Source organism: Picosynechococcus sp. NKBG042902, from assembly GCF_963864045.1.
GTDB lineage: Bacteria > Cyanobacteriota > Cyanobacteriia > Cyanobacteriales > MRBY01 > MRBY01.
On record NZ_CAWLTV010000069.1, the window covers coordinates 1 to 112,612 of the forward strand.

Sequence of the window (112,612 nt, forward strand, 5' to 3'; positions counted from 1 at the left end):
CCTTACTAATGATGGGTGCTGAATCAGGAACCATCGCCTGTTCTCAGCTTAGTAGTGGAACGGGTGATCCTATTGAAAATACCCCAGAGCAAACAGAAGCAGATCAACAGACAGAAACGGTCGGCCTCTGGCCAGTTTTTGTCGGCGATCGCATGGGCTACATCGACAAGGAAGGAACGATAGTGATCAACCCTCAGTTTGGTGACGCTGCACCTTTCTCGGAGGGGCTAGCGCCAGTCAATTTCCAGCTCGGCGATCGCTATGGCTATATCGATAAAGAAGGAACGATGGTGATCAATCCTCAGTTTGATTATGCTGACTCTTTCTCAGAGGGGCTAGCGCGAGTCAATGTCCAGCTCGGCGATCGCATAGGCTATATCGATAAAGAGGGGACGATGGTGATCAATCCTCAGTTTGATGACGCTGACCCTTTCTCAGAGGGGCTAGCGCGAGTCAAGGTCCAGGTCGGCGATCGCATGGGCTATATCGATAAAGAGGGGACGATGGTGATCAATCCTCAGTTTGATTCTGCTGGCTCTTTCTCAGAGGGGCTGGCGGCAGTCCGGGTCGGTGAGCGTTGGGGTTATATCAATAAAGAGGGAACAATGGTGATTAATCCTCAGTTTGATGACGCTGGCTCTTTCTCAGAGGGGCTAGCGGGAGCCAAGGTCCAGGTCGGCGATCGCCTCGGCTACATCAACAAAGAAGGAACGATGGTGATCAATCCTCAGTTTGATTCTGCTTACCCTTTCTCAGAGGGGCTAGCGCAAGTCCAGGTCGGCGATCGCTGGGGCTATATCGATAGAGAAGGGACGATGGTGATTAATCCTCAGTTTGATGACGTTTGTGCTTTCATAGAGGGGCTGGCCGCTGTCAGAGTTGGCGATCGCTGGGGCTATATCGACAAAGAAGGAAAGATGGTGATCAACCCTCAGTTTGATGATATTGAAACCTCGTATTCGTATACAGGTGAATGTGTAATGGATTTTTCAGAGGGGCTAGCGCAAGTCCAGGTCGGCGATCGCTGGGGCTATATCAACAAGGAAGGTGAACAAGTATATTTGGAATGAACCCGCACGCAATAACGGTGTCAGGAAGGATTAACAGCCCTCGGCGGTGCGACAACCCTGCACCCATTCACTCGTGCCTCCGGTAAAAAATTCCTTTTTCCAGATGGGGGCATTGTGCTTGATCGTATCGATGCCATAGCGACAGGCGGCAAAAGCTTCGGCCCGGTGGGGACAACTAGCGGCGACGAGGACGCTAATTTCGCCGATTTCCAGTTTGCCGATGCGGTGGTGAATCACGACTCGATTGGTGTCGGGCCACTGTTGGCGGATGTCGTGGGCAATTTGTTGGAAAACGGCGATCGCCATTGGCTCGTAGGCTTGGTATTCGAGATAATGAACAGCTTTGCCATCGCTGCGATTCCGGACGGTACCGCTCATCACCACCACGGCCCCACTACCGGGGTCTTCGGCGAGACGATACACCGTATCAAAGGAGAGGGGAGCAAAGGCGATCGCAAACTGATCGTGGGGATAGGTGGGGACGCGCATCGGGTTTCATCTAAAAGCTTATGCTAGTCTAAAGGACGGTTCTTTCTTGATGCAAAACGTCTATGGCTTCGCAACTCCGGGTTTTTGTGCCTGATCATCCCCTCCTCAAGCATTGGTTGGCGATCGCCAGGGAAACCAATACCCCCACCCCCCTGTTTAAAACGGCCATGAAAGAACTGGGGAAATGGCTCACCTACGAAGCCTGTCGCTATTGGCTGCCCACCCTCGATGCCGCCGTTGAAACCCCTCTCGCCCAGGCCCCAGCCACCTTAATCCATCCCCAAACACCGATTATTGCAATTCCTATTCTGCGGGCCGGACTTAGTTTAATGGAAGGAGCCCAGGAGGTGATCCCGAATATTGCGGCCACCTATCACCTCGGCTACAAGCGAGACGAAGCAACCCTTGAAGTGGCTTGCTATCTAAATAATTTGCCAGAGCAATTTGCCCCAGAAACTCGTCTGCTACTCCTCGATCCGATGTTAGCCACGGGGGGGACGATCACGGCGGCCATGGCTGAAGTGACAAAACGCGGCATTGCCATAGAGAATGTGCGCATTGTTTCCGTAGTTGCTGCTCCCCCAGCCCTTCAGAAACTGAGTCTAGACTATCCCGCCCTACAAATTTATACGGCGATGATTGACCAAGAACTGAATGATCAAGGCTTTATCGTGCCCGGTCTCGGAGATGCCGGCGATCGCACTTTTGGTACCCACTAAACCCTAATGCTGCTGACTCGCCAAGGGACAACGAACAAATCTCCTGGCAAGGGTCATTCCCTGGCAAAAATCTTTGCAAACGCACCCTAGTCAAGAGCGATCCCCAACCGTTAAGCTTAAGGTAGCACTGAGAAGAATCAAGGGTTTTGGTTTCCTATGAGTCAACGCGATGGATTTGGGACAGGGTTCCTGTTAGGCACTATTTTTGGTGGTGTTGTGGGGGGCATTGCCGGGGCGATCGCCGCTTCGAAAGTCAAAGACAATCGCGCCCCGCGTCAGACCGAATGGTCAGAGGAAGAAGAACCCCTCAGCTTTGACACCGAAGAAGGGATGGAAATGGCCCGTCGCAGCCTTGAAAATAAAATTGCCCAATTGAACGGTGCCATTGACGATGTCCGCCAACAAATGACGGTGTTGCATCCCCATAATGGTCAGGAGCCATTGAACCCCAATTCTTGATATCCGTACCCAAGCAATTTTGCAACATCGGTTAAGATGAACGACAAAGACCCCATTGTCAGGTCTTCAGTTTTTTACACGGTAACAGGAATATGGCAGCCGAACTATTACGAGTCAGCCTCGGAAACTTTATCCAGATTTATCTTCTGCTTCTTATTGTCCGCATTCTTCTCAGTTGGTTTCAGACCGCAGATTGGGCAATGCAAGTGATGGGTTTTCTGAGCCCTGTGACCGACCCCTACCTTAACCTGTTCCGCTCGTTTATTCCGCCCCTGGGAGGCTTGGATCTATCTCCTATTGTGGCAATTTTCTTACTCCAGGCGGTTGGTGGCGTCCTGGGCGGTGGCGCTTTATTCTAAAGGTTTTAAAATTTTTGGCGATCGCCCCCATTGTGATTTTCTCCAGTTGGGGGGATCTGCTCTGGCGAATTTTTTCAAGTTTTTTCCACAAAAACAGTTCTTTTTCCACAAAAATCCGAAAGTTTTCCACAAGAGACCCAGCTAAATCTTAAGAAAATATAAAAAATTCCTTTGGTGATCGCCTGATATTTTTCCACTGTCGAAATCTTACTGAGGGACGCAAATGACGCCCAAACCTGCCATCTGTCGAATATGCTCTTCAAAGAAGGCAAAAATCTCTGGTATTTGAAGCCGCTGAGACATAACTAACAATGAACAGTCTGTGTAGCTCCATTTCTTATCGTCATATTTTCTGAAAGTTTCCCAAATAGCATCATCATCACTGTCAGATAAATGACAATATTGATGTTCTGTTCGTAGAAGTTCACCAAGTTGCACTGAAGCCTTGCTAGAAACTCGTGTACGGAACCATGTCACGGTTTCATCAAAGACTGTTTCTAAAATCACCCACTCCTTTTCTGGGTAACTCTCTACATATTTTCTTGCGGTTTGGTTATGGGTTTCTGTCTTGATAAAGAAGGCAATCAATGCAGAAGTATCAACAAAGATGTTTGGTTTGGACATTTTTAATATAAGTCTTGATCCAGATTTTCTGCATAATTTGTCAAACCTATTTCACTAATTAATTCTGAAGGATCTAGGTTCACGACTTCAAAAGCACCGCATAGCTCCCATGTCTTTGTTTTTGTAGGAGACCTTTGTTCTAAATATTCGTTTAGAGCTTGTAAAAGAAGACTTTGCAAAGGCTGATTTTGAGATTTTAATCTCTGCATCATTTCTTCAGGTACTTCCAATGTAATTTTATTCATTAGTTTCTTGAGGGAAACAACAGTGAGTGTTTATTCGTAACCATGGGAATCGAGGTATTGTTCATAAGATTCTCCTGTATTCGCAGCATAATATCCCATGACTTCTTTCTCATGCTCCAACCATTCATTTCTTTTGATCTCATTAAAGTCACGTAGCGCACTCCATGGTGTGACATCTGTATTTTCAGAGTTCCAAACCTCTTCAAATAACATGTATTCACGTTCATTTTCGTCTTTATAAATTTTTGCAAAAACCCTTAAAATTCTATCTCGTACAACCTCAATTTGCTCTTCATTTGAGCAGTTCTCAATTGCTTCAAATTCCTTGGAGAAAAAGCTATAAATATAAGAGTCAGGTTTTTTAACCCAATCATAGAGCAATACCTTCCCATCATTATATTCAACAACAATATCACTGCCTCCTGGTATGTGAGATAATGAATTTATTCTCCACTTTCGTTCAACTTTGAAAATCTTATTGTACAAATCATCTGGCAAACCAAAAGTATTGATAAATACTCGATTTGCTTCTCTTTTCTTCCTTGCTCGAGTGCACTCATCTTTTTCGATGAATATATTGCCGTCTTTTTCTTGACTATTATTTTCTACACCAAATAACTTTTGAATCTCTTGTTCATTCAGAAATATCTGAGTAATATTTTTGATTTTTTGCTTTTGATATTGTGTAGTTTTTGTGTCTTTAAGTATATTGCCAACTAAATGTTCAAAACTCTGTTGTAAATCTCTTGGTATATCTTCGAAAAAGAGCCATATCTGCATTACATTTAGGCCCTTTTTATTCTTCTCAAATACATACCACATCTCCTGGTTGTAATAATTTTCCTTGTCAAACTGTTTTGCAAGATCAAGACTATATGCCTTGATAGTTGAGATGTGAAAAAAGATTTCTTTTTCGGCTTTGTGAGAGGTGAGTTCTTGGGTGACAAATCCAAAGCCTTTTGATGAATCATATCTTTGAACTTTGCCAAAATTTACTTTCATATTTTGAATCTCTTAAAAGATATTATTTTGATTAATCAACCTTGATTAATCCTTGATCTGGAAGATCTTTCTTTAATTCTGCATTAATTTTAGCTTGATACTCTTGAATTCTAGCTTCTAACGAAGCGATCGCCTTTTTGAAATGTTTTTTGCCTATAAACAGGAAGGTGAGTCAAAAATGGCTCACCTCAATTATAAAATTAGATTCGTCTATTTCGCCCCTACTGGCATACCGAGGAGGTCTTCGATCTTCGGCATATCCTCAAGGGCAATCACGCGACCCTCATCCTCAAAGCCATCAATCTCATTGAAGTTGAGGTAACGATACAGATCACCCTTAAACGGATCGATCTTTTCAGAAACGATCGCCTGATATTCTTCCACCGTGGGAATCTTGCCGAGGAGCGCACAAACCGCTGCCAACTCCGCCGAACCAAGGTACACTTGAGCGCCTTTACCCATCCGGTTATTGAAGTTACGGGTGGAGGTGGAGAAGACTGTTGCGTTATCTTCCACACGGGCTTGGTTTCCCATACAGAGAGAACAACCGGGCATTTCCGTCCGCGCCCCTGCCGCCGCAAAGACACCGTAAACCCCTTCATCCCGGAGTTGCTTTTCATCCATGCGCGTGGGTGGACAAATCCAGAGACGACCTTTGACAACACCCGCCCCTTCCAGGATTTTCGCCGCTGCGCGGTAGTGACCAATATTCGTCATACAGGAACCAATAAAGACCTCATCAACCTTGTCTCCGGCACATTCAGACATCAGTTTGACGTTATCAGGATCGTTCGGAGCCGCAACAATGGGTTCTTTGATCTCGCTTAGGTTCACTTCGATCACATCCGCATATTCCGCATCAGGATCCGCTGACATGAGAGAAGGATTCGCCAGCCATTCTTCCATCTTCGCAATGCGGCGCAGCAGAGTCCGGGCATCGGAATAACCACGGGCAATCATATTCTTCATCAGCACGACATTAGAACGCAGATATTCCGCCACGGTTTCTTCACTGAGTTTAATCGTCGAACCAGAACAGGAACGCTCGGCAGTTGCATCGGTCAATTCAAAGGCTTGCTCTACCTTGAGATCCGGCAGACCTTCCATTTCCATGATCCGACCGTTAAAAACATTGATCTTGTTCTCTTTGCCGACGGTCAGTTTGCCCTGTTGCATCGCCACCCAGGGAATCGCATTCACGATATCGCGGAGGGTGACACCGGGTTGCAATTCGCCCGTAAATTTCACGAGGACAGATTCCGGCATATCAAGGGGCATGACACCGAGGGCCGCTGCAAAAGCCACCAAACCAGAACCCGCCGGGAAAGAAATCCCCAAGGGAAAACGGGTATGGGAGTCACCACCAGTCCCCACGGTATCGGGTAATAACATCCGGTTCAACCAAGAGTGGATAATGCCATCACCGGGTTTGAGGGCAACACCGCCACGGGTCGCAAAGAAGTCGGGCAGTTGCTTGTGGGTAACGACATCAACTGGCTTCGGATAGGCGGCAGTGTGACAGAAAGTTTGTAGGGTCAAGTCCGCATTGAAACCGAGACAAGCCAGCTCTTTTAGCTCATCGCGAGTCATCGGGCCAGTGGTGTCTTGGGAACCCACGGTGGTCATGATCGGCTCGCAGGATGTCCCAGGACGAACCCCTTCTAAACCGCACGCTTTACCCACCATTTTTTGTGCCAAGGTAAACCCTTTGTGGGTATCTTCGGGCAGGGAGGGACGCACAAACACCGTCGTCGGTTCTAGTCCGAGGGCTTCACGGGTTTTGTCGGTGAGTGCCCGACCAATCAGCAAAGGAATTCGACCGCCTGCGCGAACTTCATCGAGGATCGTTTCAGGCTTCAGTTCAAAGGTCGAGATTGTTTCACCCGCTTCGTTGGTAATTTTGCCTGCGTAGGGATGGATGGTGATCACATCACCCGTATTAAGCTTGCTGACATCACATTCAATGGGCAGTGCGCCGGAGTCTTCAGCGGTATTGAAGAAAATCGGGGCAATTTTACCACCGAGAATATAACCGCCTGCTTTTTTGTTGGGGACAAAGGGAATGTCGTGGCCGAGGTGCCATAGTACAGAGTTGATCGCTGATTTCCGAGAGGAACCGGTACCGACCACATCACCGACATAGGCAACGGGATGACCTTTTTGCTTTAGTTCAGCGATGGTTTCTAGCCCCTCTGGCATTTTTGATTCCAACATTGCGAGGGCATGGAGGGGAATGTCGGGGCGGGTCGTGGCGTGGGGCGCGGGAGAAAGGTCATCGGTGTTGGTTTCGCCGGGAACCTTAAAGACAGTAACGGCGATCGCCTCGGGAACTTTGGGCTTACCAATAAACCAAGCGGCTTCTGCCCAGGCATCGATCACTTGTTTAGCGTAAGTGTTGCTTTCGGACAGTTCGAGGACATCGTTAAAGGCATCGAAAACCAACAGGGTTTTACTCAGGGCAGTGGCGGCGGCACTGGCAATATTGCTGTCGGGGGATTTGAGGAGTTCGACGAGGGATTGGACGTTATAGCCACCCACCATAGTTCCCAGGAGTTCCACTGCACCCTGGGGACTGATCAGGGGACAAGTAATTTCTTTTTTGGCAATTCCGGTTAAAAAACCCGCTTTCACATAGGCGGCTTCATCAACACCGGGAGGCACGCGATCGCGCAATAAACTCAGCAGTTCTGCTTGTTCTGCTTCGGGGGGATTTTTGAGGCGATCGCAGAGTTTAGAGGTTTGTTCTGCGGTTAGCGGTAAAGGGGGAATTCCCAATTGGGCGCGTTCGGCGGCGTGTTTGCGGTAGGCTTCTAGCATAGGGAGATCTATCGGTTATCTAACGTTTTAGATACTCTATTGTAATGCCCGCTGTAATGGCGCTATGGGTGAACAATCTCAGTCTTGGATTGTCCATAGAAGTAAGGCAAAGCTGGGCTGTTTAAAGAATTTTTTGGAGCAAACGGTAAATCAGGGTAAACAAGGCGATCGCCGCCACCAAGCCCGCCCCAACTAAAACAGCAATCATTGCCAGGGTGGTAAATTCCATAGTTTGCACCAGGAAAAAAGCCGCCCCCAGGGTAATGGCACCGAGGATCACCATTTCCTTCAGTTCGAGAATACGTTGGGCGATCGCCAAAATGATTAACCCCATGGCCGCCCCCCAAACGCCCATGCCCACATTGCCCGCGAGGAAAGTCCCCACAAGGGGCATCAATAACACCCCCTCAAAGCCCGTAAACCCCACCCCAATGAGGAGGGGCACAACAGAGCCAGTGGCAGCTTGGCTCGCAGTCGGTGTTTTCGCAGGAGGTGGCGTTTTTTTTGGTGGCGCAAGGGGGGCCTGTTTTTGTTGTTTAGGGGATTTTGCTGGGGCCGGAGGCTGTACCCTTGTGGCGGCGGTGGCGGGTTGAGCGGAGCCTTGTTGCTGGTTAGGCAAGTCTAAAAGTTTGAGGGCGACCTGGGCAGATTTTGGGCGATCGCCTGGGGTGGGTTCCAACATCAAATCCAAAAGCGCCCCAAAGCGCGGTTCAATTTTTTGGATAAATTTGCGCCACTGCCATTTATTCTGATACCCATCAAACAATGTTTCCGGCGTTTCCCCCGTGAGCAACACAATACAGGTCACTGCCAACGCATAGAGATCCGTCGCTGGATAAACCTGCGCCCCCCGCATCTGTTCCGGTGGTGCATAGCCCGGTGAATAAATCCCCGTCGAACGTTGGGACGCACTGGCCGCCCCTGCCCCTGCCGTGACCTCCTTCACTGCCCCGAAGTCGAGCAGATAAAGTTCTCCGTCCACATGGCGCATAATATTCGACGGTTTAATATCCCGGTGGATCGTGCCCTGGTCATGGACAAAGGCCAAAACCTTTAACATCGACACAAAAATTTCTTTAACTTCCGTCTTTGGTAACTTACCCCGTGCCGCTAATTCCTGTTCTAGATCTTTCCCCTCGATGTACTCTTGCACGAGATAAAAATACTGGGCCGTTCCCTGGCCCTGGGGTTGGGGCACGATCAACGGGAAAAACGCAAACAAATCTGGGATCTGGGGATGGCGATTGCCGATTCGTTCTAAAACATGGGCCTCCCGCTCAAACAATTCCTGGGCCATAGCCAACTGCTGATCATCTAGATTCCCCATGGGCTGAAACTGTTTCACCACGCACAGGCGCATGGTCGGCGTATAGCGATCGCGCGCCAAAAAAGCCGTCCCAAAGCCCCCCTGACCGAGAAGTTTTTGGGGAAGGTAGCGACCACCCAAAATTAAATGCATCCCGCAACTGGTGCAATATTTCTGCTGGGCTGTTTTTAGGTGGGTTGGATCATCGAGATCACTAAAATGATTTTGGGGATGGTGACATCCGGGACGAGTGCAGAGGATCTCCATGCCAAGGTTTAAAAATGAGGTGAAAAAAGAGCGTCAATTTGCCCCCCATCCTAACAGAGAACCCTTTAGTAGAGTTCGTATTTCAGCAGGCGACATTCCAAGCCACCGTTATAGACCACAAAGCGTCGCGACGCCCGCAGTCCGACTCGTTTCGCCAGTTCTGCATTGCCCGTAAGAATATAGCCCGTCCAGCCCTTAAACCGCTGTTTGAAAATATCGCCAATGCGTTTATAGAGCAGCCCTAGATCTTCATCGGCACCGAGACGATGGCCATAGGGCGGATTACAGATAATCACGCCACGGTCGGCAGGGGCTTCTACTTGTTCTAGTTCCCGACAAGCCAGTTGGATATGGTCGGCAACGCCACAATTTTCCGCATTCGTCCAAGCTTGTTGAATCACTTCTTGATCGCGGTCTTGGCCAATGATTGGCTGTTGCAGTTGGTCTTTGGTGGCATATTCGGCCTCGTTGAGGAGGGTTTGCCAAAGCTCGGCATCAAAATCTTGCCAATGCTGAAAGCCAAAATCCCCCTGGAAAAGGCCGGGGGCAAAATTCAAACTTTTTAGGGCGGCTTCAATGACAAAGGTGCCGGAGCCGCAGAGAGGATCCACGAGGGGCAGATCCGGCGTCCATTCGGCGAGATCCAGGAGACCAGCGGCAAAATTTTCCTTAAGGGGTGCTTTCCCCATGGCGGGCCGATAACCCCGACGGTGCAAACTATGGCCGGAGCTATCGAGGCTGATAGTACAACGGTTATCGCGAATGTGGGCATTAATCAGCACGTCAGGATCTTCGACATTGACACTGGAGCGATCGCCAAATTGATCCCGCTGTTGATCGATGATCGCGTTTTTCACTTGGAGGGCGGTGAAATGGCTGTGATTGAGATTTTTATTTTTACCGGTACAGGTGACGGCAATGGTTTGGTTGGGCGCGAGGTATTCAGACCAGTCAATGCTTTGCACGCCCCGATAGAGTTCCTTGGCTGTAAAAGCTTTGACTTTTTTAATCTGTACCAGCACCCGAAACGCCAACCGTGACCAGAGATTGACTTTGTACAGTAACTGGCGATCGCCTTGAAAAGAGACCCCGCAATATTCTGTTTTCACCGCCTGGGCACCGAGGTTTGTCAGTTCCTGGGCCGCAAGCTCCTCAATGCCCTGGGCTACCGTTGCAAAATAGGTTTGCATTCTATATTTATCGCCTGAAATTGTTTGCCGGAAAGATTATCCCCCAGTGTAAGGGATGGGGCGATCGCCTTTTTCCTAATCCGAATTCGGTAGGATAGAACATACCATCACCCAGCACGAGGGACGATTTTATGACCGTTGCCACGAGCCGACCTGTCCTCACCGAAACCCAAAACTTAACCCTCCCTGGCCGCTACAGTTGGGAAGAATTCCAAGCGATCCAAACGGCGATCGGTCAAGCTGCCAGCCTGCGGATCACCTACCTAGACGGAGTAATTGAACTGATGACCCTGGGGGAATACCACGAATCCATCAAAACCATTATCGGCTTTCTCGTAGAACTATATTTGTTCAATCAAGGCATTGAATTTTATCCTGTCGGGAGTGCCACCCGTGTCTCGCGAGAAAAATCCGTTTCCTTTGAACCAGACGAATCCTATTATCTCGGTGAACAAAAAGAGCATCCCGATCTCGCCATTGAAGTCAATGTCACCAGCGGTAGTCCCCAGAAACTCGAAAAATATCAACGCCTCGGCATTCAGGAAGTTTGGCTGTGGCAAGCGGAAAAATTTTCAATCTATGTCCTCGAAGAAAATACCTACCAAGCTTTATCCAAAAGTAAATTGCTGCCAGATCTTGACTTTGAACTGTTAGCGCAATGTGTGCTAATGCCGTCGCGATTAGAAGCAATCCAGACCTTTACGGCCCAATATCCCCAAAAATAATTAATCCAGATGCCAAATGGGGTTTAAATCGAGTTCAAAGCCTAATAAAACTTGTTCTCCAGAAAGACAATTTGGTTGCTCTAAAATTTCTGGCGCTTGGTTTTCTCGATAAATTTCTACCCGCTCCGTGGTCGGATCAATCAGCCAGCCTAATTTTGCGCCATTGTCTTGATATTCCTGCATCTTTTCCTGGAGGGTTTGGAGGCGATCGCTAGGGGAACGAATTTCCACAACAAAATCTGGACAGAGGGGCGGAAACTTCGCTTTTTCGGTAGCGGTGAGGGCATCCCAACGGTGACGGCTTACCCAGGCCGCATCTGGAGAACGGTGGGCACCATTGGGCAACTTAAAGCAAGTGGAAGAATCAAACGCAACGCCTTGTTGATTTGTTGTACTCCATATTTCTAGGCGGGCAGATAGCTTAATATTGCGTCGTCCAGTTTCTCCGCCCGTCGGTGGCATGATAATTAATTCTCCTTGGGTACTGAGTTCAAAGCGGCAGTCCGGATTGTTTTGGCACAACTCAAAAAATTGTTCGCCACTGAGCCTGCATGTATCGGGAAGACTGAGGGTGAAATTCATTACGCTAGACCCCATCGCCAGAAAATTTTGTCTGCATCCAGCTTAGCTTGTCTGTTTCAGAAAAAGGCGATCGCCTATTCTGCTATTTCTTTCAACTCGGCAAAGCGTAACTTTGCGGATCGTGCCCGGGGATTTTGGTTGATTTCCGTTTCACTGGCAACCATCGGCTTTTTTGTTAAAACCCGCCAAATGTCCCGCTGCCGAAAAGCATTTTTGACGAGACGATCTTCTAAACTATGGAAACTAATAATCCCTAATCGGCCTTGGGGTTTAAGCCATTGGGGGGCATTGACTAATAGATATTGCAGCGCATCGAGTTCACCATTGACGGCAATACGTAATGCTTGAAAGACCCTTGTTGCCGGATGAATTTTCGCTTTTCTCGCCTTGGGATGATAGGTATAAAACACAATTTCTTCTAGTTCTTTAGTTGTCTGAATCGGGCGTTTCATGAATATTTTTTTCGCAATTTGTCGTGACAATCGTTCATCACCGTACTCATAGAATAAATTCGCCAACGCCTTTTCCTCATAGGTGTTGACAATATCCGCCGCTGTTAATGTCTGTTGCTGATCCATGCGCATATCCAAGGGGGCATCAAAACGAAAACTAAAGCCGCGATCGCCTTGATCAAATTGCACCGAACTCACCCCAAGATCGGCAATAATCCCATCAAATTTTTCTCCCTGGGGATTAAACTCGCCAAAATTTGACCGCACCGCCCGGAAGCGATCGCCAAAGGATTTTAATCGTTCTGACGCCGCGGCGATCGCCTGGCTATCCCGGTCTACCCCCGTCACCCGCACATCGGGATATTGCTGCAAAATCAATTCTGTATGGCCACCCCCCCCCAGAGTTACATCGAGGTAATGACCCCCTGGTTTTACTCCCAAGCCCGCTACCAACTCTTCTCGCAACACCGAAATATGCTTAAACTCTGCCGCCATGAATCCATCCAATAAAAAACAAAATCCCCCTATCACTGAGGGGGAACCCAAGGGCGATCGCCACTAAACCAGGACATTACATCCCCATAATTTCGTAGCCAGAATCCACATAGAGCACTTGACCCGTGACCCCACTCGAAAGATCACTACAGAGGAACGCCGCCGCATTACCCACTTCCTTTTGGGTTACAGTCCGACGCAGAGGAGCCGTTGCTTCCACATGGTGAATCATATCGAGAATGCCACCCACCGCCGAGGACGCCAAAGTCCGGATCGGGCCAGCCGAAATGGCATTCACACGAATATTACTGGGGCCGAGGTCTGCCGCTAGATAACGCACACTCATTTCAAGGGCTGATTTTGCCACACCCATCACATTGTAATTGGGGATGACTTTCACTCCACCCAAATAAGTCAGGGTCACAATGGCGCCCCCTTCGGTCATCACGGTTTTCGCCCCCCGGGCCAGACGCGTTAAAGAATAGGCACTAATGTCGAGGGCCGTATTAAACCCATCCCGTGAAGTATCACTAAAATCACCCGTCAAATCTTCGCGGTTCGCAAAGGCAAGGCAATGGATCAAAATATCTAACTTGCCCCACTCTTTTTTGACAGACTCAAACACTTGATCCACCTGGGCGTCATCTTGCACATTACAGGGGAGGAAAAGAGAAGGGTTGAGGGGCGCCACAAGCTCACCTACTTTTTTCTCAAACCGTCCCTTATCATCGGGGAGATAGGTAACCCCAATATTCGCCCCGGCGGCATGTAATTGTTGGGCGATCCCCCAGGCAATGGACTTATTATTTGCAATCCCAGTGACTAGGGCATTTTTTCCGGTTAAATCAAGCATATGGGTTCTCAAAAAGTATAAAAAATTAAAGCCAAGAAGCCAGCGTATATTATCTTCGCGCTCTGGTGACTTCGATGCAAACGGCTACTTTAGGGCAAATCAGGGAAAATTCTGCAAAATGCCTGGGAACTAACCCAGAAATCCATAATTATTTTGAAGCAAAAAGTACAAAATACTATACCAGAGTAAGATTTAGTTTAAGGGGAATGCTCATGGTCTCTGCACACTGAGCGCTGATATTTCACCCATCACGGTGGGGAACTGTTGCCCAACAGAATCTATGATGTACAACCCTGATTTCAACCAACCTCCTTTCTCTTCTGCCAATCCAGTGCCTGAACTACCTGCGACTCAAATTACAGACCTTGCGACAGCGTTTCGTCAGTTTCACAGTGGCCCCTTCCCACCTGTTGTGGAGAACTATGACCGGGGCAAGACGATCTTTTTTCCGGGGGACCCAGCGGAACGGGTTTATTTTCTTCTGAAAGGGGCTGTCCGTCTGTCTCGGGTCTATGAAGCGGGGGAAGAAATTACGGTGGCCCTGCTCCGGGAGAATAGTGTCTTTGGGGTTTTATCGCTACTCACGGGACAAAAGTCGGATCGCTTTTACCATGCGGTGGCTTTTACTCCTGTGGAACTGCTATCGGCTCCCATTGAGCAGGTGCAAAAGGCGCTTAATGAGCACCCAGAATTGGCGATGTTAATGCTAAAGGGGCTGTCGTCACGGATTTTACAAACGGAGATGATGATTGAAACCCTGGCCCACCGGGATATGGGCTCACGTCTGGTGAGTTTCTTGTTAATTCTCTGTCGAGATTTTGGGGTGCCGACCGATGAGGGGATTCGCATTGATCTCAAACTGTCCCACCAGGCGATCGCCGAAGCAATTGGTTCGACACGGGTGACAGTAACGCGCCTCCTGGGAGAACTCCGGGAACAGGACATGATTTCGATTTATAAGAAAAAATTACCGTCCATGACCCCGTAAACCTGAGTCAACAGTTCGCTTAACGCTAAAGTAGAGAAGTCATACTTGTGTGTTTGGATGTCACCTTTTTGTTAAATGACCAGTGCTTTTGTACTAATCTTTTCAGTTTTAATCTTGGGGGGCATCCTGGCGGCACTGGGCGATCGCCTTGGTAGTAAGGTTGGCAAAGCGCGGCTTACATTATTTAATCTGCGGCCAAAACAGACGGCGGTGGTCGTCACGGTAATGACGGGAACAGTGATCGCCGCCAGCACCTTGGGGTTATTGTTTGGCTTGAGCAAGTCCTTGCGCCAGGGGGTTTTTCAGTTGGACGAAATCCTCGCCCAGCGGCGGCAAGAGTTGATGGATGTGACGGCGGAAAAGGAAAAGATTGAAAAAGAGTTGCAGGCCGCGAGGGACGATCGCCTAGAAGCAGAACAAGATTTGCAGGAAATTGAAGCAAAATTTGAAACGGCCCAAACTCAACTAGCGGGTTTTCGGGAACAGGCCAGCGAACTTCAGGCTGATATTAATGCGCTCACCACAGAGCAAACGACCTTGCGGCAACAGCGCGATCGCCTCCAGGCCCAAAGTGAAACTCTCCGCGCCCAGCTCAACCAACAAAACACCATTATTGAGGAACGCTCCCAGCAGATTGAAGCCCTAGAAGCCCAACAAAGTGAGCTCCAAGCCGAGATCAACCAGCGCGATGGTCGCATTGCCCAACTCGACCAGGCGATCGCCCAAAAGGATCAAGTGCTCACGGGCCTAGAAAATCAGATTGGCTCCCTAGAACAGCAAATTGATATCCTCGAAGCCAACTACATCAATTTCCGGAGTGGGAATGTCGCCCTTACGACAGGGCAAGTTTTAGCCTTTGGGGTGGTGCGGATTATTGATCCCAAAGCAGCCAGCCAAGCCGTTGATCAGCTGCTCCGGGAAGCGAATCGCAACGCGATCATTGCCACCGGAGGCGTTAATCCTGACTTTGAGGCGCGGGTGGTGCAAATTACCAATGCCCAAGTGCAACAACTCCTAGGGCAAATTGCCGATGGTCGGGACTACGTGGTGCGCCTCCTGGCGGCGGGGAACTACCTCCAGGGGGAAGGTTCCGTCCAAGTGTTTGCGGATGTGACTTTAAATGAGCAGGTTTTTCGCGCCGGGGAAGTGATTGCCACTTTGTCCCTAGAGGAGCTGAGTGTACAAAATCCTACTGCGGCCCGGCGTCCAGTGGATTTTCTGTTGGGGGCAGCGCAATTTAGAGCGCGGCGAGCCGGGGTTCTCGGAGATATTCAAGTTAAAGATGGCAATGTCGGTCACATTATCAATTTTGTCGAAGCCCTCAACAACTCACCAGAACCCGTGACAGAAATTCGGGCGATCGCCATCGAAAATGGTTTTACGGCTGGCCCCCTCCGCTTAGAATTAGTGGGCCTCAGTAACGGTAGAATCGTCATCAGACAATAGGATAAGAAGAGTACATGAGCGTTTATCTTGGGTTTGACCCAGGCCGTGACAAATGTGGCCTTGCGGCGCTGGATGACCAAGGGCAATTGTTGAACCATGGCGTCATTGCGGCGGATCAAGCGCCCAACATCGCGAAAGAATGGTGCCAAAGGTATGGTGTTTCCCTGGTGGTCATGGGCAATCAAACGACGGCTAAAGAATGGCATCAAAAGCTCACCGCTGTTTTGCCCCCAGACATGGCGATCGCCTTTGTCAATGAACGCAATAGTACCCTCGAAGCCCGCGATCGCTATTGGCAGATGTATCCGCCCAATTTGTTCCAGAGATTGCTCCCCCAGGGAATGCGTTTACCTCCCCGACCGATTGACGATATTGTGGCGATTTTATTGGTTGAACGCTATCTCAACCCAGCCTAAACAGCAAAAAAGATGGGCCAGAATCCGACCCATCTCGACGATTGGGGTGTGAGCTTAACCTAGAGTTTCACGAAGTTGCTGTTTTGCAGTTTGGAGGGCTTCGGGTAATTTGCTGGCATCCCGTCCCCCGGCTTGGGCCAGGTTGGGACGACCGCCGCCGCCACCACCGCAGAGTTTGGCAATGCCGCCGATAAATTTACCAGCTTGTACTTTTTTGCCTTTGTAAATCCCTTCACTAAAGGCGGCCACCAGGGAAACCTTGCCGTCTTCTGGGGTTGAGCCTAAGACCACTGCTGCCTCACCCAGTTTTTGCTGGAGCCGTTCAGCCGCAGTTTGGAGGGCCTTTGCATCGAGATCGCCCATATTTTCCACGAGAATCTTAAATTCGCCGACGGTTTCCGCTTGGTTCACGAGGGCTTCGGATTTGGCGATCGCCAGCTCACCTTTGACCTTTTCTAGTTCCTTTTGGGTGTTGCGCAGTTCCGCCTGGATATTTTCTACCCGTTCGGTGATTTCTTCCGGTTTGGCTTTAAATTTATCGCCGAGGTCTTTGACCACCTGATCGCGCACCTTGAGGTATTCCAGTACTGCTGGGCCAGCCACAGCTTCAATGCGGCGGATCCCAGAAGAAATGCCCGTTTCAGAGATGATTTTAAACAGGCCAATTTCAGCGGTATTTTTCACGTGGGTGCCACCACAAAGCTCCATGGACACCCCAGGAAAATCCACAACTCGCACTTCTTCGCCATACTTTTCACCGAACATGGCGACGGCTCCCTTCGCTTTGGCCTCCGCAATGGGCATCACTGCCACTTGGCCTTCGTGGGCTTCGGCAATCCAGGTATTGATTTGGGCCTCAATTTGGGTCAATTCGGCAGCAGTTAACGCCCTGGGGCAATTAAAATCAAACCGCAGGCGATCAAAGTCCACCAAAGAACCCGCCTGGGAAATGGAGTCATCCACAATGTTTTTTAGGGCTGCTTGCAATAAATGGGTTGCGGTGTGATTCGCCTGGGCGCGACGACGACAGGCCCGATCAATGGTGGCATTAACTGTGTCGCCGACCGTTAAACTGCCCCGTTCCACCTTGCCATGGTGGACAAAGAAACCCGACTCTTTCTGGACATCGTTAATGCGGACGACGAGTTGATCGCCAGAAAAATAACCGCGATCGCCAATTTGTCCCCCAGACTCTGCGTAGAAAGGCGTTTGGTTACAAATTAGTTGCACCACTGCCCCGGCTTCAGCGGTTTCTACCCGGTGGCCATCTACGAGAACGGCTTCAATTTTGACCTGGGATTGCAGATCCGTATAGCCTAAAAACGCCGTCGGATGGATGTGTTCAGCCAATTCATCAAGGCTGCCTTGGACGGTGAGGTCAATGGTTTCGTGGGCGGCCTTAGAGCGTTCCTGCTGCTTTTTCATCTCCGCTTGATAGCCTTCAGCATCAACCGTTAAACCGTTCTCTTCGGCAATTTCTTGGGTGAGTTCAAAGGGGAACCCAAAGGTATCGAATAGCGTAAACGCATCGACCCCGGAAATTTGTTTTTCTTCCTTGGCGATAATATCTGCGAGGAGTTTTTCGCCCCGTTCGAGGGTCTTGAGGAAATTGTTTTCTTCCCGCTCCAATTCCTGTTTAATGAAACTTTCCCGTTCGCGGGTGTTGGGGTAGGCGGCTTCTGAGAGTTGAATCGCTGTTTCTGCTACCTGGTTAATAAAATTCCCATCAATGCCGATCAATCGACCGTGACGCACCACCCGTCGAATTAAGCGCCGCAGCACATAACCCCGATCCGTATTGGAGGCCGTAATCCCATCGGCAATCATGTGGACGACAGAACGCACATGGTCGCCAATCACTTTTAAGGAAACCTTTGTTTTTTCGTCGGCTTTTTCGTAGTGAATCCCGGCGGCTTTGGCGGCCGTTTCAATAATTGGAAAGATCAGATCTGTTTCGTAATTGTTGGGCACCCGTTGGAGGATTTGCGCCATGCGCTCCAAGCCCATCCCCGTATCAATATTTTTGTTTTGTAGGGGCGTTAAATGACCTTCGGCGTCGCGGTTATATTGCATAAAGACGAGGTTGTAATACTCGATAAATCGGGTATCGTCCTCTAGGTCAATGTTGTCATCGCCGAGTTCTGGCTTGAAGTCATAATAAAGCTCAGAGCAAGGCCCACAAGGCCCCGTTGGCCCGGATTTCCAAAAGTTATCTTCTTCTCCCATGCGGATGATGCGTTTGGGATTCACACCGACCTTGTCACGCCATATTTCAAAAGCTTCATCGTCTTCGCGGAACACACTGACGACAATATTTTTCGGGTCAAGCTGAAACACTTCCGTAGAGAGTTCCCAGGCCCAGGCGATCGCCTGCTCTTTGAAATAATCCCCGAAGCTAAAATTACCCAGCATTTCAAAGAAAGTATGGTGCCGGGCAGTGCGGCCCACATTTTCGATGTCATTGGTGCGGATACATTTCTGGGAGGTAGTAGCGCGGGGGCTGGGGGCGTCCTGCTGACCGAGGAAAATCGGCTTAAACGGCAACATTCCCGCAATGGTGAGGAGTACCGTCGGGTCTTCCGGCACCAAGGATGCACTGGGGAGGATGGGGTGTTGCCGCTGGTTGAAAAACTCTAGAAATTTTGACCGAATTTCACTTCCGCTCAGGACAAGAGGCACACTAGACATAGGAGTTACGAAAAATTTTTGCGCTACAAACTTTACTGTCTGTATTGTGACATTCTTTGCGGTGGATTCTTGGGGAAAACCTCAGAATCAGGCGATCGCCCTGAGAACTTTTATTTTCCCAAAAGGCGATCGCCCCTATGCAAGCAGGTTGTCAACCGATACCGTCACGTCGGGAAAACGAAGAGGGGAAATTAGGCCTGTCTTTAGCGTCTGCTCTGTCGTGTAGGAAGCATTTTGGAGATCTTTAAAGACGATTAACTGGTGATGCTGCAAGTCAATTACCCAATATTCTTGAATCCCAGCTTCCGCGTAAATGCTTTTCTTTTCGGTTAAATCTTTTGTGAGCGTGGCTTGGGCACATTCAATAAGCCAAAAAATATTTTCAGGGTGGGGGTGATGGTTCAGGTATTCCCGTCCTAAGGGCTGCACGATCGCCACATCGGGTTCCGGTTCAGAATTATTCGGTAACGTAATGGGATGGGCTTCACTGACCAGAGCGCGATCGCCCAATAATCCTCGTAAATAGTGACCAATACTACGGGTGTAATAAGCATGGGGTTCTCGCTCTGGCGCCATGACAACTAAATTCCCTCGGAGTAACTCCACCGCTTCATCAACAAAGAGACCCGCCTCAATTGCTTGATGGTAGTTTGCCACTGTCCACTTGTAGGTTGCCAGAGTCATCGGTGTTTAATCTCTGCGTTCTGTTTCGATTGTAGCTGGTACTTTAATCTCCACTTATAAATATTGAGGGCGATCGCCCCAGGAACTTTTGTGCTTCCAAACGGCGATCGCCCAAGTTGATCTTAAGTTTTGAGTCAGAGATTAAGCGGACTGGATTTTTGCGTCCTGTTGACCGCTTTGCAGGAGTTTAATGATTGCTGATTTTTCTAGCAGTCCCACGAGGGTGCCGTTGGTTTGGATAACCGCCAGGGCTTGTAGACCCTGTTGTTCAAGTTTGGCGGCCACATCTAGGAGGGACAAATCAGACTGGACTTGATTTTCCGCAGGCACAGATTTGATGAAATCACGCACCTGATTGTGGGGCCAGTCATTGGTGGGTACGGCGCGAAGAACATCAAGGTGCACTTCACCGAGCAGTTGACCTGTTTCGTCCTGGACTAGGAAGCGTTTCCACTGGTTACCAGAGCGAATCGCACTGTTTGCTAAATCCCGTAGCGTCGTTTCTGCGGAGATGATCGGACTGTCTTCAACCACTGCATCAGCCGCCGTTAAGCCAGAGAGGGCCGATTGAATGGTGGCAGATTGGGCAGAACGACCAGCGTTTTGGAGCAAGAACCAACCAATAATCAGTGTCCAGAAGCTACCCACATTAGAAATACCAAGGATAGATAATGCACCGAGAATAATCGCGGTCCAACCGATGAATTGACCGACACGGCTAGCCCAGATGGTGCCGGTAAAACGATTTCCTGTTAATTTCCAGACAATAGATTTAAGGACATTACCACCATCAAGGGGAAGACCTGGGATCATGTTAAAGGTGGCCAAGATTAGGTTGATGTAAGCCAACAATCCGGCGATCGCCGCTGGCGGCCCACTAAGAACACCGCTACCTGTTAAGAGAAAGAGTGCGATAAAGAGAGCCAAACTCACAAGTGGCCCTGCTACAGCAATCCAGAATGCACCACCGGGCGTTTTCGCTTCTTCATCAAGGTTGGCGAGTCCCCCGAAGAGAAATAGGGTAATAGAGTTGACGCCAATTCCCTGGCGAATCGCTGCATAACTGTGACCCAGTTCGTGGAGTAACACAGAGGCAAACAGGAGCAAACCTGCTACCAATCCTAAGATTAAGGCATTAATGCCGAGGCTTGGGAACTGAGATGCTAGGCCGCCGCCAAAGTTCAGGGTGACGAGTACCAGAACAATAAACCAAGAAATATTGATGTAGAAGGGGATGCCAAATAAATTCCCCACACGAAAATTGCCGTTCATGAATGAACCTCCCGAATCGTTGCTGAGGCCCAAAAAGACTTACGTTTAGCGCTATTGAAAACCTTTTTGTCCGCTTTCATTGTTTATATTGTAACAAAATGTAAAGTGCTTACTTTACTTACTGGGTAGTGAAACCCGCCGTTTTGGGTTCGGTTCACTCGGAATTGCTTGCTTTTGATGGTACTGGTTGAAAGAAAGGCGATCGCCTCTAAAGAAACAAAATTGTCATCCAATTCAACAATACTTAGACTTGATTCAATAGGTTCTGTAAGGGACTAAGAAAAGGATAATCTTGGGGAAAATCTACATCATATTCAAGTTGCATATTGGCCGCAGATTCCTGATAACAATCTAAATAAATTTCTTCGAGTAAATTACTTAAACTGGGGGAATCTGCTAATAAATCTTTAAGTTTTGATTGAGTTCTGCGAATCGTCCCCTCCCAACCGCGATAACATTCTGGCATGGGGACATAGTGGCGTTTTAAAAGATGCTCAAACAAAGTAATTAAGCGATTCTTCAGCTCACGTTTTTCTCGTTTACCCAAAGATTCTACCTCGTCGATTAAATGCTCTAAATCTAATGCCGAGAAATTTTGGGTTTTGAGTTGTTCAACAGTCTTCTCGATCCACAGCACAAAGTCATGATCATAAAGTACTTTATCCATCTCCATGAACCTCCTCAAAATGCCTCTCTAATCATCATAACGATAAACCCTAATTTGCATCGCATAGAATAGTGAAGTCATTCCTTGAGATTGGGCGATCGCCTCATGAAAACATTGATTCATCTCAAAATCGAGAAACTTCACGAAGCAGGGCAGGACTACTATTTGGCGACCAGTGAGGATGTACAGGGTTTAGTCGCCGAGGGGCAAACCATTGAGGAAGTGATTGAAATTGCCAGTGACTTAGCCAAAATGCTATTGGAACTGCATCAACAGAATGAACAACCACCCGCCTTGCCGAATACATTCCAATATCCACTGATTTTAGAAGTTTAATGGGTCGTTTATCAGGATTTTCCTATCGAGAAGTCACCAAAAAGCTCCGTCGAGCAGGCTTTGAATTCTATCGCAGTGGTAAGGGTGACCATGAAATTTGGTTTAATCCAGCGACAAAACACACTACAACAATCCCACACCATAAAACCATTAAAGAGGGAACATTACGCGCCATCCTGCAACAAGCACAGATTCCCGTAGAAGACTTCCTTAATCTTTAACTGCCGCTCGTCTCCTGAAGCCTTACAATAACGCTGTTACAGAAAGAATCGACGTAAAACTATGACCACTTGCCCCTTCACCCCCGAAGAAATTGCAGCCGAAGGCATCAAACCCGAAGAATACGAAGAAATTGTGAGCCGTCTCGGTCGTCACCCCAACAAGGCTGAACTGGGGATGTTTGGCGTGATGTGGTCGGAACATTGTTGTTATAAAAATTCCCGCCCGTTGCTGTCTGGTTTCCCCACGAAAGGCGATCGTGTCCTCGTCGGCCCCGGTGAAAATGCGGGCGTGGTCGATATGGGGGATGGTCTGCACCTCGCCTTTAAGATCGAATCCCATAACCACCCATCGGCGATCGAACCCTTCCAAGGGGCAGCAACCGGGGTCGGCGGCATTCTCCGCGATATCTTCACGATGGGGGCGCGTCCCATTGCCTTGTTAAATTCTCTACGCTTCGGCACCCTCGACAATGCCCAAACTCGCCGCATCTTTCAGGGAGTTGTGGAAGGGATTAGCCATTATGGAAACTGTGTGGGTGTGCCAACGGTGGGCGGTGAAGTCTATTTCGATAAAGCTTATTCTGGCAATCCCCTCGTCAATGCGATGGCGTTGGGCTTGATGGAAACCGAGGAAATTATTAAATCGGGCGCCTATGGCATTGGTAATCCCGTTCTCTATGTCGGCTCCACCACCGGACGGGATGGCATGGGGGGCGCAAGTTTCGCCAGTGCCGAATTAACCGATGAATCCATGGACGATCGCCCTGCGGTTCAGGTGGGGGATCCCTTTACCGAGAAATCCCTGATTGAAGCCTGTCTCGAAGCCTTTAAAACGGGGGCAGTGGCAGCGGCGCAGGATATGGGGGCGGCGGGTTTAACCTGTTCGACAGCGGAAATGGCGGCTAAAGGTGGGGTCGGTGTGTTGCTCGATCTCGATAAAATTCCGGTGCGAGAAACGGGCATGGTTCCCTATGAATATTTACTCTCGGAATCCCAAGAACGGATGCTTTTTGTTGCCCACCAAGGACGGGAACAGGAGTTAATTGATATCTTCCATCGTTGGGGTTTACAGGCGGTTGTTGCTGGGGAAGTGATCGCGGAACCCATCGTGAAAATCATGTTTAAGGGTGAAGTAGCCGCAGAAGTTCCGGCAACGGCGCTGTCAGATAATACGCCCATTTATCATCGGGAATTGATGGCAGAAGCTCCCGAATATGCACAAACCGCTTGGGCTTGGTCGGTGGATTCTTTGCCGAATTGTGATGTTAATGGCATCGCCGAAAAATCTTGGAATGAGATTTTATTAACCCTGTTAGATGTGCCAACCATTGCCTCGAAAAAGTGGATTTATCGCCAGTATGATCACCAAGTGCAAAACAATACGGTGATCTTCCCCGGTGGCGCAGATGCCGCTGTGGTGCGGGTTCGTCCGGTCAATGGTAAGCCCGATGCGTCAACAATTGGTGTGGCGGCTTGTACCGATTGTAATCCCCGTTATGTGTATTTAAATCCGTTGGAAGGGGCAAAGGCGGCGGTCGCTGAAGCAGCTAGAAATTTAAGTTGTGTCGGCGCAGAACCCTTAGCAATTACGAACAATTTAAACTTTGGTAGTCCCGAAAAATCTGTGGGTTATTGGCAGTTGGCGAATGCTTGTAAAGGGATTGCGGAAGCCTGTCAGGAATTGGATACACCCGTTACTGGTGGTAATGTTTCCCTCTACAATGAAACCCTTGATAGTGATGGCAAACCAACCCCTATTTATCCGACTCCAGTAATCGGGATGGTGGGACGAGTTGAACATATTAACAAAGTCTGTGGTTTGGCCTTCCAAGATGTTGGGGATAAGGTCTATCTCCTTGGTACTCAGGCAACAACAACCCTCGGCGGTTCGGAATATCTAAATACGATTCACAACACCGTCGCGGGTATTCCGCCCCAAGTGAATTTTGAGCTAGAGAAAGCCGTCCAAAAAACCGTTCGGGAGGCGATCGCCGCTGAATTGTTAAGCTCTGCCCATGACCTTGCGGAGGGTGGTTTAGCCGTTGCCCTTGCGGAATGTTGTATCGGTGGGAATCTCGGCGCAACCGTTGAAATTGCTGGCACTGACCGTCTCGATGCCATCCTATTTGGCGAAACCTGCGGCAAGATTATTGTCTCTGTTGCTCCCGACAAACAAGTCCAATTTGAAGCCCATCTCAATCAATCTTTGGCGGACAATTGGCAGGCGATCGGTTCCGTTAGCGACACCAATCAGTTACAAATTACCATCAATAATCAGGCAGTAATTGCTGTTTCTGTTGACGACATGACCACCAATTGGAGTGAGGCGATCGCCCGTCGTTTACATCCGTAATCTAGTTAACTGATTACAATAGAAAGTACAAATCCAGTGGGTAAGGCTAATGACAACAATGACCCTTGCGCTAGAACCCGTTTTCACCTTAAGCAATGAACAATTTCAGCAACTTTGTCTGGTTAATCCAGAGCTTCAACTGGAACGTACAGCTAAAGGAGAATTGGTCATTATGCCTCCCACTGGTGGCGAAACTGGGCGGCAAAACGCCAACCTAATTTTTCAAGTACAACTCTGGAATCACAAATGGGAACCTCGAAAAATTCAAAATTTCGCTAGATCAGCAACCTATCCTCGTTGTTTCAGACTCAAAAAATCGTCAAAAAAGCAATTAATCGAGGTTTCCAAATATCAATTAGGAGAAGTTTTCGATGCCTCAACGGGTTTTATTTTGCCCAATGGTGCGACCCGTTCTCCTGATGTTTCTTGGCTTGAAAAATCTCGTTGGCAAGCATTAACAACCGATCAGCGAGAAAAATTTGTTTCCCTCTGTCCTGATTTTGTCACTGAGTTAGTTTCGCCTAGCGATGCTGTCCAAAAAACAAGGGATAAAATGGAAGAATATCGAGACAATGGTTGTAGTTTTGGGATATTAGTTAATCGCAAGGAAAAACAAGCAGAACTCTATATTGCTGATTGCGAGCCTCAAACTTTATCTCTACCTCGTAAAATTTTGGGTATCAATATCTTCAAAGATCTTGTACTAGATTTAACATGATTGATTGGCGATCGCCTTTTTAACGAAGATTAGAGATGGCTTTAAAATCCCCCAAGGTTACTGTTCGTCCGGGAAGCCGCCAACTTCATTAAGATTTTTCCCTTGCTTTTCTCGTATTCTTTTTTCAAAGTTTGCTTACTCACCACGGGATTACTGGCAGGCAATCGCTGGCCTAAATCCGCCCAGCGGGTAAGCTGTTCCCGTTGCTTCAGGGAAATTGTCGCCTGGGTAATGTGAAAATACCGCTGGGGTTGTCCCAAGGCAAAAAGCAGAATTCGATAGTTCCCTTGGCTGGCTAAGAGACGCGCCATCTGTTGGCCGATCTTCGTTTTCAAGTCCAGATAGCAAGGCAACCAACGGGCTCCTTCACTGCTGTTGTACAGCACCGTGATCCACAACAACATCGGATGGGGAGCCTCAATGAAGAGAAATTGATTATAACGGGTATCAAAACGGCGTTTGCCCAACTCCTCAGCTTCTAACATCGCCCAAAGACTGGCGATCGCCGTCGGTTCAGCCGGTAAAATCCGTGGGAAAACAATCTTATTTTGGGGTTTATCCGCTGGCCAGGACTGGGCCGCACAAATGGTATCGCTAAAGGTTGTATTTAGTTTGTCTGTAGGCCTTCCCTGGCGATTTACCGTTGAATTACGAAAGCTGGGGGCTGTGGTGGCATTGTTAATCCGGGTCGGATCATTGGGGCCAGCCACTGGAGATGTTGCTTGGAAATTTTGCAGATTTTGGGATGTGGTAAAAAAAGATTTCCTGGTTTCTGCGGCTTGTTGTTCGTAATATTTGGCGATGGGGGCCATAGCTTGCCAAATATCATTGACGGTCTGGGGGCGATCGCGCGGACTTTTCGCCATACAACACATGATAATTTCAGCCAGAGGAGCCGGAATCCGCAGACTTTTATCAAAGGGAATTGGTGGTGTGTCATGGTGTGCCCGGTACCAACCCCCAAAGGAATTATTTTCAGGCATCACGGGCATATCCCCCGTGAGCATCTCGTACATCGTAATCCCCAGGCTATAGATATCAGAGCGTTGGTCTAATTCCTTGCCTTCCATTTGCTCTGGAGAACAGTAGGCGAGGGTGCCCATAAACGATTGGGTCTGGGCGGCTCCGGCTTGGCTGAGGCGTGCAATCCCAAAATCCAGAATTTTTACCAATTCCCCTAGGGACGCATCCTGCATGATCAGAATATTGCTGGGTTTAATATCCCGGTGAATAATTAAACATTGTTCCCCCTTGAAGGTAATCCCTTGGTGGGCTGCTTCCATTCCCAAACATATTTGCCGCACGACTTGAAAAAAACGCGGTAAACCGAGGGTAGCATGGGCAATAATATCGCTTAGACTTTCCCCCTCTAAATATTCCATGACATAAAAGGGCACATCCTGGTCATCGACGCCATAGTCTTTTACCCGCACGATATGGATGCTTTTTTCACTCAGGAGAGCGCAAATGGTTGCCTCCCGCTCAAAGCGTTGGCGCATTTTGTCGTTAAGCAAGGTCTGGGCTAGAAACTTTACGGCGACCGTGACTCCCCCTAGGACTGTATCTTCACCCCGGTAGACACGCCCCATAGCCCCCTGGCCTACGAGGTCTACCAAGCGATAACGGCCGGCGAGAAGGCGATTGATATTGGGATCGGTAGTCATAGTTTGGGGTGGACGAACAAAACAATCAAAACAACAGGAGACCGGACAAAACTTAAAAGATTAAAGCTATTAAAGCTGACGGAGGAGAGTCCCTTCAATGGTACTGGTGAGGTAATGGCCGGCGAGGATGCCCCCGGAGTAGCGATATTCATCGTCGTTAATCTGGTAGAACATTTCAAAGCCACTGCGCCGTTGGCGATCGCCAAGCACCCAGTATCGCTGAACGATTGATTCTGAGCCAACCCAACCTTCTCCTTCCACCCGTCCCAAAATACTTTGTTGCAATACATAGGTATATTGTCGCTCACCGCTATCTAAACGCCCTTTGTATTGATAGGAAATTTCGGGGCGATCGCCGTCTTGAAACGTTAACTTTGTCACCATCGTAAACCAATTATTTTGGCCCCAAGCAACAATTGTTTTACCCCGAATGAGAATGGGGGGCTGATTTCGTTCGATCCAACTACCATTTAACGTCCAGCGACCTGCTTCCAACAAAAAACTATGGGCCACAATGTATCTTGCTCCTTGGGACTACGAGACGAATCAATGTCATTTGACCCTGTTCTAGTTGACCAAAAACCTTGATCACACACAGTGGGGATTCGTGACGAAACCTCCTTCTATTGTAAGGAGTTCTGCCCCATTCCGAAAAAGCCAGAGACCCGCTTTACTAGATTGTTAACGATCGAAATATTAAAGACTAGAAAAAACCCTAGGCGATCGCCTAGGGAAAAATTACACAGTAGAGGACGCTTACGGGCAAAACTAAATGCTTTGGGGCCTAGATGCTAAATGATCTAACGGAAGAGATCGGTGTTGAGTCTGAGGCCATTGTTGCTTGGGTTCGGATTCGACTGGCCTGCCGCACGACCCTGGGTTAAATATTCTCCGGTACCACCATCGGCGGGATCGAGGAAGGGCTTGAGGCTAATACCACTGTTTGAGTAACCTTGGGCTACGGGACTAGGGGTAGAGGTAGAGCGGCCGCCAAAAATACTTTGGAGTTGTCCCAGGAGGCTATTGGTCGAGCCAGTGCCCATGAAGGTATTGACCCCACGGGTTTGGAAACCGCTGTCGGCACTGAGGAGATTATCGAATACTTGATCCCGTGTGGCGATCGCATTTTGGCCCCGGGGCACCGTAAAGACGATTTGGCAGGTGGGATTCAGTTCGGTGGTCACACAAACGATATCGTAACCATTTTCGCGGCCAGTGGTGAGCTCGACGAGACCATCACCCCGGTACAGTTCCAAGCGGCGGGCAATTTCTTCACAGCGACGCTCTGCATTCCAACCGCCTCCCATGGTGCGGGGAATCGCCCAAGGATAAACTTCCCCCGGACGACTTTCGGGCTGGTACATTACGGTGTATTGTCCCTGATCGTACTGACACACAAAACGGCGATCGCCAGAATTGTAGATCACATCACCAGGCGTATTCCCCGCATTGGAATCTGTGTCCACAACAATGTCCGGCGGTACCTGGGCGATCGCACTGCTGGCGGCAAACCCTAAAATTTCTAAGCCGACAATACCGATTTTTAACCAAGTTCGAGTGTGCAAACCTTTACTCATCTTCAAATTTCTCGTGCGTCACAGTGAATTTTAGGGGGATCCTATGGGTTTTGATGACGGGATAAGCTGACTTTAGGTTCCCCTTGTCGGCCGGAAAATGGATGTGATATATTTACTGAGCTAATTAATTTTGCGGACGTGGCGGAATTGGTAGACGCGCTAGATTTAGGTTCTAGTGTCCTAGACGTGAGAGTTCGAGTCTCTCCGTCCGCATTCACAAAAAAGGTTCCTGGGGTTTGGAGTGATGGCACTTTCCCACACTGAATTTGAGCAGGCGATCGCCCAAGTGGAAGCTGACCTTGCCGCCCTAAAAGACCGTCACGCCCAGGTCAAGGCCGCCGAAGCCCGCATCGTAGAACTTAGAGTAGAACAAGAGAATCTCCAGGCAGAGCCAGAAACGATCCAAAAACAAGCCTCCCTCAAAACAGAACTCAACCTCATTGCCGCCGAAATCGCGAAGTTAGAACTGCAACTCGAAAGTCAGTTGCTCAAGTGGCAGGAACCCTTTTGGCAAATTGTTCGGTTCACAGGGGTGGGCATTTTATTAGGCTGGATTCTTAAATCGTTTACGGTTTAGGGTTTCAATCCCCTTGTGGTCGCCCTGGATAAAGCGGGCGTACCAGTACCGGCGCATAAAAATCTTCCTGGGAAAGCACCACCTTTGATTTAGCTGACAACAGAAGTAAAGCCCAAAAGATCCCGACCTTTTCGTGGCGATGTTTTTTGGCGGTGATCTCCTGGGGGAAAAATTCGTTGGCTTCTTTGTAGGCGATCCATTGACGGATTAAATCGTCTAATGCAAACACCACGGGGGTTTCTGGATCAGGGGGCATCTGGGTCTGGAAAAATTGTTCTAGCTGGGCAGCCAATTCCGTGAGATTTTCATCATGGGCCAACTGGGTAATCTGTTTAATGGCCGCTTTATTGGACAGTTTATGTGGCGTTTTGAGGCGTTTTTTGGGGGTGTGATCTTCGATTTCGTTGGCAATTTGCTGGATTTGCTCAATAAATTCCTGGAGGGTGACCCGCCGCCGTTTTGGGGGAGGTGCCGTAGCCCGCCGCCGGAGTCTTTTTTCCAGCTTGAGGGGGAGTCGTTCCGTATCGCTTGCGTCCCAATCTTCGTAGAATTCTTCTTCCTGAACCTCTGCTTCAATGGCCGTTAAACTTTCGAGGGTGTCGGCCTTGAGGAGGACAAGTTTGGAGGCCCATAAGAAAGTTTGACCCGACTGGGGTAGGTCGGCCTCCCTCAGCATTGGGTCTGTATCCCCGGCGAGACCTAGTTCACTGAGGAACTGATCAATGACATCGATGACCTGCACATCCCAGGGATCAATTTCTCCCTGTTGGGCTAGTTCAATGAGGGTGGCGATCGCCGCTTGGGGTTGGGTGGCCATGGTTGCATCAAAGGGTCAAAAATCAGGCCGTTTGCTCAGGTTGAGACTCTTCTGGGGATGCTTCAGCGGGTTTCTGGGTGTCCACCGTATCAGTAGAAGTTTCAGGTTCAGGCACCGTTTTGTTTTCGGTAGACGCGGTCGTCACACTGGGGGAATCTGCCGATGATTCCGCGGCGTTTTGTTGGGCGGTCTGCAGTTCAGCCAAAGCTTTTTCCAATTCCTCAATTTTTTGACTCTGGAGCTTCAGTTCCCGTTGGGCTTTCCATGATTCAATTTGCCGCTGCAACTGATCCCACAGGCTAAACATCCAGGCTAAAATCGCCCCTGTGCCCACCGCCAGCAGGAGTTCGATGGAGAGGGGTGCTTCGGCTTGGAATCCCGGAATGATGTTAATCCCGACGGGTTGCGTATTTTCGATACTAAATAGCGCTAGGGCTAAGCACAGGGCAAAAAACAATAAAAAATTCAGTTGCCGCATGATCTCTCCACAGGATGCATCGCGTGGCGGATCTCGATGGCGATCACCAACACACCCCCTAGGATATCGTAATTGTTCCAACCCCAAAAAATTGCCCCAAATATTGTTGGGGCCGCCGGATGATAAAAGTGATAATTGCGATCGCCTGGGCTTAAGCCAGGGACATTTTGGTGCCACCCACAGCATCCCCAAGGCTCACATTTACCCCAGAATAAACAGTGCCTCGACGGGCATCAATGGAGATAATCGAGCCATCCCGAATTAACTGAGTTGCTTCCTTAAAACCGACAATCACCGGAATACCCAACCGCATCCCCAAAGTTGCCGCGTGACAATTTTGATTTGGTTCTTCGATCACGATGCCGCTGGCCTTACGGATCATTTCCACATAGGCCGCATCCGTAGACCGAGCAACGAGAATTTCTCCTGGGCCAAAATCATTGATATCTTCACTTTGATTCACGACCCGGGCACGACCACTGGCCGCCCCTTGACCAATGCCAATGCCTTCTCCGAGCACCGCCTGCACCATTTCGACTTTGATGAGATCTGTAGAACCAGACACCCCTTGGAGCGTCCCCGCTGTCATGATCACCAAGTCCCCTTCATGGAGAAAACCGCTCTCCTGGGCCACATTAATCGCCGCCTTAAAAGTTTGGGTCGTTGACGGAGAATCCATAACAAGGAGTGGCTTTGCCCCCCAGACCAACTGGAGACGACGGGCCACATCCACATGGGGGGTGACAGCAAGAATCGGCGTTGCTGGGCGAAATTTAGAGACGTTTCGGGCCGTTGCTCCAGACTTGGTGAGGGTCATGATCGCCGTTGCATCTAACTGTCCAGCAATGTGGCTGACGGCGGCAGAAATAGCATTGGGAATCGATTTTTTATCAGAAGGTTGTTTTTGAATGCCGTCGGGTTCCTTTTCGATGCGCTTGGCGATGGTTGCCATGGTCGCCACAGCTTCTACGGGGAATTCACCCACAGCAGTTTCGTTAGAAAGCATCACCGCATCGGTACCATCCAAAATCGCGTTGGCCACATCGGAAACTTCGGCGCGGGTGGGGCGAGGATTACTCACCATGCTATCGAGCATCTGGGTGGCGGTAATCACAGGAATCCCGAAGCGGTTGGCAGTGGCAATGAGTTTTTTCTGGAGAATGGGCACGTCTTCGGCGGGCAGCTCGACCCCAAGATCCCCCCGGGCGACCATAACACCATCGGAAAGGGACAGAATAGCCTCCATCTGTTCGATCGCCTCGTGTTTTTCGATCTTGACGATCACAGGGACATTTTTCCCGGCATTGGCGATGAGCTCTTTGATTTCCAGGACATCCTGGGGATTGCGCACAAAACTGAGGGCGACCCAATCGACCCCTTGGTCGAGGCCAAACATGAGATCTTCGCGGTCTTTATCGGTGAGGGCTTTGACGGAGAGATAGACCCCAGGAAAATTGACCCCTTTGTTATTGGAGAGTTTGCCACCGACGACCACGCGGCAGTGGAGATTTTTTGCGGCAATATCGACCCGTTCGACCTTCATTTCTACCTTGCCATCGTCGAGGAGGATGGTGGAGCCTTCGGGAACTTCTTCCGCTAGCTTGTCGTAGCTGACGTAGCCCACTTCTTGGGTACAGGGCACCTCACGACTTGTGATGATGTAGGGATCGCCGTTTTTGAGGGTGATAAAGTCGCTCTCATAGCGACCGAGGCGAATTTTTGGCCCCTGGAGATCTTGGAGAATGCCAACGGGTTGATTCAGTTCAAAGGCGGTTTGTCGAATCAGACGAATATTGCGTTGGTGGTCATCATGGGTACCATGGGAGAAATTTAGCCGTAGAGTAGTTGCCCCTGCTTCGATGATTTCCCGGAGAACGTCTGGTTTGCTAGTCGCAGGGCCAATGGTGGCGACGATCTTGGTGCGGCGGGGCATTTCTCTAGAGGGCATAGTGAACTTTCTCGGGTCAGTTGGGAAAACAAGCCTCATATTATCCCAAAAGTTGACGTTTCTTTCTATACGTGGCAGGGGAGTTCTGGGAGATTTTGGGAATCTCGATGGGATCTGCTCTAGGGTCTGTCGGTGGAAGCTTTTGGTGAACAAGGGGGAAGCCAGAGAATCTTCCCCTTATTTTTGTGGTTTTCCTTCAGGTCTCAGGTGTCTAAATAGTTAGCGGCGATCGCCGTGGGGATCATCGGTAACATCGGCAGTACACAGATTAATCCCTGTTGCCAGGTGAGGGGAGCTGTCTGAAAGAGTTGATTCATCAGGCCCCATTGACTAAAGGCAACCTGCAAAGCGACGGCGACGGCAATGCCAACCAACAGGAGCGGGGCTTGGATGATGGTTTTTGTTTGGCCGCTGATGTAGCGAAGGAGGCTACGGCCTAGTTGACTGATGCTCAGTAAATAGATGATCCGAGCGGCAACGAGGGCTTGGATCGCCATGGTGCGGGCGAGGGCTAAATCGCCGGTGCTGGTTTTGATCCATTCAAAAATGCCAAAGATCAGAATCCAGTTAAAGATGGAAATAATCCCGATCCGTCGCAGCAGCTTGGGGGTGATCAGGGGTTCGTTGGGATTGCGGGGGGGCGATTGCATAATCCCGGCGGGCTTGGCTTCAAAGGCGAGGGGCACAGTCATGGTGATCGAGTTGATCATATTCAGCCACAGCACCTGCAAAGACAGAATGGGCAAATCCCGCGCCAACAAGACACTGATCAAGATTGTCATGGATTCACCGCCATTGACGGGCAAGAGGAAGGCGATCGCCTTGCGGAGATTGCGGTAAACGGTGCGTCCTTCTTCGACGGCAGCTTCAATGGAGGCAAAATTATCATCGGTGAGCAGCATATCGGCGGATTCCCTGGCCACCTCGGTGCCGCCTTTACCCATGGCAATGCCAATATCGGCTTGTTTGAGGGCTGGGGCATCGTTCACGCCATCGCCCGTCATCGCGACGATATCGCCTTTTTTCTGGAGGGCTTCGACGAGGGCAAGTTTTTGGGCTGGGGCAACCCGGGCAAAGACCGACCCAGTTTCGGCGGCCTCGGCCAGACTTTGAGGATCCATTTTTTCGAGGTCTTGACCCTCAAAGGCAATGACTGTTTCTCCGGTGCGAATTCCCATGCGTTGGGCGATCGCCTTGGCGGTGGCAATGTGATCACCGGTGATCATCTTGACGTTAATTCCTGCTGTTTGGCAGGCATGGACAGCGGCGATCGCCTCCGGTCGGGGGGGATCAATCATTCCCTGGAGCCCTAAAAACTCAAGACCTGTGGTGAGATCCTCATGGTCAACGCTGTGTTGGTGACTGCTCACCTCTTTTTTCGCAAAGGCGAGAACCCGTAATCCTTTGGTGGCCATGGTCTCTACTACGGCTTCAATGGCTGCAGGATCGAGGGCGATCGCCTGACCATCGTCCAATAACATCGTTTCACAGCGGCGCAATAGCGATTCCACTGACCCCTTCACATAGATTGTTCGCCCCGCGCCATCATTGAGTGTCGCCATGTACTGATATTCCGACTCAAAGGGAATCGAATCGAGTCGGGGCCGTTGAGCGTCTAAACCCACCTGACTGAGACCCGCCTTGGCCGCTGCGGTAATCAGGGCTCCTTCCGTTGGATCGCCCACCACAGACCAATCATCGCCCGTTTGTTTCAGTTGGGAATCGTTGCAGAGCAACCCTGCGGTGAGACATTCTGCCAGGACTGGGGGCAGGGTTTCAAAGCTGGCATCCCCATCATCACCGGTTGCGGCCAGGTAAACTTCTCCCTTCGGACTGTAGCCACTGCCACTCACTTTGAAATGGACATTCCCGGCATAGATCGCCTGGACAGTCATCTGATTTTCCGTGAGGGTGCCCGTTTTATCAGAACAGACCACCGTGGCACTACCGAGAGCTTCTACGGCGGGTAATTTACGAATAATGGCGTGACGGCGGGCCATCCGGTTCACCCCAATCGCCAAGGTAATCGTCACTACGGCGGGTAATCCTTCGGGAATCGCACTCACGGCCAGGGCTACGGCAGCTTCAAACATCTCGGCGAGATCGCCCCCCCGGCCCCAACCAATGGCAAAGGTGAGGGTCGCCAGGGTCAAAATCACATACAGCAGAGAATGGCTAAATTTGGTGAATTTTCGGGTCAGTGGTGTGGTTAAACTGACCTGCTTCTCCATGGATTGGGAAATCTGCCCCATTTCTGTCTGATTGGCGATCGCCACGACGATACCTGTACCCTGACCAAAGGTGACAAAGCTTCCCGCATAGGCCATATTGCGGCGATCGCCTAAGGGCGTATCTAGGGGTAAAAGACCTAACTTTTTCTCGACGGGCACCGCTTCCCCCGTCAGAGCTGACTCATCAACTTGGAGGTTCCGCACCTTGAGCAACCGCAAATCCGCCGGGACTTTATCCCCGGAAGCCAACAGCACAATATCGCCAGGCACCAAATCCCGTGACGGGATCCGCAGAGTATTGCCTTCCCGCAGGACCATTGCTTCGGTGGTGACTGCTTTGGCGAGGGAGGCGATCGCCCCTTCCGCCTTAGCCTCTTGGATATAGCCAATCACCGCATTAATGAAAGTGACTCCCCAGATAACCCAAGCATTCGTCCAGGAACCCAAGGCCGCCTTAATACTTCCGGCGATGATTAAGATGTACAGAAGCGGCTGGTGGAACTGCAACAAAAAACGTAACCAAGCGGGCTTACCGCCTCGAAATTGCAACTCATTCCAACCATACTGCTCGTAACGCTGGGCCACTGCCTCTGGCGATAATCCCCGTTCTGCATCGCTCTTTAGGGATTGAATTAATTCGGCCTCTGATTGGGTATGGCAGGGAGGAAGTGATGATGACACTGGCATAACTTAAGCTTAAAAATTAACCTGCAAATTTGATCCTCCAAATTCTAGCAATTTAGTTTTATAAAATTACGTAGTTAAATTATTAAATTTTCCTTGAAAAATCCAATTTTCAACTTGTCAATAATTTCTTTGTGGACTTTTTTGTTGTCAAATCCTCAGTGATAAAGCCTGTTCGGTTTCTTTGAAGCTAATTTTTGAAAATCCCAAAAAGTGATTTCTTTTTATCTTTTTATTGCCAATTAAGTTATTGAGCCCCCTTGTTTTTTTAAGGAGAAAAGTTGGCTGCCGACAACATTTTGACCAGGCCCCCGATTCTAAAATGGCAGCAAGTAATCCATAATGGGCGATGGTTCATTCCATTAGCTGTCACGAAAAACTCAAAATAACCATGCGCCTTTCCCAAAGTCTGTTCGTTACCCTCCGAGAAGATCCCGCCGATGCGGAGATTCCTAGCCACAAGCTCCTGCTGCGGGCCGGCTATATCCGGCGGATTGGGCGGGGGATTTATGCTTATCTACCGTTGATGTGGCGCGTGCTCCAGAAGGTATCCCAGATTGTCCGGGAAGAGATGAATGCCACCGGTGCCCAGGAAACCCTGTTACCCCAGTTGCAACCCGCAGAGATTTGGCAAGAATCGGGCCGTTGGGATACCTATACCCAGGCAGAAGGGATTATGTTTTCCCTGCGCGATCGCCTGGATGGAGAGTTGGGTTTAGGACCGACCCACGAGGAAGTGATTACCACCATTGCCAAGGACATGATTCGCTCCTATCGGCAGTTGCCCCAGCATTTGTACCAGATTCAGACGAAATTCCGCGATGAAATTCGACCCCGGTTTGGCTTGATGCGCGGGCGGGAATTCATCATGAAAGACGGCTACTCGTTCCATGCTTCTGAGGAATGCCTCAAAAAAACCTACGCAGACATGGATCAAGCGTATCGTAATATGTTGCGTCGCTGTGGTCTACAATTCCGGGCGGTAGAAGCCGACTCCGGGGCCATTGGTGGTTCTGGTTCCCAGGAATTTATGATCCTCGCCGATGCCGGGGAAGACGAAATTCTCTACACCGAAGACGAAAAGTACGCCGCGAATACCGAGAAAGCCGTGTCTCTGCCCGTTGAGGCGATCGCCTCTCCTTTCAACAGCTTTGAAAAGCGCGAAACCCCAAACACAGCTACCATCGAATCCCTGTGTAAGTTCCTAGATTGTTCCCCCACCTGTGTCGTTAAAAATGTCCTTTATCAGGTGGTTTATAACAATGGCAAAATAGTTTTAGCTTTGATCTCAATTCGGGGCGATCAAGATGTCAACGAGGTTAAGTTGCAGAATGAGTTGACAAAATTAGCGTCTAATTACGATGCAAAAACTGTCATTTCCTTAACGGTACCCGATGTCGAAGCCCAACAAAAATGGGCCGCAAAAGCATTACCTTTGGGCTACATCTCCCCGGCGTTAGCAGATGATTGTATTGCTAAAAATAAAGCGGTTTCAGGCGAATTTTTACGCTTCGTTGATCCCACTGCGGCGACATTGGAAAACTTTGTCACGGGTGCTGATGAAACAAATTACCACGTCCTTGGTGCAAATTGGGGTACAGAGTTTAAGCTACCGGCCTTGCAAATAGATGTGCGGTTAGCAAAGACAGGCGATCGCGCTGTCCATGATCCGACCCAAATCCTCCAAACAGCGCGGGGCATCGAAGCGGGCCACATTTTCCAACTGGGGACAAAATATTCCGAGGCTATGGGGGCCACCTTTACCGACGAAAATGGTAAAGAACAACCCCTGGTGATGGGCTGTTATGGGGTTGGCGTTTCCCGGCTGGCTCAAGCAGCAGTGGAGCAATCCTACGATGAAAATGGCATTATCTGGCCCGTGGCGATCGCCCCCTACCATGCTGTGGTAGTCGTGCCCAATGTTAAGAGTGAAGAACAGATGGCAGCCGCAGAAAAACTCTATGCCGATCTCAACGCCGCTGGAGTTGAAACCATCCTTGATGACCGCAACGAACGGGCCGGGGTGAAGTTTAAGGATGCAGAACTGATTGGCATTCCTTTCCGGGTTGTCACAGGGAAATCCCTCAAGGATGGCAAGGTGGAAGTGGTGCGCCGCAAAGAAGGCGATTGCCAAGATCTTGATCTCGATGCTGTGGTTGCGACCTTAAAAAATTGGGTCGAAGCCGCATGCCAGTAAGCCCCTGGGGAATCGTTATAATGGCCCTAGGGTTAAGCGATTTCCCCTTTTTTAGCCATGGTTCAAACGCCTAGGATTCCCGACATCACCTACGACCAAGATTATCAACTTTGGCTGCAACAGACCCTCGAAAAATTGCGCCTCCGGGATTCTATTTCATCGATTGGGAACATCTAATCGATGAAATAGAATCGATGGGTAAACGCGATCGCCACCGCCTCAAGAGTAATTTGATCATTTTGTTGATGCACTTACTGAAGTGGGACTTTCAGGCAGAGAAACATTCTGGTAGCTGGGAGTCAACGATCATTGAGCACCGTCGCCGCATTATTGACGAGTTAGAAGATTCTCCGAGTCTGCGGCCCTATTTACAGCAGATTTTAGCCTCTGCCTACACCACGGCACGGCAACGGACAAAGGCAGAAACAGGTTTATCCCAAGACAGCTTTCCCCAGGAATCTCCCTACGATCTAGAACAGATTCTTGGTTTGGGTTAAGCCATTATAATCTCCATTTTTGTGAACCAAAACCAGCAAATTTACGTCAAAAATTGTGACTCAGGGTTTAGTAATGGCGGGGAAACCTCACCTAAACCGGGAGAATTCAATTGCTAAGATTGACGATAAAACCTCCTGCGGTGTCTCTCCAACGCCCGGCTTGATGTGGCCATCATCCTAAAACTTTATACAGACTGGATAGAAAAACTTCTATGAGACGATCAAAATTTGTCCAACGATTTACAACCCACATTGTTGCCCTCTGTGTGGGCTGTGCCATTACCTTCGGGGCAATGCAAGGCTCTAGCCAAACCCTCAACCAACCTTTAGCTGATACCAATCCGCCCCAGGAAGTGGCAGCGGTACCCGTAGCAGCAGGTCGAAGTTTTGTCGCCGATGCGGTGGCCAGGACAGGGCAAGCGGTGGTGCGTCTAGACACAGAAAAAACTGTGGTGCGCCGCTTCCAAGACCCGTTTATGAATGATCCATTTTTCCGGGAGTTTTTTGGCGATCGCTTTGGGATGCAATTTCCCGATGAACAGCGCCAGGTGGTTACCGGACAAGGATCTGGGTTTATTACCGATCGGTCTGGGGTGATCCTCACCAACGCCCACGTTGTGAGCGGCGCTGATCGAGTTACCGTCACCCTAAAAGATGGCCGCAGCTTTGAAGGGGAAGTAAAGGGTACCGACGAAGTCACCGATCTGGCCGTCGTCAAAATTGACCCCAAAAATGAGTCTATTCCTGTGGCTCCCCTCGGTGATTCTGGGTCTGTGCAGGTGGGTGACTGGGCGATCGCCGTAGGGAATCCAGTGGGTTTGAATAATACTGTTACCCTCGGCATTATCAGTACCCTAGAACGGTCTTCGGCCCAGGCAGGGATTCCCGATAAGCGGGTCGATTTCCTCCAGACCGATGCCGCCATTAACCCCGGTAACTCCGGTGGCCCCCTCCTCAACGCCGACGGTGAAGTGATTGGGATTAACACCGCGATCCGCCGGGATGCGATGGGCATTGGATTTGCGATCCCGATTAACAAAGCCAAGGATCTTGAACCGACCCTCGCCGCTGGGAAAGAAGTACCCCATCCCTTCATCGGGATTCGGATGGTGAGCCTCACCCCAGAAATGGCTAAGGAAAATAATGCTGACCCCAATTCCATCGTGCTCTTACCGGAAGTAAACGGAGCGCTGGTGCTGGGTGTGGTGCCGGGTAGTCCAGCAGAAACAGCGGGTCTGCGTCGGGGCGATGTGATTACAAAAATCAACGGTAAGGCGATCGCCAATGCCCAACAACTCCAGGAAACCGTGGAACAGAGCGGCGTTGATGCCAGCTTGAAAGTGGAACTGCGCCGGGGCGATCGCACCTCAGAGCTCACCTTGAGAACGGCACAAATGCAAGGGGTTTCCTAAGTTCAGTTTTTTCAGTTGAAATTTCCCCCAAGGTCTCCGGGTTCACAACCTGGGGATTTTTTTTGCTTTCTAGCCCAAGGATTCACCGATATTTAAGCGCATCCCATTGACCATATCCCAACCGGACTGGGGTTTTTTGCCGCTGGGTTGCACCTGTTTGAGCAGTAGGAGTCTGTCCCCAGTTTGAATAATTGGCCCAAATTTTTTGGCGATCGCCACAATTTCCCCAACCTTCCCTGTGTTCCCAACAAATTCCTTGAGGGGTTTGTATGCTGCGGGATATTGCGCAAAACATTCCGGCACGAGGGGGATCGTTTCTAAAACTTTTAAAGGTTTATCGCGGCAGGTGGTGAGGCAGTTGGGATAGAAACCGCGCACTTGATTATGTAAGGCGATCGCCCCTTTTTGCCAATCTAGCTGAAAATCTTCTTTCTGAATCAACGGCGCATAGGTGGCTTGGTCTGACTCCTGGGGGATGGGGGTGACGTTTCCCTGGGCTAGTTGAATTAAGGTTTCCGTCAGTAAAGCCGCCCCAGAGGTCGCTAATTTCACCGCCAAATCATGGGCATTATCCCAAAGATCAATGGGCGTTTCGGCTTTGAGGAGCATTGCCCCGGTATCCATCCCCTCATCCATGAGCATGGTGGTCATCCCCGTCACTGTTTCCCCCCGAACGAGACTCCACTGGATTGGGGCCGCACCGCGATATTTCGGCAACAGAGAACCATGGCCATTGACACAGCCGAGTCGGGGCATCTGGAGAATTTGCGGCGAGAGCAACTGCCCGTAGGCGACCACCGCAAACACATCGGCTTGGAGGTTTTCGAGAATCGCTAAGGTTTCAGGATCTTTTTTGATGCGCTTCGGTTGCCAGACGGGAAGATCATGGGCGATCGCCACCTTTTTTACCGCCGACGGAATCAGTTGACTACCCCGACCCCGCCGCTTATCCGGTTGGGTGACAACTCCCAGCACTTCAATGTCCGGGTGATTCAAAAGGGCTTCTAGGTAGGGCACTGCAAACTGAGGCGTACCGAAAAAGACAACTTTAAGCATGGGAAAAAGAGCAACCAAGCGTGCGATCAGCCTTTCACTTTAGCGCAGATCTCCCCCGACCTTAGCGATTATGCAAACCTCATCGGTCTTTTGAACTGCTCCTAAATCTCCCCCAAACTGGGGGCAGGGGGGCCTTGTTAAGCACCGACAGACTCCTTAGCGGCATAGAGCACTTCCAGGGAAATTTCACTCAGTCCCTGGGCGCGGGCATATTTTTCGGTGTTGCGCTTCACCTTGCCCCGCACAAATCCGGGGACTTTGTTCAGTTGTCCCTGGGCTTCCGTTGTCCAATTCAGATCAGAACTGGCCGACATGGTTGTGGTAATGACTTCCTTGGTATCGTGGCCGCCGAAAATTTCGAGCAAATGGTCTTCCATGCCTAGGGTAAAGGAGTTATAAACCAGATCCGCGATTTGGTTAGTGCCCTCATAACCCACGAAAGGCCGATAACCAATGGGGAAGTTTTGGATGTGGATCGGGGCGGCGATCACGCCACAGGGAATATTCAGCCGCTTACCCACGTGGCGTTCCATCTGGGTACCGAAAATGGCAGCGGGTTCTAGGCGGGCGATCGCATCAGCAATTTCGCCGTGATCTTCGCTAATTAAGATCTCATCACAGTATTCGTTCACCTCTTGGCGGAACCAGTCAGCATCATATTTACAATAGGTTCCCGCCAGCACCACATGGATGCCCATTTCCCGCGCCAGAATTTTCGTCATTGCCACAGCGTGGGTATTATCCCCAAAGACGATCGCCTTTTTGCCCGTTAAATTTTGGCAATCAATGGATCGACTAAACCAAGCGGCCTGGGACACATGGAGGGTTTGTTCTTCGATAAAGGCTTCATAATCTGCCGTGGCTCCCTGGTCATTAATCACCCCCTGGATCGCGCGGATGCAACGGGCCGTTTCCACAACGCCCATTGGTGTAATGTCTACATAGGGTTGGTCAAATTCTTGTTCTAAATATTTTGCCGTGGGCAGGCCCAATTCCCGGTAGGGCACGAGGTTAAACCAGGCCTGGGGCAATTTTTTCAAATCATGGACAGAGGCCTTATCAGGAATTACTAAATTCACACTAATCCCCAACTCGGCCATCAAAGTCTTTAGTTCGCGGATGTCGTGGTTGTTGTGGAAACCAAGGGTCGAAATCCCAATAATATTCACCGACGGTTGCGGGGTTTTCTCAGTGGCTAAGTCACCTTTTTTTCTTGCTTTATTGATATAAAACTGGACGATTTGCTGGAGGGTGCGATCGCCAGCCTGGAGTTCATTAACCCGGTAGTGGTTCACATCCGCCAGGATGACGTCTCCCTGGGCATCCAATTGGGCGCGGGCGACGAAATTTTCGAGGTCTTCCTGGAGAATGCTTGAAGTGCAAGTGGGGGTCAAGACAATTAAATCGGGTCGTTCCTCTTGATCCTTGCGGACAATATTATCAACAACTTTTTCTTGGGAGCCCCGCGCCAGAACATTCCGATCCACAATGCTGGCGGTGACAGGGGTGAAATTGCGTTCCCGTTCTAACATCGAACGCATCACATTAAAGTAATCGTCGCCTAGGGGAGCGTGCATAATCGCATGGACATTTTTAAAAGAACTGGCAATGCGTAATGTGCCGATGTGGGCTGGGCCTGCATACATCCAATAGGCAAGTTTCATAGGTATTTTTACTCCCAAAAAAAACTGGTTTGTGATCAAAAGTGATCTCAGTCAGTGTCATTTTCGCAAATGATTTTCGGGTTCTCGGAGAAGAAAACAAAAGTCAATAAAACGATGTATCTCGCAAAGAAAATGGTTTCATTTCAAGGGATATCTCTACGAATAAAGGGTCATCATCTGTTTCTTTCGACGAATTTCAAGCTTTGCCTCGATGATGATTCGCCGTCAAGAACTTTGGGGAAGGATATACAATGCACTTTATTAATGAATTTCGTTTGATTGCAATTGTCTCTGCTCCCAGCCATGACCCAAGTTTTTACACCAAAACCCATTCAATATGCTCCTGAAACAATACAGCGGGCACTGGTGGCTTTTGCTTGCACACCGCTCCGGTGGGAACTGCTGGCAGCGATGAAAGATCAGAGTGTGGCACTCCCTGACATTGCTGGAGAAGCTGGACTCCGGGCGGGTTATAGTGGGCGATCGCTGCCGGAAGGGGCCGTGGAAGAGTTGATGATGTGGCTGATTCAAGTGGGATTGCTCCGGCGGGAGGTCGATGGTCAAGGTTTGACAGATAGTTTTCGCTTAACGCCCCTGGGTCGTCAGGTGTTGGCCCAATGGCAAGCGGCCCCCCAGGTGGTAAAGGTGTCGTGGTTGGCTCGGTGCAAAAATGCTTTACAACGTTGGCTGAGTCGGTTTTCGGTCTAGACTGTACAATCTAAATCTATGCATCTATCTTTCGGTTTAATGTGAGGAAGCTTCATGCGGGCGATCGCCATTTTTAGCCCTAGTCGTCGGTCTGGAAAATCATGGTTAATTACGGCGCTGGCCCGTTCCCTAACTCGGCAAGGGTTGCGAGTTGTTCCTTTCCAAAGTCAAACGGAAATCACAAAAGGTTATCGGGTCAGTGCCGACGCAGAAGTCAGTCAATCAGCGGCTTGGCAAGCGTGGGCCGCAAAAATTCAACCAACAACCCATCTCAACCCAGTTTTACTAAAAGCCTGTAGCCCCCCTGGTGAACCAAAGCCTAAATTTCAACTGCTGATTCAAGGGCGGGGGATTGGTACTGTCAAACGAACGGCTTACTACGATAGTTATTACGATATTGCGCGACCGCTGATTCGAGAATGTTTGATGGCATTGCCGCCGAAATACGATGTGCTGCTATTCGATAGCTATCGCGACAGTCTTTACCATCCCCTCACCAGCGATACCGACCAAAATTTTGAGATTCTCAAGGGTTTAGAGACGCCCGTCACGGGTATTATTTTGATTGACTGCACCCATGAAGGGGCCATCAATCAGCTCTGGGGCCTCTGGCAACGGCTTTCCCCAGAAAATCGTCAACTGATTCGGGGGGTAATCTTCAATCAGTGGCAAGGCGATCGCCCCCAAGAAACCCAAACCAGTCAGTGGGTCAAAACACATCTCAAACGACCCGTCCTCGGCTATATTCGGCCTCTCCAAAATCTGGCCTTTGACCCCGAAAGCCTCTGTACTACCGTTGCCCATAACCCTGTCAATTTACCCCAAAATAAACTGCGCTTGCAGGTAATCCAGCTCCCTCACCTCTGTCCCTATGCAGACTTTGATGCCCTGATGGGTGAGGCTTCGGTACAGTTGGAATTTATTAATCCGACCGAGACCCTGGGTTATCCCGATGCGGTGATTGTGCCCCACACCAGCCAGGCGATCGCCGACCTCGACTATCTCCACAAATACGGCTATCCCCAACAGCTACAGCAATATGTCAATGCAGGCGGCACGGTGTTAGGGATCGGCAATGGTGCCAATCTCCTCAGCAAAAAAATTGCCCTCCCTAGTGGTGATTTTCAACCAGCCCTCGGTTTAACGCCCTTTGATAGCCAACCCCATACCAAGGCCGCCCTCTTCCCCGCCGAAACATTTTCGCGCTTCCCCTTTCCAAATCTTCCCCTCAATGGCATGACCCTCCCCTGTGACATCCTGAATTATGCTCCCAGTAGCGGTTATACCCAACTCTTTGAAACCCCAAATCTGGGTCTTGTTAACCAAAGTCAAAACATCTGGGCCGTATACTTGCAAGGTTTGTTTAATAATGGCCCCTGGTGTCGCTTTTGGCTCAATGCCCTCCGCCAAAAACGGGGACTTGCTTCTCTACCGACAGGTATTGCCAATTTCAACGAACGGCAAGAAGCAATCCTCGAAGCCCTCGCCAATCACCTTGAGCAATATGTTGATCCGACGATTTTATTAGAGGATGCCGATTAATCGTCCTCGGTTGATGAAAAAGGGGCAATATTTTTGTTGGCGTAGATTACAGCAGGCGATCGCCTTTTGGGGCCGATGGTGACCTGAATGTTAGTATTTATTCGCAATAAGGCCAGATTGTTGCAAAAGTAGAAAAGGGCGTTTATTATTGTCAATAAGCTGAACTTGTTGAAAAATATGCTGGTACCTTCCTACGACGTAAGCGCCCTCAAGACCGAACTCAATGCTAAAGGGTGGCGGTTAACGCCCCAGCGGGAAAAAATTCTCCGCACCTTTCTAAATTTGCCGAAGGGTGAACACCTCAGCGCTGAAGATTTGCACAATGAGCTATTGGAGCAACAGGAAAAAATTAGTCTCTCGACGGTGTACCGTAGCGTAAAACTCATGACTCGCATGGGCATTTTACGGGAGCTGGAGCTAGCAGAAGGCCATAAGCATTATGAACTGAACCAGTCCCAGGCGCACCACCACCATTTAGTCTGTGTCCAGTGCAATAAAACCATTGAGTTTGAGGATGTCGCAATCAACAAACACAGCATTGCTCAATGCCAACAGCAGGGGTTCGAGTTACTCGATTGCCAGTTAACGATCACCACCATTTGCCCGGAGGCTCGCTTGATGGGTTGGCCCTCGGCACTCCCCCACGATTGGGTCTGTTCGCGGGAAAAAGCCCAAACCCACCTCCATTAATCGAGGCGATCGCATTTGACAGTAACATTGCAGCCCCAATCGCCTTTATTGGTCACGGAAAATTTAACGGTAGGCTACCAACGGCGGGCCTTACTTCAGGATTTGAATCTGGCGATCGCCCAGGGTCAGTTTGTTTGTTTAGTGGGCGCGAATGGATCAGGAAAATCAACCTTGATTCGGACATTGGCAGGTCTTGAAGCGCCCCAAGCGGGTCAAGTTTGGCTGAACGGTACACCACTGACGGCACTCAATGCGGCCCAGCGTGCCCAACGCCTCAGCTTAGTTTTAACGGAGCGGGTTGATCTCGCCTGGATGTCGGTTACGGAATTAGTTGCCTTGGGGCGTTATCCCTATACCGATTGGCAAGGGCGTTTGGGACCAACGGATCGACAGATTGTCCGGGAGGCGATCGCCGCCGTGGGTTTGACAAATCTCCAGGCCCAACCCCTGAACAATATTAGCGACGGGGAACGACAAAAAGCGATGATTGCGCGGGCCTTGGCCCAGGCGACGGATTTGATGTTGCTGGATGAACCGACGGCCTATCTCGATGTGCCCCGCCGGGTGGAAGTGATGCAACTGCTGCGGTTTTTGGCGCACCAACAAGGGCGCACCGTTTTGATGTCGACCCATGACCTCGATTTAGCCCTGCGGAGCGCGGATCAGCTCTGGCTCATTACCCCCAGCCAAAGGTTAGTAGTGGGTACACCGGAGGAATTAGCCCTAGAGGGATATTTGGGAGCAACCTTTAGTAGCGATCGCTTTTATTTTGACCAAATGAGTGGTCAGTTTCAGTTACAGTACCAGCGGCGATCGCCGATCCAATTTATGGGTCAAGGTTTGGCAGCCACTTGGACGGAACGTGCTTTAATGCGTCTGGGTTTTGAAGCGGTACAAACGCCTTGTCCATTGCGCCTCGATCTCCAGGAACAGCCGACTCGCTGGCTTTTGTCCCAGGGCGATCGCCAAGTGCAATTCATGAGCCTTGGAGCACTCAGCGCCCATCTCCAAGCTTTACAATGGGAAAACTGTTGACCAAAGCAACCATGGCAGAGATCAAAATTCCCCAACGCGACATCCTCAGTCTTAATTTGGCCCCCCTGAAAACCCTGGTGCAATCGATCCTGCTCGATGAGGCCCTCGCAGACCATGAGCAAAAGTTTCAGTTAAAGATTGATTTTCCCCAGGAAGCGAATGATCCCCGTGAACTTTCAGAAATTCCAGAAATTCGTCTCTGGTTTGTGCGTCTCGATGCGATCTTTCCTTGGTTTCCGTTCCTCCTCGACTGGAAAGCAGGGGAATTAGCCCGCTATACGGCGATGCTCGTGCCCCATCAATTTCATCGCACCGAAGGGATTCAATATAACCCCGAAGCCCTCGAAATTTTTGTGATGAATAAAGTATTTTGCCTCAGCGAAACTTTACCGAAATTCGGCATTCAACCCCAGTCACGAGTAAAGGCGATCGCCCAATTATTAGGCTACGAACTAGACGACGACTTTTTAAATAGTCTTTAGGGAAATTTGATCTGGCTTTTGAACGAGTAATATTCGGACAGACTAAGCCATTGGTTCTGTCACCGCAGCCATAGATATTGGTAGGATTTGGTATTCAATGGCCTGGGGATTATCAATGCGTTTTGAAGCTTGTAAAATCTCGATGCCAATGACCTGGCCTTTTTGATCATAGTCAAGAATGATGCCAGGATTTTCTTCGCCACTTTCCTCAATAGCTACATCTTTTAAGGTGATGCGCAACACATCAACTTCAGGATCATACTTAATTTTCATTCGGCTCTCCAATATCTTTTAATTTGACTAGTACGATAAAGAGTGACAATCTTCTTGGGATCAACTATCGTATTCATGAAAATACGAATTAAGTATTTTTTGCCATTATCAAAAGTAACTTGGGATTGATAAACTGTTATTGTTTCATTCTGTTTAAAAATCTGCTGAGGATTATCAAGAACTGACTCGACCAATTCGAGGGGAATCCCACGCTTTTTACTTTCTTCTAGGGCGTGGTGAGAAAATATAAATTCCATGATCGAAAGTCTTTTGAGAACCTCGAAAAATTCAAAATTTCGCTAGATCAGCAACGCACCCTCGTTGTTTCAGGCTCAAGAAATCGTCAAAACAAAAATTAATCGAGCTTCCCTTTTGTCCTAAGCAATTTATCTCAAAGCTTATTGATCAAACAAATCAAGCTACCTAAATTTTAGATGCCTGCACCATCTAAATATTGTTGAATTTCTCGGTCAGACAAGCGACAGCTATCTTTGTGATTTTGACGACGGTGGGCTGTCACAAGATCCGGCTGCTGTTGACCTTGGAGGGTTTGTACTTGTTCTTCTAGGGCTTCAATGCGGTCTAAGAGGGTACGAATCACCGTTGCTTCCGAATCGGGTAGGCTGCCGTGTTCCAAAGGATTCACCTTGACCCCAGAACGATAGACGATCCGCCCCGGAATGCCAACTACTGTACAATCCGAAGGCACATGGCGTAAAACCACTGATCCCGCGCCAATGCGCACGTTATTCCCAATTTCAATATTGCCGAGTACCTTAGCTCCCCCACCAACGACTACATTTTCGCCGAGGGTAGGATGGCGTTTTCCACTCTCTTTCCCTGTACCGCCGAGGGTGACGCCTTGGTAGATCAAGCAATAGTCACCGACAATGGCCGTTTCACCAATAACAACGCCCATACCATGGTCAATAAAAACTCCGTGGCCAATGCGGGCACCTGGGTGAATTTCAATCCCCGTTAAAAAGCGGGCGATGTGGGAGAGAAACCGGGGGATAAACGGCAGACCAGAGCGATAGAGGGCATGGGAGACGCGATGAAACAACAGCGCTTGGAGGCCCGGATAGCAAAATAGAACTTCAAGCCAGTTACGCGCAGCGGGATCTCGTTCAAAAATAATGCGGAAGTCGGCGAAGAGGGTGGAGAGCATAATGAATTCTAATCAGAGCGATAATTCATGCCAAAGGTCAAGGCCATTTTCTATAGTATCCTTTGGTTGTTCTGCCTGGGGCAATTTTTTAGATTTCATCACCCAGGGGATATTTACTTTAGGCGTCCTGACCGCAAAATACTAATGATTAGCCACAATCCTAAAAGACTGGCTGCCGCAAACAAAATTTCATTCACAATCATTAACTGACGGTTCGGCGAAATGGTAATGATCGCGGCTCCCATGATTAATGACCCCACCACAATGCTAAAGGAAAGGCGATTAGCGGAGTCGTCAATGCTACGGCGCAGGCCATCGAGTTCCCGCAGGTTTAAATTCCACTGGAGGGTTTCTGAGCTGAGGCGGTCGAGAATCACGTCAATCTGGCGCGGCGATCGCAAAGAAATGGTTTTCAGATCGAGGACCGTGCGGAACATAGTCTGAAACGGAGTATCCCCCACCAATTGCCGTCGGAAAATATCGGTAATCAGGGGCTTAATCTCATCGAGTAAATTAACCTCTGGATTAAAACTGCGGGCGACTCCCTCCAAATTGGCGAGACTTTTGGCATACAAACCCAAATTTCCCGGCAGTTTAACCTTATTGTTGCGGGCCACCTGCAAAATTTCATAGAACACCTCACTAAAATTCAATTGCGTTAAGCTCCGGTCGTAATATTTACGCAGCAGGCGATCATAGTTGGCTTCTAGGCGGGCTAAGTTCGTCGTGTGCGCCCCTTCGGATAGTTCTAGGGTCAACTGGGCACAGCTCTGGGCATCCATATCCACAATGGCCAGTAGCATCTCTGTCAGTAGTTTTTGGGTGCGCGGATCGAGGCGGCCAATCATCCCACAATCAATTAACGCCACCGTCTGACTATCGAGGTAGAAAATATTACCGGGGTGAGGATCAGCATGGAAAAAACCATCCACAAAAATTTGCTGGAAAAAAGCCCGAAACAAAATTGTCGTGATTGCTTGACGTTGTTTTTCTGAAGTGACCTCCGCTTCCAGCAAGGGCTTGCCATCGAGCCATTCCATAACCAGCAGCTTTTCGGTGGTCAGCTCCCAATAAATTTCTGGAATCGTCAGTTTTTGTTGATCAAACCAACTGCTTTTCGCTAAATTGCGCCGGAGCTGATCGGTATAACCTGCTTCAGTACGAAAATCGAGCTCCGCCTGGACAGCTTTTGTAAACTCTTTTGCGAGGGCAATTACATCATAATCTTGGCCAAATTCTGTGAGAGCAGCGAGTTCTGCAATCCCTTTGATGAGGGCAATGTCCTGGGCGACGATTTGATCGATGCCTGGCCGTTGTACCTTCAAGGCGACAGCTTGACCATTCCGCAGAACCGCCCGATGGATTTGGGCAATGGAACCCGCTGCAATGGGGTTGGGATTAATTTCTTGAAAAACGTCTTCGAGGGGTTGGGAAAGTTGCTGACGAATGGTTTGCTCAATTTCAAACCAAGGCACCGTGGGGACTTTGGCTTGGAGGGCAGTGAGGGCCTCAATGTATTTCGGGGGTAGAAGATCGGGCCTAGTGCTCAGAAGCTGTCCGAGCTTGACATAAAAAGGCCCTAGCTCCACCAGAATATTGCGAAAAACTTCAGGGGGGGGGATCTGTGGTTTATCGGCTTTACCACCAGTCAGGAGACTCTTCATGAAGTCCCAACCATTACTGAAAACAATTTCAATAATTTCCCGCTGGCGTGAACTGCTCTGGGTCAGAGAAAAAACCATGGAACACCCGATGTAGAATTAGCTTGGTCTCTACTATACGTTAGTTTTTTTAGAGGGAAGCGCCTCCATCAAGTTATTCATTTGTCCCCAAAAATGCCTAGCCCAGACTTTACCTTGGGCTCCAGAACAAATGGCAGCAGATTTTTGTAAGTAGGTTATTGAACCGTTTGGTTACGCCAAAGTTCTGGATCGATCGCCACGCCATTGACATAGAGTCCCCAGTGGAGGTGAGGCCCGGTGGAAGCACCACTAGAACCGACGGTGCCGATCGCTTGACCTGCTTGGACAAAATCTCCTTCCTTGAGGTTGCTGGGAATACTGTTGAGGTGTAGGAAAACGCTAATGACGCCCTGGCCATGGTCAATACCGACGGTATTGCCGTGTACTTTAAAACCATTTTTCTCGAAGTCAATCAGGGCCACTTTACCGGCGGCAGGCGCAACCACCGGAGAACCATAGCCTGCTGCATAGTCAATGCCGCGATGGTAGTAATCTTGGGCAAAAACGCCATTGTAGTAGCGCCGTACGCCAAAAATCGTTGAAACGCGACCACTATTCGGCCGCAGGAAAGGGCCATTCCAATGTTTTGTGGGGGAGACGATAGCTTTGAGGGCGGCGACGCGATCAAGTTCGTATTGGGTTGCAGGGCCAGAGCCACTGCCAGAAAGGGTAATGCGTTGGGTCGGGAAACGGCGGTCTTGGATCCAAACGGCGAGGTTGCGGGTTTCATTGCCATCACTCACCTGGAGGAGGGTTTTGCCGTGGGATTCGAGGGGAGATGTCGGAATTAAAGCTCGGTAGCGATCGCCGGCCGGATCGAGGGGGAAAATGGGGTAAGTATCGGCCTGGGTCGCGCCACTTTTGGTAAAGCGCACCGTTAAAGTATCGGCCTGTTGGGGATCGAGGGTGCCGGGGGGATCAATGATTACGGCCATGCTCTCCCCAAGTTTGGGACTGCTGGGATTGACTGTGACTTGGAGTTGCGGTTCGCTGGTGGCTGATTCTGAAAACCCCACAACTAGGGCAAGGCTGGCAACGAGGGGGAGAAAACGGGGGAAAGAAACAGTCATGGTAAATTGCGTTAGGTCAACAGATTAGAGGGACGGATCGCAGACGAAAAAGTTTACCGACAGTTTAAGCTTTGACGTAGGCGATCGCCTGGCGAGAAATCATAAATTCCTTCGTAGAGCTGCGGTCAACGACACAAAGACAGTGGGGATCTTGCCATAAAATTCGGCCGATAATGACATCATTGGTAAGGAGTTTAATCTCCACTTCCCCCTTTACTTTGACGAAGCTCTGGATTCGACGCACACTCGGATAGCCCGTATTAAATTCTGTCATAATGGCGAATTAACTTTTATTGATTAGCTTAACCGACAAGTATGGTGCTGGAATTTACGAAATATCAAGGTCTGGGTAATGATTTTATTCTGCTGGATAATCGCCAGCAAACGACGCCCCTCGTCACTCCGGAGCAAGCCATTCAACTGTGCGATCGCCACTTTGGCATTGGTGCTGACGGTGTGATTTTCGCTCTGCCAGGCCAGGCTGGTGCCGACTATACCATGCGCATTTTTAATTCCGACGGCTCTGAACCGGAAATGTGCGGCAATGGGATTCGTTGTTTAGCCCGCTTCATTGACCACCTAGAGGGAGGAAATTCGCCCGGTAAAACCTACAGCATCCATACCCTAGCGGGGATGATTCGACCCCGGTTAGAAGCCGACGAACTGGTGCGGGTTGATATGGGTGAACCGATCCTCACAGCAACAGATATTCCCACTACCCTCAAAGACAGTAACGCTCAGGCGGTGAATCAATCCCTCGACGTCGCCGGAAAAACCTGGACGGTGACCTGTGTGAGCATGGGGAATCCCCACTGTATTACCTTTGTCGAAGATGTGGCGGCAATCCCCCTAGAGGTGATTGGTAAAGATTTTGAGCACCACCCGGCTTTTCCCCAACGGATTAATACTGAATTTATTGAAGTGGTTCGTCCCGACTATATCAAAATGCGGGTCTGGGAACGGGGCGCGGGAATTACCCTTGCCTGCGGGACAGGGGCCTGTGCGTCGGTGGTGGCTGGGGTCTTAACGGGCCATTGCGATCGCCTTTGTACCGTAGAACTACCGGGGGGTTGTCTCCAGATCGAATGGTCAGCGGCAGACAATCACATCTATATGACTGGGCCAGCAGCCATTAGCTTCCAGGGTCAAGTGACCCTCTAGGCTCTTGGGGCGATCGGCAAGCGAAACGAAAACGTCGATCCTTCCATCCAACGACTTTCAATCTCTAGGGCCGTGCCCATCTGGTTGAGGTAAGTCTGACAGAGCAATAACCCCAGGCCAGTCCCTTTCTCATTGTCGGTGCCTGGGGCTGACAGCTGATAGCTATGGCTACGAATTTTTTTAAGGGTTTCGGGCTTCATTCCCAGCCCCGTATCCCTGACCCCCAATTCCACATATTGACCACTCCGGCGCGCGAACAAGGTGATCGTTTCACCATGACGGGAATATTTCACCGCATTGCCCAGGAAATTACGCAGCACAACCCCGATCAGTTCCAAATTGCCTAGGACTTGTAATTGGGGTTCCAGCTCAACTTGTAAGGTCACATTTTTTCGTTGGGCGCAGTCCTGGCACCAGGGCAACACATGGTCGGCGATCGCCTCGACTTTGATCATCTCAATGGGAACCACTTCTGTCTGGAGTTGCTGCTGCGCCCATTGCAACATCTGCATCACCTTCATTTCCGTTTGGTCAAACTTGTTGCAGACTTCGGGAATTAAAATTTCTAGCTCCTCTGGTTCTAGGGCTTGGGCGGCCAAGAGTTCTATCACCGACCGGAAACTAATCAGGGGACTGCGCAGATCGTGGGACAACACCGCTAACAGTTGATCCTTGAGGTTATTGCTTCGATCTAGGGATTGCACTTGCACCGTGAGCAGCTTAATCTTGTTTTGCTTGCGTTTTAGATTACGGCGTAAACGGAGCAAATCTTCTACCTGGTGCGCCAGCATTTGCAGCAGTTCCCGTTCAGTGGCCGTCAATTTACGGGGTTGTTCATCAATTAAACACAGGGTACCCAGGGGATAGCCGTCCCCAGAGCGGATGGGATGACCCGCATAGAAACGAATGTAGGGTTTTCCAGTAACCAGGGGATTGTCCCAAAAGCGTTCATCGGCCAAGGTATCCGGGATTTCAAAAATGTCTGCCTCTCGAATCGCATGGCCACAGAAGGAAACATTGCGGGGGGTTTCCGTTGCCGTTAAGCCGACCTTAGCCTTAAACCACTGCCGACAATCATCCACGAGGGAAATCAGAACGATTTTGACCCCAAACAGTCGCGCCGCGAGGTTGACAATGCGATTAAATTCAGGCTCCTGGGGGGTATCTAAAAGATCCTGTTGGAACAATGATTTGAGGCGTTCTGCTTCATGGGGCAAAGGTTCGGGGGTTCGCATCACTTCAGGATTTCCTTACTGCTGTGAAAAGATTATTTTCTCTCTCCAAGGTACCCAAACTAGAAATATTTTGTGCGCCCCTGAAACCTCAAAGGAGCCTTCAAATCAAGTCTCTGTCGCTAGGGGATCACTTTGGCTCAATTTTTAAATGACCTTTAGAGGGTCGCAAAGGCTGGGGCGATCGCCAAATTACTGGTGACCGTTTGCACATCATCAAGGGCTTCGATCGTGTCGATCATTTTGAGGATCATTTGGATCTGTACTTCGTCGGTGAGGTTCATTTCTGTCTCCGGGAACCAGCGCAACTCCGCCTCTTTTACCGTAAAGCCTGCATCCTGCAAGGTTTGGTTGAGGTGTTCTAGGTTCTCAACGGCACTGAGGACTTCCACCTCATCGCTGTCTTCGATGGCACTATAGCCTTCTGCTTCGCCGATCAAAGATGCCTCCAGCAGTGCCTCTTCATCAATGTCGCCCGTGAGAGTCACCACACCTTTGTGGCTAAACATCCAGCTCACACAACCCGTTTCTCCCAAATTGCCACCATTTTTGCTAAAGGCAGAACGTAAATCCGCCGCTGTGCGGTTGCGGTTGTCGGTGAGGGCTTCGATCAAAATCGCCACGCCCCCGGCCCCATAGCCTTCGTAACGGATTTCTTCGTAATTGGCTTCGCCATCATTATAGGTACCCGCTCCCTTGGCGATCGCCCGTTCGATATTTTCATTGGGGATACCCGCAGCCTTTGCCTTTTCAATGGCAGTACGGAGTTGAAAATTCCCCGCCGGATCAGGGAGACCATGGCGAGCCGCAACAATGATCGCCCGGGATAACTGAGTAAACGTTTTCCCCTTCTTGGCATCAACCCGTGCCTTTTGCCGTTTAATATTTGCCCACTTACTATGTCCAGCCATGGTGAATGCTCAAATCAAATCATCACTGTTGCTTTCTTCTTAAACCATAACAGGCCACCAATACACAGCAGATTTTGAACCTGTCAGTAAAACTTTACCTTAGGTAATCCACCCGAAAGATTAGGTTATCCTGATTGTAATTGACAATTCCTATATTTTTTGACCAGCGTTGGATGGGGGCACCAGTGAGCAACAACAGTCATAATGAAGCGCGTAACTATCAAGATTCTGAGTTTGAAGACGAACTCCTAGAACTGTTTGAAGACCTCGACGCAGAAACCTCTGCCCCCCCAGCGACCGATTTTCCCAAGGAGATCGATCCGAAAGTTTCATTTATCAGCTTCGCAAATAACTTTGAAGAACTTTTAGCCTTCGAGGAAGTGACATCCCCCCAGTCCCAAACGCCTCAACAAGCTTCGTCCCAAAACGAAGCAGACCTCGAAGCCGATTTAGAAGCTCTCCTCCAGGATACTGATCCCAACCAACCCTCCGACACAGAAACTTACGCCACCGAAAGCGAACCTTATTTTCCCCTCGAAGACCCCGTTTCCCCGCCCCTCAAACGCCCCAAAGCCATTTCCTCCCAGATCTCCCCGGTTACCAACGGTCAGATCACCTACTACCCTCCCCTAGAGGATCTCGGTCAATACCTAGAAGTGTCACCAAGCTCGTCGGCCAACTCTGTTGACTGGCAAGCCCTCACCCAACTCATTGAACAAACTCCGAGCGCTCCTAGCCCTAGTCTCTCCCCCAAAAAACGCCCCCAAATTGCCATTTCCAAACAGACGGACTTTGGTGAATTAGAAGCCCTGCTCCAACAGGCAGACACCATGGGAGGGCCTCCCATTACCACCACCAGCGGCCCTAGTACAAATCGTCAACGCTCCCAAAAGGTCAACAGCTTTGAGCAGACCATGCGGATTCCCGTCAAGCAACTCGATAACCTCAGTAACTTGATGGGAGAACTCGTTGTCAACCGCAATACCCTCGAACAAAGCCAAGAAAAACTCCGGCAATTCCTCGATAATCTCACGGGCCAAGTGCAACGGCTCAATGACATTGGTAGCCAGATGCAAGATCTTTATGAACGTTCTCTCCTGGAGCGTTCCCTGCTGGCCAGTCGTGGTCAAAGTAGTGAATATCACTTTCCCCCAGGCTTTACCGATAAGGCAGATGCCCCCGGTCGCCATCGTTCCCAAGAATATGACCCCCTAGAAATGGATCAGTTCACCGGCTTTCACCTCCTCTCCCAGGAGATGATTGAACTGATTGTACGGGTGCGAGAATCTTCTTCGGATATCGAATTTTTAGTCGATGATAATGAACAAGTTGCCCGTAATCTCCGGCAGGTCAGTACGCAGCTCCAGGAAGGCTTGACTAAATCACGGATGATTCCCTTTGCCCAAGCAGCCGATCGCCTGGTGCGCCCCGTCCGAGAAATTTCCCTCAAACTCAATAAGCGAGCCTCCCTCAATGTCGAAGGTCGAGAAGTGCTCATTGACAAAATGATCCTAGAGCAGCTCTATGATCCCCTGACTCACCTGATCAACAACGCCATTACCCATGGGATTGAGTCCCCGGAAGTACGCCTCAGTAAGGGTAAGCCTGCGGCGGGGGTTGTCTCCCTCAAAGCCTATATTCAGGGGAATCAAATTGTGATTGCCATTGCTGATGATGGTGCGGGGATGGATTCTGAAGCCCTCGTCCACAAAGCCCTCGAAAAGAACCTGATCACTCCTGAGCAACTGTCGGATCTCAGTCAACAGGATATTTATGATTTTATTTTTCATCCTGGCTTTACCACCAAGGCGCAGGCTGATGACTTTTCTGGTCGGGGAGTTGGCATGGATGTGGTTCGCACGGCCCTCGGTAGTATTCGAGGCACGATTACCATTGACTCCGCCCTGGGTAAAGGTACAACGTTTACCATCCGGCTACCCCTCACCCTCAATATCTGCCGCGCTTTATTTTGTCTCAATCGCCACGCCCGCATTGCTCTGCCCATGGATGGGGTTGAAGATATGCAGACCTACACCCTCGACCAAGTGGAACAGGAAGGCCGCAGACGTTATATTCGCTGGCGAGATTCTCGATTGCGGGTTTATCCCCTCAGTAATCTATTGACGCTCCAACGACAAATTGGGCGGGGCTCAATTTATGGAGGGGTTGGGGATCCTGACCAAATTCCCGTTGTGATCCTGCGCAGTGCGGGCAATCTCCTGGCGATTCAAGTGGATCAGGTGCTAGGGGAACAAGAAATCGTGATTAAACAGATCGAGGGGCCGATTCCGAAACCAGCGGCGATCGCCGGGGCGACAGTCCTGGGGGATGGCACGGTCATGCCTGTGGTTGATGTGTTAGAGCTGATTGAACTTGCGGCCCAGGGACGGGTCAGGGCCAAGGCTACCACCTGGCAAGATAATCCGGCCTTACACTTGCTCGTGCCAGAGATGGTACAAACGGAGCCCATTGTGTTGATTGTGGATGATTCAATCACGGTGCGTGAACTCCTCTCGATGAGTTTCACAAAGGCTGGCTATCGGGTTGAGCAGGCCCGGGATGGCCAGGAAGCTTGGGAAAAACTGCGGGGAGGCTTACCCTGTGAACTGGTCTTTTGCGATATTGAGATGCCGCGCATGGATGGCTTAGAGCTATTATCTCGCATTCAAAAAGACCCGAATTTAGAAAAAATTCCGGTGGCCATGCTGACATCAAGGGGGGCCGATCGCCACCGACAAATGGCCGCTGAACTGGGGGCAAGTGCCTATTTTACGAAACCCTATTTAGAAGAAGTGCTGTTGGATGCAGCCCAAAAAATGCGCCAAGGGGACGTGTTGCTGCCAGGCAGTACGAAACAGCCCACGGTCTCGGAGCCTGGGGACGGGATGGGCGATTTTGAACCCCTAGATGATGCGTCGGTAAAAATAACGGCCCCAAGGATTTTGATTGTGGATGATTCGGTGACGGTGCGAGAATTGTTAGCCATTACCTTCCAAAAGGCGGGCTACCATGTGGAGCGGGCCCGGGATGGAGAAGAGGCTCTAGAGCAGTTGTTGGAAAATCCCGATTTTAGTTTGGTGTTCTGTGATATTGAGATGCCGCGCCTAGATGGTTTAGCGTTGCTCGAAGAAATTCAACAATATCCTGAATTGGCTCACATTCCCATTGCGATGTTGACCTCGCGCGGGGCCGGACGACACCGGAAAATTGCGGCGGACCGGGGGGCAAAGGCCTATTTCACAAAGCCCTATGTGGAAGATCATTTGCTAGAAGCAGCGGCCCGGTTAATGGCTGGGGAAATTTTACTAGACGAAAATGGTAAGGTGGTGGCGTAACTTTGGGATGGCGATCGCCGTCTATATTTTCATCAATTGTTTTAGGTGTCAGGGGACTCGCCATGGTGCGCAGTGCTAAATTTCAGGGGCAGTGGCTCGGATTGGGGCTATGGATCGGACTCGGACTATGGGGGCCGGGGGCTTTGCCCGGTAATGCCGTTGAGATCGAAGTGGGCATTGTCCAACGATTCGGAGAAGAGCAAAACGATACTTTGACCATCTCCAGTCTGTCGGGCGATCGCCTTGAGGTGGACATTATCAGCGGCGGCCAACAACAAACACTCCAGACCAATCAAGTCACCCTAGAGGTCGCCCAGCAACCTTTGCCCCAGGTGGAATTGGCAGAATATATCGTCCTCAGTGACCAGGGCACCTTTGAGACGGCAGAGGACAGCGCCAAATTTTGGCGTTCCCTCGGCATTGAAGTAGAAATTACCCAACCCGGTCGCTGGCAAGTGTGGGCGAAACGGGATGTCTACCAAACGCCCCTCCTCCGGCGGCTATTACTCCAGGAATTAAAAGCGAAGGGTTACACCACTCCTTATCTCAGTTCGACGGTGCGTACCGAAAAGGCGATCGCCTCCTTTGTGGTGGGGGGGTACCGGTACAATCGGGCCAATGTGACGATCCGTTCGCGCAACGGTTTGTTTAATGTCCAAGAAGACGGCGGCCCAGAAAGTCGCTTTGCCGGGGAACTGAGGCTCCAGCCGAACGCCTACGGTACTTTTACCCTCGTTAATGACGTCGATATTGAGGTGTATCTGCGAGGTGTTGTGCCCCACGAAATTGGCCCCAATGCCCCCGATAATGCCGTCGAAGCCCAGACAATCATTGCCCGCACCTACGCCCTGCGCAATTTACGGCGTTTTGAAGCTGACGATTACGAACTCTGTGCCACGATCCATTGCCAAGTTTATAAAGGTCTCCAGGGCACCAGTCCCCGCATTGACCAGGCGATCGCCCGCACCAAAGGTTTAGTGCTCACCTACAACAACGAATTAGTCGATGCCCTGTATTCCTCTACCACTGGCGGCGTAACCGCTTCCTTTAGCGATGTGTGGGATGGGGCAGAGCGGCCTTATCTCAAAGCCGTGATTGATTCTCCAAATCCAGTCTGGGATCTAAAAGGCAACTCCCTCGCTGATGAACAGGCTTTTCGGAAATTTATCGCTCTCAACCAAGGCTTTAACGAAACGGGGCGGACTGTCTTTCGCTGGGAAAGATCCGCCACTCTCCAGGAATTAGCCACGACTCTACAAACCTATCTAGAGCGCACCCAAAATCCCCTCGCGGGCATCCAAACGGTACAAAAACTAGAGATTAAGCGGCGATCGCCTTCGGGTCGTGTCCTGGAGTTGGATGTCACCACCGACCGGGGCATTGTCAAACTCCTGAAAAATGAAATTCGCAGTGCCCTGGGGCCGCCCCGCAGTACCCTGTTTTACCTACAACCCAACCTCAATCCCCAAAATCAACTCACGGGCTATACCTTTGTGGGGGGAGGGTTCGGCCATGGGGTCGGCATGAGTCAATATGGCTCCTACAATCTCGCTAACTTGGGCTGGTCAGCGGCGCGGATTCTCCAGTTTTACTATCCTGGCACCACCCTCCAACCCTTGGATGAGTCCATTGTCTTTTGGCGAGAAACCCCCTAGAGATAGGTGGCAACGGCGCGTAAAGAGTCAGGGATGGCGATCGCTTCAGGAAATTCTAAAGTTGTTTCCGAACTGCCGAGGTACCCGGAGGTGGTAAAAGCCATCAACATCCGCCCTAAAGCAACCCACACCACCCGATCAAATTCCCAATCTCCCTGGCGTGGCGTATAGCAAGCAATGGATTTCAACGCCCAAAAATAACTGTTACGCACCACCGAGCCGCCTTTTTTGTAGGGGGGCAGATCATCTTGGTGAATACAGAGAATGTCATCCTGGAGAGCTACAACACGCATAGAAACTGATCAGCAAAACACAGCACAGGCCCATTTTAAATCACCGCAAAATTCTCAAGGTCAAGCCGAGCCGCTGCATCGGTTAATTTCCGCAATAAACGATTCGTGAAATTTCTGCTAATTTCTTGGGGGCGATCGCAATTGTGGTGTTGCGAGCAAGGGGTAAAATATGACCTTGCCCCCCGACCTAGGAGACCCCCTTTAAAATGCTCGCCAAACGAATTTTGCCTTGCCTCGATGTGAATGCTGGACGGGTTGTCAAAGGTGTGAATTTTGTCGATCTCAAGGATGCTGGCGATCCGGTGGAGTTGGCGAAGGTTTATAACGATGCGGGGGCTGACGAATTGGTTTTCCTCGATATTACCGCCACCCACGAAGACCGCGACACCATTATCGATGTGGTCTACCAAACCGCAGAACAGGTCTTTATTCCCCTCACCGTCGGCGGTGGCATTAGTACCACGGCCCAGATTAGAAACCTCCTGCGGGCCGGGGCCGATAAAGTCAGTATCAATTCTTCGGCGGTGCGGAACCCGGATTTTATCAATGAAGCAGCCGAACGATTTGGCAATCAGTGCATTGTGGTGGCGATTGACGCCCGGCGTCGGCCAGATCCGGCAAATCCGGGTTGGGATGTTTATGTGCGGGGCGGCCGCGAAAATACCGGCATTGATGCCCTGGGCTGGGCGAAGGAAATGGCCCAACGGGGCGCTGGGGAACTGCTTGTCACGAGTATGGATGCTGATGGTACCCAAGCGGGTTATGACCTAGAACTTACCAAGGCGATCGCCAATGCCGTCGAAATTCCGGTCATTGCCTCCGGGGGAGCCGGCAACACCCAGCATATTTACGAAGCCCTGACGACGGGGAAAGCAGAGGCCGCCCTTTTAGCCTCGTTGCTCCACTATGGTCAACTGACCGTCGCCGAAATCAAGACCTACCTCCAACAGCATCAAGTGCCCGTGCGCCCAACCCAAATCACTCAGTAAGGGGCAGTAATCGTTGGCCGTAAACCAAGGCTTGGTGGCAATAAACTAAGCCTTCCGCTCGGCTGGCGATCGCTCCGGGTTTGAGCAGTGATTTTTCCTGGGGGAGCACACCAATTTTCGCTTGGAGGGCTGCCGCCACCGCTGCCTGGGCATAGGGGGGAATTTCCTCCTGATCTGCGTAGTGTTCTGTTAGGGCAATGTCCCCTGGTGGTAAACGCAGGCCCTGGGCGATCGCCACGAGGAGATGGACGCGCCGTAGGGGTTGCTGGGGCTGGAAAGTGTGGTCAGGAAAACCAGAGAAAAAACAGCCTTGATATCCTTGTTGAATGGCCTCGGCGGCAGGCAAATGGGACGGCACATCGAAAAATTGTTTCCGGGGGCGTTGGGGACTGGGGTGAAATATGGCTTGGATCCACAGGGCAAACTGGGCGCGATTGAGGGGCTGATCGGGGAAAAATTGGCCCTGGGCTGAACCGTGAATGTAGCCAAGATTGGCGATCGCCTGGATAAAGGGTTTGGCCCAGTGGTTTTGCACATCGCTAAAGGTCGGCAAATAGGGCAGCGGATCGACCAATCCAGGCGCAGCCAAAACGGGTAATTCCCCCTGTAAAACCAAGGCTTGGTGCAAAAAAGCAGCCATTTCTCCCCAGGTGATCCGCTGGAGGGGTCGCAGATCAACTTGGGGCTGGGTCACGACCAAATGGTGTTGGGTTGCAGCGGCGATCGCCCCCATCACCGTCGAAGGAATCTGGGCATAGTCTCGAAAAGCCCGTAATACTGCTGGATTCCCTGGACTCAACCCTAAACCCCGTACCAACGCTTCTAGCACTTCAAACCGTTTCAGCACAGCCTGGGGGCGAAAGGTGCCATCGGGATAACCCGTCAAAAATCCCATGGAGACCGCTTGGGCGATCGCCGCTTGGTCTTGGCGCGCAACATCTGGGAATTCCGGCACAAAAGTGCCCCAGGGCCGAGGTAGATCAAAACATTGGGCTAGCACCCTGGCAAACTCAGTCCGGGTCAGTGGTCGAGCCGGATCAAACCCAGACCCAAACCAAGCCCCTAAACCCTTCACCGTGGCCAGCTGATTAGTGAATGATGTGGCCCAATGGTCAGGGGGAGGAACCAGGAGATCAGGATTAGAGCGATTCATATTGGGCATAGCTAGGGATGCAACCGAGGCAAATCACTCGGCCACGGATTGAACACAGGCGCAAATTGTCCCCATGATAGATTCTTCCGCAGGACTTGCCAGATTTTTGTCAGATTATTGAGTTCTGGCCCTTTTCCTTTCTTGAGGTTTGTAACATCCGGAACAAAAAGCCCCAAAATCAATGCAGTAAACTCATTGGGCACATGACAGGAAAACATTTAACCAAGGGGATGACCCATGCGCCTGGAGCAATTGCAAGCATTTTTGGCGATCGCCGCCACCGGAAATTTTGGTCAAGCAGCCCAGCAATGTGGCGTCACCCAATCCACCGTCAGTCGCCAAATTCAAAGCCTTGAGGCCGCCGTCGGGATGCCCCTTTTTCACCGCAGTGCCCAGGTTAAACTCACCCTGGCGGGGGAACGGTTTCTGCCCTACGCCCGCAAAATTTGTAGCAGTTGGGACAATGCCCGTGCCGAAATCAACGATCTCCTGGCGGGTAATCAATCGGAACTCTGCGTCGCTGCCATTCACTCCGTCTGTGCCTACCATCTGCCGCCCGTACTTCAACAATTTTGTCGGATGTACCCCCAAACCCAACTGCGAGTCACTGCCCTCGGTAGCGATCGCGCCCTAAAAGTGCTGCGGGATAGCCTTGTGGATGTGGCCATTGTCATGAATAATCGCTTTCTCACCGCCAGCCCCGATATGGTCGTGATGCCCCTCTACAAGGAAAGCGTTGAAGTCCTCCTCAGTAGACATCATCCCCTCGCCCAGAAGGAAAAATTAAGCTGGATCGATATCGCGAGCTACCCCCAAGTGGTCTTTAAGGACGGCTATGGTATGCAACGTTATGTGCAAGATCAGCTCGCCAACCACGGTCTCGCCCCCACGGCCACCGTTGAACTTAATAGCCTCGATGCCTTCCGTGGCCTGGTACGCCAGGGTGATATGATTGCCCTTCTGCCCCAATCTGCCCTCGTCGAAGCCCGTACTGATTCTGCCCTTGTGGTCAAACCTCTGCCCGATGCCATGGATATGCGGGAAGTTGTCCTCGTCACGACTAGCGATCGCCTAGAGATTCCCCCAATTCAATATTTTTGTAGTCTCATTACCCAACTTCTTTCCCAACCGCGCCTCGATACCCTTAGTGCCTAGGTCTCGGTTTAGAAAAAGACCCATAAAAAAATTGCCCCGACCAGGGTCAGAGCAAGGAACTGAGGTGACAGCCCACCATTGGTGTAAGTTAGTTGCCGTCAACTAATTTAGAGATCCACTTCGCTCAGTTCACGGGTCATGTGGTCAAACGGTTCATCAATAAAAGCCGTATTCGCAATGCCAGCCGCCGCCGCCATTTCCTTAATCGCATCCTTGAGGAATTGAATTCCCCGAACCGTCGGTGCAATGGGCACTCCTAGAGAATTATAGGTTTCTCTCAAACCCTGTAGGACCCGCTCGTTGAGGACGTCCATATCTCCAGCAATTAAGGCATAGGTGCCATAGCGGAGGTAGTAGTCCATATCCCGCAAGCAAGCAGAGAAGCGACGGGTCGTATAGGCATTGCCCCCAGCTAAGAGCAGTTCAGGAACCGCTTCAAAGAGACTATTGGCCGCGGCCTTGACGATCTCCGCAGATTGACTATTGATCATCGCCGCAACGGTGATTCGGTCATTCCCCGAAGCAAAGTAGTCTTTGAGGCTCTCGATGGCATCACGGTCAAAGTAACGCCCGGTGGTATCGTAATTTCTGATCAGACTTGTAACAGCGTCCCGCATTAAATTTTCTCCGAACAGCAGTTTTATTAAGCGCGTTTAGAAAAGGATCATCCCAGGGGGATGAGAAGCTTCGTTTTATATTGACATACTCCCATGACTGAAGTACATGGTTTTTCCTTCGGGTAAAGACCCCAGGACGAGCCTGTTTTACGTCGCCCAAAGGAGTGGAGGATGTCTTCTCTCGTAATTTTATACGGCATTTATAATCCCAGGTTTCGGGCCGTATTGATTACATTTCTTTAAAAAAAATAATAAAACTGCTCTAAATCTGAGATCTAAAAGACGATTTTTGTTTTTCCCAAGCTGTACCGAGGCTATAGCCATCCATGCCAGATGGGGCGACTTTCTGTAAATATTTTGGTGAAATTTTGGCGATCGCCTGACCCGGAGCTTTAAATCTAACCTACCCTGACAGTAAACAGTTCCTGGGCCGCAACCAGTGGAGATGTGACCCAGACTACAACGAACTGCCATAACTCTTTCTAGGATCAAGCGAACTGTGTCGGCGTAAATCCCATCGCTTGCCGGATCCTAGCAGTGAAGATTAAGAATTGTTTGTGAGGCACCCCACCATGACCCAGACAGCAACCGATGTTTTACGGCTGATCCAAGAGGAAAATATTCAAATTATTGACCTCAAGTTTGTTGATCTGCCAGGCATTTGGCAACATTGCTCGTTTTACCAAGATCAACTGGACGAAGCTTCCTTTGTTGATGGGGTGCCCTTTGACGGTTCAAGCATTCGAGGCTGGAAAGCGATTAACGAATCTGATATGGCGATGGTGCCTGATCCCACAACTGCTTGGATCGATCCATTTTGTAAAGAAAAAACCCTCAGCCTCATTTGTTCCATCAAAGAACCCCGCACGGGGGAGTGGTACAGTCGTGATCCCCGCAGCATTGCCCAAAAAGCCGTGGACTATCTCACAGCCTCCGGCCTGGGTGATACCGCCTATTTTGGCCCCGAAGCAGAATTTTTCGTGTTTGATGATGTGCGTTTTGACCAGACGGAGAATAAAGGGTTTTATTACGTTGATAGCATCGAGGGTCGCTGGAATTCAGGCCGCAAAGAACCAGGGGGCAATCTCGCCCACAAACCGGGCTACAAACAGGGGTATTTCCCCGTACCACCAACGGATACCCTCCAGGATATGCGCACAGAAATGCTGCTGACCATGGCGAAATGCGGCGTTCCCATCGAAAAGCACCACCACGAAGTCGCCACCGGGGGCCAAAATGAATTGGGGTTTCGCTTTGCAACGCTCCTCAAGGCCGCAGATTATTTGATGACCTATAAGTATGTGATCAAAAATGTCGCCCGTAAGTATGGCCGCACCGTGACATTTATGCCGAAACCACTGTTTAACGACAACGGCTCCGGGATGCACACCCACCAATCCCTCTGGAAAGGAGGTCAACCACTATTTTGGGGCGATCGCTACGCCAATCTCAGTCAACTGGCACTCCATTACATTGGTGGCATCCTCAAACACGCCCCAGCCCTGCTCGCTTTTTCTAATCCCAGTACCAATTCCTACAAGCGTCTTGTTCCCGGCTTCGAGGCCCCGGTGAATTTAGCCTATTCCCAAGGAAATCGTTCGGCGTCGGTGCGCATTCCCCTGTCTGGGCCAAACCCCAAAGCCAAACGCCTTGAATTCCGTTGCCCTGATGCTACAGCCAACCCCTATCTAGCCTTTGCGGCGATGCTCTGTGCAGGCATTGATGGTATTAAAAACGCCATTGATCCAGGTGATCCCCTAGATGTCGATATCTACGATTTGACCCCAGAGGAACTGAGCAAAATTCCTTCAACTCCCGCTTCCCTAGAAGCCGCCCTCGAAGCTCTCCAGCAGGATCATGATTTTTTAACGGCGGGCGGTGTTTTTACGACAGATTTCATTGAGAATTGGATTGAGTACAAATTAGACGCCGAAGTGAATCCCCTCCGGTTACGGCCCCATCCCTACGAATTTGCCCTTTATTACGATTGCTAAATAGCAACCTAGCTCCACACAAAAATCCCACTGCCGATGGTAGTGGGAAACAAATTAATTTATTTGTGACGACAGCTAGATTAAACGGCTGTGTCGAGTAGTAATGCTACGAAAAATGCTTTAGTAGCGGCTACGGCCACCCCCACGGGAAGCCGGACGACGGTCTTCACGGGGTTTTGCTTTGTTAACCTTGAGGTCACGACCCATCCATTCAGCACCATCTAGGGCTTCAATGGCCGCATTTTCTTCGTCTTCGCTAGACATTTCCACAAAGGCGAATCCTCTCGGTCTGCCAGTTTCCCGGTCAGTGGGAACTTGGACACGGTTTACCTTGCCATATTCGGCGAAGGTTTCTTTTAGGTCCTCATCAGTAACCTGATAGGACAAATTTCCAATGTAAATCGACATAATTAACGAATATTCTTCCGAATCGGAGAATCGTAGAGGGCAGAGATTCGGAAAGCTACGCAGTCAGGAAAACTTTAGACAATCTTACTTAACTGGATCAAATCCTTATCTTGTTACGTTTGATTATAGCTGCTCGATTTGATTTTTAATCAGATGTTTCAATTTTTGAGGGTCTTGGGCAGGGAAAAGTTAATCCTACGACTCTCACTGCAAAAATTCTTTACAATCCTGGGAGGATAAGTTGCTGATTTGGGGGGCATTGTATGGGGTTTCCGGTTGTTTATCATCCTGATTATGTGACGCCGATTCCGGAGGAGCATCGTTTCCCGATGCCGAAGTTCCGGTTATTGCATGGGTTGCTGTTGGGGGATGGGGTGATTCAACCGGAGCAAGTTTACCAACCGCAATTGCCAGATCGAGCCTGGCTAGAACTTGTCCATGAGCCGGACTATGTGACGGCCTATTGCCAGGGAACCTTGACCCCAAAGGCCCAACGGCGCATTGGTTTGCCCTGGAGTGCGGGGGTCGTCCAACGGACTTTGACGGCGGTGGGAGGAACGATTTTGACGGCACAGTTGGCCCTAGAGCATGGGTTGGCCTGTAATACGGCGGGGGGAACACACCATGCTTTTCCGGGCTATGGGTCAGGATTTTGTATTTTGAATGATTTGGCGATCGCCACCCGGACAATTCAGCAACGGGGCTTGGCGCAGCGGATTTTAATCGTCGATCTCGATGTGCACCAGGGGGACGGCACGGCGTTTATTTTCCAAGATGACCCGACGGTATTTACCTTTTCGATGCACTGCGAGGTGAATTTTCCCAGCCAAAAGCAGCGCAGTGACTTAGACCTCGGCCTACCGGAAGGATTGGACGACGATGGCTACTTGCAAATTTTGGCGCACCATCTAGAAGATCTTTTGAGTCAGGTGAAGCCGGATTTGGTGTTTTACGATGCGGGGGTGGACACCCATGTGGGCGATCGCCTCGGCAAATTAGCGATGACGAACACGGGTCTGTATCGGCGGGAACGGCTGGTGTTGAGTACCTGCTTGGCGGCGGGTTATCCCGTGGCCTGTGTGATTGGTGGAGGCTATGCAAAAAATATCCATGACCTTGTATATCGCCATTCCCTGCTCCATCGGGCGGCGCGGGATGTTTACTGATTTCCTGAATTAAACGGCAAGAAATTCCTGAATCACGGCCTGACTTAACTCATGGGTACTCCCAGAAGCGACAATGCCTCCTTTCTGCATCGCGTAGTAACGGTCTGCTTGGCGCACAAAGTGCAAGTGTTGCTCGACTAAAAGCACTGAAATCCCCGTTTCCGCAATAATTTGTTTCACAGCCGCTTCGATTTCTAAAATGATCGACGGCTGAATTCCTTCGGTGGGTTCATCTAGGATTAGTAACTTTGGTCGACCCATTAAAGCGCGGGCGATCGCCAACTGCTGCTGCTGACCCCCACTCAGATCGCCCCCCATCCGGTGCAGCATCTCCTTAAGCATTGGGAATAAATTCAAAATTTCTGAGGGAATATTACTCTTATTGCGACGGCCCTTGGGTAAAGCTTCTAGGCCGAGGAGGAGATTTTCCTTAACCGTAACCCGGGGAATAATTTCTCGTCCTTGGGGAACATAGCCAATCCCAGACCGGGCACGGCGATCCGTCGCGAGGGAATTAATTTCCTGGCCCATAAAACGCAGTTTTCCGGTGCGGGGCGGCAACAATCCCATAATTGTTTTCAGAAGCGTTGTTTTGCCGACGCCATTGCGACCAATTAGACAAACCATCTCCCCTTGGGGCACATTCAAATCCACATTCCGCAAAATGTGACTTTCACCGTAATAGACATTGAGATCAGAAACATTCAGAACTGGGGCATCGTTAGCTTGGGTCATGGTTTCAGAAAAACAAAAAGGGGGAATATTGGCTTCCTAATCATAGACAGGAATTCTCCCCCCATTTCGTAACAAAAACAGCAGTATTTTTTTAAATGCGTCCCGTGCTGCCAGATTTAGAGCTCACCACAATCGGCGATCGCAATTTCCTGTTTCGGGGCACCACTACCAGAACCTTGGGCTTCCATAGCTTTGACCACATCCATACCTTCGATAACCTTACCGAAGACCACGTGCTTACCGTTGAGCCAAGGGGTTAAGGTTGTGGTGATAAAGAACTGAGAGCCATTGGTATTGGGGCCACGGTTCGCCATACTCAGCAAACCTGGGACATTGTGGCGCAGTTCAAAGCTTTCGTCTTCAAAAGTGTCTCCATAAATGGATTCACCGCCGGTGCCGTTGCCATTGGTAAAGTCTCCCCCTTGGCACATAAATTCAGGGATCACCCGGTGGAATTTAGAGCCTTTGTAATGGAGGGGTTTGCCCCGTTTGCCGATGCCTTTTTCGCCAGTGCAGAGGGCGCGGAAATTTTCAGCGGTTTTGGGGGCAACGTCGGCCCGTAGTTCAAAAACAATGCGTCCGGCACTTTCGCCGCCGATGGTGATGTCAAAAAAAACTTTGGGGTTGGGCTGTTCGCTCACGATTACTTGTCCTAAAAAATGTCGTCTCTTTAACCAAATGGTACTGCAAGGGTGGTCAGGGGCGATCGCCCGTAAAGAAATCAAGAAGTACATTCTTCATCCACAACGTTATTGGCAGTTGACATATGGCAACAGCAGGGCTAGATTGAGTATTACTATTCCAATCAAAATACAGATGACCAGTAACATGGGACGTCAATGGGCAAGCTACACCACAACAAAGAAATCGCGGCCGCCATACAAGAAGCATTAGAGCAAGGTTGGACATTCAAAAAATCTAGTGGTTCTGCCCATGCTTTTGGGGTTTTGCTTTGTCCAGAACATAATCGTTTGGGTTGTAAAAAATCAGTTCTGTCTACACCCCGCAATCCTGAAAATCATGCTAAGCAAATCAGAAAAGCCATTAAACAATATTCCCATTCAGAAAACAATGAATAATTATGAATTTTCGTTGGTTTTAGCAAATGTTCGCGACTTTGATGAACAGCTTGTTGATTGCATTTTTGAAGCAGGCTGCGACGATGCCTCATTATTAACCCGTAATGGTGTGGTTTATTTGGATTTTGATCGTGAAGCAACTTCTTTTACTGAAGCCGTTTGGTCGGCGATTCGTCAAGTTGAAAGTATTGCTCAACCTAAGATTCGTGTCGATAGTATTCAGCCAGATGATTTAGTGACAGTGTCTGAAATAGCGCGTCGTATCCAAAAAAGTCGTGAATATGTACGTTTGCTCATTAATGGTGAAAGAGGTACAGGCAATTTTCCGTTACCTATTTCTGGAATGAGTCAAAAATCAATGATCTGGAGTTGGTCAAGGGTTTCTCAATGGCTATTTAAACAAGGTTTAGTTTCAGAAGAACAAGTGGCGATCGCCCAAGAAATTGCAGACATTAATCAATATCTCTTTCATCGAGATCATTGGCGAGAATTTAATCAACGAATGAAAAAAATTGAAGCTCATCTATTGACTGTTTAGCTGACCTGTTCAATTTGGCGTACAGCGGTCAGGGCAGAATAACTTACCCCCGCCGTACCTTCTCCCGGATGGACAGAATCTCCCACGAGCCAAACATTTTTAAACGGTGTTCTGGTGGCGAATCCAAAGGGCGCAAAGGTAGAAATTCGCTGTCCCACACCGCCAACAAAGCCTTTGTGTCGGGCCGTATAGAAAGCAAAGGTGCGCGGCGTTCCGGCTTCTTGAACAATGATATTTTCTGGGGAAAGGTCAAAATAGCGATTTAATTTGGCGATCGCCTCCTGGGTGTAACGCTCCTTCCGTTCGGCGTAATCTTCCCCAAACCAAGGATCAGGATCGACAAAAGAGGAGGCGATAATCGTCCGGTGACCCTCTGGGGCGCGGCCATCATTCGGCTTACTCACGGAGACAAAGAGGGAATTATTTTCGCCAATTGCTTGGTCATAATCATAGAGAAATTGCAGGTGAGGTGGACAATTTTTGGGAATTGCCGCTTCCTTGACCCCTAAATAAATGACAAAGGCCCCCGATGGATCGGGCAAATTTTCAATGCGTTTTTGATAGATTTTTTTGAAAATTGATTCGGGCGGATGCTCTGAAATTTTCATTAAATCTTGAACCGTGGTGTTCGCGACTACATGATCAAAAGCTTGTGTAAAAATTTCATTTTGACGCTGATCAAAGACTGTTAATTGAGGCTTGCTTTGACCCAAGTTAATTTCCTTAATGCGGTGGCGAGTGAGTAATTTCCCCCCATGTTTTTCGAGGGCTTCAATGAGGCGATCGCTCAAGGCTTGCATACTACCCTGGAGATGAAATAAACCTTGGGGCGTTTGGGAAACGGCGAGGGCCGTCGCACCGTAGAGTAGTGCGGTTTCGGAACTATCAACTTGGGAGTACAGCTTTAACTGCAAATCCAAAAAAGTTTTTAATCTTTGATCTGCCGCAACACCACATAATTTCAACGCGTCTAAAACCGTCATCAAAGCAAAGGGAACTGTGATCAATGTATCTAAACGAAATGCCTTGATTAACTGCAAAATATCCCAAGGATTACGGGGTGGCACCACCGGATCGCGGCCTTGAAATTGCCAACTAGCCGCAAATAAAACCTTTAATAAATTCCAAAAATTTTCGCTCGTGGGAAACTGTTTGAGTCGTTCAGCTTCCCACTTTTCCGCATCACGCCAAACGTTGATGGGTTCTGTTTCGCCCGGTAAAAACACCGCACAAGCCGGATCACAAACCGTTGCTTCGGGTAAAGCGACGCCCAATTCTTGAAAAATACGCTGGTGAATCCCCCCTACTTCTAAGCCCGCCACCTGGGTCGCCCCTACATCGAAGGTAAAACCCCGACGCTTAAAAGTGGACGCACAGCCCCCGGCGATCGCCGCTTGCTCATAGACCGTGACATCGTAGCCCCGTTTTGCCAACAGAGCCCCCGCCGTTAAACCGCCAATGCCCGCCCCAATGACCGCAATCTTGCCCTTACTCATCCCGAAACATCCGTTACAATTCTTTACCTTTCCCTATTGTCCAAAATTTTGCCTTTCTTGACAAAAAGGCGATCGCCCCTGATAAAGAGAGATTGCCGAACCTGCTACAGTCCGCAACTTGGTAAAGTATTTAGACAGTCACTAAACAGCCCACCCAGAGAAAAGACCTATGTTTGACGCCCTAGCCGAACGCCTAGAAGATGCCTGGAAATCCCTCCGGGGCCAGGACAAAATCAGCGAATCTAACATCAAAGAAGCCCTAAAGGAAGTCCGTCGCGCCCTCCTCGAAGCCGACGTTAACCTCCAGGTGGTCAAGGGCTTTATTTCTGATGTGGAAAAAGCGGCAGTCGGTGCAGAAGTTATTTCTGGCGTTAACCCAGGGCAACAGTTCATCAAAATTGTCTACGACGAACTCGTCAAAATCATGGGGGAAAGCAACGTTCCCCTCGCCGAAGCAGAAAATAAGCCATCCGTAATTCTCATGGCCGGGTTGCAGGGGACGGGGAAAACCACCGCCACAGCAAAGCTTTCCCTCTATCTCCGCAAGCAAAATAAAACCGCCCTGATGGTTGCAACCGACGTTTACCGTCCAGCGGCGATCGATCAGCTGAAAACCCTCGGTGAACAAATTGACGTGCCCGTGTTCGACCTGGGCAGTGACGCCAATCCCGTTGACATTGCCAAACAAGGGGTTGAAAAAGCAAAAGAACTCGGTGTTGATGTCGTCCTTGTGGATACGGCGGGTCGCTTGCAGATCGATGCCGACATGATGGCCGAACTCAAGCAAATTAAAGAAAGCATTAATCCCGACGATACTTTGTTAGTCGTTGACTCGATGACGGGCCAAGAGGCTGCTAGTTTAACCCGCACCTTCCACGAAGAAATTGGCGTTACCGGGGCCATTCTCACCAAGATGGATGGGGATACCAGAGGTGGTGCGGCCCTATCTGTGCGGATGATCTCTGGTCAACCGATCAAATTTATCGGGGTTGGTGAAAAAGTAGAAGCCCTAGAACCATTCTATCCAGACCGTTTAGCGTCCCGTATCCTCAACATGGGCGATGTACTCACCCTCGTTGAAAAGGCCCAGGAAGCCGTTGATCTGTCCGACGTCGAGGAAATGCAGGCCAAGTTACTCGAAGCCCGCTTTGACTTTGATGACTTTCTCAAACAGATGCGCCTGTTAAAAAATATGGGTTCCTTGGGCGGCATGCTGAAGCTCATCCCTGGCATGGGTAACAAAATTGATAAAAATATGCTCGAACAGGGGGAAGTGCAACTAAAGCGCGTGGAGACCATGATCAACTCCATGACCAAAGAGGAGCGCAAAAATCCGGATGTATTAGCCCAAACGCCCAAGCGTCGTACCCGTATTGCCAAGGGCTCTGGGTTATCAGAAAAAGATGTCTCAAAACTCATTGCTGACTTTACCCGGATGCGGAAAATGATGCAGCAAATGGGTCAAGGGGGAGGTTTACCCGGCATGGGAGGACTTGGTGATCTGTTCGGTGGGGGAATGCCTGGGATGGGCGGACGTCCCGGTCGTGGTGGCGCACCGAAGAAAAAGAAAAAGACGAAAAAGAAGAAAGGTTTTGCTGACCTCTAGGTTTTCGTTGCTACGATGAATGAAATGGTGCCAAATAAACGGAGATTCGTCCATGGCTAGTTTGTATGAAAAGTTAGGCGGCGCAGCGGCAGTTGATCTGGCGGTGGAGAAATTCTACGGTAAGGTTCTGGCCGATGAACGAGTTAATCGTTTTTTTGTCAATACTGACATGGCCAAACAGAAGCAACACCAAAAGGATTTTATGACCTATGCTTTTGGGGGCACGGATCGCTTTCCGGGTCGTTCGATGCGGGCTGCCCATCAAGATTTAGTTAAAAATGCGGGTCTAACGGATGTCCATTTCGATGCGATCGCCGAAAATTTAGTATTGACCCTCCAGGAATTAAATGTGTCCCAAGATTTAATCGATGAAGTCGTCACCATTGTAGGTTCAGTGCAGCATCGTAATGATGTTCTCAATCGCTAAAATTTAAAACTGTTTTAATCACTGACAGGGGAAAACTATTATGATGTAACCCTGTCTTTTTTATGAGTATGGTTAATCCTGAAAATTTAACACCACCATTAAAGTGGGCTGGCGGTAAACGTTGGCTTGTGCCAACCCTCAAACCAATTTGGGAGGATTATCAGGATTTTCAATTGATTGAGCCGTTCTGTGGTGGCTTGGCGATCGCCTTAGGTTTAGCCCCTCAAAAATCAACTTTAAACGATATCAACCCTCATCTTATTAATTTTTATAAGCAACTCAAAAAAGGACTCAAGATCAATATTTCCATGGCAAATGATGCCGATTTATATTATCAATACCGAGAGCAGTTCAATGAATTAATTCGTAATAAAAAACAAGAAGTAAGAAAGCTGCAGCTTTATTTTATTATCTCAATCGTACGGGATTTAATGGTCTATGTCGCTTTAATTCAAAAGGGGGATTCAATGTTCCTTTTGGCAAATATAAACGAATTAATTACATCAATGATTTTACTGCTTATAAAGCAGTTTTTGAAAATTGGCAATTTCAATGGGGAGATTTTGAACATCTTGAAGTTGATCAAAAAAGCTTTATTTATGCAGATCCGCCCTATGATGTGGAATTCCGCCAATACTCTGCAGGGGGCTTTACCTGGGAAGATCAGGAACGTTTAGCTGTCTGGTTGGCAACTAGAAATGTTCCAGTAATTGCTTCCAATCAAGCAACAGAAAGAATTTTAATTTTGTATAAAAAGTTGAATTTTAAAATTCAGACGCTGTCTGCTCCTCGGCGAATTTCATGCACAGGTGATCGTACTCCAGCAATAGAAATGTTAGCTTTGAAAAATTTTAAGTGAGGAATATTTATGTCCCGTGATACAAGCACTGGAAAAGTCTTTGAACAAATTGTATTACCCGCACTCGATCATGCAGGTTATCAGTATCAAACACAAGTTCATATCGGCAATAAACCAAATGGAAGTAGACAAATTGCAGACTTGGTAATTTATCAGGCAGAATATCAAATTCTCGTCTCTAAAAAATGGCAACAATCTGGAGGTACGGCGGAAGAAAAAATTCCATTTGAAGTAATCATGCTAGCCAGAGCTTGTCGAGAATTTAATTATCAAAAAGCTTACTTAGTTTTAGGTGGAACAGATCATGACTCGACATTAGGAACAAAAGGATGGACGTTGCGGAAATGGTATTTGTCTGGTGGACTAGATTCTTGGATTCGATACCATGAATTAGTAGAAATTATCAGCTCAGATTTATTTATTTCTAAGATTAACAGACGCAAAATTTAATGCTTTTTACCCGAAATTTAGAAGCAGATGTTTACTTCTAATAAATAGGTCAAATGAATGCGTTATACCCATGGATTTGATGCGATTTCTGGAACATCTCTAGGCACCCTGTAAATTGTGATACCAGTTTTCCGGCGAGAGGAACTTACCTTGAAGGTCTGTCAACTTTTTATGTCTTGGTAAGGGGAGTGAATTCATGGGGCGAAGAAATACAGCACTGTCTAATGTTGCCCAACAGCCAACACTCCAGGAATTTTTGCAGTTATGTACAACGGCGGATCTTCGCCAGGAACCCACCGCCCAAGCCTGGGCCTTTCAGTTACTCCGGGAAGGAACATTTCAAGAACGCTGGCGACTGGTTAAGGTTTTTGCAAAATTAGGCCCAACAGCGATCGCCCCTCTCCTGAGCATCGCTGAAGATCACACCGCTGAGACAGAATTACGGTGGTTTGCGATTCGTATTTTGGGACAATACCAAGATCCTGAGGCGATCGCCCGTCTGATCTTGCTCATTGACCATTGTTCAGAAGAATTCCTCCTCGAAGAAATCATGAGAACGTTGGTGCAGCTAGAAGGAAAGGCCGTGGATTATCTAGTGCCGCTGTTGGCCAAGCCAGAAAGTCGTAGCCTCGCCGTAAACGCCCTTTGTAAATTACGCTATCCGCAAATTATTGATCCCCTGCTGACGGTCATTGATGATCCAGATCCGCAAATCCGTTCCTTAGCCATTGAAACCCTCAGTCAATTTCGCCAACCGGAAATTTTTACCGCCCTGTTGTCTGCCCTCACAGATACGGCGGCCCCAGTGCGTCGGGAAGCAGTTAAGGGTTTGGGCTTTTGGGGCCAGTCCGTTGATCCGGTTTTGTTATGCGAAAAAGTCCAGCCGTTGCTCTACGATTTCAACCTGGAGGTTTGTGCCCAGGCCGGGTTTACCCTCAGTCGTTTCCCGATTCCCCAGGCTGCCGAGGCGATCGCCACCGTGCTGCAATCCCCCCATACGCCCAAACCCTTGCAATGTAACCTGATCCAAGCCCTCGGTTGGTTAGCCATCCCAGAAAGTTTAACCCGGCTCGAACCCTTGCTTTACCATGGGGCTGACGCAGTAGTTTTAGAAACCCTCAAGGCATTTGGTCGAATCACCGAACCGAACCTGCGGGGGCAGGGAACAATAATTTTGCTGCAGTTTTGGCAAAAGGTTTCCCAGCCCCAACCCCTGTCGATTCAACAAGCATTCATTTATGCCCTCGGCCAGCTCCAGGATCCCCGCGCCCAGGCTTTACTAACTGTCTTTAGCCAAAGCCCCGACAAACCGATTCAACTCCATGCGATCGCCGCCCTGAAAAAAATTGGCATCGCCGCAAGTTCCGAAGTTAGCTGATTTTTAGAAGCCAATCAGTTAAGCTAATTATTTCTTAATCTGAGAACATCCATTCCCCACCCACAGCAAGGCCCCATGAGTACCGAATTTCGTGAGCTACTGAAGAAAGTTGGCAGCGGTAAACACACCAGCAAAAGTTTGACCCGTGCCGAAGCGGCGATCGCCCTAGACATGATGCTCGATGGTACCGCGACTCCCGCCCAAATCGGGGCCTTCCTCATTTCCCAACGGATTAAACGGCCTACCGGGGTAGAACTAGCAGGGATGCTCGATGCCTATGACCGCCGCAGCCAAAAATTAGACCCCCTCCCCAACGGAGAAAAAGTATTTATCCTAGGGATTCCCTACGATGGCCGCACCAAAACAGCCCCCATTGCACCGATCACGGCTTTAATTTTGAAAACGGCTGGGGTGCCCGTGCTCATGCATGGTGGCGATCGCCTGCCGACGAAATATGGCCTCCCCCTCGGAGAAATTTGGCAAGCCCTGGGCCTCGATTTCCAAGCCCTCAGTTTTGCACAACTACAAAGCTACTTCCAGCGCACCCACTTTGCCTGCTGCTATACGCCGACGCTCCTGCCCGCTAGCCAAACCCTGATTTCCTACCGTGAAGAATTGGGCAAACGCCCGTCCCTGGCAACCCTCGAATTGGTCTGGTCACCCTCTGGCGATCGCCAAGCCCACACCATCGCGGGTTATGTACACCCCCCCACCGAAGCGATTATTCGCGATACTTTTACAGAACGGGGCAATCCTCCCTATACCCTGATCAAGGGCTTAGAAGGTAGTGGCGATCTACGGATTTCCCAGACCACCATTGTGGTCACCAATCAAACCGAATCCGCCGATGGATTTGTCTATCTCAAACCCAATCCCTATGACTACGGTTTAGGGGGTGAAGACATTCACCTAGAAAGCCCGGAGCAATACTATCAAGATCTCGCCGCGCTTCTCCAGGGACAGCCTTCACTGCTAACCGATTCTGCTGTGTGGAATGGGGGCTTTTATTTGTGGCATTGTGGGCAAGTCAAAGATCTCCAAAGTGGTTTAGATTTAGCCCAAACCTGGGTCAAAACCGGAAAATTACAAGCAACCCTCACGGCCCTCAAGGCTGATTTAGGGGCAAGAATCGCCTCCTGAAATTTCAACAATCACACCGATGATTGCCGTCTAATACTTTTATTGTTCACAATCTTAAAAATTTGTAAAAACAACATTTTCCGTCTAGACTAAAGGGAAGATACCGGAATAATACTTTTTCGTTAATAAAAGGACTGGGCTTGTTTTTTGTGGCGGCCCATCGTTATATATGTGAATGTGAGAAATTTCGCCTGGCGTTTTTCTCAACCATTGATACCAAAAGCCAGTCTTGTTTTTTGGTGCATTTAGTAAAGGGTAATGTGATCTTGTAATATTCGTTGACATTAGGGAGGCAGAGTCAGATGATGACAAACCATGCTGTACAACGGTTGGTGGAATTGGCCGAAGGCATTTACATCGAAACTGCGATCCCGAGGGAAAGTCATCCTGCGCTGCGATCTGGCTTTGCGGGTTATCCCAGTAATCCCCGTTGGAATGTCCGCAAATATCAGGCTTGGAAACAAGGCAAACAATGGCGACAAGCTTTAGATAATGGGCAACTGGTGGTTGAAGAGCAGCACCTAGTCCCCGTGGTACAACCGGAATGCCAAGCCCCACCTCCCCCCAAGAAAACAATGCTAGATTGGCGATCGCCCCTCAAAAAATTAACCTTTTCGTTGAACTAGGCTTTCGTGGATTGACGGGATGGGGTTACAGTAAAATCCTCACACTTTATCTGTCCTAAAATTCCCGTTGGCGATCGCCCTATGCATTGCGATTATTTGATCCAAATTTTAAATGCCCGCGTTTACGACGTAGCCCAAGAAACTCCCCTCGAAGTGGCCCCCAATCTTTCGCGCCGCCTGCACAACCATGTGCTATTGAAGCGGGAGGATATGCAGTCGGTCTTTTCTTTTAAGCTGCGGGGCGCGTACAACAAGATGGCGCACCTAACCCCAGAGCAATTGCAATGTGGCGTGATCGCTGCCTCCGCCGGAAACCATGCCCAGGGGGTGGCCCTCGCCGCGACAAAGTTGGGCACGAGGGCGGTGATTGTAATGCCTGTGGTGACGCCCCAGGTCAAGATCAATGCCGTTAAAGCCAGGGGTGGCGAGGTGATCCTGCATGGAAATGCCTACGATGATGCCTACGCCCACGCCCGCAAACTCTCGGAGGAACAGGGCTTAACGCTCATTCATCCCTTTGATGATCCCTATGTCATCGCTGGTCAGGGCACCATCGGCATGGAGATTTTACGCCAGTGCCAACAGCCCATCCACGCAATTTTTGTGGCGATCGGCGGCGGCGGATTAATTGCAGGCATTGCGGCCTATGTGAAGCGGGTGCGGCCTGAGATCAAAATTATCGGCGTCGAACCTGTGGATGCCGATGCTATGAAACAATCTCTTGAAACAGGGGAACGGGTGCAGTTATCCCAGGTGGGGTTGTTTGCCGATGGGGTGGCGGTGCGCTATGTCGGGGAAGAAACATTTCGCCTGTGCCAGGAATATGTCGATGAAATTATTCTGGTCTCCACCGATGATACCTGTGCGGCCATTAAAGATGTATTTGAGGACACCCGCTCTATTTTGGAGCCGGCTGGGGCATTGGCGATCGCCGGGATGAAAGCCTATGTGGAGCGGGAAGGCATTCAGGACGAAACCTTAGTGGCCGTTGCCTGTGGGGCCAATATGAACTTTGATCGCCTGCGGTTTGTGGCCGAGCGAGCCGAATTAGGGGAAGGGCGAGAAGCAATTTTTGCCGTGACAATCCCAGAACAACCGGGCAGTTTACGAAAGTTTTGCCGTTGCATGGGCGATCGCAATTTAACGGAATTCAACTATCGCATTGCCGATGAACAGGAAGCCCATATTTTTGTGGGGGTACAAATTGCTGACCGCAGTGAAATTAAGACCCTCGCCGAAACCTTCGAAGCGAATGGCTTTAAAACCCTCAATCTCACCGATGACGAACTGACGAAATTACACCTGCGTCACATGGTCGGTGGCCGCAGTCCCAAGGCAACCCATGAGTTGTTCTATCGCTTTGAGTTTCCTGAATATCCAGGGGCGTTGATGAAATTTGTCGATACCATGAGCCCCCATTGGAATATCAGTGGGTTCCACTATCGCAATAATGGTGCTGATTATGGACGGATTGCGATCGCCGTCCAGGTGCCCCCGGCAGAAATGGACGATTGGCAAACGTTCCTCGACCAACTCGGTTATCGTTACTGGGACGAAAATCAAAATCCCGCCTACAAGCTCTTTTTGGGCTAAGGTTTTGTCCTACTCCCACACCACGGCGGCCCGCTCTTGAACCACACGTTGGTAAACCTGCTCCGTGGCGATCGCCAATTTTGCCCAATTAAAACGTCGGGGCAGATCCGCGTAGGCATTTTCTACGAGGATTTTGGCATATTCCGGGTGTTGTAAGACCTCCAAAATTCCCCAGGCGAGGGAACTGGCCACATTCGCGTAGGTGACAATGCCCGTTTCACCATGGGTGACCACCTCCGGTAAGCCTCCCGTATTGGACACCACCACCGGGACTTTCGCCGCAAAACTTTCGAGGGCAACAATCCCAAACGGCTCATATAAACTAGGGAACACGGCACAATCGGCGATGGTTTGGAACTTATCTAAATCCTCGTCGGACATAAATCCCGTGAAATTACACTGTTCCCAAATGCCCAAATTCCAAGCCTGTTCCTTCAGGCGATCGCCATTGCCCCCCCCAATAATCACAAACCGGACTTTCCCCCGCATCACCTCCAGAATCCGAGGCGCCGCACTCAGGAGCACATTAATTCCTTTTTCGTAGGTTAAACGTCCCACATAATAGACAATTCGATGGTCATCGGGGGCAAACTGACGACGAAAAGACTGACGGTCAAAACTAACCGCATGTTGTTTTTTTCTGGCCGAATCCCATTAAAAATCACATCCATTTTCGGCCAGGGGGTTTGCAAGGCCCGCTCCAGCTCATGGCGCATGTATTGACTACAAACGATCACCCGCCAGGCCTCGTGGGACAGCATTTTTTCCTTACGGGCGATGTAGCGGTGGGTGTCGGTGTGAATGCCATTGTGACGACCATATTCCGTGGCGTGAATGGTGGCCAATAGGGGAATTTTAAACTGGTGTTTGAGGGCGATCGCCGCATCAGCGACTAACCAATCATGGCTATGGATCAATGCACAGGAGCCTGTTTTTTCTAAAAAAGCAGTACCATAGGCCAGCATTTCCCGGTTCATTGCCCCCACCCACTGGAAAAAATCAGGGTGATCCGGCACAACAACCCGATGCACATGGATGCCCTCGACAATTTCATAGGCTGGCGCTAACCCTGTGGCCAAGGTCAACATATGCACTTCATGGCCCAGGCGGACAATTTCTGGATACAGTTCCCCCACATGGCGAGCAATTCCACCCACAACCCGGGGGGGAAACTCCCAACTGAGTACTAAGATGCGCATTATTCCATCTCCCTCACCGCTTGCAAAAATACCCTTTCTTTCCCCATTCATTTAATCCCTTAAAGAAATTTCACAGCTCGCCGAGTGGGTCTGAACAAACGCTCTTTTTTCCTTTACAATAGAGGTGGGCAAAAACTTTTGCGATAAAGAATGAAAGTTTTTGTTCACTCCTCACACCATACTTCGTCCGAATCGCCATAGTATTCGGGCGTTTTTTTTGTCAGTAATTTAACCAGATTGTTGCGCTCAAAGTTGCCGACTCTCCCTGGGATCAATCACATTTCTTGGTAGGGTTTGCTGCTGTCATATTCCCCTAAGCGATGGAGCATAGAAAAAGCTCGCTATATCCTAGCATTGGTTTTCCTTCAGTTTTCAAGAAAGCATCAAACGCAAAATTTTCTATCATTTTGCCTAAAGTTCCAGATGGGTCGGAGCCTTTATGCTAGAATCCCTAGGTATCCTTAGAAAAATCTTGTATAAATTAGGAATTTAGAGGCATGTCAAAAACTGCCGCAGTCACAGACGCAACCTTTCAAGAAGAAGTCCTCGAAAGTGACGTCCCTGTACTCGTCGACTTCTGGGCTCCTTGGTGTGGTCCCTGTCGTATGGTTGCTCCCGTCGTGGAGGAGATCGCCGAACAATACCAAGATCAAATCAAGGTGTTTAAGCTCAATACTGACGAAAACCCTGGTGTCGCCAGCGAATATGGTATTCGGAGCATCCCGACCTTGATGATTTTCAAAGGGGGCAAAAAGGTCAGCATGGTAGTCGGTGCTGTGCCCAAAACAACCCTCGCTGCTGCGATTGATAAAGAACTTTAAAAAAATTCTCTTAAGAACTTCAACGCACTCCTAGACAGCAACGGCATCATTTAACATCCGGCTTTTGCACTCAGCCCTAGTGTATTCCTAGGGTTTTTTAGTGTCTGGCTGGGTGGCGATCGCCTTGAGTTTTTGATAGGCATCGGAATTTGCTAACTCCGGTGGTGGCGAAAAGGTGGCAATGCCGAAACTTGGGGACGGTAGTGCTGAAACGATAGAGGCTTTGGGGCGAGATTGTGCAGGCGGAGTGGGGGCGACTTTGGTCGGCAGTTCGGCACAGATCAGGCTTTCAAATTCTCGATTGAACTGGACTTGGGGTTTTTCCCAGCGCTGCCAAACCCGCAGGATTGCCGTGACTGAAATTTTTTTATAGCGCCCCCGATATAGGGCTTCGAGGACAGCTAGACGAACCCAGGCGACGGGACTATGGGCACACCATTGCTCAATGGTGGCTGCAGCGGTCTGACCATTGAGTTCAAAGCCATAATATTCTAAGAGGGCAATCGTTTCGGCGATCGCCTGCTGTTCTGGGATGCTCTCCCCCATAGCAACTGTTCTCCTCTTGGTGACTGGTTTCTATCATCCCCTAAAGGTGAGGTTCACAACAATCTAAAGGTGAACATTTTGCCGTCAAATTTCTGAGCGGTTAACACGGTTACGCACTTTAGCAATGGTTTGGGGCAGTACCCCGACCAACTCAGCAAAGACATCATCGGACAGTTGGGCGGCTGTGTCGAGGTCAAACCAATTTTCAAACTGATTTAAAATAATTTGGGCCCGCTGTTCTGGTACGGGTTTGTCGGTGATCTGCTTCAGGAGTCGGACCCACTGCCGCCGAATGAGGTAGGCTTTTTCCCGCTCAGTACCGGGCGCTGGCACCAACAGAGACAGGGCACCCACGGGAATTACCGATTCTACATCTTGATCAAAAACGCCACCAATGATCGCCCCTGGGCCAGCAAAATCGCCGTGGTAGGCTTTGCGTAAAATCAGTCCATTTTTACGGCGGGGGTTCACCATCAAAAGTTCTCCCTGCTTCAATTGGGCCAAAATTTCAAGATGGTCTATGGGAGAATTTGTCGTTGAGGGGGGAGTAGAGCCCATGGCAAAGGATAAAGAACGGTGGCGATCGCCACATCAGCGGCGGTGAACTAAGAAACAAAAAGACTTAGGGAGATAAACTCTTTTGGACAAAGAGACGGCGCGGCCGACGCAGGAGCCAAGCACTTAGGGGACGTTCTGCATATTTAATATCATACCCACAACTGAGATAGAGTTGTTTGGCAGCTTCATTATTTTCCAAGACATGGAGGGCCACACTGCCATAGTGCCAGTAACGCACTTGGGTTTCACAACGGGCCAAAAGTTTTCGGGCAATGCCCAAGCGACGGTATTGGGGATTTACCGCCAAATTAGAAATATAGGGGGCTTTGGCGGGGGCGATCGCCAGCGCATTTAAATAACGTACAGAGATCTCCACTGTGCCGACAATTTCCTGGGCTGTCGCCGTTTGCATTGCTGCCACAAAACAAGCGTGGTGCTCTTTGGTCTGTTTGAGACGATGGTGTAAATCTTCATAGACCCCCAGGCGCAGGAGAGGCGTCAGCCAGCCCCAAGTGCCTTGGTAGTGATGGAAACTATGGGTCAAGACCGTTGCCAGGGCGCGGGCATCCTCCAGAGTAGCAGGCCGAATACTCAGGGTACTCTGGCTGAGGGCCACATCGACTGAGGATAGTTGCGGGATATTCCAAACAGAAGAAAGACGAGGATTCACCAAGCCTCCGGAAACAAGGGTAAAATTTTTCTAGAAAAACTTGAAACCACAAACCATTGTGCCAATTTTATGAATGGCTTGTCGAGGGATAGATTTTGCCAATCATCTGTAAGGCTCTAAATTTGTGGGCCACCATTCTGATCATGATGTCCACCGACAATCGGTAAACAAGTCTTAAATGAAGGGCGTTTGAGTAACGGAAGGCAAGCCGATGCCATCTTCAATGCACGTTTGAAAGCGGCACTGCATATTGTGAGGAAATCTTCACCATGGGACGAAAATCTAAACTAAAAAAACAGCGTAAAGCGATCGCCCAAAATCCATCCGCTGCAACCTCATCATCATCCAAAGGGGATATCGAGACCCTGAATCAGCTTGGCTACGGCGAACATAATCGACTGCGATCGCCAGAAATTCCCGCCGATCGACCAGAACCCCAGTTATAAAACAAAGCTGCAATAAAAATCCCCCCTCGCCTGGAGCTTATCTTGTAGGGTTTTTCTCCAAGCCTTGATACACAAGAGTTTCACAAAAAGCACTTTTTTGTACAAAATGCCTGAAACGTTGTTATATCAAGATAGTGTTTTAAAAGTCATACAAGATAAGCGCCTGGAGGAGGGGGCAATTTATCACTCAACTACGGAATTAGGCGCGGTTCGCCTCATTAATTTCAGCCAAAATCTTGTCTGCTCCCTGGGCGATCGCCTTTTGGGCTAATTCAATGCCCAATTTCTCCGCATCGGCGCGGCTACCACTGACTTCATCGCGGATGAGGGTTTGGCCATCAAGGCTCGCAACCATCCCCACTAAGGTTAGGTGATCGCCTTCAATGGTTGTGTTGACCCCAATCGGTACTTGGCAGCCCCCCTCCAACTGACGCAGGAAAGAGCGTTCTGCATAACAGCGATCGCGGCTCTCAGCATGTTCGAGTACAGGCCGCAACAGACCCAAAATCTCCTCATCCCCATCCCGGCATTCGATACCCAAGGCCCCTTGGCCCACGGCATGGAGGGAAATATCACTAGAAATAATCTGGTGGATGCGATCGCCAAAATCAAGCCGTTGCAGACCCGCCGCCGCCAAAATAATCGCGTCATACTCGCCCCGGTCTAACTTCGCTAGGCGCGTATTCACATTGCCGCGAATATCTTTAAATTCCAAATGGGGGAAGTGGTGCCGTAGTTGGGCCAGACGCCGTAGCGAAGAAGTGCCAATCACCGAACCGCTTGGGAGGGTTTCTAGCTTTTGATCCCGATGCTTTTCGTTAACCACCAGGGCATCCGCCGGGTCAACCCGTTCCGTGACACAGCCGAGCATCAACCCCTCAGGCAAATTCGTGGGCAAATCCTTCAGGGAATGCACCGCAAAATCTGTCTCTCCCTTGAGCATGCCGTCTTCGAGTTCTTGGGTAAATAGCCCCTTATCGCCAATTTTCGAGAGGGCCACATCCAGCACCTTATCCCCTTGGGTTTCCATGGTTTGGACTTCAAAGGTGATCTCTGGGTAAGCCTTTTGGAGCTCATCCCGTACCCAATAGGTTTGGACTAAAGCAAGTTGGCTTTTGCGGGAGCCAATCCGCACAGTGCGTTTCGAAGGGGTCTCAGCGGTCATATCAATTCGGATTTATAAAAATGATCTTAAAATTTTGACTCAAACTAGGGTATCGCGTTGTCCGTCCCTAATCGCAGAATTTTTTCTGAGAACAGCCGGAAATGTTACAACTGTTCACGAAATCCCCAAAAATCAGAGTCCCAATCCTAGGGCACGAGGCGGACAAATTTCTTTTTCCCCACCCGGAGTACCTTATCTACTAATTGCTCCGGCTTCTCAAAGGCGAGATTCATGTCCGTGATCCGCTCATCATCGAGGCGAACTGCTCCCCCTTTAATTTGGCGACGACCATCCCCACCGCTGGAACACAGGCCAGAGGCCCCCAAAATATAAAACAGAGGCGAGGGGAATTCCACTGCGCCCAGGGAAAATTCGGGAATATTGGCGGCGGCGACATCCTGTACAGCTTTCTCCGCATCTACCGCCGCTTCAGCCCCATGGAACTGAGTAACAATGTCCCGGGCCAGGAGTTTTTGTTGGTCACGGGGGTTTACCGGCAAAGTTTGCAGGTCTTGTTTAGTGAGCAGTTCAAAATAGTCCTTCAGCAAGCTATCGGGGGTATTTTGCAACTTTTGGTACATGGTGTGGTGATTGTCCTTGAGGCCCACATAGTTATTGAGACTTTTGGACATTTTTTCTTTGCCATCGGTACCGATCAAAATGGGCAGCAATAGGCCGAATTGGGGCTTTTTCCCAAAGTGTCTTTGCAGATCCCGCCCCACGGCAATATTAAATTTTTGGTCAGTGCCACCAAGTTCTACATCTGCGTCCACCGCCACCGAGTCATAGCCCTGCATCAGAGGATAGAGAAATTCATGGATGTAAATTGGGTTTTCGCTTTGGTAACGTTTGGCAAAGCCTTCTTTAGCTAGCATTTGCTGCACCGTCATTGTCGCCAGCAGTGCTTGGATCTTGGCTAAATCTAAATCCTTAAGCCATTCGGAGTTATAGCGAATTTCGAGGCGGCCTGGGGTCTCAAAATCGAGGATTGGTCGCAGTTGCTCTAGGTAGGTTTCGGCATTTTGTTGCACGTCGGCGGCACTGAGCTGTTTGCGTACTTCTGATTTGCCGGTGGGGTCGCCAATCTGGGCGGTAAAATCGCCAATAATCACCACTGCGGTGTGGCCCGCATCTTGAAAGGCACGCAGTTTACGGAACGGAATACTATGGCCGAGGTGGAGATCTGAGCCCGTCGGATCAATGCCTAATTTGACCCTCAAGGGGCGATCGCCTGTCTGGAGAACCTGGGCTAAATTTTCTTCAGGATTATCCGGAAAAATTTCGCTGGTGCCACGGGTTAGCCACTCAAGATTCGCAGACATATTCACAGGGGATTTTGTTAACTCAATTGTGGAAATTTAAACCTGCCTATTGTGCCATATTCTGCTGAGATTATTGAATGCAGCGAAGCGATAAGCTGCCTATTCTGGGGTTGCGGTTGTGGCTTCAGGATTTTCGGCCTTTTCCTTCAATTCAAAATAAGCAGCCATCACATCCCGCACCATCGGCCCAGCCACAGAACCACCACCACCGCCGGAGTGTTCCGCAAAGGCGACGACAACGATCTCTGCCTCGTCATAGGGAGCGAAGGCACCGAACCAAGCATGGTTTTCCCGGGGTGGTGCCTCGGCGGTACCACTTTTACCCGCTGCCGTCGGAATCCCAGGAATATTGAGCACTGTACCCGTACCGTTAGTGACCACGGCCCGCAAGCCTTGGCGAATGGCTTCTAGGGTACTGGGGGCCATGTTGAGGGACGTTTTCACCGGAGTATCAGTTTGGACGAGGTGGGGTTGCACTAAATAGCCGCCATTCGCTGTCACCGCAAACATCTGGGCCACCTGTAGGGGGGTCGCCAACGTTAAGCCTTGACCGATGGACATATTTACGGTGTCTCCCACATTCCAAGGGCGATCGAGGCGCTCTTGGGTCCAATCATCATCCGGAATTAGCCCGCTAGTTTCTTCGTTGAGTTCAATGCCAGTGGGTGAACCAAAGCCAAAGCGGCGCGACCAATCAATCAGGGTTTCACCGCCAACACCCCGCCCCACCTGGCCAAAAAAGGTGTTACTACTCCAGGCCATCGCTTTCACGTAGCCGGCGGCCCCAAAACCAGCCCGGTTCCACTCATAGAAACGAACCCCAGCAGCGGCGAGGTAAGGACTGGTGCTCAACACTGTGTTGGCTGGATATTTGCCGGATTCCATCCCGGCGGCGGCGGTCACAACTTTAAAAGTCGATGCTGGCGGAAACCCACGAATGGCACGGTTAATAAAGGGATCGCCCTGGGCAGTGACGGCGGCCCATTTTTCGGGGGAAATGCGATCAGAAAAAATATTCGGATCAAAGTTGGGGTAACTCGCCATCGCCAAGACATCGCCATTGCGCGGATCGAGAGCGACGATCGCCCCTTTGCGTCGTCCCAAAACCCTCTGGGCAACCTTTTGAAGTTCAGCGTCTAGGGTAAGACGCAGATCTTCCCCGGCCTGGGCTGGTTTTTCTCCCAGGATTTTCACAAATCGGCCATCGCGGTCCACTTGAATTTCTTGGCCGCCCCATTCCCCACGCAGACGGGATTCTAGGGACGCTTCTAGACCTAATTTACCGATGTAATCCTGGAGGCGATAGCCTTCTGCTTGGCGGGTCTCAAATTCTTCGGGGGTTAATTCTCTCGTATAACCGAGGACATGGGAGGCCGTATCACCTTCGGGATAATAACGCACCGGTTCGATGATCACCTCTACTCCGGCAAGGGTCTGGTGATGTTCTTCGATGGCGGTGACTTGGGCAAGGGTCAAATTGCGGGCGATCGCCAAGGGTTCAGTGGCGTAGATATCTTGGGATTCTAGGCGCTTTTCGATTTCGCTGGGGGCAATACCCACTAACTGAGAGAGCAATTGTTTCGTTTTTGGCCAATCGGGTCTCGTACGAGCTACGGGCCATACATAGACGGCGTGGGCGAGTTTTGTCGTCGCCAGCACCTTGCCATGACGGTCAAACATATTGCCCCGGATCGGTGGTTTGGGGGCAATGCGGACGCTATTATTTCGGGCCGTTTGCCGTAGCTCATCTCCCTTGACGAGTTGCAAAAAAGCCAAGCGCGAACCAATGCCGCCCAGGAGGGCCAAGCTAACGGCAAACATAATTCCCCAGGGACGAACCCCCCGGCCAACGGTGCGACCCGATTCTTTGCGCGAGGCTTTTGCAAGGGGAGAAATAAGGGTCATGGGTGCCTAGGAAAAAAGAAAAATTGATTCTAATTTTAACGCGCTCATTTGGCTTTTTAGGTCAAGACAAAACTGAGCAGGACTAAGCCAAGGTTAATCAAATAAAAAACGCCGACAATCTGGGTTTCGGGCCAACCACTGAGTTCTAGGTGGTGGTGAATGGGAGCCATTTTGAGCAATCGTTTTCCTTGACCTGTTTCATCTTTGGTGGCTTTGTAATAACTAACCTGGGCAATGACAGAAACGGCCTCAATGCAAAAAATGCCACTGATAATTAGCAATCCCCAAATGTTGCCGCTCAGAATGCCCGCTGCGGCCAAGCCACCCCCCAAGGCGAGGGAACCCGTATCTCCCATGAAAACTTTTGCGGGGTTACGGTTGTGGTAAATGAAGCCCAGACAAGCTCCACTTAGACAAGCGCAGAGTAAGCTCAGGCCAGGATGTTCAGGCAACGCGAGGGCACCAACACCCAGGAAGGCGATCGCCCCTGTGCCCCCTGCCAAACCATCAACACCATCGGTGAGGTTCGTGGCATTACTTTCGGCGACCATGGCAAAGCCAGCCAAGGCCCAAAAGAAAACACCGAGGGGTAAACTCAGTCCCGCAAAAAAGGTAATTGTCGTCAGTTCTGGAGCAGTGAGGGCAAGCCAAATACAAAACACCACGGCGATCACAATTTGCAGGATCAGTTTCATCCGGGGGGAAATGCCTTTATTGGACTTGAGACGCAGCACTTGCCAATCGTCCACCCAACCGATGACACCATAGGCGAGGGTCACGAGGGCCACGGTGATCGCCTCTGGATCGAACCCCGCAAAGATCACCCCAGCAATTAGACCAACGGGCAAGAAAATGAGGCCACCCATGGTGGGAGTTCCTGCTTTTTTGAGGTGAGCCTGGGGGCCTTCTTCGCGAATAATTTGACCCGTTTTCAGCCGCCGTAATAGGGGCACGATCCACACCCCAAAGATCCCAGCCACAATCGCCGAGACCAAAACCGGAATCCACAGGGGCAAAATATTGCTAGGGTTCAGTTGGGGCTGATGGCTAATCAACACAGCGAGGCCCACGAGCAGGGCGCTCAAGAGACCTAGCAGTTGGGTGCCAGAGGGTTTCTGAAAAAAGAGAGGCAGTGACGATTTGCTTTCCACGGGGTTATTTGGCGTTGATCAAACTCCCCAAAAAGATAGCATCTCCCTGGCTCTATCTCGCTCTACTTAGGGGACTTTGTTTTGGTCGAGGAGTATGCCACAGTGAAAATTTCATCTAACTGTTATGGGGGCTAATCAAACCATGGCGATCGCCACAGAAAAAATTACCGTCGGCAACCTCACTTGGTTCTACCGCGAGACCGAAAAACAAGACAATGGCCGCCTGCCGATCCTCTTTCTCCATGGACTGCCCGCCCACAGTTACGGTTGGCGCGGTGTGCTGGAACGTTTAGGGGCGGCAAATTTTCACTGTATTGCCCCGGATTGGCCCGGATCTGGTTTTTCGAGCTATCCCAGCAGTCGGGAGTTTTCCTACCGAGCCGAGGCGTTTCAGGGGGCATTAAAGGATTTTCTCGCCGCTTTAAAAATTGAGCGTTGCCACATTGTCACCCAGGGATTTCTCGGCCATGTGGGGGTTTTATTTGCCCTCAACGAACCGGAACTGTGCGATCGCCTGGTGATTCTCAATAGTCCGATCCTGCCGGGGAGTAAACTGCCCTGGGTGATGCAGCAGTGGGGCTTGCCCCTTGCTGGGGAGATGCTCACTCAGGATCCGCTGCTGGTAGACCGCACCCTCGAAAAAGGCAGTGGCTTCGTGATTGGTGATAGCGACCTCGCCACCTACCGCAAACCCTACAAAACCAGTTCTGCCGTGGGTCGTGCCCTGATGACGACGGTGCGTCGCTTTGAGTTAGCCAAAGTTTTGCCAGACTTGGGCGATCGCCTCAAAAATCGGCCTGCGCCGACCTTGTTTCTTTGGGGGACTCAGGATCCTTGGTTAGACAATGGCCAGATCGAAAACTGGGTCAAAACAGAAACCGCCCACCGTTGGGAAGCCTTGCCCGAAGCGAAACATTATCCCCAGGAGCATTTTCCGGAGGCGATCGCCCCTGTATTGAGTGAATTTCTTGCTTAGAAAACTAGGGGAGCCATAAAAAAATATGAATGGCACCAGCAGAAAACCTAATCTCAGTCCTATCAGAATTCTTCGCAGTACTCCGCCTATACCCGAAGGGTTAGGGGGTGGTGTAGCGAAGCGCGACCGGAGGGAGCAAGTCAGTCAATCTCAGGTTGTTGCTGAATGTATTGCTTGAGGACAGAAATAGGGGCGCCCCTACAAGAAATGAGGCAGTACGAGCGACTCCAAAAAATAGGCTTGCCGTGATAAACCGCATTTAAATGATCGCCAAATTCCTTTCGGAGTAATCGACTCGAAACGGTTTTGAGATTATTAACCAGCTTGGAAGGCTGAACTTTGGGATTGACGGAAATCAATAAGTGAACATGGTCAGCTTCCCCATTGAACTCAAGTAAGTCTCCCTCCCATTTGCTGAGGGTGGCAGAGAATATCTCTTGCATTCTGTCCAGCATCGGGCGGGTAATACATTTGCGACGATATTTAGTGCAAGCGACCAAATAAAATTGAATGTTATAAGAACAGTGATAAAGACGTTTTAAGGGGGGTGACACTTTAGGCGACTAAGCTAAAATATAACTATGCTAACACTGACCCATGAGTACAAGCTAAAGCCAACCAAGCAACAGATTGAGACCATAGAAAATAGTCTCAATGTTTGTCGCAAGATATGGAATTACGCCCTGCGCGAGCGCAAAGATTGGAGCGCTTCAAGAAAGTGCCCTGTCAATGCTTGCCCGCTGCATAGCGAGTACATCATGGCAGCGGATGCCCCTTACCCGAATTATTTCTTTCAAGCTAAATCCCTCACTAAAGCAAAGAAATCTAGCCCAGAACTCAAATCTGTCAATGCCCAAGCCCTTCAACAGGTACTCAAAACTCTAGAGAAGGCGTTCAAAGACAGAAAAGAGCGGGGTTTTGGGTTCCCACGGTTTAAAAAACCAGGGCAAATGCATTCATTCATGTTCCCTCAGCTAGGGAAGAATCTTTTGGGGGATGGGTGGGTCAAGCTACCAAGTATTGGCAAGATTGGCATTCGACAATCGCGAGACTACCCAGAAGGCTTTCAAGTAAAGCAAGCAAGGGTGGTCAAGCGTGCATCGGGTTATTATGTGATGCTCTGTTTTACGTCAGAGATAAACGTTCCCGATGCGCCACTGGCAGGGGCAGTAGTTGGCGTAGATGTTGGGCTGGAATATTTCTTGTCGGCCTCTGATGGGCTGCAAGTTGAGAGGCCTAGGTTTTTTGTTGAGTTGCAACGCGAGCTGAAATTGCTGCAACGACGACTCAGAAAAAAAGTAAAAGGGTCTAGCAACTGGAAGAAACTCCAGTGCAAAATAGCAAAGCTGCATGAGCACATCAAGAATATCCGCAAGGATTTTCACTTTAAGGTGGCTCATCACTTATGTGATAGGGGGGATGTGATTGCAGTGGAAGCCTTGAATCTCAAAGGGTTGTCCCGTGGGATGCTAGGAAAACACATGCTTGATGCTGGCCATGGCCAATTCCTCAATGTAATTTTGCCCTGGGTCTGCTGGAAACGAGGCAAAGGGTACCTCAAAGTAGATGCCCGTGGAACCTCTCAGGAATGCCCTGATTGTGGCCATGTTCACCAAAAAGCACTGTCAGACCGTCAGCATAATTGTGTCAGTTGTGGGGCATTAATGCCACGGGATATCGCCAGTGCGATTGTAATTAAACAAAGAGCGGTGGGGCGCACCGTTCAAGAAAAAGCTTGTGGAGACGGTCTGTCGGGGGCAAGGTTCGCTTTGTCTAGGCAAGAGTCTGTGAATCAAGAATCTCCATCCATACCCGTAAGGTTGGTTGAATGAGCGTCAATTGTGAGATGATGTTGGCAATTGAAAACCTGATAACGTCATTAAGCTTTAATACATAACCATGATGCTACGTTTGCGGTCAGTTTTGTCCTTGCTGTTAGTGGTCATCACCACTTTTCTCGTCAGTTGCTCTAGCCCTGCGGTCAAAGTACCTGATACCTACACCCCCGACCGGATTTCCCAAATCCAAACCTATATGGTGCCTGTTAGCGAAGCCCGCGAAGGCATGGAGACCCTTGGGGAATTTGTTCAAGCCGATAACTGGGTAGATACACGCACCTATATTCACGGGCCTTTCGGGTTCCTACGTCGTGATCTGACCTATCTTGCGAATACCCTGCTGCCGAATGACCAAAAAGCAGCTAAGGATCTCATCGATGAAATCTTTGCTCATTTAGAACGTCTAGATGTTGCGGCCCAAGCCCGGAACGCAACTGCGACCACAACGGAATATAGAAATGCCCTTGCGGATTTTGATGCTTTCTTACAGTTGATCCCAGGTGATGCTGAAGCAAGCTAATTAAAATTTATTCGGTTTTAGAAAAATTCCTTGTAAAAGTGATGAGGCGGTCAGGCGATCGCCTTTTTTTATTACCTACTTTTTTCCAATATATTAACCTGTTGTCTCACAAGAACTGGCGGAAACTGTGCCTGAAATATCACCAACATAAATCCCTTTACGAATCACGCCAATCCCATTGGAAATAATTAAACAACGTTGGTATTGAGACTGGGTATCCGCAAGGACAATAGTGCGTAGAGGACTGGTGTTACCTCGGTAATTAAAGTTAATCGCTTGGTTACTGGCATTGTTATATTTGATCACAACATTTTCAAGCACCACATCCTCCGTTACCCGACAGTCAGAGGACACTTTTGCATTTTCACTATTGTTAGTGGGCAAAATTACCCGACAAGTGCGACTTTGGCGAATCGCTTCCTGTTGCGTACGTTGTAACAAACCCTGTAAAGCCGTAAAGTCTTGTCTTGCGCCTGCCCGTGCCAAAAAGCCGAGTAGTGATGGTGTTGCGATTCCTGCCAAAATGCCGACTAATAGCAAAACTCCCAACATTTCAAAGAGAGTGAATCCTTTGTCTTGGGAGTTTTTAAAGGGTGCTTTGAACTCAGAAAATAATAGTGACATGACGCACAGTCTAAGTAGATCTAACTACAATTTCCATCATATCAATTATTGGGGATTGGGATTATTATAGGTACCTCCAGCTTGCACACAGACTCGGCCACTCATGTCGCTGGTAAGACCACTCTGTTTTGCTCGGATCCCAAAACAGAACAATGCATCTTTATTTCCTGAGACTAAAGCATTTTCAGAAAAACTTGACGCAGCAATATTTTGACGTTGTGGAGTTCCTGGTAGTGAACAGGTACTCCCTGTGCAATAAAAAAGGTCAAACAGTGAACCACCTTCAGGTGCAAACCACGCAATGGAAACATTGAGAGGGGTAACATTGTTACCATTAGCTTTAGATATTGAGACTGAGTTAATCGTTGGTTGAGACAAACCTCGTTGATCACTACAAACTTGATCGCTTGCAGGACTAATCACCGAACCCTTCGTCGCTTTAACAGCAAAACACCATTGGTTGCCGACACCTGGATCACTACTCGGTGTAAACGAACGATTGGTGGTATTCGTTGTACTTCCTGATAATGAGTCACAATTTAACCCTTGTTGGCAACTAAATACCCGATAACTAGTTGCTCCTGTAACGGCTGGCCAGTTAATCGTTGGCCTAATATCAGAAGGGGTATTTGTCAGGCTAATGACAGGTGCCGCCAAACTCGTTTCGAGGGTTGTACAAGTTTGACGACTGGTTGTTTGGGTACCGTCAGTCACGTCAATGGCATAACAGATGTTAGTTCCTTCAGCAATGCCAGAAACACTATCAGTGAAACTACCGCTGCCCGTATTTTGTGTCGTTCTAGTAGATCTCGCCGTGGTGGGTGTACAGTTTTCTCCAGTACAACGTTTCAGAGAAAGGTTATAGGTCGGTGATGCCGTACTGCCCCCTGTAATCGAACTCCAAGCAATATTTGCTTCCGAAGCATCTGGATCAATGGTGACAACAAGGCCGCTCAGTAGCAGGGGATCAATTTTAGTTTCACATACTGTTTCTGTTTGGGCTGTTGTGCCGTCTGCATCACTGACTTGAACTGCGTAACAAACGTTTCGGCCTCTAGCAATGCCACTGACACTATCTGCGTGTACCGAAGTAACATCAGAGGTCAGCAAACTGGGCGTACAGCTACTATTGGTTGTATCGCACCGATAGAGATTGTAGGTATAGTCTGGGGTGCCACCTGTTGCATTGGGCCAGGTAATGTCCATCTCTGCACTACTAACATCAAGGGTTACTGTTAGAGAATCTGGCGCAGTAAGGGGAGCATCTTTAACTAGACATTCTGTTGCGCCAATGCTGGTGGCAGCGCTACTGTCTGTTACTTGCACGGCATAGCAAATTTTACTACCACTGGTAACCGCTGCAATATTATCTCCAGAGAAACTTTTATCTTGGGTCGCTAAATTGAGAGGTGTGGTCGGAGTACAGTCTGGAAGATTAATAATACCAAGTATAGACGGGCTGACACAGCGCAATAGATCGTAAGTATAGGGATAGTCGCCACCAGAGGCGCTTAACCAAGTTAGATCGACGGTGTTATCAGCTTGTTCCGTAATTGTTTTGATTGGTGGTGCAGAGAGGGCTTGTCCCTTGATGATACATTTCGGGTCACTCTGGGCTTCGCCACCTGCTTGATCTTTGACAACGACGGCATAGCAAATTTTTTGACCATCGCTGATCCCTGTTAGTGGATCGGGGAAGTAGGAGGTATCGGCAATTTCTGGATCGCGCACCAATGTTGTGGGGTCACAATCATCTGCATTCCCTGCAACATCGCAACGCTTCAGACCATAGAGGTAGCCGGGATCACCGCCAGAAGCAGCTTGCCATTCAAGGCCCACTTCTCCTTGGGATTCCCAAATATCTTCAATTTGCGGCGGGATCAGTTCATCAACAATTTCAACACAAACAGGATTACTCGTGCCAATATCTCCTTCTGCATCCGTGACTTTGACAGCATAACAAACGGTATTTCCCTGGGATAAGCTGGAAATATTATCGGTGTAGGTTGTGGTTGTTAAGCTACTCGCAACAGTATCGGAAGTGGCAATATCAATGGCGCAGGTGTCTGGCCCTTCGCTACAACGATAAAGGGTATAGGAATAGGGTTGTGTCCCTCCGAGGGCTTCACTCCAGTTAACGGTTGCGGTCGTCAAATCACTACTTAAGGTCACTGAAGTAATGGAAGGATTTTTCAGAAAGCCTCCTTCTGGACTGAGACTCCGGGCAAAAGCAGCACTATTAACACTCAAAACTTCAGATGTATTATTGCTACCATCAAAGTCATTCACTTCACCGTAGAGTGCTAGATCGACTTTAAAAACATCATTGCCCGTTGCGGATGTACCTACTTCTAAGCACGCTCGGAAACCAGCATTGCCAATCGCAGTTCCAGAGGCGCAATCAATGGTAAGACTCGTGTTTTCAGAAATAGCATCAACGAGAACTGTCCAGTTACTAGGGTCATCACCTGTTCTATAATCTCGTCGCCGCAGCACCATCGGCCCGACCCAAGGGGAATTCGCATCTTTTTCTGCGATCGAATATTCAATGGTTCGCGAACTAGCATTATCCCCTGTAGTTGGAAAATATTTTAAAACCAGAGTGTCATCTTCATTATCAGTTGTTCCAACAGAAAGAACACGCGATCGCCGGACGTCTTCTGTGATGTAATCAATGGCGCGGTTAAGTTGAGAACGGCGCTGGGTCCGGGCTTCGGTGCGATTGCTGGCATTGAGGGTGGCGACCATGGCAGTGCCAAGACCGGCAGCCACGATCCCACTCAGGGTGATCGCCAGGAGCACTTCTGTAACAGTAAAGCCTCGGCTACCTTGTGAGGTCGATCGTCTATTGAGCAAATTAAAATAATATTTTAGGAGCCAACGTCTCATCGTTTTGCAGGCCTCAAACCGGTAGCAAGATAAAATGCCATAATCACACCTCAATGATACCCAAAAAAGCTATTGCAAAACACATTTAGCTGAGTCTGTTGAACTGTCTCCAGATGGGTAATTGCCACTACGGACTAAGCCCAAACCACGGGAAACAATGACACATTTCTGATTACCTAAATTGCCATTTTTTGTGAGGATCAGCACTAAATCTCCCGTGAGCAGATTGCTGGTCATATCACTAGTTCTTCCCCGAAAGTCGAATAAAAAGTCTCCTGCCTTGACGGTGGCTCCATTGTGACGGAGCGTGATCCCCTCTAAACTGCGATCGCCTGTGACAAAACAATCACTGTCAAAAGTCGGGTTGATGGCAGGACTTGACGGCAAAATAAACCGACAATTAATACTCCGACGGATAGCCTGACGCTGTACTTCCTCTAAAGCACCAAAAAGCTCACTCCTTGCGCTGGTTAATTTACTGCGATTAACAAAACCAAACATCACAGGTGCAGATATGGTTGCCAAAATGCCTGCCATAAAGATTGCGACCATCAACTCAATGAGTGTAAATCCGGTGCTTTTTTGTTTAGTTCCGACAAGCGAAGGAAGCATCAGGCACAATCTCCGAATAATATTCTGCAATTTGTCGCCCACTGTCCGGATCAACAACACGATAACCAATTTGCATCGTGTTGTAAGGGGCCTGATTCAAGACATTCAAAGTCCGGGTCATAGTGTAACTCTTGTTAACCAGGGAAACAGAATTAGAGACTTCTCCTGTCTGGTTATTTGCTTGACCCAAATCGTCTTTAATTTCTGTGATCAAAGCCTGAGCATAGCCATCTGTTGTGGCTGCAGCATCACAAACAGGAGAAGCTTGCGAAAAGGATAAAGCGGCCAGATATTTAATTTCATCAAAATCTGACTGGATCGCATTCATCGCTTCGGATGCACGCTGGGCCTGCACTCTCAGGACGACACCAATAAACGTAGCCTGGGCTGTCACAAGCACAAAGATTGTCGAAACGATAATCCCTGCCAGGACTTCAATGAAAGTGAAGCCCTGTTCTTTTTGCTGTGTTACACGACTAGAATATTTGTCTGTCTTCCGTTGAGCGTTAATCATCACTAGTTAGTCGTTCTCTGGGGTAGAGACGTTACCTCCTGTCTTTCCCATTCAACCACACCGCTATTTTGAAACTTCTCTGTGTAGAGAGAAACATTTTCAAAAGTCATCCCGAAGGTATTACCAAGAGCCTGGGGCGCACCAGGGGGAATATTAACCACAGCACCACTAGCATTTGAGCTGGAGGCATCCCAGATTTTGCCCCAGATGACACCAGTCATGCCGTCGCCGCTGCCGCCGCCATTGATTCCCACCTGGGCATCAGGAGCATAAACAAAGAATGTTGAACTGGCTGTCCCGTTAATGCGGATATCTTGCGAGACTGCGCCTGTGCCACTATCCGGCTTCCCAAAAATCGCAAAGTCACCAAAGTCGCCTTCGTGGACAATTTTCTTCTGGCCAGAGATTTTTAAATCACCAGACAAGAAGACAATTACGGGCGCATTTGTTGTCTTGATAGTCCAGTCTTTATCTTGACCACCACCTTTCTCGCCATCTTTACCAACATTTAGATTGCCTGCTTTGTAAACATATGCTTGGTAGGCTTGGGCAGGGCCTGCGCCATCAGGGTCAAAGGAAACCGTCTGATCACCGTCGCGGGGTAAGTCTACAGCACTGTTACCTAAATCTGCAGTGATTGTTTGTGGTGCTACGGGCAAGTCAGGTAAATTAGGCCGACCCAAACGAGCAACGACATTGGTTAGAGTTGAATTGTTATTGCCTCCCATCGCATTCTCGTGGATGTAGTCTTGGTAATCTTCTTCTGAAATACCAGCAGCACAGGCATTTTCTTTTACAGACTCTGGAAACTGGCACTTTGCACAGATTACACTGCTCTTTTCATTGGGATCAGCACTAGCGTTAGGAATCAAAGAAACATCGTTACCGCCTAATGTAATAACGTTTTCCATAAAGAGGCCAGGAAAACTGGTTGGTACTTCATCAAGATAATTGTCAACGTAGATTGACGCTTGTAAGCGAGCTGTTCCCTGGGTTGCATTGCCCTGAGCATCCTGGAATTCCCCTTCGACAATGAAAGTACCCGTGTTGGTTTGGGGGTTGTAATCATAGGCAAGGAGTTCATAGTTGCCGTCACCAGTACTATTGGCGGTTAAGCCGCCAGGGACGCTAACTTCTACATCACCAGAATTCCCGCTGCAACCACCATCGAAAACAGAGGTTTTGAGAACACGTTTATCGGCATAGGCTGCGTCTTCCCACTCGTTGATACCGCTACCTAAAAGATTATTGGGATCGTAGTCAAGTTTTAGGAAAAGACTGTTGTTATCAGAACGAAGTACCCCAAGCACTCGATTTAGACCTGCTTCGGCGATCGCGATATTTTCTAGATTGTGTTGTTGCAGAGTCGAGGCGACTTGATCGTCATTGGAACGGAGGATCATCGTTGCGCCAGTGACCACCATGAAAAGACCTAGCCCTAGAGCAACCACGAGACTAAAACCGCTCTCCTTAGTCTGCTTTGTTTTTAGAAGGAACTGGAGTAAGAATGTATACATGGTGGTTTTTAACCTCGCAGTGTTTGTTGAAATTCCGTAATATTTTCTAAGCAACGACCTAGGCAGCACTGCTTCTACCTCTAATTATTAGGGTGCCCACAACTTGAGGTGTTTGTAACATTTTACAGATTAAATTTTATGTATCAGTTTTCCCAACTGAGACAATTAACCAAAAGTTACGTGGGGACAACGCATTAAAGATAAGCTGCCTTAAGTTAAATTTAAGTCTAAAGGTAGATGTTATCAGTGATTTTAATCACGAATGACACTTACGTAATTTGGCCTAGATACGCTGAGCAGATACGTAGCGATCGCCCCCGGCAAAGTCATGAATGATCTGAATTTGAGTGTAATGACCATTGTCTGCGAGTAATTGCGCCACCGCTTCCCCCTGGCCACGCATCAGTTCAACGAGCCAAATACCACCAGAAATCAGATAATCCGGCGCTTCATTTACCAAAATTCGCAGGTCGGCTAATCCATCTATGCCCCCGTCAAGGGCGCTATGGGGTTCGTGGCGATAAACCTCTGGCTGTAAGTCCGGCAGTAGGGCAGCAGGAATATAGGGGGGATTGGAAACCATACCCGCCACCTTACCCCGCAAATGTTGTAGCGGTTCCCACCAACTGCCTTGATAAAACTGAATTCGATCTTGTAATCCGTAGGCGATCGCATTTTTTCGGGCGACCTCAAGGGCGGCGGCACTCTGATCAACCGCATGAATCTTTCCGTCGGGAAAACTGTCGGCCAAACCCAAGGCGATCGCCCCACTGCCCGTTCCTAGATCGACCCAATGACCTGCGTGTAAATCATGATGACTCGCCTGAGCCAGATCAATTAAATATTCCGTTTCGGGTCGAGGGATCAAGACCGCAGGGGAAACAGCTAGCTCAAAATTGCGCCAGGGCGTTTTCCCGACAAGATATTGCACCGGAATTTTTTCTTGGCAGCGCCGTTCCCAGAGTCGTGAAAGTTCAACCAAAGACACCTGACTCTGCACAGCTTCCCGAATCCCCAGCCGCAAACTCAACCGATCTACGGTGGTCAGCCCCTGGAGAAACCAATCCAGTTCCTCAACAGAAATATCGGTGGCGATCGCCTGGGTTTTGGCCCACTGTCGCCACCGTACTAAATCCTGAGCCGCAATAATCTCACTCAAGAATCAACCGTTCCCAATACCCTATTGTTGTTGCCGTTGCTGCTCAATGACAGCTTGGATCAACTGGGCCGATTCCGTCGAAGGAATTAGGGTCATCGACTCCAAAAATTCCTGCTCCTCTGCGGGTAGATCCTCATCGAGCAGTTTGGCGATAAATACCTCAAGGGGCATTACATTAATACTCAGCTCTTCATCTTCCGGGAAAGCATCTAATTGCTCGAGAATCGGCTGTACTTCAAAGAAAACAGGGATCTCACCGTTGCCATTGTTGTCATCCCCTGCCAGAGTTGGGAAAGAAACAATATCTTGTCCGTTGGCATCCTTTTCCTGAATCGAGAGGAAAAATAAAGGCACACCGGGGAAGTTTTCCTGTTGCGTCACTTGGGCCGCCGCATTTAACTGCGCCATGGTCGGCAAAAACTTAAAGGTCAAATCTTCTGCTTCATCGCTCTGGGCAAACTGGTAGATCTTATCCAAACCGATGGGAAGAACGTTGGCCTCTTGCCAGAGGGCCGCTTGAGCTTCTAGTTCAGCGACAATTTGGGGATCGGCATTGGGTTTTGCCCGTTCCGCATCGAGGAGTCTTTTTGATTCTGTTTGGCGGGCCGCCACGAGGTTTTCAGCATCCGAAAGACTCACAAAAACGCCCGTAACCCCCGACTCGCCACCATTCTGGTCGGTGACTGTCGCAAAAATGGGCTGTCCTTCGTCGTTGATCAGCATATACATTGGAATTGGCCGGAGCTTTTCGACGACGGCTGCCTCAGGGAGCGCCAACACACTACCATTAACACCTAAGATTGTGCCGGCGATTACCGTGCCCATCAGTAGGGCTTTTTGACCCAAACGAACCAGACTTTTCATAAATAAAACCTCAAACAAAATAACTGCAAGATTAGAAAAATTAATCCTAAAAAAATAAGCCGTCAAAATACTTTGGTTTACGTCTTAGAAATCCCCATTAAAAAAGCGGCAGTCTACGCCATGATCTAGATGAACTGGGGTCTCCCATGGATGACGGATGTTGCAGTTTATCAATGTATTCTAGAGACGTGACTCCGTAAATTGGAGTTCCATTTCGTAAATGTTTATACTCAAGTTCCATTGCAGATAAAAAAGTATCGGCATAGGCTGGCCAACGACTTCGACTCTAACACAAAAAATTCAATTATTCTGGGGCGATCTAGGCTTTTGATTGAAGTGTCTTGGCTGACCTGGGATGGTCAAATTAATGGCGGCGATCGACACCAGAAAGTCCTAAAACTTAAAAAATCGGGATGACAGGATTCGAACCTGCGGCATCCTACTCCCAAAGCAGGCGCGCTACCAAGCTGCGCTACATCCCGGTGAAATACCTCAGCTAGTATAACTTAGCTGCAGGCGGTTTGCGAAATCATTTTTAGCTTGGATACCAAAACATCCCTTTAATCCCCTCTGGATCAAGGATAAAACCCAACCGCCGATAAAACTCCACCACCTGGGGATCAGCAAAAAGCGTAATATTGCTAATATCTGACTCTCGCAGTTTTTTGATAATGAACTGCATCAGGCCTTTACCTAAACCCTGGCTCTGGAACTGGGGATGAATCACCACATCCCACACCGTCGCATTGAAAGCACAGTCAGAGGTGGCCCGGGCAAACCCAATGAGACGCCGCCGTTTACTGTTGCGCACTTCCCAGACGGTGACCACCAGAAAGCTATGTTGGATCGCTTTGCGGACTTTACGAATCGGGCGTCTGGCCCAACCGACTTGATCACAGAGTTCTTCTAGTTCGTAGAGATCTAGGTCGCGATCTAGGCTAAAGAAAATACGCGGTTGGCCAGCAGACTCAAGTTGTGAATCACTGATCTGGACATTTGGAACATCAACGGTGGGATTAAATAGTCGTTTTAGGAAACCCATGCTCATTTTATGGGGGCGATCGCCTCGGATGAAGTCGCAGGACATGACAAATAAATATTCTTGATAATCTTACAAGATCTTTTGCGAAGGCTGACTGTGGGCTGCCGGGGCACTAGGGAGCAGAAAGAGCAAAATTCCTGGAGTACACTGTAGAAAATAAGGGTTATTCGGAGATCACAAACGCATCATCGTCTTTATCGTTGAGTATCTTTAGCCCCACTGCCCCCCATTAACTATGGCCGCCACCCTCAAATCTTCTAATTTAGATCTACTGAAACGTTTCAACCGTTCATTTCCCGAATTTTACGAACAATTCGTCAGTAGCGAAGCGCAATTTCAAAATCTTCAGTTAGCCTACCAGCTCTACCGGGCCAAGAAGCCGATTGTTGAGATTAGTCCCGAGGGCAACCGGAGCGTCTTCCAGTTTGCCTACCGAAACCAGTCTTTTCTTTTAAGTGATATTTTCGGCATTCTCTTAGCCTACGGTTTGAAGATCCATAGCCTCAGTCTGTATGGACAAATCCAAGCGCCGATGCTCGTTTTTATTAAGATTAGTCTTGATCGCAATAATCAGCCCCTCGCCCCAAATACCGCCGGAAACGTCTGTCGAGCGGTGCGGGAAGCCCTGGCTGGGCGCTTTGAAGTAGAGGAAATGTTGGCCGTCGAGTTTGATTTTGCAGAGGGACTCGCCGAGGTGCATACGGAATTTTACATTGACCCTGTTTTCCATCTACCGACTCTAATCATCGAAGCCAAGGAACAGGAAGGTTTGTTATACCGGGCCATGTATGCGATTTGGCAAGAAGATTTGTTAGTGATTAATGCGAATTTGGTGTCTTGGCGCGGCAATACAAGGCTGATTTTGTATCTTTTTGGCCCCAATGAAAGTGCGATTCCTGAGTATTTAGGTCAACGGATTGCGAGTAATGTGCGCGATCGCCTGTTGCACCTTTCATGATGTCCCTAGACAGGGCAACATGGGAGAACGCTCTTGGGTAAGATAAAGGATGGTAGAACTGTGAGCCCATTGGTAACAAGATTTTATGGCAACAACGGTAATTCGCGATGTGCTCCATGCCTATGACTTTACCCCCAGCGATCGCCCCGCAGATCCTGTCGGAGAAGAGACCGAATATCCCACTCTTGTTTTTATCCATGGTTGGCTCCTGAGTCGCGCCTATTGGCAGCCCCTCATTGATCTTTTAAAGCAAGATTATGCTTGTCTCGCCTACGATCTCCGAGGTTTTGGGGAATCTGCTGCTAAGACCCAAGGCGATCGCTACCCAGACCAAGGCTACACTCTCCAAGATTACGGCACCGATCTCCAACATCTACTCGACACCCTCAACCTCAAAAACGTTTGGCTTGTGGGTCATTCCCTTGGGGGAAGTATTGCCCTGTGGGGGGCCGCCATTTGTCCCGAACGGGTGCGGGGAATTATCTGTATCAATGCTGGGGGGGGCATTTATCTCAAAGAAGACTTTGAAAAGTTTCGCAATGCTGGCCAGAACCTCGTCAAAAATCGCTGGCCCTTCCTGAAACATTTACCTTTATTGGACTTATTTTTTGCCCGGTTAATGGTGCATCGTCCCCTCTCAAGACAATGGGGAAAACAGAGAATTCATGACTTTCTCCAGGCCGATGCCACTGCCGCCCTCGGCGCTCTCCTCGAAACAACCACCGAACAAGAAGTGCATTATCTACCGCAGTTGGTGGCGCAATTAGGCCAACCGGTTTATTTTTTGGCAGGACAGCAAGATCCCGTCATGGAACTGAAGTATGTGCGCCATTTAGCCAGCTTTCATCCTAGTTTTGGTTGTATGGGCAATAATGTCCGAGAAATTGATCACTGCGGTCATTTAGCGATAGTTGAACAAGTCGCCTCAGTGGCAGAAAATATCCGCAAAATTTTAAATCAATATCACCCCTAAAAAGACTGTAAAAGTGCAGGGAGATTGTCTACAATGCTTAGTAGAGAAATGTTACTGTGCTCTGCCCAAACCTTGGAGAAGCTTATGCTACACCGCAAGATTAACCAAATCTGCAACGACGAAAAAGAAGTTTGTATATTCTTGCGGGATCAACAGCGCTGGATTGAAAATGCAACCATTACAGCGTTTGAGGGAGAAATTCTCACAATCCGTTATGAAACGGAAGAAGATGACGAAATTTCCTCCTGGGAAGAATTAGTGCGCCTAGAAAGCGTCGGTGCCATTACCCAAAAACTCGCTTCGGTGCCGAAGATGGACGTGGAACTGGCGATCGCCGAAGATTGCCCAGAAGCGGAGCAAATTTTCCCCCATTTCCCCGATTCCAAAAATCAAGACTAAATTTCTTCTGACAGATCTGGAGCCTGGGCGATCGCCTGAAACTCTGGACAATACCCCTCTGGTGTCACCTTAAAGCGATACAGGGGGGATTTTGGTTGTTGGCAGCGCAATCCTTTTTGGAAACGGCAGTTGAGGCAACAATCTAAGTTGTTAAATCGTTGGGCATCGACATTATGGTGCAGCAGTTCCCGCTCGTTAATGCCCCGCAGTACGAGTTCTTCCCCTTGCCAGCGCGCTTCCACCAGGCCCGTATCCGCAAAGGTTTGCCAACGGGGATCATCGTTGAGGCTATTGGGCAAACTGATAGTGATCCAAGCTCCCACTTCATTGATTTCCCCTTCGTATTCTGTGCTGTGGGGGCCTGCTGGTTGGATAAAAGTGGCTCCAATGGGAAGCTCGACTAACTTGCCAGCGGCGGGACAATGGAGTTGGTACCGGCTTTGGAGTTCTTCGAGGGCGGTGAGATCCTCTAAATCTTGAGAAGAACCATGGAAAAAAACAACGTGTTGGGGCCGCAGGTTATGGATTAACTGGGTGGTATTACGACCATCGCTGTGTTCGGCGAGGAGATAGGTTTCGATTTGAACGTGTTTTTTAGGGGCGATCGCCGCGAGGGGAGGCGCTTCAATGTCTAACCAAACCCCCGGATGTTCCGGTAACAGAAGTAAACAAGAACATTCCTCTGCCTCACAATATTTGGCGAAATCATTGGTGTAATCGGTGATGATCACATGGTTGCCCTGGTGTAGATCTGGATATTCACCAGGGGCGAGGCGGTGCATCCGGGGGTAAACCCGGTCGTCCCAAAAGAGGGCCTGGTGACGGGCGAAATTTTGCACTGGATTTGGCAGTTCGGGCAAGATTTCTAGATACAAATCACAACCACGGGCCACTTGGCCTTCCACCCAAATATCGACTTTTTTGCCGGTAAATTGGTGATGCGATCGCAGTAATTTCAAGATTTCTTGGCCGAGGCCGAGGCGCGGTACCGGCAAAATCACCGATTGACCAGCGTCTAGGGCGTCGAGAATCCGTTGGGTGAGATATTTTTCCTGTTGACGGCGGTGGGGATGACGCATGGTGCCATAGCTACCCTCGATGATCAACACATCGGGCTGGAGACCCCGCAGGGCCTCGATGGATAAGCCATTCACCAACTGAAAATGGGAAACGGAAAAATCCCCCGTATAAAATACCGTGTAATCTCGCTCTGGGGTATGGAGCGTAAACAAGGCCGCCGCCGCCCCTGGTAAATGTCCAGCGGGGAAAAGTTGCAGGGTTAAATTTTTCGCAATTTCTACGGGCGATCGCCAGGGCAGCACTTGACCCAACTCAGCGGGAACTTTTGTCCCAGGCCAATTGAGGGGCAACAATGCTTGGGTCGCGGCACTGAGATAAATGGGGACTGCTGGAAAATGGCGATGTAGAGTGAGAATTCCTTCAGCGTGATCTCGGTGGGCATGGCTGCAAAAGACAGCATCGGGCATTTTGTCCTGGGCCAGAAAATGCTCAAAATCTTTGACACCACAGTCGAGGAGCAGTTGATAAGGCCCCAATGTCAGAAGCAGACAAACACCTTCTGCTTGTTGGCCAGTGGCGTAGGGCAGGCAGGATAATTGAGGCAAATCAGGCGCGACGGCAGGGGGCATTGGGCACAAAAAATCCTAGAATCCCAAGGAGGCGATCGCCGCAGGAGATCCTAGAGTATCTCAACGAACAATAAAAGACATGGTTAAGGGAACTTGTGGCAAAACTCCCCAAAAAATGTGGGTAAGGGCATTAGTGGGCAGAACCATTGCCGTGGTAATCATCGGAATCATAAAAACCATTTTGGGTACCGAAAAAGAGACAAGCCACGGTAAAGACACCAGTCAAAGCCAATAAAAGTAATTTGATATCCATAGGGTTAGGGTAACTGTACATTCAGTTTCATCATAGCGATTTTTCCAGAGAGCGGAAATTAACTTTTGTGGCGGCAAAATCTGCTATTTTATCGGAAATTTTTGGATTTTACGGAATTTTGACCCATGGCACCAGGGTGTATCCTTCGGGAAATTTACGGGTGAGTTTCGAGGCGATCGCCACAGGCAGAATTTTCGCGGGTACCGTTGGCCCAAACTTGGTAGTCACGCACTAACTGGTCAAGGAGTTGCCCCTTAATGCGTTGGAGAATTTCCCGCAAAAGGCGATCGCCCGTTTTTTTCACCAGTGCTTTGGGGGTAAACCAGAGGGGCGGCGGCAATTCGAGTTTAACCTGAAGATCCGCTTCACCTTCGAGTAACCATTGCTCCTGTTCATCGGCGATGGGTTGTAACCGACCAGTCACATCGAGTTTAAAGCCCTTCATAAAGGGTTCTAGACCCCGCAACTGGTAGTCCAAACTTTTGATATGGACTTGGTAGTGGCGATCGCACCAAATTTTTAAGGTCACAATGGGCTGAAATTTGTACAGATCTAAAAAACCAATGGGCCGCATTTTGAGTTGGTATTGATCCGGGGCAATTTTTTCGGTGCGTTCTGGATCGGCGATCGCCCCCACCAGACAATCAATGTCTTGGAGATACTCTTGAATCGGACGGGGTGCCTCTGGTACGGAGAGGGCAACAACTTCGAGAGCTTGGAAGCGGATGGCCATAGTAAAGTTTTGTTCCTAAAATTTTGTAGTCAACATCGAATCAATAGAAACCCTGGTTTTGCCCCCAAAAAGCACCCCAGAAAATTTCAAAAAACGCTCAAAATTGCCTAGAGACGCCGGTTTTTTAGGGATATGTAACGCAACGTAAACTTATATCACCTTTTCGCCAAGGGACTTCTAGCCCTGCGGTAAACTAACCCATAATCCAGAATGCTGACATAATCAAACCACATTCTTGTAGGAGTTAACACTCAATGTCTCATAGCGTTAAAATTTACGACACTTGCATTGGCTGCACCCAGTGCGTCCGTGCCTGTCCCCTTGATGTCCTAGAGATGGTTCCTTGGGATGGCTGCAAAGCGGGTCAGATCGCATCTTCTCCTAGAACGGAAGATTGCGTTGGTTGTAAGCGGTGTGAAACTGCTTGCCCCACCGACTTTCTCAGTATCCGGGTTTACCTCGGTGCCGAGACAACTCGTAGTATGGGTCTGGCCTACTAAATTCGCCCATTTAACACAAGCCTTTTTGTATTGGGTTATATTAAAACACTATCCCATTAACGTTTTCAACCATTCTGGTCATTTCCGGAGAGGCATTTTAGTCCTCTCTTTTTTTTATTGTCCGCTACATTATATTTGTTTCGCCATTAGAATGCGGCGATCCGCATAGATGGCGATCGCCATGGGTCAGACTTGTTCAGGATTAAGTTCTATTTTTAAAAACAATCAGGAGTAAATTAACCAATCCAGTTAATTTCTGTGGGATCAGTTTCCTTGGCCGTGTTTAGGGTCTCTTTAGAGAGTGGGGGTTGAGTCGCTTTCGCGTTGGGCTGCTGGGCGAGAGATGTTTTGGGATGATGGGTGGTCTGCCAAAATCGGCGATCGCCAACATGTTGATTTAGGATACGACGCAGGAAAAAATTCAAGGTTTTCTGGGGAATATAACCTTTCAACACCGCTAAACTGCCGAATAACATATGGTTTAGCCGTTGCTCATCAAGAATTAGAGCGAGCTGCTCGGTGGTCAGTAAATCCGCTTCAAGTAAATAATCACCAAGCCGCTTGCTATCAATTAAGATCAACTCTTGTTTAGCATACTTTGCAAAAAAATCAGCCGTGGGTTGACGAATCCAGCCCCGCAAAGTCAGAATTTCACCAAATTTTAAATCACTATAAATTTGCTGATCAAAAAGAGCCGTTTGTAATTGGGCTTCGGAAATCAAGCCTGCATCTTCAAGGACTTCGCCAATCAACTGAATTTTCGGACTATTATTGGTAGATGCTGCATTCATAAGCGCTATTTCAACCTACTGTGACGATGCAAGAACAATACTTTACAGACCTAGTGATACTCATTGCCGTTAAAAGATTGCTCTTTTATTTTTATTTTTCCCATAGAAATATAACTAGGTATTTATTGTTTTGATTGGGATACTACAGTACCTATTTTACTCAATCTTAATGCAATCATAAGTGATGAATGTTAATTTCGACTCCTACTTTCGCCATAGACAAGATGATCAATTTTTTATCTGCGAAAGTTGTCGCGATTTTGATCTGGGTTTAATCATTCTCTGCTCAGAGACAGAAGCGCTGGAATAACTATAAATACTTAATGATTTTTTGAGTCTTGCTTCATTAAAAATCAAAATTCTGACATTGCCATGGGCGAAAAGGCTGAACATCAAAAGGCGATCGCCTCCGCCCTGTAGAAAAAAAGAGCAGTGATCTCAAGCTGGATATTGAATTGGCAGAGCAAGTCTCTAGGGGATAATCAAGACCGGACAAGGAGAAAGATTCGTAACCTTGCTCGTGACACTTTCGGCGACTCCTTCTTGGGTTAAGCCCATACCCCGACAGCCCATCACAATTAGATCAGCTTCAATTTCATCGGCCACATCACAAATGGTAAAAGATGGCATCCCTTCCCGTTCAATGATCTCCGCTTCGATCCCCGCTTGAGCAAAGAGATCATGGGCTCCCTGGAGGAGCTTCGCCACCGCTTCTTCGGAATTCATCACCCCCTGGCGTTCCTCTGGCTCTGTCGGTTCGACCACGGAAAGCAAGACTAAACGACTTTGGAAGGATTTCACAAGCTGAATCACGGTCTCCGCTGCTTCACGGGCTTCACGACTTTTATCAACGGGAAAAAGAATGGTTTTAAACATGGTAGCTCTACCTCCTAGACACAGGCTCCGGTAAAATCTGCATGGAGATATTTTTCTGGATTTGGAACTCTAGTTCAATTTTCTCGGAAAAATGGTCTTCTTCTGATGACAAGATGACAGAACTTTATAAAAAGCAAGCATTTGGAGGATCTTAATTGTGGCTAAGAAATCAGTTGCAAATTTAACAGAGGCAGATTTAAACGGAAAGCGCGTGTTTGTCCGGGTTGATTTTAATGTACCCCTCAATGAGAGTGGTGTAATCACTGACGATACCCGGATTCGGGCAGCACTCCCCACCATCAAATATTTGACTGAGAAAGGTGCCAAGGTAATTCTTGGGAGCCACATGGGTCGTCCGAAGGGTCAGGTGGTTGATTCGATGCGCTTAACGCCTGTGGCCGCTCGTTTGTCTGAATTGTTGGGCCAATCTGTCACCAAGTGTGATGATTGCGTTGGGGATGCCGTGAACCAGGCGATCGCCAACCTCGGCAATGGTCAAGTGGCGTTACTAGAAAACCTCCGCTTTAACCCCGGCGAAGAAAAGAATGATCCCGAATTTGCCAAGCAACTCGCGGCCAATGCAGACATTTATGTCAACGATGCATTCGGGACGGCTCACCGTGCCCATGGTTCCACCGAAGGCGTAACCCACCATGTTGGTACTTCCGTTGCGGGTCTTTTGATCGAAAAAGAACTCCAGTTCCTCAAGGGCGCCATCGAAGCCCCCAAACGTCCCCTCGTGGCGATTGTTGGCGGTTCTAAGGTATCCAGCAAAATTGGCGTCATTGAAACCCTCCTCGAAAAGTGCGACAAGCTCTTGATCGGCGGCGGGATGATCTTTACGTTCTACAAAGCCCAAGGGAAATCCGTCGGTGGTTCCCTCGTCGAAGATGACAAGATCGATTTGGCAAAGAGCTTAATGGAAAAGGCCCAAGGGAAAATTTTGTTGCCCACTGACGTGGTTGTCGCAGACAAGTTTGCCCCCGATGCTGAAGCTAAAACTGTCAGCGTTGACGCAATTCCCGATGGCTGGATGGGTCTCGACATTGGTGCCGATTCTGTGAAGGTCTTCCAAGAAGCTCTTGATGGCTGTGGTACAGCGATCTGGAATGGCCCGATGGGGGTATTCGAGTTCGATAAATTTGCCGTGGGTACCGAGGCGATCGCCAAGACCCTTGCTGGTGCGACTGAAACTGGTACGGTCACGATTATTGGGGGTGGAGACTCCGTTGCGGCCGTCGAAAAAGTTGGTGTTGCAGACAAAATGAGTCACATTTCCACCGGTGGTGGTGCCAGCCTCGAACTGCTCGAAGGCAAAGAGCTTCCCGGTATTGTTGCCCTCGATGATGCCTAAACTTTTAACCGTTCTTTTGCTCTAATAAATACCCCCCTAGCTCAATTTAGGGGGGCTTTTTTACAGAGAATTTTCCGAGAATATTAAGCCTGTGGGACATCCTCTAGGGCAAATTGCACCAGGCGATCCACCAATTGAGGGAAGGGAACGCCGCTCTGTTGCCACAATTGCGGGTACATACTCAGGGCTGTAAACCCAGGCAGAGTATTAATTTCGTTAATTAACACCGTCTGGGTCGCTTCCACATAGAAAAAATCCACCCGGGCAATGCCACGGCAATCAAGGGCTTGGAAGGCTTTAATAGCGAGTTCTTGAATTTGCTGGGCGATCGCCCCTGGGATCTCCGCAGGAATGTGCATACTAGATTTCCCGTCGGTGTACTTCGTTTCGTAGTCGTAGAAATCACTGTCAAAGCGAATTTCCCCCACCACCGAGGCTTTGGGCTGATCATTTCCTAGGACAGCACATTCTACTTCCCGGGCTGTTACCCCAGCTTCAACAATAAGCCGACGGTCATATTCCGCCGCAAGATCCAGCGCTTTTTCCAGTTCGTCACGGGTGCGCACTTTACTAATTCCCACGGAGGAACCGAGGTTTGCAGGTTTAACGAACATCGGGTAATCAAGCTGGGCTTCAATGTTGTCGCAGACCTTTGGGAAAACACAGGGGCCAGACCAGACTTCAGAACGCAACACGCCCACATAATCTACCTGAGCCAAACCCGCCTGGGCAAAGACCATTTTCATCGCCAATTTATCCATACCGGCCGCTGAACCGAGCACTTTACTCCCCACAAAGGGCTTTTCCATGAGGGTCAGCAGGCCTTGGAGGGTGCCATCTTCACCGTTGGGGCCGTGGACAATGGGAAACCACACATCAATGCTGGGGGCTGTCTGGGGAAATTGCCAACGACTGGCCGGATCAACGGTTTCTACGGGGAGGGCTTTGCCGGCAGTGAGTACCCGTTGGGAAATCTCTGGGTCGTGCCAAATACCATTACGGTCGATGTAAAACGGGAGGAGTTCGTATTTGTCTGGGTTATCTTCCTGGGCAAAGGCTTTGGCGATCGCCGCCGCTGAAACGATGGAAACATCATGCTCCCCAGATTTCCCGCCAAACAATAAACCAACCCGTTGCCGTGCCATCACGTTCTCCACCATAGATATCGGGATCATTATAGGGGCAAGGGGACGCCGCGAATGGCAAAATCGAGCAGTTCCATGGGATGCCACAGGGGAATCGTTTGTCCTTGCTGCTGGAGCTGGTTTTGGATTTGCAGACTACAGCCTGGATTCGCCGAGGCGATCGCCTTCGCCCCAGTATTGAGTAAATTTCTGGCTTTCCGTTCCCCCAGTTCGGCGGCAATTTCCGGTTGAAGGAGGTTAAATACCCCGGCACTGCCACAACAGAGATTATGTTCAGCGGGTTCCCGGAGCTGCACATGGGGAATTTGTCGGAGTAGATCGCGCGGTTGGACAGCAATTTTTTGGCCATGGAGCAGGTGGCAAGCATCTTGATAAACCAGGGGAAAAGCTTCGGATGTTAAAGGATTTAAAGGGGTCGTTAAACCCACCGTTGCGAGAAATTCCTGAGCATCACGCACTTTAGCGGCAAAATCCTGGGCTTTTTGGGCGTAGTCTGGGTCATTTTGCAAAATTCGCCCATATTCCTTAAGGGTATGGCCACAACCGGCGGCATTGATAATGATGTAATCGAGGTCTTGATCGGCAAAACTATCGATCATCTGCCGCGCGAGTTCTTGGGCTTGTGCCGTTTGTCCTTGGTGGGCCGGAAGCGCCGCACAACACCCCTGACCCTGGGGAATCACCACTTCACAGCCATTGGCCGTCAATACTCGCGCCGTTGCTTCATTCACCGGAGAAAAGAATAACCGTTGGACACAGCCCAGCACCATGCCAACACGGTACCGTTTTTCCCCCTGGGCTGGAATCAAGGTGGGTAATACTTTTTTGCTAGCCTGGAGATTAACTTTAGGCAGAATCAACTCCATCGCCGCCAGTCGAGGTATGAGTTTGAGAATCCCCAGTTTACGGACGAGCCATTGCAGACCCGAATTTTGATAAACCCACAACAATGGCAGCAGCAATTTTAAGCGCAAAGGATAGGGGAACAGATTAAAAATCAGCCACCGAAATAGGCGATCGCCGAGGCTTCTGGTGTAGTTGCGCTCAATTTGCGCCCGCATTGAGGCCAGCAGTTCGTCATAACGGACTCCCGACGGACAAGCCGAAGTACAGGCCAAACACCCCAGACAACTGTCGAAATGTTGTACCGTCGCGCTGTTAATTTCCGCCTCCCCTTTGGCGATCGCATCCATCAGGTAAATACGGCCCCGGGGAGAATCCATCTCCGAGCCGAGCACCCGATAGCTCGGACAGGTATCCAAACAAAAGCCACAATGCACGCAACTGTCGATCACTCCCTGTTCTGGGGGAAGCTGCGGGTCAAAACCACCTAATTTTGTTTCAGAAAGGGTCATTGCTCGTCCAAAAACTGCCTCAGATCACTATAAAAGTTTGCGGCTCCGAGAAAAAACCTCCCAGGATAGGGAGGCGGAAAATCAACATAATTCGTAACGTCTAAAGGCTTAATGGGTAATCCTTTAAGATGAAAACTTAACGGTTTCGGGGGAAAACGTAGCCAACCCCTAGGGTAAGGCCCACATCTGCATCATCGGAAAAACCGACATTAAGCCCCACATTTCCGACAAAATCCCGTGAGAAACGGTAGTCAAAGCCGCCAGTGGCCAAGAAATCTGTATCGCCAGAATCTGTGACGATGCCGCCGCCAACATAGGGATTGACGCGTCCCCGACC

Annotated in this window: 108 protein-coding genes, 2 tRNA genes and 4 pseudogenes (1 of these 114 cut by a window edge); 50 read left to right on the forward strand and 64 right to left on the reverse strand. The window is 49.4% G+C overall.

Translation table 11 applies throughout. The features are described 5' to 3' along the window. The coding region (locus AACR41_RS08100; RefSeq protein WP_030006936.1) for a WG repeat-containing protein at positions 1-1,070 on the forward strand (1,070 nt) is incomplete at its 5' end. 30 nt (positions 1,071-1,100) lie between these two features. On the opposite strand, the gene AACR41_RS08105 is transcribed toward AACR41_RS08100, so the two are convergent. Further along, a complete protein-coding gene (locus tag AACR41_RS08105; RefSeq protein ID WP_030006937.1) occupies positions 1,101-1,559 on the reverse strand; it encodes a molybdenum cofactor biosynthesis protein MoaE in 459 nt (152 codons plus the stop codon). 62 nt (positions 1,560-1,621) lie between these two features. Between AACR41_RS08105 and upp the strand changes: the two genes are divergently transcribed. The 3 genes from upp (at position 1,622) to AACR41_RS08120 (ending at position 3,096) form a co-directional block, all read left to right on the forward strand. Further along, positions 1,622-2,278, forward strand: a complete 657-nt coding sequence (upp, locus tag AACR41_RS08110; protein WP_030006938.1) for a uracil phosphoribosyltransferase — start codon at positions 1,622-1,624, stop codon at positions 2,276-2,278. Between the two features lie 156 nt (positions 2,279-2,434). Continuing rightward, positions 2,435-2,737: a hypothetical protein gene (locus tag AACR41_RS08115; protein ID WP_012307300.1), complete on the forward strand. Its 303-nt coding sequence runs from the start codon at positions 2,435-2,437 to the stop codon at positions 2,735-2,737. Positions 2,738-2,829: 92 nt separating this feature from the next. Continuing rightward, complete coding sequence (locus tag AACR41_RS08120) at positions 2,830-3,096, forward strand: YggT family protein (RefSeq protein WP_012307299.1); 267 nt, start codon at positions 2,830-2,832, stop codon at positions 3,094-3,096. 207 nt (positions 3,097-3,303) lie between these two features. Here AACR41_RS08120 and AACR41_RS08125 read toward each other — a convergent pair whose 3' ends face one another. The 6 genes from AACR41_RS08125 to AACR41_RS08150 form a co-directional block, all read right to left on the reverse strand. Continuing rightward, positions 3,304-3,720 (reverse strand): type II toxin-antitoxin system VapC family toxin, encoded by a 417-nt coding sequence (locus AACR41_RS08125; protein WP_030006939.1) that lies wholly within the window; start codon positions 3,718-3,720, stop codon positions 3,304-3,306. 2 nt (positions 3,721-3,722) lie between these two features. Continuing rightward, positions 3,723-3,965, reverse strand: coding sequence for a hypothetical protein (locus AACR41_RS08130; protein WP_030006940.1), 243 nt, complete (start codon positions 3,963-3,965; stop codon positions 3,723-3,725). 30 nt (positions 3,966-3,995) lie between these two features. Then, positions 3,996-4,967, reverse strand: coding sequence for a cold-shock protein (locus AACR41_RS08135; protein WP_030006941.1), 972 nt, complete (start codon positions 4,965-4,967; stop codon positions 3,996-3,998). Positions 4,968-5,177: 210 nt separating this feature from the next. Further along, complete coding sequence (gene acnB / locus AACR41_RS08140) at positions 5,178-7,784, reverse strand: bifunctional aconitate hydratase 2/2-methylisocitrate dehydratase (RefSeq protein WP_030006942.1); 2,607 nt, start codon at positions 7,782-7,784, stop codon at positions 5,178-5,180. 121 nt (positions 7,785-7,905) lie between these two features. Then, positions 7,906-9,357 (reverse strand): serine/threonine-protein kinase, encoded by a 1,452-nt coding sequence (locus AACR41_RS08145; RefSeq protein ID WP_030006943.1) that lies wholly within the window; start codon positions 9,355-9,357, stop codon positions 7,906-7,908. A 65-nt stretch (positions 9,358-9,422) separates the two neighbouring features. Then, positions 9,423-10,547, reverse strand: coding sequence for a THUMP domain-containing class I SAM-dependent RNA methyltransferase (locus tag AACR41_RS08150; RefSeq protein WP_030006944.1), 1,125 nt, complete (start codon positions 10,545-10,547; stop codon positions 9,423-9,425). Between the two features lie 131 nt (positions 10,548-10,678). Between AACR41_RS08150 and AACR41_RS08155 the strand changes: the two genes are divergently transcribed. Further along, entirely contained in the window at positions 10,679-11,272 is a 594-nt protein-coding gene (locus tag AACR41_RS08155) for a Uma2 family endonuclease (RefSeq protein ID WP_030006945.1), read from the forward strand. On the opposite strand, the gene AACR41_RS08160 is transcribed toward AACR41_RS08155, so the two are convergent. The 3 genes from AACR41_RS08160 to fabI form a co-directional block, all read right to left on the reverse strand. Continuing rightward, positions 11,273-11,854, reverse strand: a complete 582-nt coding sequence (locus tag AACR41_RS08160) for a Uma2 family endonuclease (RefSeq protein WP_030006946.1) — start codon at positions 11,852-11,854, stop codon at positions 11,273-11,275. Between the two features lie 74 nt (positions 11,855-11,928). After that, positions 11,929-12,801 (reverse strand): 16S rRNA (cytosine(1402)-N(4))-methyltransferase RsmH, encoded by an 873-nt coding sequence (gene rsmH / locus AACR41_RS08165; protein WP_030006947.1) that lies wholly within the window; start codon positions 12,799-12,801, stop codon positions 11,929-11,931. Positions 12,802-12,877: 76 nt separating this feature from the next. After that, positions 12,878-13,654 carry an enoyl-ACP reductase FabI gene (gene fabI / locus AACR41_RS08170; RefSeq protein ID WP_012307288.1) on the reverse strand — a complete coding sequence of 259 codons (777 nt, stop codon included), beginning with the start codon at positions 13,652-13,654 and terminating at the stop codon, positions 12,878-12,880. A gap of 283 nt (positions 13,655-13,937) precedes the next feature. Between fabI and ntcA the strand changes: the two are divergent. The 3 genes and pseudogenes from ntcA (at position 13,938) to AACR41_RS08185 (ending at position 16,504) form a co-directional block, all read left to right on the forward strand. Then, positions 13,938-14,665, forward strand: a pseudogene (ntcA, locus tag AACR41_RS08175) (global nitrogen regulator NtcA). Positions 14,666-14,717: 52 nt separating this feature from the next. Continuing rightward, complete coding sequence (locus AACR41_RS08180; RefSeq protein ID WP_012307286.1) at positions 14,718-16,088, forward strand: DUF3084 domain-containing protein; 1,371 nt, start codon at positions 14,718-14,720, stop codon at positions 16,086-16,088. 14 nt (positions 16,089-16,102) lie between these two features. After that, positions 16,103-16,504 (forward strand): pre-16S rRNA-processing nuclease YqgF, encoded by a 402-nt coding sequence (locus AACR41_RS08185; RefSeq protein ID WP_030006948.1) that lies wholly within the window; start codon positions 16,103-16,105, stop codon positions 16,502-16,504. Positions 16,505-16,558: 54 nt separating this feature from the next. On the opposite strand, the gene alaS is transcribed toward AACR41_RS08185, so the two are convergent. The 4 genes from alaS to AACR41_RS08205 all read right to left on the reverse strand — a co-directional run bounded on the left by alaS (position 16,559) and on the right by AACR41_RS08205 (position 21,821). Further along, entirely contained in the window at positions 16,559-19,192 is a 2,634-nt protein-coding gene (alaS, locus tag AACR41_RS08190; RefSeq protein ID WP_030006949.1) for an alanine--tRNA ligase, read from the reverse strand. A gap of 135 nt (positions 19,193-19,327) precedes the next feature. After that, positions 19,328-19,876, reverse strand: a complete 549-nt coding sequence (locus AACR41_RS08195; protein ID WP_030006950.1) for a Uma2 family endonuclease — start codon at positions 19,874-19,876, stop codon at positions 19,328-19,330. A gap of 141 nt (positions 19,877-20,017) precedes the next feature. Further along, entirely contained in the window at positions 20,018-21,148 is a 1,131-nt protein-coding gene (locus tag AACR41_RS08200; protein WP_030006951.1) for a site-2 protease family protein, read from the reverse strand. Positions 21,149-21,392: 244 nt separating this feature from the next. Next, positions 21,393-21,821, reverse strand: coding sequence for a DUF29 domain-containing protein (locus AACR41_RS08205; RefSeq protein WP_030006952.1), 429 nt, complete (start codon positions 21,819-21,821; stop codon positions 21,393-21,395). Between the two features lie 99 nt (positions 21,822-21,920). Here AACR41_RS08205 and AACR41_RS08210 point away from each other — a divergent pair, with 99 nt between their 5' ends. The 4 genes from AACR41_RS08210 to AACR41_RS08225 all read left to right on the forward strand — a co-directional run bounded on the left by AACR41_RS08210 (position 21,921) and on the right by AACR41_RS08225 (position 25,443). Further along, a complete protein-coding gene (locus AACR41_RS08210; protein WP_012307281.1) occupies positions 21,921-22,151 on the forward strand; it encodes a type II toxin-antitoxin system HicB family antitoxin in 231 nt (76 codons plus the stop codon). Beyond that, positions 22,151-22,372 carry a type II toxin-antitoxin system HicA family toxin gene (locus AACR41_RS08215; RefSeq protein ID WP_030006953.1) on the forward strand — a complete coding sequence of 74 codons (222 nt, stop codon included), beginning with the start codon at positions 22,151-22,153 and terminating at the stop codon, positions 22,370-22,372. Before AACR41_RS08210 ends, AACR41_RS08215 begins: the two co-directional genes overlap by 1 nt. Positions 22,373-22,433: 61 nt before the next feature. Beyond that, on the forward strand, positions 22,434-24,725 hold the full coding sequence (gene purL / locus AACR41_RS08220; RefSeq protein WP_030006954.1) for a phosphoribosylformylglycinamidine synthase subunit PurL: 2,292 nt from the start codon (positions 22,434-22,436) through the stop codon (positions 24,723-24,725). Positions 24,726-24,774: 49 nt separating this feature from the next. Beyond that, positions 24,775-25,443: a Uma2 family endonuclease gene (locus AACR41_RS08225; protein WP_030006955.1), complete on the forward strand. Its 669-nt coding sequence runs from the start codon at positions 24,775-24,777 to the stop codon at positions 25,441-25,443. Between the two features lie 41 nt (positions 25,444-25,484). Here AACR41_RS08225 and AACR41_RS08230 read toward each other — a convergent pair whose 3' ends face one another. The 3 genes from AACR41_RS08230 to AACR41_RS08240 form a co-directional block, all read right to left on the reverse strand. Beyond that, complete coding sequence (locus tag AACR41_RS08230; protein WP_030006956.1) at positions 25,485-27,107, reverse strand: serine/threonine protein kinase; 1,623 nt, start codon at positions 27,105-27,107, stop codon at positions 25,485-25,487. 69 nt (positions 27,108-27,176) lie between these two features. Then, on the reverse strand, positions 27,177-27,620 hold the full coding sequence (locus AACR41_RS08235; protein WP_012307276.1) for a hypothetical protein: 444 nt from the start codon (positions 27,618-27,620) through the stop codon (positions 27,177-27,179). Between the two features lie 287 nt (positions 27,621-27,907). Further along, a complete protein-coding gene (locus tag AACR41_RS08240; protein ID WP_030006957.1) occupies positions 27,908-28,684 on the reverse strand; it encodes a COP23 domain-containing protein in 777 nt (258 codons plus the stop codon). A 132-nt stretch (positions 28,685-28,816) separates the two neighbouring features. Between AACR41_RS08240 and AACR41_RS08245 the strand changes: the two genes are divergently transcribed. Beyond that, positions 28,817-28,897: transfer RNA gene (locus AACR41_RS08245), tRNA-Leu, on the forward strand. 31 nt (positions 28,898-28,928) lie between these two features. Beyond that, entirely contained in the window at positions 28,929-29,261 is a 333-nt protein-coding gene (locus tag AACR41_RS08250) for a hypothetical protein (RefSeq protein ID WP_030006958.1), read from the forward strand. Positions 29,262-29,265: 4 nt separating this feature from the next. Here the strand turns inward: AACR41_RS08250 and AACR41_RS08255 are convergent, their stop codons facing one another. From AACR41_RS08255 to AACR41_RS08270, 4 genes are all read right to left on the reverse strand, one after another. After that, the gene (locus AACR41_RS08255; RefSeq protein WP_030006959.1) at positions 29,266-30,078 is read right to left on the reverse strand and encodes a segregation/condensation protein A; all 813 of its coding nucleotides are present in this window, start codon (positions 30,076-30,078) and stop codon (positions 29,266-29,268) included. Between the two features lie 22 nt (positions 30,079-30,100). Then, entirely contained in the window at positions 30,101-30,556 is a 456-nt protein-coding gene (locus AACR41_RS08260) for a LapA family protein (protein ID WP_030006960.1), read from the reverse strand. A 151-nt stretch (positions 30,557-30,707) separates the two neighbouring features. Next, positions 30,708-32,504: a pyruvate kinase gene (gene pyk, locus AACR41_RS08265; protein ID WP_012307271.1), complete on the reverse strand. Its 1,797-nt coding sequence runs from the start codon at positions 32,502-32,504 to the stop codon at positions 30,708-30,710. Between the two features lie 203 nt (positions 32,505-32,707). Next, positions 32,708-35,422, reverse strand: a complete 2,715-nt coding sequence (locus AACR41_RS08270; protein ID WP_030006961.1) for a cation-transporting P-type ATPase — start codon at positions 35,420-35,422, stop codon at positions 32,708-32,710. Between the two features lie 388 nt (positions 35,423-35,810). Between AACR41_RS08270 and proS the strand changes: the two genes are divergently transcribed. The 3 genes from proS to AACR41_RS08285 all read left to right on the forward strand — a co-directional run bounded on the left by proS (position 35,811) and on the right by AACR41_RS08285 (position 39,525). Continuing rightward, positions 35,811-37,616, forward strand: coding sequence for a proline--tRNA ligase (gene proS / locus AACR41_RS08275; protein WP_030006962.1), 1,806 nt, complete (start codon positions 35,811-35,813; stop codon positions 37,614-37,616). Between the two features lie 194 nt (positions 37,617-37,810). Continuing rightward, a complete protein-coding gene (locus AACR41_RS08280; protein WP_200870496.1) occupies positions 37,811-38,113 on the forward strand; it encodes a DUF29 domain-containing protein in 303 nt (100 codons plus the stop codon). A 212-nt stretch (positions 38,114-38,325) separates the two neighbouring features. Continuing rightward, positions 38,326-39,525: an HhoA/HhoB/HtrA family serine endopeptidase gene (locus tag AACR41_RS08285; protein WP_030006963.1), complete on the forward strand. Its 1,200-nt coding sequence runs from the start codon at positions 38,326-38,328 to the stop codon at positions 39,523-39,525. A gap of 69 nt (positions 39,526-39,594) precedes the next feature. On the opposite strand, the gene fmt is transcribed toward AACR41_RS08285, so the two are convergent. Further along, positions 39,595-40,581, reverse strand: a complete 987-nt coding sequence (fmt, locus tag AACR41_RS08290; protein WP_030006964.1) for a methionyl-tRNA formyltransferase — start codon at positions 40,579-40,581, stop codon at positions 39,595-39,597. A gap of 137 nt (positions 40,582-40,718) precedes the next feature. Next, a complete protein-coding gene (bchB, locus tag AACR41_RS08295; RefSeq protein ID WP_030006965.1) occupies positions 40,719-42,245 on the reverse strand; it encodes a ferredoxin:protochlorophyllide reductase (ATP-dependent) subunit B in 1,527 nt (508 codons plus the stop codon). A gap of 303 nt (positions 42,246-42,548) precedes the next feature. On the opposite strand from bchB, the gene AACR41_RS08300 reads away from it, so the two are divergent. The 5 genes from AACR41_RS08300 (at position 42,549) to AACR41_RS08320 (ending at position 46,702) form a co-directional block, all read left to right on the forward strand. After that, positions 42,549-42,953 (forward strand): Npun_F0494 family protein, encoded by a 405-nt coding sequence (locus AACR41_RS08300; protein WP_045441899.1) that lies wholly within the window; start codon positions 42,549-42,551, stop codon positions 42,951-42,953. A 54-nt stretch (positions 42,954-43,007) separates the two neighbouring features. After that, the gene (locus tag AACR41_RS08305) at positions 43,008-44,495 is read left to right on the forward strand and encodes a nucleotide-binding protein (protein WP_030006968.1); all 1,488 of its coding nucleotides are present in this window, start codon (positions 43,008-43,010) and stop codon (positions 44,493-44,495) included. A gap of 177 nt (positions 44,496-44,672) precedes the next feature. Beyond that, entirely contained in the window at positions 44,673-45,185 is a 513-nt protein-coding gene (locus AACR41_RS08310) for a Fur family transcriptional regulator (RefSeq protein ID WP_030006969.1), read from the forward strand. Between the two features lie 15 nt (positions 45,186-45,200). After that, the gene (locus AACR41_RS08315; protein WP_045441903.1) at positions 45,201-46,220 is read left to right on the forward strand and encodes an ABC transporter ATP-binding protein; all 1,020 of its coding nucleotides are present in this window, start codon (positions 45,201-45,203) and stop codon (positions 46,218-46,220) included. 11 nt (positions 46,221-46,231) lie between these two features. After that, the gene (locus AACR41_RS08320; RefSeq protein ID WP_030006971.1) at positions 46,232-46,702 is read left to right on the forward strand and encodes a CRR6 family NdhI maturation factor; all 471 of its coding nucleotides are present in this window, start codon (positions 46,232-46,234) and stop codon (positions 46,700-46,702) included. A gap of 42 nt (positions 46,703-46,744) precedes the next feature. Here AACR41_RS08320 and AACR41_RS08325 read toward each other — a convergent pair whose 3' ends face one another. The 6 genes from AACR41_RS08325 to AACR41_RS08350 all read right to left on the reverse strand — a co-directional run bounded on the left by AACR41_RS08325 (position 46,745) and on the right by AACR41_RS08350 (position 51,229). Further along, a complete protein-coding gene (locus AACR41_RS08325) occupies positions 46,745-46,975 on the reverse strand; it encodes a DUF2283 domain-containing protein (protein ID WP_030006972.1) in 231 nt (76 codons plus the stop codon). Further along, positions 46,972-47,232 carry a DUF4258 domain-containing protein gene (locus AACR41_RS08330; protein WP_030006973.1) on the reverse strand — a complete coding sequence of 87 codons (261 nt, stop codon included), beginning with the start codon at positions 47,230-47,232 and terminating at the stop codon, positions 46,972-46,974. The genes AACR41_RS08325 and AACR41_RS08330 overlap by 4 nt, the downstream gene beginning before the upstream one ends. Before the next feature lie 173 nt (positions 47,233-47,405). Further along, entirely contained in the window at positions 47,406-48,143 is a 738-nt protein-coding gene (gene cysE / locus AACR41_RS08335; protein ID WP_012307259.1) for a serine O-acetyltransferase, read from the reverse strand. 113 nt (positions 48,144-48,256) lie between these two features. Beyond that, positions 48,257-49,885 (reverse strand): ABC1 kinase family protein, encoded by a 1,629-nt coding sequence (locus AACR41_RS08340; RefSeq protein WP_012307258.1) that lies wholly within the window; start codon positions 49,883-49,885, stop codon positions 48,257-48,259. A gap of 155 nt (positions 49,886-50,040) precedes the next feature. After that, a complete protein-coding gene (locus tag AACR41_RS08345; RefSeq protein ID WP_030006974.1) occupies positions 50,041-50,955 on the reverse strand; it encodes a M23 family metallopeptidase in 915 nt (304 codons plus the stop codon). 64 nt (positions 50,956-51,019) lie between these two features. Next, a complete protein-coding gene (locus AACR41_RS08350) occupies positions 51,020-51,229 on the reverse strand; it encodes an Hfq-related RNA-binding protein (RefSeq protein WP_030006975.1) in 210 nt (69 codons plus the stop codon). A gap of 41 nt (positions 51,230-51,270) precedes the next feature. Here AACR41_RS08350 and dapF point away from each other — a divergent pair, with 41 nt between their 5' ends. Then, the gene (gene dapF, locus AACR41_RS08355) at positions 51,271-52,116 is read left to right on the forward strand and encodes a diaminopimelate epimerase (protein WP_030006976.1); all 846 of its coding nucleotides are present in this window, start codon (positions 51,271-51,273) and stop codon (positions 52,114-52,116) included. Here dapF and AACR41_RS08360 read toward each other — a convergent pair. Then, positions 52,113-53,351 (reverse strand): GAF domain-containing sensor histidine kinase, encoded by a 1,239-nt coding sequence (locus tag AACR41_RS08360; protein ID WP_030006977.1) that lies wholly within the window; start codon positions 53,349-53,351, stop codon positions 52,113-52,115. The genes dapF and AACR41_RS08360 overlap by 4 nt on opposite strands. 155 nt (positions 53,352-53,506) lie before the next feature. Continuing rightward, positions 53,507-54,259 carry a YebC/PmpR family DNA-binding transcriptional regulator gene (locus AACR41_RS08365; RefSeq protein WP_030006978.1) on the reverse strand — a complete coding sequence of 251 codons (753 nt, stop codon included), beginning with the start codon at positions 54,257-54,259 and terminating at the stop codon, positions 53,507-53,509. A gap of 185 nt (positions 54,260-54,444) precedes the next feature. Here AACR41_RS08365 and AACR41_RS08370 point away from each other — a divergent pair, with 185 nt between their 5' ends. Then, a complete protein-coding gene (locus AACR41_RS08370; protein ID WP_030006979.1) occupies positions 54,445-57,594 on the forward strand; it encodes a hybrid sensor histidine kinase/response regulator in 3,150 nt (1,049 codons plus the stop codon). A 62-nt stretch (positions 57,595-57,656) separates the two neighbouring features. After that, entirely contained in the window at positions 57,657-59,249 is a 1,593-nt protein-coding gene (locus AACR41_RS08375; protein ID WP_030006980.1) for a SpoIID/LytB domain-containing protein, read from the forward strand. On the opposite strand, the gene AACR41_RS08380 is transcribed toward AACR41_RS08375, so the two are convergent. After that, positions 59,246-59,542, reverse strand: coding sequence for a hypothetical protein (locus AACR41_RS08380; RefSeq protein WP_030006981.1), 297 nt, complete (start codon positions 59,540-59,542; stop codon positions 59,246-59,248). The genes AACR41_RS08375 and AACR41_RS08380 overlap by 4 nt on opposite strands. A gap of 206 nt (positions 59,543-59,748) precedes the next feature. On the opposite strand from AACR41_RS08380, the gene hisF reads away from it, so the two are divergent. Beyond that, positions 59,749-60,531, forward strand: coding sequence for an imidazole glycerol phosphate synthase subunit HisF (gene hisF, locus AACR41_RS08385; protein ID WP_012307249.1), 783 nt, complete (start codon positions 59,749-59,751; stop codon positions 60,529-60,531). On the opposite strand, the gene AACR41_RS08390 is transcribed toward hisF, so the two are convergent. After that, the gene (locus AACR41_RS08390; protein WP_052349657.1) at positions 60,521-61,693 is read right to left on the reverse strand and encodes an S-layer homology domain-containing protein; all 1,173 of its coding nucleotides are present in this window, start codon (positions 61,691-61,693) and stop codon (positions 60,521-60,523) included. The two genes, hisF and AACR41_RS08390, sit on opposite strands and share 11 nt — an antisense overlap. Positions 61,694-61,921: 228 nt before the next feature. Between AACR41_RS08390 and AACR41_RS08395 the strand changes: the two genes are divergently transcribed. Further along, positions 61,922-62,839 carry a LysR family transcriptional regulator gene (locus AACR41_RS08395; RefSeq protein ID WP_012307245.1) on the forward strand — a complete coding sequence of 306 codons (918 nt, stop codon included), beginning with the start codon at positions 61,922-61,924 and terminating at the stop codon, positions 62,837-62,839. Positions 62,840-62,946: 107 nt separating this feature from the next. Here AACR41_RS08395 and apcB read toward each other — a convergent pair whose 3' ends face one another. Next, positions 62,947-63,456: an allophycocyanin subunit beta gene (gene apcB / locus AACR41_RS08400; RefSeq protein WP_012307244.1), complete on the reverse strand. Its 510-nt coding sequence runs from the start codon at positions 63,454-63,456 to the stop codon at positions 62,947-62,949. 572 nt (positions 63,457-64,028) lie between these two features. Between apcB and glnA the strand changes: the two genes are divergently transcribed. After that, positions 64,029-65,450 (forward strand): type I glutamate--ammonia ligase, encoded by a 1,422-nt coding sequence (gene glnA / locus AACR41_RS08405; RefSeq protein WP_030006983.1) that lies wholly within the window; start codon positions 64,029-64,031, stop codon positions 65,448-65,450. Positions 65,451-65,570: 120 nt separating this feature from the next. Here the strand turns inward: glnA and AACR41_RS08410 are convergent, their stop codons facing one another. Next, positions 65,571-65,858, reverse strand: a complete 288-nt coding sequence (locus AACR41_RS08410) for an RNA recognition motif domain-containing protein (RefSeq protein ID WP_012307242.1) — start codon at positions 65,856-65,858, stop codon at positions 65,571-65,573. Positions 65,859-66,121: 263 nt separating this feature from the next. Between AACR41_RS08410 and AACR41_RS08415 the strand changes: the two genes are divergently transcribed. Beyond that, a complete protein-coding gene (locus AACR41_RS08415; protein WP_030006984.1) occupies positions 66,122-67,024 on the forward strand; it encodes a histone deacetylase family protein in 903 nt (300 codons plus the stop codon). A gap of 9 nt (positions 67,025-67,033) precedes the next feature. Here AACR41_RS08415 and urtE read toward each other — a convergent pair whose 3' ends face one another. Together urtE and AACR41_RS08425 are read right to left on the reverse strand one after the other, a co-directional pair. Then, complete coding sequence (gene urtE, locus AACR41_RS08420; protein WP_030006985.1) at positions 67,034-67,759, reverse strand: urea ABC transporter ATP-binding subunit UrtE; 726 nt, start codon at positions 67,757-67,759, stop codon at positions 67,034-67,036. Between the two features lie 116 nt (positions 67,760-67,875). Further along, a complete protein-coding gene (locus AACR41_RS08425) occupies positions 67,876-68,493 on the reverse strand; it encodes a peptidylprolyl isomerase (protein ID WP_315862024.1) in 618 nt (205 codons plus the stop codon). Positions 68,494-68,598: 105 nt separating this feature from the next. Here AACR41_RS08425 and AACR41_RS08430 point away from each other — a divergent pair, with 105 nt between their 5' ends. Both AACR41_RS08430 and AACR41_RS08435 read left to right on the forward strand, forming a co-directional pair. Then, on the forward strand, positions 68,599-68,838 hold the full coding sequence (locus AACR41_RS08430) for a hypothetical protein (RefSeq protein ID WP_030006987.1): 240 nt from the start codon (positions 68,599-68,601) through the stop codon (positions 68,836-68,838). Beyond that, positions 68,831-69,376, forward strand: a complete 546-nt coding sequence (locus AACR41_RS08435; RefSeq protein ID WP_030006988.1) for a hypothetical protein — start codon at positions 68,831-68,833, stop codon at positions 69,374-69,376. Before AACR41_RS08430 ends, AACR41_RS08435 begins: the two co-directional genes overlap by 8 nt. Here AACR41_RS08435 and crtD read toward each other — a convergent pair. Next, positions 69,373-70,872: a C-3',4' desaturase CrtD gene (gene crtD, locus AACR41_RS08440; RefSeq protein ID WP_030006989.1), complete on the reverse strand. Its 1,500-nt coding sequence runs from the start codon at positions 70,870-70,872 to the stop codon at positions 69,373-69,375. The two genes, AACR41_RS08435 and crtD, sit on opposite strands and share 4 nt — an antisense overlap. A 169-nt stretch (positions 70,873-71,041) precedes the next feature. On the opposite strand from crtD, the gene ffh reads away from it, so the two are divergent. The 9 genes and pseudogenes from ffh to ilvA all read left to right on the forward strand — a co-directional run bounded on the left by ffh (position 71,042) and on the right by ilvA (position 78,951). Beyond that, on the forward strand, positions 71,042-72,478 hold the full coding sequence (gene ffh / locus AACR41_RS08445; protein WP_030006990.1) for a signal recognition particle protein: 1,437 nt from the start codon (positions 71,042-71,044) through the stop codon (positions 72,476-72,478). Positions 72,479-72,530: 52 nt separating this feature from the next. Further along, the gene (locus AACR41_RS08450; RefSeq protein WP_030006991.1) at positions 72,531-72,905 is read left to right on the forward strand and encodes a group I truncated hemoglobin; all 375 of its coding nucleotides are present in this window, start codon (positions 72,531-72,533) and stop codon (positions 72,903-72,905) included. Between the two features lie 68 nt (positions 72,906-72,973). Next, positions 72,974-73,207: pseudogene (locus tag AACR41_RS08455) on the forward strand (DNA adenine methylase); the annotation flags it as partial. A gap of 134 nt (positions 73,208-73,341) precedes the next feature. Next, positions 73,342-73,764, forward strand: a pseudogene (locus AACR41_RS08460) (DNA adenine methylase); the annotation flags it as partial. Positions 73,765-73,773: 9 nt separating this feature from the next. After that, positions 73,774-74,214, forward strand: coding sequence for a PD-(D/E)XK nuclease superfamily protein (locus AACR41_RS08465; RefSeq protein WP_030006992.1), 441 nt, complete (start codon positions 73,774-73,776; stop codon positions 74,212-74,214). Positions 74,215-74,410: 196 nt separating this feature from the next. Next, entirely contained in the window at positions 74,411-75,592 is a 1,182-nt protein-coding gene (locus AACR41_RS08470; RefSeq protein WP_030006993.1) for a HEAT repeat domain-containing protein, read from the forward strand. A 75-nt stretch (positions 75,593-75,667) separates the two neighbouring features. After that, on the forward strand, positions 75,668-76,732 hold the full coding sequence (locus tag AACR41_RS08475) for an anthranilate phosphoribosyltransferase family protein (RefSeq protein ID WP_030006994.1): 1,065 nt from the start codon (positions 75,668-75,670) through the stop codon (positions 76,730-76,732). 302 nt (positions 76,733-77,034) lie between these two features. After that, entirely contained in the window at positions 77,035-77,358 is a 324-nt protein-coding gene (locus AACR41_RS08480; protein WP_030006995.1) for a hypothetical protein, read from the forward strand. An 81-nt stretch (positions 77,359-77,439) separates the two neighbouring features. After that, the gene (ilvA, locus tag AACR41_RS08485) at positions 77,440-78,951 is read left to right on the forward strand and encodes a threonine ammonia-lyase, biosynthetic (protein ID WP_030006996.1); all 1,512 of its coding nucleotides are present in this window, start codon (positions 77,440-77,442) and stop codon (positions 78,949-78,951) included. Between the two features lie 9 nt (positions 78,952-78,960). Here the strand turns inward: ilvA and AACR41_RS08490 are convergent. Further along, a pseudogene (locus tag AACR41_RS08490) lies at positions 78,961-80,150 on the reverse strand (glycosyltransferase family 4 protein). A gap of 497 nt (positions 80,151-80,647) precedes the next feature. Between AACR41_RS08490 and trxA the strand changes: the two are divergent. Beyond that, positions 80,648-80,971: a thioredoxin gene (gene trxA, locus AACR41_RS08495; protein ID WP_012307227.1), complete on the forward strand. Its 324-nt coding sequence runs from the start codon at positions 80,648-80,650 to the stop codon at positions 80,969-80,971. Positions 80,972-81,058: 87 nt separating this feature from the next. Here trxA and AACR41_RS08500 read toward each other — a convergent pair whose 3' ends face one another. The 3 genes from AACR41_RS08500 to AACR41_RS08510 form a co-directional block, all read right to left on the reverse strand. Then, the gene (locus AACR41_RS08500; RefSeq protein ID WP_052349658.1) at positions 81,059-81,517 is read right to left on the reverse strand and encodes a hypothetical protein; all 459 of its coding nucleotides are present in this window, start codon (positions 81,515-81,517) and stop codon (positions 81,059-81,061) included. 84 nt (positions 81,518-81,601) lie between these two features. Beyond that, positions 81,602-82,075 carry a hypothetical protein gene (locus AACR41_RS08505; RefSeq protein WP_030006998.1) on the reverse strand — a complete coding sequence of 158 codons (474 nt, stop codon included), beginning with the start codon at positions 82,073-82,075 and terminating at the stop codon, positions 81,602-81,604. Positions 82,076-82,139: 64 nt separating this feature from the next. Next, positions 82,140-82,745 (reverse strand): GNAT family N-acetyltransferase, encoded by a 606-nt coding sequence (locus tag AACR41_RS08510; RefSeq protein WP_041443511.1) that lies wholly within the window; start codon positions 82,743-82,745, stop codon positions 82,140-82,142. Between the two features lie 269 nt (positions 82,746-83,014). Here AACR41_RS08510 and AACR41_RS08515 point away from each other — a divergent pair, with 269 nt between their 5' ends. Further along, positions 83,015-83,191, forward strand: a complete 177-nt coding sequence (locus AACR41_RS08515) for a hypothetical protein (protein ID WP_161768738.1) — start codon at positions 83,015-83,017, stop codon at positions 83,189-83,191. A gap of 199 nt (positions 83,192-83,390) precedes the next feature. On the opposite strand, the gene hemC is transcribed toward AACR41_RS08515, so the two are convergent. The 4 genes from hemC to mraY form a co-directional block, all read right to left on the reverse strand. Further along, positions 83,391-84,356, reverse strand: a complete 966-nt coding sequence (gene hemC / locus AACR41_RS08520) for a hydroxymethylbilane synthase (RefSeq protein ID WP_030006999.1) — start codon at positions 84,354-84,356, stop codon at positions 83,391-83,393. A 146-nt stretch (positions 84,357-84,502) separates the two neighbouring features. After that, on the reverse strand, positions 84,503-85,684 hold the full coding sequence (gene tyrS, locus AACR41_RS08525; RefSeq protein ID WP_315862026.1) for a tyrosine--tRNA ligase: 1,182 nt from the start codon (positions 85,682-85,684) through the stop codon (positions 84,503-84,505). A 93-nt stretch (positions 85,685-85,777) separates the two neighbouring features. Then, positions 85,778-87,583: a penicillin-binding protein 2 gene (gene mrdA / locus AACR41_RS08530; RefSeq protein WP_030007001.1), complete on the reverse strand. Its 1,806-nt coding sequence runs from the start codon at positions 87,581-87,583 to the stop codon at positions 85,778-85,780. A gap of 56 nt (positions 87,584-87,639) precedes the next feature. Continuing rightward, complete coding sequence (gene mraY / locus AACR41_RS08535; RefSeq protein ID WP_030007002.1) at positions 87,640-88,734, reverse strand: phospho-N-acetylmuramoyl-pentapeptide-transferase; 1,095 nt, start codon at positions 88,732-88,734, stop codon at positions 87,640-87,642. 124 nt (positions 88,735-88,858) lie between these two features. On the opposite strand from mraY, the gene AACR41_RS08540 reads away from it, so the two are divergent. Then, positions 88,859-89,710: an alpha/beta fold hydrolase gene (locus tag AACR41_RS08540; RefSeq protein WP_045441910.1), complete on the forward strand. Its 852-nt coding sequence runs from the start codon at positions 88,859-88,861 to the stop codon at positions 89,708-89,710. A 140-nt stretch (positions 89,711-89,850) separates the two neighbouring features. Here the strand turns inward: AACR41_RS08540 and tnpA are convergent, their stop codons facing one another. After that, positions 89,851-90,264 carry an IS200/IS605 family transposase gene (gene tnpA, locus AACR41_RS08545; protein WP_030007004.1) on the reverse strand — a complete coding sequence of 138 codons (414 nt, stop codon included), beginning with the start codon at positions 90,262-90,264 and terminating at the stop codon, positions 89,851-89,853. Between the two features lie 27 nt (positions 90,265-90,291). On the opposite strand from tnpA, the gene AACR41_RS08550 reads away from it, so the two are divergent. Both AACR41_RS08550 and psbQ read left to right on the forward strand, forming a co-directional pair. Beyond that, positions 90,292-91,542 carry an RNA-guided endonuclease InsQ/TnpB family protein gene (locus AACR41_RS08550; protein ID WP_030007005.1) on the forward strand — a complete coding sequence of 417 codons (1,251 nt, stop codon included), beginning with the start codon at positions 90,292-90,294 and terminating at the stop codon, positions 91,540-91,542. A 67-nt stretch (positions 91,543-91,609) separates the two neighbouring features. Continuing rightward, positions 91,610-92,068, forward strand: a complete 459-nt coding sequence (gene psbQ, locus AACR41_RS08555) for a photosystem II protein PsbQ (protein ID WP_223209910.1) — start codon at positions 91,610-91,612, stop codon at positions 92,066-92,068. A 93-nt stretch (positions 92,069-92,161) separates the two neighbouring features. On the opposite strand, the gene AACR41_RS08560 is transcribed toward psbQ, so the two are convergent. The 9 genes from AACR41_RS08560 to AACR41_RS08600 all read right to left on the reverse strand — a co-directional run bounded on the left by AACR41_RS08560 (position 92,162) and on the right by AACR41_RS08600 (position 101,289). Then, positions 92,162-92,692 carry a GspH/FimT family pseudopilin gene (locus tag AACR41_RS08560; protein ID WP_052349659.1) on the reverse strand — a complete coding sequence of 177 codons (531 nt, stop codon included), beginning with the start codon at positions 92,690-92,692 and terminating at the stop codon, positions 92,162-92,164. A 45-nt stretch (positions 92,693-92,737) separates the two neighbouring features. Further along, positions 92,738-95,581 (reverse strand): prepilin-type N-terminal cleavage/methylation domain-containing protein, encoded by a 2,844-nt coding sequence (locus tag AACR41_RS08565; protein WP_030007007.1) that lies wholly within the window; start codon positions 95,579-95,581, stop codon positions 92,738-92,740. A gap of 69 nt (positions 95,582-95,650) precedes the next feature. Further along, positions 95,651-96,193, reverse strand: coding sequence for a pilus assembly FimT family protein (locus AACR41_RS08570; RefSeq protein WP_045441916.1), 543 nt, complete (start codon positions 96,191-96,193; stop codon positions 95,651-95,653). After that, positions 96,168-96,707, reverse strand: a complete 540-nt coding sequence (locus AACR41_RS08575) for a hypothetical protein (protein WP_030007008.1) — start codon at positions 96,705-96,707, stop codon at positions 96,168-96,170. The genes AACR41_RS08570 and AACR41_RS08575 overlap by 26 nt, the downstream gene beginning before the upstream one ends. Before the next feature lie 2 nt (positions 96,708-96,709). Continuing rightward, the gene (locus AACR41_RS08580) at positions 96,710-98,224 is read right to left on the reverse strand and encodes a hypothetical protein (RefSeq protein ID WP_030007009.1); all 1,515 of its coding nucleotides are present in this window, start codon (positions 98,222-98,224) and stop codon (positions 96,710-96,712) included. Positions 98,225-98,507: 283 nt separating this feature from the next. Beyond that, the gene (gene prmC / locus AACR41_RS08585; protein WP_030007010.1) at positions 98,508-99,383 is read right to left on the reverse strand and encodes a peptide chain release factor N(5)-glutamine methyltransferase; all 876 of its coding nucleotides are present in this window, start codon (positions 99,381-99,383) and stop codon (positions 98,508-98,510) included. Between the two features lie 21 nt (positions 99,384-99,404). Then, positions 99,405-100,247, reverse strand: coding sequence for a Tic22 family protein (locus AACR41_RS08590; protein ID WP_099238604.1), 843 nt, complete (start codon positions 100,245-100,247; stop codon positions 99,405-99,407). A gap of 408 nt (positions 100,248-100,655) precedes the next feature. Then, positions 100,656-100,729: transfer RNA gene (locus AACR41_RS08595), tRNA-Pro, on the reverse strand. A 53-nt stretch (positions 100,730-100,782) separates the two neighbouring features. Next, on the reverse strand, positions 100,783-101,289 hold the full coding sequence (locus tag AACR41_RS08600; protein ID WP_030007011.1) for a GNAT family N-acetyltransferase: 507 nt from the start codon (positions 101,287-101,289) through the stop codon (positions 100,783-100,785). A 235-nt stretch (positions 101,290-101,524) separates the two neighbouring features. Here AACR41_RS08600 and AACR41_RS08605 point away from each other — a divergent pair, with 235 nt between their 5' ends. The 3 genes from AACR41_RS08605 to AACR41_RS08615 all read left to right on the forward strand — a co-directional run bounded on the left by AACR41_RS08605 (position 101,525) and on the right by AACR41_RS08615 (position 103,619). Then, complete coding sequence (locus AACR41_RS08605) at positions 101,525-102,247, forward strand: hypothetical protein (protein WP_030007012.1); 723 nt, start codon at positions 101,525-101,527, stop codon at positions 102,245-102,247. 85 nt (positions 102,248-102,332) lie between these two features. Continuing rightward, positions 102,333-103,220 (forward strand): alpha/beta fold hydrolase, encoded by an 888-nt coding sequence (locus tag AACR41_RS08610; protein WP_030007013.1) that lies wholly within the window; start codon positions 102,333-102,335, stop codon positions 103,218-103,220. Positions 103,221-103,304: 84 nt separating this feature from the next. Beyond that, positions 103,305-103,619 carry a DUF6679 family protein gene (locus tag AACR41_RS08615; RefSeq protein WP_012307207.1) on the forward strand — a complete coding sequence of 105 codons (315 nt, stop codon included), beginning with the start codon at positions 103,305-103,307 and terminating at the stop codon, positions 103,617-103,619. Here the strand turns inward: AACR41_RS08615 and AACR41_RS08620 are convergent. The 3 genes from AACR41_RS08620 to AACR41_RS08630 form a co-directional block, all read right to left on the reverse strand. Continuing rightward, positions 103,616-105,268 carry an MBL fold metallo-hydrolase gene (locus AACR41_RS08620; RefSeq protein ID WP_030007014.1) on the reverse strand — a complete coding sequence of 551 codons (1,653 nt, stop codon included), beginning with the start codon at positions 105,266-105,268 and terminating at the stop codon, positions 103,616-103,618. The genes AACR41_RS08615 and AACR41_RS08620 overlap by 4 nt on opposite strands. A gap of 130 nt (positions 105,269-105,398) precedes the next feature. After that, positions 105,399-105,521, reverse strand: a complete 123-nt coding sequence (locus AACR41_RS08625; RefSeq protein WP_041443506.1) for a membrane protein — start codon at positions 105,519-105,521, stop codon at positions 105,399-105,401. Between the two features lie 154 nt (positions 105,522-105,675). Further along, complete coding sequence (locus AACR41_RS08630) at positions 105,676-106,254, reverse strand: DUF1997 domain-containing protein (protein WP_012307204.1); 579 nt, start codon at positions 106,252-106,254, stop codon at positions 105,676-105,678. Between the two features lie 254 nt (positions 106,255-106,508). Here AACR41_RS08630 and psaC point away from each other — a divergent pair, with 254 nt between their 5' ends. Further along, a complete protein-coding gene (gene psaC / locus AACR41_RS08635) occupies positions 106,509-106,754 on the forward strand; it encodes a photosystem I iron-sulfur center protein PsaC (protein WP_012307203.1) in 246 nt (81 codons plus the stop codon). A gap of 236 nt (positions 106,755-106,990) precedes the next feature. Here the strand turns inward: psaC and AACR41_RS08640 are convergent, their stop codons facing one another. Both AACR41_RS08640 and AACR41_RS08645 read right to left on the reverse strand, forming a co-directional pair. Continuing rightward, a complete protein-coding gene (locus AACR41_RS08640; protein ID WP_030007015.1) occupies positions 106,991-107,545 on the reverse strand; it encodes a hypothetical protein in 555 nt (184 codons plus the stop codon). Positions 107,546-108,016: 471 nt separating this feature from the next. Then, entirely contained in the window at positions 108,017-108,421 is a 405-nt protein-coding gene (locus tag AACR41_RS08645) for a universal stress protein (protein WP_012307201.1), read from the reverse strand. 157 nt (positions 108,422-108,578) lie between these two features. On the opposite strand from AACR41_RS08645, the gene AACR41_RS08650 reads away from it, so the two are divergent. After that, the gene (locus tag AACR41_RS08650) at positions 108,579-109,775 is read left to right on the forward strand and encodes a phosphoglycerate kinase (RefSeq protein ID WP_030007016.1); all 1,197 of its coding nucleotides are present in this window, start codon (positions 108,579-108,581) and stop codon (positions 109,773-109,775) included. Positions 109,776-109,858: 83 nt separating this feature from the next. Here the strand turns inward: AACR41_RS08650 and AACR41_RS08655 are convergent, their stop codons facing one another. The 3 genes from AACR41_RS08655 to AACR41_RS08665 form a co-directional block, all read right to left on the reverse strand. After that, the gene (locus AACR41_RS08655) at positions 109,859-110,920 is read right to left on the reverse strand and encodes a D-alanine--D-alanine ligase family protein (RefSeq protein WP_030007017.1); all 1,062 of its coding nucleotides are present in this window, start codon (positions 110,918-110,920) and stop codon (positions 109,859-109,861) included. Between the two features lie 29 nt (positions 110,921-110,949). Then, positions 110,950-112,275: a (Fe-S)-binding protein gene (locus tag AACR41_RS08660; protein WP_030007018.1), complete on the reverse strand. Its 1,326-nt coding sequence runs from the start codon at positions 112,273-112,275 to the stop codon at positions 110,950-110,952. A 136-nt stretch (positions 112,276-112,411) separates the two neighbouring features. After that, on the reverse strand, positions 112,412-112,612 hold the 3' end of the coding sequence (locus AACR41_RS08665; protein ID WP_143596765.1) for a hypothetical protein. The gene runs 264 nt beyond the window's last position; the window shows 201 of its 465 coding nt (coding positions 265-465); its start codon lies off the right edge, out of view; its stop codon occupies positions 112,412-112,414.

What these genes read in the sequence shown, in the direction of transcription:
- AACR41_RS08425 (WP_315862024.1), bottom strand. Translation starts at nt 68,493, where the DNA reads ATGTACTTCTTGATTTCTTTACGGGCGATCGCCCCTGACCACCCTTGC.
- AACR41_RS08250 (WP_030006958.1), top strand. Translation starts at nt 28,929, where the DNA reads ATGGCACTTTCCCACACTGAATTTGAGCAGGCGATCGCCCAAGTGGAA.
- AACR41_RS08150 (WP_030006944.1), bottom strand. Translation starts at nt 10,547, where the DNA reads ATGCAAACCTATTTTGCAACGGTAGCCCAGGGCATTGAGGAGCTTGCG.
- AACR41_RS08260 (WP_030006960.1), bottom strand. Translation starts at nt 30,556, where the DNA reads ATGCGGCAACTGAATTTTTTATTGTTTTTTGCCCTGTGCTTAGCCCTA.
- AACR41_RS08210 (WP_012307281.1), top strand. Translation starts at nt 21,921, where the DNA reads ATGAAAACATTGATTCATCTCAAAATCGAGAAACTTCACGAAGCAGGG.
- rsmH (WP_030006947.1), bottom strand. Translation starts at nt 12,801, where the DNA reads ATGGCGGCAGAGTTTAAGCATATTTCGGTGTTGCGAGAAGAGTTGGTA.
- AACR41_RS08125 (WP_030006939.1), bottom strand. Translation starts at nt 3,720, where the DNA reads ATGTCCAAACCAAACATCTTTGTTGATACTTCTGCATTGATTGCCTTC.
- AACR41_RS08550 (WP_030007005.1), top strand. Translation starts at nt 90,292, where the DNA reads ATGCTAACACTGACCCATGAGTACAAGCTAAAGCCAACCAAGCAACAG.
- AACR41_RS08180 (WP_012307286.1), top strand. Translation starts at nt 14,718, where the DNA reads ATGACCAGTGCTTTTGTACTAATCTTTTCAGTTTTAATCTTGGGGGGC.
- AACR41_RS08625 (WP_041443506.1), bottom strand. Translation starts at nt 105,521, where the DNA reads ATGGATATCAAATTACTTTTATTGGCTTTGACTGGTGTCTTTACCGTG.
- AACR41_RS08350 (WP_030006975.1), bottom strand. Translation starts at nt 51,229, where the DNA reads ATGACAGAATTTAATACGGGCTATCCGAGTGTGCGTCGAATCCAGAGC.
- AACR41_RS08435 (WP_030006988.1), top strand. Translation starts at nt 68,831, where the DNA reads ATGAATAATTATGAATTTTCGTTGGTTTTAGCAAATGTTCGCGACTTT.
- AACR41_RS08590 (WP_099238604.1), bottom strand. Translation starts at nt 100,247, where the DNA reads ATGAAAAGTCTGGTTCGTTTGGGTCAAAAAGCCCTACTGATGGGCACG.
- trxA (WP_012307227.1), top strand. Translation starts at nt 80,648, where the DNA reads ATGTCAAAAACTGCCGCAGTCACAGACGCAACCTTTCAAGAAGAAGTC.
- AACR41_RS08475 (WP_030006994.1), top strand. Translation starts at nt 75,668, where the DNA reads ATGAGTACCGAATTTCGTGAGCTACTGAAGAAAGTTGGCAGCGGTAAA.
- AACR41_RS08515 (WP_161768738.1), top strand. Translation starts at nt 83,015, where the DNA reads ATGGGACGAAAATCTAAACTAAAAAAACAGCGTAAAGCGATCGCCCAA.
- AACR41_RS08230 (WP_030006956.1), bottom strand. Translation starts at nt 27,107, where the DNA reads ATGACTACCGATCCCAATATCAATCGCCTTCTCGCCGGCCGTTATCGC.
- AACR41_RS08305 (WP_030006968.1), top strand. Translation starts at nt 43,008, where the DNA reads ATGCGGGCGATCGCCATTTTTAGCCCTAGTCGTCGGTCTGGAAAATCA.
- purL (WP_030006954.1), top strand. Translation starts at nt 22,434, where the DNA reads ATGACCACTTGCCCCTTCACCCCCGAAGAAATTGCAGCCGAAGGCATC.
- dapF (WP_030006976.1), top strand. Translation starts at nt 51,271, where the DNA reads ATGGTGCTGGAATTTACGAAATATCAAGGTCTGGGTAATGATTTTATT.
- AACR41_RS08540 (WP_045441910.1), top strand. Translation starts at nt 88,859, where the DNA reads ATGGGGGCTAATCAAACCATGGCGATCGCCACAGAAAAAATTACCGTC.
- AACR41_RS08505 (WP_030006998.1), bottom strand. Translation starts at nt 82,075, where the DNA reads ATGGGCTCTACTCCCCCCTCAACGACAAATTCTCCCATAGACCATCTT.
- AACR41_RS08310 (WP_030006969.1), top strand. Translation starts at nt 44,673, where the DNA reads ATGCTGGTACCTTCCTACGACGTAAGCGCCCTCAAGACCGAACTCAAT.
- AACR41_RS08300 (WP_045441899.1), top strand. Translation starts at nt 42,549, where the DNA reads ATGACCCAAGTTTTTACACCAAAACCCATTCAATATGCTCCTGAAACA.
- hisF (WP_012307249.1), top strand. Translation starts at nt 59,749, where the DNA reads ATGCTCGCCAAACGAATTTTGCCTTGCCTCGATGTGAATGCTGGACGG.
- AACR41_RS08575 (WP_030007008.1), bottom strand. Translation starts at nt 96,707, where the DNA reads ATGATTAACGCTCAACGGAAGACAGACAAATATTCTAGTCGTGTAACA.
- AACR41_RS08200 (WP_030006951.1), bottom strand. Translation starts at nt 21,148, where the DNA reads ATGAACGGCAATTTTCGTGTGGGGAATTTATTTGGCATCCCCTTCTAC.
- AACR41_RS08465 (WP_030006992.1), top strand. Translation starts at nt 73,774, where the DNA reads ATGTCCCGTGATACAAGCACTGGAAAAGTCTTTGAACAAATTGTATTA.
- AACR41_RS08255 (WP_030006959.1), bottom strand. Translation starts at nt 30,078, where the DNA reads ATGGCCACCCAACCCCAAGCGGCGATCGCCACCCTCATTGAACTAGCC.
- bchB (WP_030006965.1), bottom strand. Translation starts at nt 42,245, where the DNA reads ATGAAACTTGCCTATTGGATGTATGCAGGCCCAGCCCACATCGGCACA.
- AACR41_RS08610 (WP_030007013.1), top strand. Translation starts at nt 102,333, where the DNA reads ATGGCAACAACGGTAATTCGCGATGTGCTCCATGCCTATGACTTTACC.
- AACR41_RS08560 (WP_052349659.1), bottom strand. Translation starts at nt 92,692, where the DNA reads ATGTCACTATTATTTTCTGAGTTCAAAGCACCCTTTAAAAACTCCCAA.
- AACR41_RS08615 (WP_012307207.1), top strand. Translation starts at nt 103,305, where the DNA reads ATGCTACACCGCAAGATTAACCAAATCTGCAACGACGAAAAAGAAGTT.
- AACR41_RS08340 (WP_012307258.1), bottom strand. Translation starts at nt 49,885, where the DNA reads ATGGTTTTTTCTCTGACCCAGAGCAGTTCACGCCAGCGGGAAATTATT.
- AACR41_RS08580 (WP_030007009.1), bottom strand. Translation starts at nt 98,224, where the DNA reads ATGTATACATTCTTACTCCAGTTCCTTCTAAAAACAAAGCAGACTAAG.
- AACR41_RS08600 (WP_030007011.1), bottom strand. Translation starts at nt 101,289, where the DNA reads ATGGGTTTCCTAAAACGACTATTTAATCCCACCGTTGATGTTCCAAAT.
- upp (WP_030006938.1), top strand. Translation starts at nt 1,622, where the DNA reads ATGGCTTCGCAACTCCGGGTTTTTGTGCCTGATCATCCCCTCCTCAAG.
- AACR41_RS08105 (WP_030006937.1), bottom strand. Translation starts at nt 1,559, where the DNA reads ATGCGCGTCCCCACCTATCCCCACGATCAGTTTGCGATCGCCTTTGCT.
- hemC (WP_030006999.1), bottom strand. Translation starts at nt 84,356, where the DNA reads ATGACCGCTGAGACCCCTTCGAAACGCACTGTGCGGATTGGCTCCCGC.
- cysE (WP_012307259.1), bottom strand. Translation starts at nt 48,143, where the DNA reads ATGCTCTCCACCCTCTTCGCCGACTTCCGCATTATTTTTGAACGAGAT.
- AACR41_RS08365 (WP_030006978.1), bottom strand. Translation starts at nt 54,259, where the DNA reads ATGGCTGGACATAGTAAGTGGGCAAATATTAAACGGCAAAAGGCACGG.
- AACR41_RS08660 (WP_030007018.1), bottom strand. Translation starts at nt 112,275, where the DNA reads ATGACCCTTTCTGAAACAAAATTAGGTGGTTTTGACCCGCAGCTTCCC.
- AACR41_RS08120 (WP_012307299.1), top strand. Translation starts at nt 2,830, where the DNA reads ATGGCAGCCGAACTATTACGAGTCAGCCTCGGAAACTTTATCCAGATT.
- AACR41_RS08375 (WP_030006980.1), top strand. Translation starts at nt 57,657, where the DNA reads ATGGTGCGCAGTGCTAAATTTCAGGGGCAGTGGCTCGGATTGGGGCTA.
- psbQ (WP_223209910.1), top strand. Translation starts at nt 91,610, where the DNA reads ATGATGCTACGTTTGCGGTCAGTTTTGTCCTTGCTGTTAGTGGTCATC.
- AACR41_RS08565 (WP_030007007.1), bottom strand. Translation starts at nt 95,581, where the DNA reads ATGAGACGTTGGCTCCTAAAATATTATTTTAATTTGCTCAATAGACGA.
- AACR41_RS08185 (WP_030006948.1), top strand. Translation starts at nt 16,103, where the DNA reads ATGAGCGTTTATCTTGGGTTTGACCCAGGCCGTGACAAATGTGGCCTT.
- AACR41_RS08640 (WP_030007015.1), bottom strand. Translation starts at nt 107,545, where the DNA reads ATGAATGCAGCATCTACCAATAATAGTCCGAAAATTCAGTTGATTGGC.
- AACR41_RS08645 (WP_012307201.1), bottom strand. Translation starts at nt 108,421, where the DNA reads ATGTTTAAAACCATTCTTTTTCCCGTTGATAAAAGTCGTGAAGCCCGT.
- AACR41_RS08655 (WP_030007017.1), bottom strand. Translation starts at nt 110,920, where the DNA reads ATGGCACGGCAACGGGTTGGTTTATTGTTTGGCGGGAAATCTGGGGAG.
- AACR41_RS08195 (WP_030006950.1), bottom strand. Translation starts at nt 19,876, where the DNA reads ATGACTCTGGCAACCTACAAGTGGACAGTGGCAAACTACCATCAAGCA.
- AACR41_RS08270 (WP_030006961.1), bottom strand. Translation starts at nt 35,422, where the DNA reads ATGCCAGTGTCATCATCACTTCCTCCCTGCCATACCCAATCAGAGGCC.
- AACR41_RS08345 (WP_030006974.1), bottom strand. Translation starts at nt 50,955, where the DNA reads ATGACTGTTTCTTTCCCCCGTTTTCTCCCCCTCGTTGCCAGCCTTGCC.
- apcB (WP_012307244.1), bottom strand. Translation starts at nt 63,456, where the DNA reads ATGCGGGACGCTGTTACAAGTCTGATCAGAAATTACGATACCACCGGG.
- AACR41_RS08570 (WP_045441916.1), bottom strand. Translation starts at nt 96,193, where the DNA reads ATGCTTCCTTCGCTTGTCGGAACTAAACAAAAAAGCACCGGATTTACA.
- AACR41_RS08215 (WP_030006953.1), top strand. Translation starts at nt 22,151, where the DNA reads ATGGGTCGTTTATCAGGATTTTCCTATCGAGAAGTCACCAAAAAGCTC.
- ilvA (WP_030006996.1), top strand. Translation starts at nt 77,440, where the DNA reads ATGCATTGCGATTATTTGATCCAAATTTTAAATGCCCGCGTTTACGAC.
- AACR41_RS08620 (WP_030007014.1), bottom strand. Translation starts at nt 105,268, where the DNA reads ATGCCCCCTGCCGTCGCGCCTGATTTGCCTCAATTATCCTGCCTGCCC.
- AACR41_RS08430 (WP_030006987.1), top strand. Translation starts at nt 68,599, where the DNA reads ATGGGCAAGCTACACCACAACAAAGAAATCGCGGCCGCCATACAAGAA.
- AACR41_RS08205 (WP_030006952.1), bottom strand. Translation starts at nt 21,821, where the DNA reads ATGGAGATGGATAAAGTACTTTATGATCATGACTTTGTGCTGTGGATC.
- AACR41_RS08360 (WP_030006977.1), bottom strand. Translation starts at nt 53,351, where the DNA reads ATGCGAACCCCCGAACCTTTGCCCCATGAAGCAGAACGCCTCAAATCA.
- AACR41_RS08500 (WP_052349658.1), bottom strand. Translation starts at nt 81,517, where the DNA reads ATGGGGGAGAGCATCCCAGAACAGCAGGCGATCGCCGAAACGATTGCC.
- AACR41_RS08240 (WP_030006957.1), bottom strand. Translation starts at nt 28,684, where the DNA reads ATGAGTAAAGGTTTGCACACTCGAACTTGGTTAAAAATCGGTATTGTC.
- alaS (WP_030006949.1), bottom strand. Translation starts at nt 19,192, where the DNA reads ATGTCTAGTGTGCCTCTTGTCCTGAGCGGAAGTGAAATTCGGTCAAAA.
- AACR41_RS08605 (WP_030007012.1), top strand. Translation starts at nt 101,525, where the DNA reads ATGGCCGCCACCCTCAAATCTTCTAATTTAGATCTACTGAAACGTTTC.
- AACR41_RS08330 (WP_030006973.1), bottom strand. Translation starts at nt 47,232, where the DNA reads ATGGAATTTATATTTTCTCACCACGCCCTAGAAGAAAGTAAAAAGCGT.
- AACR41_RS08415 (WP_030006984.1), top strand. Translation starts at nt 66,122, where the DNA reads ATGGGGTTTCCGGTTGTTTATCATCCTGATTATGTGACGCCGATTCCG.
- AACR41_RS08285 (WP_030006963.1), top strand. Translation starts at nt 38,326, where the DNA reads ATGAGACGATCAAAATTTGTCCAACGATTTACAACCCACATTGTTGCC.
- AACR41_RS08135 (WP_030006941.1), bottom strand. Translation starts at nt 4,967, where the DNA reads ATGAAAGTAAATTTTGGCAAAGTTCAAAGATATGATTCATCAAAAGGC.
- AACR41_RS08325 (WP_030006972.1), bottom strand. Translation starts at nt 46,975, where the DNA reads ATGAAAATTAAGTATGATCCTGAAGTTGATGTGTTGCGCATCACCTTA.
- AACR41_RS08390 (WP_052349657.1), bottom strand. Translation starts at nt 61,693, where the DNA reads ATGCCCAATATGAATCGCTCTAATCCTGATCTCCTGGTTCCTCCCCCT.
- proS (WP_030006962.1), top strand. Translation starts at nt 35,811, where the DNA reads ATGCGCCTTTCCCAAAGTCTGTTCGTTACCCTCCGAGAAGATCCCGCC.
- ffh (WP_030006990.1), top strand. Translation starts at nt 71,042, where the DNA reads ATGTTTGACGCCCTAGCCGAACGCCTAGAAGATGCCTGGAAATCCCTC.
- psaC (WP_012307203.1), top strand. Translation starts at nt 106,509, where the DNA reads ATGTCTCATAGCGTTAAAATTTACGACACTTGCATTGGCTGCACCCAG.
- AACR41_RS08130 (WP_030006940.1), bottom strand. Translation starts at nt 3,965, where the DNA reads ATGAATAAAATTACATTGGAAGTACCTGAAGAAATGATGCAGAGATTA.
- AACR41_RS08630 (WP_012307204.1), bottom strand. Translation starts at nt 106,254, where the DNA reads ATGGCCATCCGCTTCCAAGCTCTCGAAGTTGTTGCCCTCTCCGTACCA.
- AACR41_RS08280 (WP_200870496.1), top strand. Translation starts at nt 37,811, where the DNA reads ATGGGTAAACGCGATCGCCACCGCCTCAAGAGTAATTTGATCATTTTG.
- AACR41_RS08395 (WP_012307245.1), top strand. Translation starts at nt 61,922, where the DNA reads ATGCGCCTGGAGCAATTGCAAGCATTTTTGGCGATCGCCGCCACCGGA.
- AACR41_RS08410 (WP_012307242.1), bottom strand. Translation starts at nt 65,858, where the DNA reads ATGTCGATTTACATTGGAAATTTGTCCTATCAGGTTACTGATGAGGAC.
- glnA (WP_030006983.1), top strand. Translation starts at nt 64,029, where the DNA reads ATGACCCAGACAGCAACCGATGTTTTACGGCTGATCCAAGAGGAAAAT.
- AACR41_RS08115 (WP_012307300.1), top strand. Translation starts at nt 2,435, where the DNA reads ATGAGTCAACGCGATGGATTTGGGACAGGGTTCCTGTTAGGCACTATT.
- AACR41_RS08155 (WP_030006945.1), top strand. Translation starts at nt 10,679, where the DNA reads ATGACCGTTGCCACGAGCCGACCTGTCCTCACCGAAACCCAAAACTTA.
- fmt (WP_030006964.1), bottom strand. Translation starts at nt 40,581, where the DNA reads ATGCTTAAAGTTGTCTTTTTCGGTACGCCTCAGTTTGCAGTGCCCTAC.
- urtE (WP_030006985.1), bottom strand. Translation starts at nt 67,759, where the DNA reads ATGACCCAAGCTAACGATGCCCCAGTTCTGAATGTTTCTGATCTCAAT.
- acnB (WP_030006942.1), bottom strand. Translation starts at nt 7,784, where the DNA reads ATGCTAGAAGCCTACCGCAAACACGCCGCCGAACGCGCCCAATTGGGA.
- AACR41_RS08480 (WP_030006995.1), top strand. Translation starts at nt 77,035, where the DNA reads ATGATGACAAACCATGCTGTACAACGGTTGGTGGAATTGGCCGAAGGC.
- AACR41_RS08380 (WP_030006981.1), bottom strand. Translation starts at nt 59,542, where the DNA reads ATGCGTGTTGTAGCTCTCCAGGATGACATTCTCTGTATTCACCAAGAT.
- AACR41_RS08320 (WP_030006971.1), top strand. Translation starts at nt 46,232, where the DNA reads ATGGCAGAGATCAAAATTCCCCAACGCGACATCCTCAGTCTTAATTTG.
- mrdA (WP_030007001.1), bottom strand. Translation starts at nt 87,583, where the DNA reads ATGACCCTTATTTCTCCCCTTGCAAAAGCCTCGCGCAAAGAATCGGGT.
- fabI (WP_012307288.1), bottom strand. Translation starts at nt 13,654, where the DNA reads ATGCTTGATTTAACCGGAAAAAATGCCCTAGTCACTGGGATTGCAAAT.
- AACR41_RS08160 (WP_030006946.1), bottom strand. Translation starts at nt 11,854, where the DNA reads ATGAATTTCACCCTCAGTCTTCCCGATACATGCAGGCTCAGTGGCGAA.
- AACR41_RS08145 (WP_030006943.1), bottom strand. Translation starts at nt 9,357, where the DNA reads ATGGAGATCCTCTGCACTCGTCCCGGATGTCACCATCCCCAAAATCAT.
- AACR41_RS08450 (WP_030006991.1), top strand. Translation starts at nt 72,531, where the DNA reads ATGGCTAGTTTGTATGAAAAGTTAGGCGGCGCAGCGGCAGTTGATCTG.
- crtD (WP_030006989.1), bottom strand. Translation starts at nt 70,872, where the DNA reads ATGAGTAAGGGCAAGATTGCGGTCATTGGGGCGGGCATTGGCGGTTTA.
- AACR41_RS08225 (WP_030006955.1), top strand. Translation starts at nt 24,775, where the DNA reads ATGACAACAATGACCCTTGCGCTAGAACCCGTTTTCACCTTAAGCAAT.
- pyk (WP_012307271.1), bottom strand. Translation starts at nt 32,504, where the DNA reads ATGCCCTCTAGAGAAATGCCCCGCCGCACCAAGATCGTCGCCACCATT.
- AACR41_RS08470 (WP_030006993.1), top strand. Translation starts at nt 74,411, where the DNA reads ATGGGGCGAAGAAATACAGCACTGTCTAATGTTGCCCAACAGCCAACA.